The sequence below is a fragment of the Streptomyces sp. NPDC020489 genome (assembly GCF_044386545.1).
In the GTDB taxonomy this organism is placed as follows: domain Bacteria; phylum Actinomycetota; class Actinomycetes; order Streptomycetales; family Streptomycetaceae; genus Streptomyces.
The window spans coordinates 110,629-221,485 of the sequence record NZ_JBIRUZ010000007.1; the positions used below are offsets into that span (position 1 = coordinate 110,629).

105 protein-coding genes, 1 tRNA gene and 5 pseudogenes (2 of these 111 running past the window's edge) are annotated in these 110,857 nt (G+C 71.2%); 51 read left to right on the forward strand and 60 right to left on the reverse strand.

Annotation, left to right across the window (positions count from 1 at the left end):
- The 3 genes in view from ACH41F_RS20175 to ACH41F_RS20185 are tightly spaced (at most 10 nt apart) and all read right to left on the reverse strand, a layout consistent with a single transcriptional unit that may run on beyond the window.
- A protein-coding gene (locus tag ACH41F_RS20175; protein ID WP_398836815.1) for a hypothetical protein crosses the window boundary here: on the reverse strand, positions 1-20 show its 5' portion. Its footprint begins 784 nt before the window's first position; 20 of the gene's 804 nt are visible here — the first part of the coding sequence; the start codon lies at positions 18-20; its stop codon lies beyond the left edge, outside the window.
- A 1-nt stretch (position 21) separates the two neighbouring features.
- Positions 22-453, reverse strand: a complete 432-nt coding sequence (locus ACH41F_RS20180; protein WP_391233174.1) for a TIR domain-containing protein — start codon at positions 451-453, stop codon at positions 22-24.
- Positions 454-463: 10 nt separating this feature from the next.
- Positions 464-1,327, reverse strand: a complete 864-nt coding sequence (locus ACH41F_RS20185; protein ID WP_391233176.1) for a hypothetical protein — start codon at positions 1,325-1,327, stop codon at positions 464-466.
- 457 nt (positions 1,328-1,784) lie between these two features.
- Between ACH41F_RS20185 and ACH41F_RS20190 the strand changes: the two genes are divergently transcribed.
- Positions 1,785-2,120 (forward strand): hypothetical protein, encoded by a 336-nt coding sequence (locus ACH41F_RS20190; protein WP_398836818.1) that lies wholly within the window; start codon positions 1,785-1,787, stop codon positions 2,118-2,120.
- A 119-nt stretch (positions 2,121-2,239) separates the two neighbouring features.
- Here ACH41F_RS20190 and ACH41F_RS20195 read toward each other — a convergent pair whose 3' ends face one another.
- Positions 2,240-2,755: a phosphoribosyltransferase family protein gene (locus ACH41F_RS20195; protein ID WP_391233180.1), complete on the reverse strand. Its 516-nt coding sequence runs from the start codon at positions 2,753-2,755 to the stop codon at positions 2,240-2,242.
- Positions 2,752-3,327 (reverse strand): dCTP deaminase, encoded by a 576-nt coding sequence (gene dcd / locus ACH41F_RS20200; protein ID WP_037735257.1) that lies wholly within the window; start codon positions 3,325-3,327, stop codon positions 2,752-2,754. The genes ACH41F_RS20195 and dcd overlap by 4 nt, the downstream gene beginning before the upstream one ends.
- A 499-nt stretch (positions 3,328-3,826) precedes the next feature.
- On the opposite strand from dcd, the gene ACH41F_RS20205 reads away from it, so the two are divergent.
- A tRNA-Gly gene (locus ACH41F_RS20205) sits at positions 3,827-3,900 on the forward strand.
- A gap of 134 nt (positions 3,901-4,034) precedes the next feature.
- On the opposite strand, the gene ACH41F_RS20210 is transcribed toward ACH41F_RS20205, so the two are convergent.
- Complete coding sequence (locus tag ACH41F_RS20210) at positions 4,035-4,964, reverse strand: transposase family protein (RefSeq protein WP_391233184.1); 930 nt, start codon at positions 4,962-4,964, stop codon at positions 4,035-4,037.
- Positions 4,965-5,107: 143 nt separating this feature from the next.
- Between ACH41F_RS20210 and ACH41F_RS20215 the strand changes: the two are divergent.
- Both ACH41F_RS20215 and ACH41F_RS20220 read left to right on the forward strand, forming a co-directional pair.
- Positions 5,108-6,337, forward strand: a pseudogene (locus tag ACH41F_RS20215) (mobilization protein); the annotation flags it as partial.
- A gap of 86 nt (positions 6,338-6,423) precedes the next feature.
- Complete coding sequence (locus ACH41F_RS20220; protein ID WP_398836820.1) at positions 6,424-6,726, forward strand: hypothetical protein; 303 nt, start codon at positions 6,424-6,426, stop codon at positions 6,724-6,726.
- Positions 6,727-7,279: 553 nt separating this feature from the next.
- Here the strand turns inward: ACH41F_RS20220 and ACH41F_RS20225 are convergent.
- The 3 genes and pseudogenes from ACH41F_RS20225 to ACH41F_RS20235 all read right to left on the reverse strand — a co-directional run bounded on the left by ACH41F_RS20225 (position 7,280) and on the right by ACH41F_RS20235 (position 8,399).
- Positions 7,280-7,635, reverse strand: a pseudogene (locus tag ACH41F_RS20225) (PRC-barrel domain-containing protein).
- A 22-nt stretch (positions 7,636-7,657) separates the two neighbouring features.
- A complete protein-coding gene (locus tag ACH41F_RS20230; protein ID WP_391233188.1) occupies positions 7,658-8,038 on the reverse strand; it encodes an ANTAR domain-containing protein in 381 nt (126 codons plus the stop codon).
- A gap of 82 nt (positions 8,039-8,120) precedes the next feature.
- A complete protein-coding gene (locus ACH41F_RS20235) occupies positions 8,121-8,399 on the reverse strand; it encodes a hypothetical protein (protein ID WP_391233190.1) in 279 nt (92 codons plus the stop codon).
- A gap of 381 nt (positions 8,400-8,780) precedes the next feature.
- Between ACH41F_RS20235 and ACH41F_RS20240 the strand changes: the two genes are divergently transcribed.
- The 4 genes from ACH41F_RS20240 (at position 8,781) to ACH41F_RS20255 (ending at position 10,313) form a co-directional block, all read left to right on the forward strand.
- The gene (locus ACH41F_RS20240; protein ID WP_391233192.1) at positions 8,781-8,969 is read left to right on the forward strand and encodes a hypothetical protein; all 189 of its coding nucleotides are present in this window, start codon (positions 8,781-8,783) and stop codon (positions 8,967-8,969) included.
- Between the two features lie 141 nt (positions 8,970-9,110).
- Positions 9,111-9,260, forward strand: coding sequence for a hydrophobic protein (locus ACH41F_RS20245; RefSeq protein WP_385254857.1), 150 nt, complete (start codon positions 9,111-9,113; stop codon positions 9,258-9,260).
- A 91-nt stretch (positions 9,261-9,351) separates the two neighbouring features.
- A complete protein-coding gene (locus tag ACH41F_RS20250; RefSeq protein WP_391233194.1) occupies positions 9,352-9,483 on the forward strand; it encodes a hypothetical protein in 132 nt (43 codons plus the stop codon).
- Positions 9,480-10,313 carry a DUF1206 domain-containing protein gene (locus tag ACH41F_RS20255; RefSeq protein ID WP_391233196.1) on the forward strand — a complete coding sequence of 278 codons (834 nt, stop codon included), beginning with the start codon at positions 9,480-9,482 and terminating at the stop codon, positions 10,311-10,313. The genes ACH41F_RS20250 and ACH41F_RS20255 overlap by 4 nt, the downstream gene beginning before the upstream one ends.
- Positions 10,314-10,391: 78 nt before the next feature.
- Here the strand turns inward: ACH41F_RS20255 and ACH41F_RS20260 are convergent, their stop codons facing one another.
- From ACH41F_RS20260 to ACH41F_RS20275, 4 genes are all read right to left on the reverse strand, one after another.
- Complete coding sequence (locus ACH41F_RS20260) at positions 10,392-11,108, reverse strand: ANTAR domain-containing protein (protein ID WP_391233197.1); 717 nt, start codon at positions 11,106-11,108, stop codon at positions 10,392-10,394.
- A 79-nt stretch (positions 11,109-11,187) separates the two neighbouring features.
- On the reverse strand, positions 11,188-11,949 hold the full coding sequence (locus ACH41F_RS20265; RefSeq protein WP_391233199.1) for an ANTAR domain-containing protein: 762 nt from the start codon (positions 11,947-11,949) through the stop codon (positions 11,188-11,190).
- Entirely contained in the window at positions 11,946-12,608 is a 663-nt protein-coding gene (locus ACH41F_RS20270) for a hypothetical protein (RefSeq protein WP_355781523.1), read from the reverse strand. The genes ACH41F_RS20265 and ACH41F_RS20270 overlap by 4 nt, the downstream gene beginning before the upstream one ends.
- Positions 12,608-13,033, reverse strand: coding sequence for an STAS domain-containing protein (locus tag ACH41F_RS20275; protein WP_391233200.1), 426 nt, complete (start codon positions 13,031-13,033; stop codon positions 12,608-12,610). The genes ACH41F_RS20270 and ACH41F_RS20275 overlap by 1 nt, the downstream gene beginning before the upstream one ends.
- Positions 13,034-13,940: 907 nt before the next feature.
- On the opposite strand from ACH41F_RS20275, the gene ACH41F_RS20280 reads away from it, so the two are divergent.
- Complete coding sequence (locus ACH41F_RS20280) at positions 13,941-14,387, forward strand: hypothetical protein (protein ID WP_398836824.1); 447 nt, start codon at positions 13,941-13,943, stop codon at positions 14,385-14,387.
- 60 nt (positions 14,388-14,447) lie between these two features.
- Here the strand turns inward: ACH41F_RS20280 and ACH41F_RS20285 are convergent.
- The 9 genes and pseudogenes from ACH41F_RS20285 to ACH41F_RS20325 all read right to left on the reverse strand — a co-directional run.
- Positions 14,448-14,753: pseudogene (locus tag ACH41F_RS20285) on the reverse strand (IS110 family transposase); the annotation flags it as partial.
- 240 nt (positions 14,754-14,993) lie between these two features.
- Complete coding sequence (locus ACH41F_RS20290) at positions 14,994-15,710, reverse strand: ANTAR domain-containing protein (RefSeq protein WP_391233202.1); 717 nt, start codon at positions 15,708-15,710, stop codon at positions 14,994-14,996.
- A gap of 95 nt (positions 15,711-15,805) precedes the next feature.
- Positions 15,806-16,567: an ANTAR domain-containing protein gene (locus ACH41F_RS20295; RefSeq protein WP_391233204.1), complete on the reverse strand. Its 762-nt coding sequence runs from the start codon at positions 16,565-16,567 to the stop codon at positions 15,806-15,808.
- Between the two features lie 319 nt (positions 16,568-16,886).
- Positions 16,887-17,309 (reverse strand): anti-sigma factor antagonist, encoded by a 423-nt coding sequence (locus ACH41F_RS20300; protein WP_391233206.1) that lies wholly within the window; start codon positions 17,307-17,309, stop codon positions 16,887-16,889.
- A gap of 380 nt (positions 17,310-17,689) precedes the next feature.
- Entirely contained in the window at positions 17,690-18,283 is a 594-nt protein-coding gene (amaP, locus tag ACH41F_RS20305) for an alkaline shock response membrane anchor protein AmaP (RefSeq protein ID WP_391233208.1), read from the reverse strand.
- A 10-nt stretch (positions 18,284-18,293) separates the two neighbouring features.
- Complete coding sequence (locus tag ACH41F_RS20310) at positions 18,294-18,962, reverse strand: DUF6286 domain-containing protein (RefSeq protein ID WP_391233210.1); 669 nt, start codon at positions 18,960-18,962, stop codon at positions 18,294-18,296.
- Complete coding sequence (locus tag ACH41F_RS20315; protein ID WP_391233212.1) at positions 18,959-19,450, reverse strand: Asp23/Gls24 family envelope stress response protein; 492 nt, start codon at positions 19,448-19,450, stop codon at positions 18,959-18,961. The genes ACH41F_RS20310 and ACH41F_RS20315 overlap by 4 nt, the downstream gene beginning before the upstream one ends.
- Positions 19,447-19,674: a hypothetical protein gene (locus tag ACH41F_RS20320; RefSeq protein ID WP_391233214.1), complete on the reverse strand. Its 228-nt coding sequence runs from the start codon at positions 19,672-19,674 to the stop codon at positions 19,447-19,449. Before ACH41F_RS20320 ends, ACH41F_RS20315 begins: the two co-directional genes overlap by 4 nt.
- 40 nt (positions 19,675-19,714) lie before the next feature.
- The gene (locus tag ACH41F_RS20325) at positions 19,715-20,149 is read right to left on the reverse strand and encodes an Asp23/Gls24 family envelope stress response protein (protein WP_398836828.1); all 435 of its coding nucleotides are present in this window, start codon (positions 20,147-20,149) and stop codon (positions 19,715-19,717) included.
- Positions 20,150-20,372: 223 nt separating this feature from the next.
- Between ACH41F_RS20325 and ACH41F_RS20330 the strand changes: the two genes are divergently transcribed.
- Both ACH41F_RS20330 and ACH41F_RS20335 read left to right on the forward strand, forming a co-directional pair.
- The gene (locus tag ACH41F_RS20330; protein WP_391233218.1) at positions 20,373-21,164 is read left to right on the forward strand and encodes a hypothetical protein; all 792 of its coding nucleotides are present in this window, start codon (positions 20,373-20,375) and stop codon (positions 21,162-21,164) included.
- A 249-nt stretch (positions 21,165-21,413) separates the two neighbouring features.
- Positions 21,414-22,457 carry a fatty acid desaturase family protein gene (locus tag ACH41F_RS20335; RefSeq protein WP_398836829.1) on the forward strand — a complete coding sequence of 348 codons (1,044 nt, stop codon included), beginning with the start codon at positions 21,414-21,416 and terminating at the stop codon, positions 22,455-22,457.
- Between the two features lie 56 nt (positions 22,458-22,513).
- Here ACH41F_RS20335 and ACH41F_RS20340 read toward each other — a convergent pair whose 3' ends face one another.
- A complete protein-coding gene (locus tag ACH41F_RS20340; RefSeq protein WP_398836831.1) occupies positions 22,514-22,768 on the reverse strand; it encodes a hypothetical protein in 255 nt (84 codons plus the stop codon).
- A 350-nt stretch (positions 22,769-23,118) separates the two neighbouring features.
- Here ACH41F_RS20340 and ACH41F_RS20345 point away from each other — a divergent pair, with 350 nt between their 5' ends.
- The 6 genes from ACH41F_RS20345 (at position 23,119) to ACH41F_RS20370 (ending at position 28,155) form a co-directional block, all read left to right on the forward strand.
- A complete protein-coding gene (locus tag ACH41F_RS20345; RefSeq protein ID WP_383781634.1) occupies positions 23,119-23,322 on the forward strand; it encodes a cold-shock protein in 204 nt (67 codons plus the stop codon).
- A 249-nt stretch (positions 23,323-23,571) separates the two neighbouring features.
- On the forward strand, positions 23,572-23,886 hold the full coding sequence (locus ACH41F_RS20350; RefSeq protein WP_391233226.1) for an SCO5918 family protein: 315 nt from the start codon (positions 23,572-23,574) through the stop codon (positions 23,884-23,886).
- A gap of 566 nt (positions 23,887-24,452) precedes the next feature.
- Positions 24,453-24,806: a MerR family transcriptional regulator gene (locus tag ACH41F_RS20355; protein WP_391233228.1), complete on the forward strand. Its 354-nt coding sequence runs from the start codon at positions 24,453-24,455 to the stop codon at positions 24,804-24,806.
- Between the two features lie 77 nt (positions 24,807-24,883).
- Positions 24,884-26,380 carry an RNA polymerase subunit sigma-70 gene (locus tag ACH41F_RS20360; protein ID WP_398836833.1) on the forward strand — a complete coding sequence of 499 codons (1,497 nt, stop codon included), beginning with the start codon at positions 24,884-24,886 and terminating at the stop codon, positions 26,378-26,380.
- A gap of 94 nt (positions 26,381-26,474) precedes the next feature.
- Positions 26,475-27,242, forward strand: a complete 768-nt coding sequence (locus tag ACH41F_RS20365; protein ID WP_398836834.1) for an SDR family NAD(P)-dependent oxidoreductase — start codon at positions 26,475-26,477, stop codon at positions 27,240-27,242.
- Positions 27,243-27,381: 139 nt separating this feature from the next.
- Positions 27,382-28,155 (forward strand): polysaccharide deacetylase family protein, encoded by a 774-nt coding sequence (locus tag ACH41F_RS20370; RefSeq protein WP_398837043.1) that lies wholly within the window; start codon positions 27,382-27,384, stop codon positions 28,153-28,155.
- 34 nt (positions 28,156-28,189) lie between these two features.
- Here the strand turns inward: ACH41F_RS20370 and ACH41F_RS20375 are convergent, their stop codons facing one another.
- Positions 28,190-29,503, reverse strand: a complete 1,314-nt coding sequence (locus ACH41F_RS20375; protein ID WP_398837044.1) for a phosphatase PAP2 family protein — start codon at positions 29,501-29,503, stop codon at positions 28,190-28,192.
- A 268-nt stretch (positions 29,504-29,771) separates the two neighbouring features.
- Positions 29,772-29,975 carry a cold shock domain-containing protein gene (locus ACH41F_RS20380; protein ID WP_391233232.1) on the reverse strand — a complete coding sequence of 68 codons (204 nt, stop codon included), beginning with the start codon at positions 29,973-29,975 and terminating at the stop codon, positions 29,772-29,774.
- Between the two features lie 281 nt (positions 29,976-30,256).
- On the opposite strand from ACH41F_RS20380, the gene ACH41F_RS20385 reads away from it, so the two are divergent.
- Complete coding sequence (locus ACH41F_RS20385; protein ID WP_398836836.1) at positions 30,257-31,219, forward strand: amidohydrolase family protein; 963 nt, start codon at positions 30,257-30,259, stop codon at positions 31,217-31,219.
- Here ACH41F_RS20385 and ACH41F_RS20390 read toward each other — a convergent pair.
- Together ACH41F_RS20390 and ACH41F_RS20395 are read right to left on the reverse strand one after the other, a co-directional pair.
- Entirely contained in the window at positions 31,182-31,805 is a 624-nt protein-coding gene (locus tag ACH41F_RS20390) for a phosphoribosylanthranilate isomerase (protein WP_391233236.1), read from the reverse strand. The genes ACH41F_RS20385 and ACH41F_RS20390 overlap by 38 nt on opposite strands.
- A gap of 72 nt (positions 31,806-31,877) precedes the next feature.
- Entirely contained in the window at positions 31,878-33,464 is a 1,587-nt protein-coding gene (locus ACH41F_RS20395; protein WP_398836838.1) for a carbohydrate-binding protein, read from the reverse strand.
- A 286-nt stretch (positions 33,465-33,750) separates the two neighbouring features.
- On the opposite strand from ACH41F_RS20395, the gene ACH41F_RS20400 reads away from it, so the two are divergent.
- From ACH41F_RS20400 to fxsT, 7 genes and pseudogenes are all read left to right on the forward strand, one after another.
- Positions 33,751-35,355, forward strand: a complete 1,605-nt coding sequence (locus ACH41F_RS20400; RefSeq protein ID WP_398836839.1) for an alpha/beta hydrolase — start codon at positions 33,751-33,753, stop codon at positions 35,353-35,355.
- A gap of 257 nt (positions 35,356-35,612) precedes the next feature.
- Positions 35,613-35,915: a DUF6355 family natural product biosynthesis protein gene (locus ACH41F_RS20405; protein ID WP_391233242.1), complete on the forward strand. Its 303-nt coding sequence runs from the start codon at positions 35,613-35,615 to the stop codon at positions 35,913-35,915.
- A gap of 21 nt (positions 35,916-35,936) precedes the next feature.
- Positions 35,937-36,281, forward strand: a complete 345-nt coding sequence (locus ACH41F_RS20410; protein WP_398836841.1) for an antibiotic biosynthesis monooxygenase family protein — start codon at positions 35,937-35,939, stop codon at positions 36,279-36,281.
- A gap of 99 nt (positions 36,282-36,380) precedes the next feature.
- Positions 36,381-37,025, forward strand: a pseudogene (locus ACH41F_RS20415) (DUF5753 domain-containing protein); the annotation flags it as partial.
- On the forward strand, positions 37,022-37,258 hold the full coding sequence (locus ACH41F_RS20420; RefSeq protein ID WP_398836843.1) for a DUF397 domain-containing protein: 237 nt from the start codon (positions 37,022-37,024) through the stop codon (positions 37,256-37,258). The pseudogene ACH41F_RS20415 and the gene ACH41F_RS20420, both read left to right, overlap by 4 nt.
- Positions 37,259-37,261: 3 nt before the next feature.
- A complete protein-coding gene (locus ACH41F_RS20425; RefSeq protein ID WP_391233250.1) occupies positions 37,262-37,846 on the forward strand; it encodes a TIR domain-containing protein in 585 nt (194 codons plus the stop codon).
- Positions 37,846-41,505 (forward strand): FxSxx-COOH system tetratricopeptide repeat protein, encoded by a 3,660-nt coding sequence (gene fxsT / locus ACH41F_RS20430; protein ID WP_398836845.1) that lies wholly within the window; start codon positions 37,846-37,848, stop codon positions 41,503-41,505. Before ACH41F_RS20425 ends, fxsT begins: the two co-directional genes overlap by 1 nt.
- 6 nt (positions 41,506-41,511) lie before the next feature.
- Here the strand turns inward: fxsT and ACH41F_RS20435 are convergent, their stop codons facing one another.
- Together ACH41F_RS20435 and ACH41F_RS20440 are read right to left on the reverse strand one after the other, a co-directional pair.
- Positions 41,512-42,648, reverse strand: coding sequence for a substrate-binding domain-containing protein (locus tag ACH41F_RS20435; RefSeq protein ID WP_391233254.1), 1,137 nt, complete (start codon positions 42,646-42,648; stop codon positions 41,512-41,514).
- A 209-nt stretch (positions 42,649-42,857) separates the two neighbouring features.
- Positions 42,858-44,549, reverse strand: coding sequence for a lysyl oxidase family protein (locus ACH41F_RS20440; RefSeq protein ID WP_391233256.1), 1,692 nt, complete (start codon positions 44,547-44,549; stop codon positions 42,858-42,860).
- A gap of 267 nt (positions 44,550-44,816) precedes the next feature.
- Here ACH41F_RS20440 and ACH41F_RS20445 point away from each other — a divergent pair, with 267 nt between their 5' ends.
- Positions 44,817-45,197: a luciferase family protein gene (locus tag ACH41F_RS20445; RefSeq protein ID WP_391233258.1), complete on the forward strand. Its 381-nt coding sequence runs from the start codon at positions 44,817-44,819 to the stop codon at positions 45,195-45,197.
- Positions 45,198-45,225: 28 nt separating this feature from the next.
- Here ACH41F_RS20445 and ACH41F_RS20450 read toward each other — a convergent pair whose 3' ends face one another.
- Positions 45,226-46,278, reverse strand: coding sequence for an NAD-dependent epimerase/dehydratase family protein (locus ACH41F_RS20450; protein ID WP_391233260.1), 1,053 nt, complete (start codon positions 46,276-46,278; stop codon positions 45,226-45,228).
- Positions 46,279-46,637: 359 nt separating this feature from the next.
- Between ACH41F_RS20450 and ACH41F_RS20455 the strand changes: the two genes are divergently transcribed.
- Positions 46,638-47,003 carry a DUF6479 family protein gene (locus ACH41F_RS20455; protein WP_391233262.1) on the forward strand — a complete coding sequence of 122 codons (366 nt, stop codon included), beginning with the start codon at positions 46,638-46,640 and terminating at the stop codon, positions 47,001-47,003.
- Between the two features lie 260 nt (positions 47,004-47,263).
- On the opposite strand, the gene ACH41F_RS20460 is transcribed toward ACH41F_RS20455, so the two are convergent.
- The gene (locus ACH41F_RS20460) at positions 47,264-47,749 is read right to left on the reverse strand and encodes a hypothetical protein (RefSeq protein WP_391233264.1); all 486 of its coding nucleotides are present in this window, start codon (positions 47,747-47,749) and stop codon (positions 47,264-47,266) included.
- Between the two features lie 151 nt (positions 47,750-47,900).
- On the opposite strand from ACH41F_RS20460, the gene ACH41F_RS20465 reads away from it, so the two are divergent.
- Both ACH41F_RS20465 and ACH41F_RS20470 read left to right on the forward strand, forming a co-directional pair.
- Positions 47,901-48,344: a hypothetical protein gene (locus tag ACH41F_RS20465; protein ID WP_391233266.1), complete on the forward strand. Its 444-nt coding sequence runs from the start codon at positions 47,901-47,903 to the stop codon at positions 48,342-48,344.
- Positions 48,345-48,745: 401 nt separating this feature from the next.
- Positions 48,746-52,147, forward strand: coding sequence for an AAA family ATPase (locus ACH41F_RS20470; protein ID WP_391233268.1), 3,402 nt, complete (start codon positions 48,746-48,748; stop codon positions 52,145-52,147).
- Between the two features lie 184 nt (positions 52,148-52,331).
- Here ACH41F_RS20470 and ACH41F_RS20475 read toward each other — a convergent pair whose 3' ends face one another.
- A complete protein-coding gene (locus ACH41F_RS20475) occupies positions 52,332-53,102 on the reverse strand; it encodes a carboxypeptidase regulatory-like domain-containing protein (RefSeq protein ID WP_391233270.1) in 771 nt (256 codons plus the stop codon).
- A gap of 240 nt (positions 53,103-53,342) precedes the next feature.
- On the opposite strand from ACH41F_RS20475, the gene ACH41F_RS20480 reads away from it, so the two are divergent.
- Complete coding sequence (locus ACH41F_RS20480) at positions 53,343-54,056, forward strand: DUF4142 domain-containing protein (RefSeq protein WP_391233660.1); 714 nt, start codon at positions 53,343-53,345, stop codon at positions 54,054-54,056.
- Here the strand turns inward: ACH41F_RS20480 and ACH41F_RS20485 are convergent, their stop codons facing one another.
- Positions 54,057-55,706: an alpha-amylase family glycosyl hydrolase gene (locus tag ACH41F_RS20485; protein ID WP_391233272.1), complete on the reverse strand. Its 1,650-nt coding sequence runs from the start codon at positions 55,704-55,706 to the stop codon at positions 54,057-54,059.
- A gap of 264 nt (positions 55,707-55,970) precedes the next feature.
- Between ACH41F_RS20485 and ACH41F_RS20490 the strand changes: the two genes are divergently transcribed.
- On the forward strand, positions 55,971-56,900 hold the full coding sequence (locus ACH41F_RS20490; RefSeq protein ID WP_391233274.1) for an LAETG motif-containing sortase-dependent surface protein: 930 nt from the start codon (positions 55,971-55,973) through the stop codon (positions 56,898-56,900).
- An 83-nt stretch (positions 56,901-56,983) separates the two neighbouring features.
- On the opposite strand, the gene ACH41F_RS20495 is transcribed toward ACH41F_RS20490, so the two are convergent.
- Complete coding sequence (locus ACH41F_RS20495) at positions 56,984-57,946, reverse strand: nucleoside hydrolase (protein ID WP_391233276.1); 963 nt, start codon at positions 57,944-57,946, stop codon at positions 56,984-56,986.
- 46 nt (positions 57,947-57,992) lie between these two features.
- Positions 57,993-59,213, reverse strand: a complete 1,221-nt coding sequence (gene thrS / locus ACH41F_RS20500; RefSeq protein ID WP_391233278.1) for a threonine--tRNA ligase — start codon at positions 59,211-59,213, stop codon at positions 57,993-57,995.
- 301 nt (positions 59,214-59,514) lie between these two features.
- Between thrS and ACH41F_RS20505 the strand changes: the two genes are divergently transcribed.
- Positions 59,515-60,291, forward strand: a complete 777-nt coding sequence (locus ACH41F_RS20505) for a hypothetical protein (protein ID WP_391233279.1) — start codon at positions 59,515-59,517, stop codon at positions 60,289-60,291.
- Between the two features lie 124 nt (positions 60,292-60,415).
- Here ACH41F_RS20505 and ACH41F_RS20510 read toward each other — a convergent pair whose 3' ends face one another.
- The 7 genes from ACH41F_RS20510 to ACH41F_RS20540 form a co-directional block, all read right to left on the reverse strand.
- Positions 60,416-61,234: an ANTAR domain-containing protein gene (locus ACH41F_RS20510; protein WP_391233281.1), complete on the reverse strand. Its 819-nt coding sequence runs from the start codon at positions 61,232-61,234 to the stop codon at positions 60,416-60,418.
- A 155-nt stretch (positions 61,235-61,389) separates the two neighbouring features.
- Entirely contained in the window at positions 61,390-62,109 is a 720-nt protein-coding gene (locus ACH41F_RS20515) for a TIGR03943 family putative permease subunit (protein ID WP_391233283.1), read from the reverse strand.
- Positions 62,106-63,110, reverse strand: coding sequence for a permease (locus ACH41F_RS20520; RefSeq protein ID WP_391233285.1), 1,005 nt, complete (start codon positions 63,108-63,110; stop codon positions 62,106-62,108). Before ACH41F_RS20520 ends, ACH41F_RS20515 begins: the two co-directional genes overlap by 4 nt.
- Positions 63,111-63,227: 117 nt before the next feature.
- Positions 63,228-63,791, reverse strand: coding sequence for a tellurite resistance TerB family protein (locus ACH41F_RS20525; RefSeq protein ID WP_398836849.1), 564 nt, complete (start codon positions 63,789-63,791; stop codon positions 63,228-63,230).
- A 250-nt stretch (positions 63,792-64,041) separates the two neighbouring features.
- Positions 64,042-65,412: an extracellular solute-binding protein gene (locus ACH41F_RS20530; protein ID WP_398836851.1), complete on the reverse strand. Its 1,371-nt coding sequence runs from the start codon at positions 65,410-65,412 to the stop codon at positions 64,042-64,044.
- Positions 65,412-67,979 (reverse strand): caspase family protein, encoded by a 2,568-nt coding sequence (locus ACH41F_RS20535; protein ID WP_391233291.1) that lies wholly within the window; start codon positions 67,977-67,979, stop codon positions 65,412-65,414. Before ACH41F_RS20535 ends, ACH41F_RS20530 begins: the two co-directional genes overlap by 1 nt.
- 4 nt (positions 67,980-67,983) lie before the next feature.
- Positions 67,984-68,349, reverse strand: coding sequence for a hypothetical protein (locus ACH41F_RS20540; RefSeq protein WP_391233293.1), 366 nt, complete (start codon positions 68,347-68,349; stop codon positions 67,984-67,986).
- Between the two features lie 189 nt (positions 68,350-68,538).
- On the opposite strand from ACH41F_RS20540, the gene ACH41F_RS20545 reads away from it, so the two are divergent.
- Complete coding sequence (locus ACH41F_RS20545; protein ID WP_391233295.1) at positions 68,539-70,497, forward strand: Ig-like domain repeat protein; 1,959 nt, start codon at positions 68,539-68,541, stop codon at positions 70,495-70,497.
- A gap of 34 nt (positions 70,498-70,531) precedes the next feature.
- Here ACH41F_RS20545 and ACH41F_RS20550 read toward each other — a convergent pair whose 3' ends face one another.
- Together ACH41F_RS20550 and ACH41F_RS20555 are read right to left on the reverse strand one after the other, a co-directional pair.
- Positions 70,532-71,584, reverse strand: coding sequence for a hypothetical protein (locus tag ACH41F_RS20550; protein ID WP_391233297.1), 1,053 nt, complete (start codon positions 71,582-71,584; stop codon positions 70,532-70,534).
- A gap of 69 nt (positions 71,585-71,653) precedes the next feature.
- Positions 71,654-72,877, reverse strand: coding sequence for a SpoIIE family protein phosphatase (locus tag ACH41F_RS20555; RefSeq protein WP_391233299.1), 1,224 nt, complete (start codon positions 72,875-72,877; stop codon positions 71,654-71,656).
- Between the two features lie 118 nt (positions 72,878-72,995).
- Here ACH41F_RS20555 and ACH41F_RS20560 point away from each other — a divergent pair, with 118 nt between their 5' ends.
- Positions 72,996-73,433, forward strand: a complete 438-nt coding sequence (locus tag ACH41F_RS20560) for a hypothetical protein (RefSeq protein WP_391233301.1) — start codon at positions 72,996-72,998, stop codon at positions 73,431-73,433.
- A gap of 53 nt (positions 73,434-73,486) precedes the next feature.
- On the opposite strand, the gene ACH41F_RS20565 is transcribed toward ACH41F_RS20560, so the two are convergent.
- Complete coding sequence (locus ACH41F_RS20565; RefSeq protein ID WP_391233303.1) at positions 73,487-74,032, reverse strand: SH3 domain-containing protein; 546 nt, start codon at positions 74,030-74,032, stop codon at positions 73,487-73,489.
- A 131-nt stretch (positions 74,033-74,163) separates the two neighbouring features.
- Here ACH41F_RS20565 and ACH41F_RS20570 point away from each other — a divergent pair, with 131 nt between their 5' ends.
- On the forward strand, positions 74,164-74,691 hold the full coding sequence (locus ACH41F_RS20570; RefSeq protein ID WP_391233305.1) for a hypothetical protein: 528 nt from the start codon (positions 74,164-74,166) through the stop codon (positions 74,689-74,691).
- A 218-nt stretch (positions 74,692-74,909) separates the two neighbouring features.
- Here ACH41F_RS20570 and snpA read toward each other — a convergent pair whose 3' ends face one another.
- Positions 74,910-75,542: a snapalysin gene (gene snpA / locus ACH41F_RS20575; RefSeq protein ID WP_391233306.1), complete on the reverse strand. Its 633-nt coding sequence runs from the start codon at positions 75,540-75,542 to the stop codon at positions 74,910-74,912.
- Between the two features lie 168 nt (positions 75,543-75,710).
- On the opposite strand from snpA, the gene ACH41F_RS20580 reads away from it, so the two are divergent.
- Complete coding sequence (locus ACH41F_RS20580) at positions 75,711-76,637, forward strand: LysR substrate-binding domain-containing protein (protein ID WP_391233308.1); 927 nt, start codon at positions 75,711-75,713, stop codon at positions 76,635-76,637.
- A 7-nt stretch (positions 76,638-76,644) separates the two neighbouring features.
- Here ACH41F_RS20580 and ACH41F_RS20585 read toward each other — a convergent pair whose 3' ends face one another.
- On the reverse strand, positions 76,645-78,708 hold the full coding sequence (locus tag ACH41F_RS20585; protein ID WP_391233311.1) for an alkaline phosphatase PhoX: 2,064 nt from the start codon (positions 78,706-78,708) through the stop codon (positions 76,645-76,647).
- Positions 78,709-79,001: 293 nt separating this feature from the next.
- Between ACH41F_RS20585 and ACH41F_RS20590 the strand changes: the two genes are divergently transcribed.
- A complete protein-coding gene (locus ACH41F_RS20590) occupies positions 79,002-80,534 on the forward strand; it encodes a VWA domain-containing protein (protein ID WP_398836853.1) in 1,533 nt (510 codons plus the stop codon).
- Between the two features lie 144 nt (positions 80,535-80,678).
- Complete coding sequence (gene metG, locus ACH41F_RS20595) at positions 80,679-82,406, forward strand: methionine--tRNA ligase (RefSeq protein WP_391233315.1); 1,728 nt, start codon at positions 80,679-80,681, stop codon at positions 82,404-82,406.
- A 66-nt stretch (positions 82,407-82,472) separates the two neighbouring features.
- Here the strand turns inward: metG and ACH41F_RS20600 are convergent, their stop codons facing one another.
- Positions 82,473-83,825, reverse strand: coding sequence for a polysaccharide lyase family 1 protein (locus tag ACH41F_RS20600; RefSeq protein ID WP_391233317.1), 1,353 nt, complete (start codon positions 83,823-83,825; stop codon positions 82,473-82,475).
- A gap of 146 nt (positions 83,826-83,971) precedes the next feature.
- Between ACH41F_RS20600 and ACH41F_RS20605 the strand changes: the two genes are divergently transcribed.
- Positions 83,972-84,436, forward strand: a complete 465-nt coding sequence (locus tag ACH41F_RS20605) for a hypothetical protein (RefSeq protein WP_391233318.1) — start codon at positions 83,972-83,974, stop codon at positions 84,434-84,436.
- Positions 84,437-84,521: 85 nt separating this feature from the next.
- Positions 84,522-84,887, forward strand: a complete 366-nt coding sequence (locus ACH41F_RS20610; RefSeq protein ID WP_391233320.1) for a PH domain-containing protein — start codon at positions 84,522-84,524, stop codon at positions 84,885-84,887.
- A 213-nt stretch (positions 84,888-85,100) separates the two neighbouring features.
- Here ACH41F_RS20610 and aspS read toward each other — a convergent pair whose 3' ends face one another.
- The gene (gene aspS, locus ACH41F_RS20615; protein WP_391233322.1) at positions 85,101-86,864 is read right to left on the reverse strand and encodes an aspartate--tRNA ligase; all 1,764 of its coding nucleotides are present in this window, start codon (positions 86,862-86,864) and stop codon (positions 85,101-85,103) included.
- 184 nt (positions 86,865-87,048) lie between these two features.
- On the opposite strand from aspS, the gene ACH41F_RS20620 reads away from it, so the two are divergent.
- On the forward strand, positions 87,049-89,199 hold the full coding sequence (locus ACH41F_RS20620; RefSeq protein ID WP_398836854.1) for a SpoIIE family protein phosphatase: 2,151 nt from the start codon (positions 87,049-87,051) through the stop codon (positions 89,197-89,199).
- Between the two features lie 135 nt (positions 89,200-89,334).
- Here ACH41F_RS20620 and ACH41F_RS20625 read toward each other — a convergent pair whose 3' ends face one another.
- Complete coding sequence (locus ACH41F_RS20625; RefSeq protein ID WP_391233327.1) at positions 89,335-90,306, reverse strand: pirin family protein; 972 nt, start codon at positions 90,304-90,306, stop codon at positions 89,335-89,337.
- Positions 90,307-90,446: 140 nt separating this feature from the next.
- The gene (locus ACH41F_RS20630) at positions 90,447-90,911 is read right to left on the reverse strand and encodes an SseB family protein (protein WP_391233329.1); all 465 of its coding nucleotides are present in this window, start codon (positions 90,909-90,911) and stop codon (positions 90,447-90,449) included.
- A 233-nt stretch (positions 90,912-91,144) separates the two neighbouring features.
- Between ACH41F_RS20630 and ACH41F_RS20635 the strand changes: the two genes are divergently transcribed.
- The 4 genes from ACH41F_RS20635 to ACH41F_RS20650 all read left to right on the forward strand — a co-directional run bounded on the left by ACH41F_RS20635 (position 91,145) and on the right by ACH41F_RS20650 (position 95,403).
- Positions 91,145-92,971: an acyl-CoA dehydrogenase gene (locus ACH41F_RS20635; protein ID WP_398836857.1), complete on the forward strand. Its 1,827-nt coding sequence runs from the start codon at positions 91,145-91,147 to the stop codon at positions 92,969-92,971.
- A 135-nt stretch (positions 92,972-93,106) separates the two neighbouring features.
- The gene (locus tag ACH41F_RS20640) at positions 93,107-94,402 is read left to right on the forward strand and encodes a M18 family aminopeptidase (RefSeq protein WP_391233332.1); all 1,296 of its coding nucleotides are present in this window, start codon (positions 93,107-93,109) and stop codon (positions 94,400-94,402) included.
- Positions 94,403-94,469: 67 nt separating this feature from the next.
- Positions 94,470-94,718, forward strand: a complete 249-nt coding sequence (locus ACH41F_RS20645) for a DUF6458 family protein (protein ID WP_391233335.1) — start codon at positions 94,470-94,472, stop codon at positions 94,716-94,718.
- Positions 94,719-94,905: 187 nt separating this feature from the next.
- On the forward strand, positions 94,906-95,403 hold the full coding sequence (locus ACH41F_RS20650; protein ID WP_391233337.1) for an LURP-one-related family protein: 498 nt from the start codon (positions 94,906-94,908) through the stop codon (positions 95,401-95,403).
- A gap of 27 nt (positions 95,404-95,430) precedes the next feature.
- On the opposite strand, the gene ACH41F_RS20655 is transcribed toward ACH41F_RS20650, so the two are convergent.
- Positions 95,431-96,225, reverse strand: coding sequence for a nitrilase-related carbon-nitrogen hydrolase (locus ACH41F_RS20655; RefSeq protein WP_391233339.1), 795 nt, complete (start codon positions 96,223-96,225; stop codon positions 95,431-95,433).
- 219 nt (positions 96,226-96,444) lie between these two features.
- Here ACH41F_RS20655 and ACH41F_RS20660 point away from each other — a divergent pair, with 219 nt between their 5' ends.
- Positions 96,445-97,269, forward strand: a complete 825-nt coding sequence (locus tag ACH41F_RS20660; protein WP_391233340.1) for a maleylpyruvate isomerase family mycothiol-dependent enzyme — start codon at positions 96,445-96,447, stop codon at positions 97,267-97,269.
- A 96-nt stretch (positions 97,270-97,365) separates the two neighbouring features.
- Here ACH41F_RS20660 and ACH41F_RS20665 read toward each other — a convergent pair.
- The 3 genes and pseudogenes from ACH41F_RS20665 to ACH41F_RS20675 all read right to left on the reverse strand — a co-directional run bounded on the left by ACH41F_RS20665 (position 97,366) and on the right by ACH41F_RS20675 (position 100,053).
- Positions 97,366-97,938: pseudogene (locus tag ACH41F_RS20665) on the reverse strand (Bro-N domain-containing protein).
- A 175-nt stretch (positions 97,939-98,113) separates the two neighbouring features.
- A complete protein-coding gene (locus ACH41F_RS20670) occupies positions 98,114-99,406 on the reverse strand; it encodes an MFS transporter (RefSeq protein WP_391233342.1) in 1,293 nt (430 codons plus the stop codon).
- Positions 99,403-100,053, reverse strand: a complete 651-nt coding sequence (locus tag ACH41F_RS20675) for an FCD domain-containing protein (RefSeq protein WP_391233344.1) — start codon at positions 100,051-100,053, stop codon at positions 99,403-99,405. The genes ACH41F_RS20670 and ACH41F_RS20675 overlap by 4 nt, the downstream gene beginning before the upstream one ends.
- A 208-nt stretch (positions 100,054-100,261) precedes the next feature.
- Between ACH41F_RS20675 and ACH41F_RS20680 the strand changes: the two genes are divergently transcribed.
- Complete coding sequence (locus tag ACH41F_RS20680; protein ID WP_391233346.1) at positions 100,262-101,167, forward strand: serine hydrolase; 906 nt, start codon at positions 100,262-100,264, stop codon at positions 101,165-101,167.
- A gap of 65 nt (positions 101,168-101,232) precedes the next feature.
- On the opposite strand, the gene ACH41F_RS20685 is transcribed toward ACH41F_RS20680, so the two are convergent.
- Both ACH41F_RS20685 and ACH41F_RS20690 read right to left on the reverse strand, forming a co-directional pair.
- Positions 101,233-101,652, reverse strand: a complete 420-nt coding sequence (locus ACH41F_RS20685; protein WP_391233348.1) for a hypothetical protein — start codon at positions 101,650-101,652, stop codon at positions 101,233-101,235.
- A 111-nt stretch (positions 101,653-101,763) separates the two neighbouring features.
- Positions 101,764-103,371, reverse strand: coding sequence for a protein kinase (locus ACH41F_RS20690; protein WP_391233350.1), 1,608 nt, complete (start codon positions 103,369-103,371; stop codon positions 101,764-101,766).
- Positions 103,372-103,707: 336 nt separating this feature from the next.
- Between ACH41F_RS20690 and ACH41F_RS20695 the strand changes: the two genes are divergently transcribed.
- On the forward strand, positions 103,708-105,279 hold the full coding sequence (locus ACH41F_RS20695) for a protein kinase (protein ID WP_391233352.1): 1,572 nt from the start codon (positions 103,708-103,710) through the stop codon (positions 105,277-105,279).
- Positions 105,280-105,384: 105 nt separating this feature from the next.
- Here ACH41F_RS20695 and ACH41F_RS20700 read toward each other — a convergent pair whose 3' ends face one another.
- From ACH41F_RS20700 to ACH41F_RS20710, 3 genes are all read right to left on the reverse strand, one after another.
- Positions 105,385-106,383: a phosphotransferase gene (locus ACH41F_RS20700; RefSeq protein ID WP_398836861.1), complete on the reverse strand. Its 999-nt coding sequence runs from the start codon at positions 106,381-106,383 to the stop codon at positions 105,385-105,387.
- A gap of 110 nt (positions 106,384-106,493) precedes the next feature.
- Positions 106,494-106,916 carry a pyridoxamine 5'-phosphate oxidase family protein gene (locus ACH41F_RS20705; protein WP_391233356.1) on the reverse strand — a complete coding sequence of 141 codons (423 nt, stop codon included), beginning with the start codon at positions 106,914-106,916 and terminating at the stop codon, positions 106,494-106,496.
- 89 nt (positions 106,917-107,005) lie between these two features.
- Positions 107,006-107,671, reverse strand: coding sequence for a response regulator (locus tag ACH41F_RS20710; RefSeq protein WP_391233358.1), 666 nt, complete (start codon positions 107,669-107,671; stop codon positions 107,006-107,008).
- Between the two features lie 356 nt (positions 107,672-108,027).
- On the opposite strand from ACH41F_RS20710, the gene pdhA reads away from it, so the two are divergent.
- The 3 genes in view from pdhA to ACH41F_RS20725 are tightly spaced (at most 10 nt apart) and all read left to right on the forward strand, a layout consistent with a single transcriptional unit that may run on beyond the window.
- Complete coding sequence (gene pdhA / locus ACH41F_RS20715; protein WP_391233359.1) at positions 108,028-109,206, forward strand: pyruvate dehydrogenase (acetyl-transferring) E1 component subunit alpha; 1,179 nt, start codon at positions 108,028-108,030, stop codon at positions 109,204-109,206.
- Positions 109,207-109,208: 2 nt separating this feature from the next.
- Positions 109,209-110,189, forward strand: coding sequence for a transketolase C-terminal domain-containing protein (locus ACH41F_RS20720; protein ID WP_391233361.1), 981 nt, complete (start codon positions 109,209-109,211; stop codon positions 110,187-110,189).
- Between the two features lie 10 nt (positions 110,190-110,199).
- A protein-coding gene (locus tag ACH41F_RS20725; protein ID WP_391233363.1) for a 2-oxo acid dehydrogenase subunit E2 crosses the window boundary here: on the forward strand, positions 110,200-110,857 show its beginning. 752 nt of this gene lie beyond the right edge of the window; only the first 658 of its 1,410 coding nucleotides appear in the window; the start codon lies at positions 110,200-110,202; its stop codon lies beyond the right edge, outside the window.

The window sequence follows — 110,857 nt, forward strand, 5'->3', positions numbered from 1 at the left end:
ACTGACTCTAGATAGTTCACGTCAAACCCACGCTGAAATTAGGGACGACAGGCGCACGAAGTCCCATCGCATGACGTTTCGCCGCGACAAATTTTCGGGGATTCTATAAATTTCACCGTCTCGCACTTGAATTCCAATCAGCTCGTGCCCATGGAGCAGCGTCTGCCGAATCTCCCACTGCACAGGGGCTGAAGCGAACGTGGTGGCTCCTACCAGCACGACCGTCCCATGCGTGTCGGCAATCCGAGGACGACATGCATCCTTCCAATTGGCATCAAGCGGATACCGAATGGAATGATCAACTATTTCGAGCCCCCCAGGGATTCCACGCACACCCTCCAAAAGAACTTCGCGTGCCCATGCATCTCTCATCTGAAAACTGATAAATACTTTCGGTCGAGACAACTGTCCACACCATGCCCATTTTGGTATCAGAGCGCTGGATTCTAGCATCTTTCGAAGATCAGACAGGCCTCAACGTCGCGACGTTTTCCCGCTCTTCGCCGTTGACGTCAGTCCACTTGACTGAACAATTGAACTGCCTAGGGCTACCCATCGTCAAAACGAGGCGATATCGAGTTTCCGATTCAGGGGCCATCACTGCGATGACGTCATCCTCCCCGACAAGAACCATTCCGTCATCCGGTTCCAACTTGAAAGCTACGTTCTTGGCCGGCGTATTCCCCTTATTCGTAAGCACAATGTAGTGTGACCGTCGCGTTCGCACCCTCCCCTTGGAATCCGTCTCGACTCGCTCGGTAAAGTCCACGCTAGGCCACACTCCGATGTCGTCCAGAGAGTTTCGACTATCAGAGATCTTCTCGATAAACTTTTCCGCCTGCCTGCTCAAGACATTGTCAACACGGCTGATGAGGTCGGCCTCGGTGACATAATCCATGACGAGCGCATTGGGCTTGATCCGCTTGAGGTATTCACGTAGAGCGATCTGCTGTTCAAGATCAGCATCATTTGTAGGCCTGCGACAATGCAACACAGTCACAGTCTTTCCAGCCTGCGCCATGCGTTCCATTTCCTCGGCGGTTCCAGAGGCGGCTCTGTCGGACTCTGTCCCCAAACGCGTCCAGAAAATTGCCAGCGCAAGGTCAGCATCGTCAACCAGCTCTCGATTGATGATGTCTTGAGGGTGCTCACCGAACCCCCCGGACGCGTGCTCCCCCCATCGGATAGGCAGAACTGTCACCTGAAAATGACGTCCATAATTAAAATTCCAGCGATTTACCGCTCGATGAATCACCTCCTGGTCCTCCCTAGTGACATCGCCCGGACACGAAATGAGCATATGCAGGGTTGTCGTGCTGTAGGCCATTCCGACTCCAATCGATTGATTCAAGAGCAGATTGCCACATTTGCTGCTGCTTTGGGGGAGTATCCACAAAAGATCAAGGGTGGCAGAAGCCTGCCTGGTGGTCGGCGCAATCACACGAGAGCTTGCGGTCGGCGCAGGACGACTCGCACGAGCCAGGCTGGCAACGGCCTCGGCAGGCCCAGCTTGATCCACCTGGGCCTCAACTATGGGCCCAAGTGTGGTCCGGAGCTGGCCAGTTGACACTTGATCGCTCAGAACTTCCGTGCATCCGAGAGGGAAGCCGCAGCACTCCTGAGGTCGCCAGCGGCCTTGTGCGGACTGGCTGCAGCTCTGCCACGCGTATCAAAGCCCGAGCGGTTGAAAGCTTCTGACTTTCAATGCGTGGTGTCGTGAGGGCTGACAGCCCGGTGCCGTTCGTCCCAGCCGTGTCGTCAGACGCTGATGAGATCGTGCGCTCATGGACACCCTCTTCGCTCTCCCCGAACCGGAGAGCACTGAACAAGCCGTGATCGCCCACTACAGATTGAGTGACGACGAGTACGGCTCTCGCGCCGAGCGCGAAGCGGTCTTCGATGCCGAGCGCGCCATGGCCGCCGCAGTCGAGGAGGCGGGAGTCGGTGAGGTTGACGGGAATGAGTTCGGTGGGGGCGAAGCCGTGCTGTACGCCTATGGGCCGGACGCCGAAGCGCTCTTCAAGGTCATGGAACCCATCCTTCGGCGACTGTCACTCAGGCCGGCGCACGTACTGCTGCGGCAGGGGAGCCGCGCAACGGAGTCCCGAGTGGAGCTGTGACAGCCGGACAGGGCAGCCACTCCAGCCACCGGCAGTGCCGGCCTCCAGCCGTCGACGGAACACAAAAGCCCCCCGCCGATCTGGCGAGGGGCTCTCACTGACCATTAGAAATCCGCAGGTCAGAGCGCTTCCCTGTTCTCCTTCGGTGCCTCGCCGGACTTCCCTACCGGAGGCAACACACTCCACGGGAAGTTGATCCACTCGTCGGTTCGCTTCCAGACGTACTCGCATTTCACCAGCGACTGCGTCTTCTCGTAGATGACGGCGCTGCGGACCTCGGCGACGGTGTCGAGGCAGAAGTCCCGGACCAGTTTGAGCGTCTTGCCGGTGTCGGCGACGTCGTCGGTGATCAGGACCTTCTTGGAGGAGAAGTCGATGGCGTTGGGGACGGGGGCGAGCATGACGGGCATGTCGAGGGTGGTGCCGACGCCGGTGTAGAACTCCACGTTCACCAGGTGGATGTTCTTGCAGTCCAGGGCGTAGGCGAGGCCGCCGGCCACGAAGACCCCGCCGCGCGCGATGGAGAGCACGATGTCGGGTTCGTAACCGTCGTCGGCGATGGTCTGCGCGAGTTCGCGGACGGCGGTGCCGAAGGCTTCGTAGGTGAGGTTCTCCCGCACGTCTGCCCCGCTCATACCTGGGTCCGGTGGAAGTTGAGGAAGGAACGGGAGGCGGTCGGACCGCGCTGTCCCTGGTAGCGGGAGCCGTAGCGCTCGCTGCCGTAGGGGAACTCGGCCGGCGAGCTGAGCCGGAACATGCACAGCTGGCCGATCTTCATGCCGGGCCAGAGCTTGATGGGGAGCGTGGCGAGGTTCGACAGCTCCAGGGTCACGTGCCCGCTGAACCCGGGGTCGATGAACCCGGCGGTGGAGTGCGTGACGAGCCCGAGCCGGCCGAGGGAGGACTTGCCCTCCAGGCGGGAGGCCAGGTCGTCGGGGAGCGTGATGACCTCGTACGTGGAGGCGAGGACGAACTCGCCGGGGTGCAGGATGAACGGCTCGTCCCCCTCGGGCTCGACGAGCCGGGTGAGGTCCGCCTGCTCCACGGAGGGGTCGATGTGGGGGTACCGGTGGTTCTCGAACACCCGGAAGAAGCGGTCGAGCCGCACGTCGACGCTGGACGGCTGCACCATGGATTCGTCGTAGGGATCGATCCGGACCCGCCCGGCGTCGATCTCGGCCCGGATGTCCTTGTCTGAGAGAAGCACGCCCCGAGGATACGCAAGGAGCGCGGACCAACCGTCATCGGTCGGCCCGCGCGCCTCGGTACTGCTCCCTTACCGCTTCTCCAAGGTCACCGGAACGACGCTGCGAAGCCGGGCACACCGTGGACACCGGACGAGCCGTCCGGGACCGAGCCGCTCGGCCTGCTGCATCGGGAACGAAGCGGTGCTGAACACGTGCCCATCGGCACAACGGACGACAGTGCGCTCCATCAAGTTCTGGAGTCCCTTCCCCAAGAGGCGCGTCCGGCTGCTGCTCGCCGGACGACAAATGCCACATTACGGGATGGAAGGAACGACTCTCCAGGCGGCACTCCGGCCCCTCCCGGACCCTCTCCCACGTCTCCACCGTACGCCCCAACTCCGGGCCCCCGCAGCCCCGTCACGCCCCTGAAACGCACTCAGACCCCGCGGCTTCAGCGCCGGGGGTCCGGGATGAGGTAGAGTGACCAGGCGTTCGGACACCGGTCAAACGGCGTCTTTCGCGGGTGTAGTTTAATGGTAGAACATCAGCTTCCCAAGCTGAGAGCGCGAGTTCGATTCTCGTCACCCGCTCCATTGAAGCCCCAGGTCAGCGGCCTGGGGTTTGTTTGTTGTCTAGTCCAATTTGGGGGTTGCGTGCCCTCCGCGTGCCCTAACGAGCTCGTGCACGGTAGGCGGTGAGACGTCGCGAACTTCGGTGCGACCCAGCTTCACATCTGCCATGTCGGGTTCAGGTCCGCGGTCTGCTGGTGGGACAGCAGGCCGGCGATGGCTTGGACGGTGTCGCTCATGTGCTCGCGGCGGCCGAGGTGGCGGGCCAGGGCCCGCCAGTTCTTCAGATGGGCGATGCCGTGCTCGACACGGATACGTCGTGATGAGTGCGCCTTGCGCTGGCGCTCGTGCATCTCCTCGTACCAGTCCGGGGCGTTCTTCTTGAACTTGCGGTGCGGTGGTGTCACCACCCGGCCACCGGTCTGGGCGCCCAGTCCCTGGTAGCCGGCATCAGCCAGGATCTCGACTGCAGGCCCGTCGGCCAAGAGGTTGACCAGCCCTAACTGGCGGGCATGGGTGATGTCCGCACAGCTTGCGGGACGGGCCGGGCTGCACCACAGCACGCGGCCTTCGCCGTCCGTGACCACCATGGACTTGACGGCGTTCTGCTTGTTCTTGCCGGAGATGAACTTGTCGCGGTCCTTGCGTCCGGCAGCGGGCCGACGGACCCGGATCTCGGTACCGTCGACGATGCCGGTCGCCCCGCTCGCGCCGAGATGGTCGACAACCTCAGCGAGAGACCGCAGCCGCACGTCGGGGCTGACGGTGCAGCCCCGCTCGGCGAGCAGGGGCCGCACCTCACCGATGGCCCGGGTGACGGTGGAACGGTCCGCTCCGAACCAGCAGGCCACATCATGGGTGACCCCGTGACGAAGATGGACCAGCGTGGCCAGCAGCCGGTCGACGAACACCAGCCGGTACTTCGCGCCTGCACCCACAGCCCTCTGCCGCGGGCGAGCGGCAAGCCTCGCCTGATGACGCTCATGCCACAACGGTCCGATCTCCTCGACGAGTTCAGCAATCACTCCGGCAGTCAGCCCCGTGATCCGCCGATTGCCGATGATCACCGCGCGCGTCGAGTTCCCCACCACCCGACCATGATCAACCATCCAGGCTCGACGTCTCACCGCCTACCGTGCACGAGCTCGTAAGCCGCGCCGATGTGCCATCGAAAGGGACATCGAAGGGCCGTCTCTGATGACATATCAGCTGATTTTCTCGAATGGCGAGACGCCGAGTGGTGGCGGCCACCGGCATCGCGCCGGACGGTGACCCAGACGGCTGCCGGTGGGTCGCCGTCCGCCACGCCCCCGACCACATCCACATCGCCGCCATCGAGAAGCAATACGGCCTCTTTCGAGTCGTACGCGGTGACCGCACCGCCGCCAAGCGGCCCACTCGCGCCGAGCAGGAGAAGGCCCGCCGCTCCGGCCACGAGAAGCCCGCCCGTGAACGCCTGCGCACCACCGTGCGCACCGCCGTGGCCGCTGCTTCCAGCGTGGAGGAGTTCGTCCACCTGCTGAGCCACATCGACGGCGTGCTCGTCGAGGTCGTGTATCCAAAAGCGCCTGGAAAACATCGACCCGCAGCCCGCTGGGCAGCCGGGCCGGCGCAGGCCCAACCCCTGGCACCAGGCCACCGCCGCCACCGAACGCATCCCCCACCACCTCGACCAGACCGACGACGAAGCCTCCCAGGCCCACCTCGCCGCCTTCGGTGAAGCCCTCGACGCCCTCCCGCTCCTCGCTCCACAGGCCCTGCGGCCCCAACTGCGTGAGGTGGCGACCGCGTTCGAGCGCGCCACTCGCTCCCGCATCCGCGCCGAACACCACCACGCTCGTGCTCTGCGCGGCGCCGTACGGGCGATGGTCCGCGAGCCCGCCCCCAAGGACGGCGCCATCCTGGCGATGTTCCTCGACGCGGCGATCCTCGTGGTCATCGCCGCCCGCCCCGCTGGCACCAGCTCCGCCACCACGACCAGCAGGTCGCCGCCGCCCAGCAGACACTGCTTCACCTCCAGGCCGCCTACGACCAAGCAGCCGCCGCACCCCTGGCCGCCCTCGCGCAGCACCAGCCACCCCAGCAGGCCGTGGAGCGGCAGATCCGCCACCTACGCCAAGTCGTGCCCGCGCACGCGGAGCAGATCATCGAAGACCCCGCTTTCGCAGCTCTCACCGTCGCCCTGGCCCAGGCGGAAGCAGCCGGACACGACCCGGAACGGCTCCTCCAGCAGATCGCCGACCAGCGCGCCCTGGACGACGCCCGCCGCCCCGCACGAGTACTGACCTGGCGCATCCAACGCCTCAGCGCAAGGCCGGCACCCAGCGCACGAGCCCGCGACGCAGCACAGGCCCGCAGCACAACACGAGTCGGCATCGCAACAACACAGCGACCCGACGCTCCAGAACACACGGAAGCAGCCACCCCGGCCCCGCAGCCGTCACAGGCACGAAGGCGCTGATCACGACCGCACGGACAGCCTGGGCAGCTCCAGAGCCCCGTGTGCAGCAGCGGCTCGAAAGGGGCCGACTCAGCCGCGAGGAGGCGGTGCCGTCGATCGAGACTGACGAGGGCGTGGCGCGGCGAGCCCGCGAGGCCCTTTCCAGATCCGGCTGCACCCCCCACCTGGTGGTGGCGGACGGCCGCGCCGGCCACCTCGACGAGGCCCCGTACGACCGGCTCATCGCCACGTGCGGCTTCCGGAACATCCCTCTCGCCTGGCTGGATCAGGTGCTGCCAGGCGGCGTCATCCTCACCACCCTGCGCGGCTGGATGCGTTCCCTCGGCCTGGTCAAGCTCTCAGCAGGAGGCCGGGGCGCGATGCCGCCATCGTTCAGTTGCGCGAGCTGAGGCGGCTGATGACCAGCGTTCACTGGACCCCCCGCGGTGCATCCGCCCGTCATCCCGGACGCTCCCCGACTGAGCCTGACCTGGACGCTCGCCGAAGCCCGAACGTTCCATCCACAGGGCGTGGAGCGGCTGGCCCGCGCGGAGAGGGCTGAGGCCAAGCAACGGACGGAACATGACCGCCTGCCTGGCCGCCGAGACAGCGCGACTGCGAGAGATCCGCCGCCAGTTGACGGACGAGGCCGAACACTGGTGGCAAGCCCTGCATCGCCAATGCGCGGCTGGTCGAGATCCGCGACAAGCTGCACGCGCGCGTCGCAGAGGCCGAACGCGAGCGCCGGCTCGGTGAAGTCGAGGGTCCGCACGTCGGCCTCGCCAGGGCGCGGGACCAGTTCGCGCGGCCCGACGCAGAGCAGACACGCACCCGCCGGGCCCTCGACCTGGGCATGCCCACCCGCCGTCACGTCATCACCGGCCGCGAGGGCCCCTCGCCAAGGAGCCCCCGCCGGCGACCGTCTGCCGCGGCGAACACGGCAGTCGTCGCGTCCGTAGGTGGTCAGCGGCGCGCCAGTTGCCGTTCGCCGGCCGCACCGGCCTGGTAGGGCAGTCCGTAGTGCTTGAAGATCGCTTCCTCCTGCTCGGCGGGCAGCACGTCGTCGGTGCCGATCGACGGGGCCTGCTTCACCAGTGCCCTGTCGTAGCCGACCTTGAGATAGTCGGGCCCGGCGATCGCGTCCTGAAGGGGGACGAAAACCAGGCGGTGCCGGGTGGGCAGTCCGGTCCGACCGTGGCCATGGCCGGTTCGTCGGTGGTGGTGTCCACGTAGACCGCCTCCAGGACACCGATCTTGTGCGACTCGTTGTCGACGACGTCGCGGTTGCGCCATTCCCGGACGTCGGCTGCGTGGATCATGGCCTCTCCCTACCTGGACCGCTCATCGGCCGGGGGGACGAGTCGCACCGTCGGCTTCCGCGTAAAGCCGCCGCAGTGCACGCCGCAGCGCCCGCTGCATCCGCTCCGGAAGCGGCTTGCCCTCCCAGGCGGCGACCATGGCCGCGGCCACCTCCGCAAGTTTGGTGTGGCACTGCCGTGAGATGTCGACCAGGAGGTCCCTGGCCGTCCCGCGGGTGCAAGGGGTCAGGACCATCATCATGCCGCGGGCCTGGTCGATGACGGCACGGCCGGCCAGCGCCCGCCGCAGCTGATCGTTCTCGTCGCGCAGTGCGACGAGATCGTCTCCAGCGGCTGCGTTCCCCCACGTGGCCTCGGCCCGCAGCTTCCAGTAGTCCTCATGTAACAGGGTCGTGCGATGCATGACATGCACCTCTCAATGAGTTCGACGTGCCCGGCCCGGCTGAAGCCGTCCGGCACACATGACTGCCAGGTCCCTCCACGAGTCACCTGTGGTGGTCGTGGTCCCGACGGTCCTCGCGCTGCCAGCGCGCCCGGTTCTGGCGGCTGTAGCGGCGGTCCCAGCGGTCCTGACGGTCCCGGCGCTCCTCGTAGTCGCGGTAGTCCCCGAGATCGGAACCGCCGCCGCGGCCCCGGCCTCCGCCACGATCGCGGGCGTGCCGGGTCGCACCGTAGACCAGCACCGCTGCGGCCACCCACCAGATCGGGTGAAGGAAGCCGAGGCCGAACAGGGCGGCGATGAGGATGAGGAGCAGGACGAACACGGTGGGCCTCCCCGGGAGTTGGACACTGCGTCGAAACCGGGGACTGGGGCCTCACACCAGAGCGTAGTCCTGCCCGACGGTCCTGGATACCGTGCGAGGTCAGCGCATCCGCCAGGCGTGGATGGCTGCTTGACACCTGTCGGAAACCCGCCGCGAGGGCTAGCGCGCTCCATGCCGCCCCTGCCCCCGGCAGCGTCGATCACCTCTCGCGCTCCTTCCCGGGGCGCACCCTGCACATCGGTGCCGGGACTCGCCGCGTCCCGAGCGAGGCCGTTCCCGCACACGCTCGGAATCACGTGGTCCCGGCGCGCCCGATGTGCCTCAAGCGAGCAACGAGCTGCTGCCCGCCGCGTCGCACGCATCCCGAACCAGGCGGCACGCATGTACGCGCTGATCGTTCCGGCTTCAACTCCCTTTGTCCTGCTCGCCGTCGTGATGGCCCTGTCCTGGTGGGAGGACCACATCCTGCCGACGTCGCCGACCGAGCCGGCCGAACCACCCGCCGCGGCTCCGTTCACCCGGCGGCCCCTGCTCAGCTCCCCCAACTCCTCAGTGTCGACACCGCGTTGACAAGGGAGGATGCCGGGCGTTGACTGGCAGCACGGTGTAGGGCCATGCCACTTCCGGATCATTCGGGCGCGGCATTCCACCTTCCCGCTTCGCCCGGACCCCGCGGACATCAGGAAATCCCCGCGATCTGGAGGCCCGGCAATGATCTGGATTCTTCTCTTTCTGCTGATCCTGGTGGTCTTCGGGTTCGGCTTCACCCTGCAGATCCTGTGGTGGGTCGCCGCCGTCCTCCTGGTCCTCTGGATCGTCGGCTTCGCGATGCGCGGGCGCGGTCGTAGCCGCCGCAGGTAGTCCGTTCGGGAGGCTCGATCCTGCCCGCGGGATCAACGGCCTGTACGGCGATCACGCGGGCGCCCACTCACCAAACCGGCAGGAGGCTGCCATGAGCGTCGGACGGGCCATCAGGCACAAGGCACAGGCGTTGCGGGGCCGGGTCACCGAACGCGTCGGCTGGGCCAACCGCGACCGGCTACGGCGCGTATCGCGCGTCCACACCATGGGGAGGACTTCGTGACGTCGTCCACCGCACAAGGGCGTGGCCGGGGCGCGAAGTCCGCGGCCCGTTCCACGGAGCGCGAGACGCTGACCGCCGCAGGGCGGGCGGGCTTTGTCGCGCGCGGCATCGTGTACGTACTGATCGGGCTGCTGTCCATCCGGATCGCCGTCGGGAGCGGCGGCGGCCAGGCGGACCGGCAGGGCGCGCTGCACGAGATCGCAACGCAGCCCTTCGGGAAAGGGATGCTCTGGGCGCTGGTGATCGGTTTCGCGGCCATGGCGCTCTGGCGGGGAGCCCGCGCCGTGCTCACAAGGGGGCCCCGGCGGAAGGTGGGTTCGCGCGCGCTGGACGGCGGGCGGGCGGTCTTCTACGCCCTCGTCTGCTGGACCACGGCGGTGTACGCCGCCGGGGGCGGGCAGGGCTCCAGCGGCAACGCGCAGTCCCAGGACTGGACGGCATCGGCGCTCAAACTGTCGTACGGGCAGGTGCTGGTGGGGGCCGCAGGCTGCCTCCTGATCGGCATCGGCGCGGTACTCGCCGTCCGGGCGGCCATGCGGAGCTTCCTGAAGCAGTTGGACACCGGCGGCATGAGCCGGCGTACGAAGCAGGTCGTCACCGCTCTGGGCGTGGGGGGAGGCGTGGCGCGTGGCGTGGTGTTCGCCGCGGCCGGGGTCTTCGTCCTGATGGCAGCCGTCCGCTTCGATCCGGACGAGGCCAAGGGCATGGACGCGACGCTCCGTAGCTTCGCACAGACATCGGTAGGACCGTGGCTCCTGGTCGCCGTCGCGATCGGGCTGATCCTCTTCGGTGCCTTCTCCTTCGCCTCGGCTCGCTGGCGCCGGCTGTGAACGCCGCCCCGAGCCACTGCCAGAGCCGCTGCCGGAGCCTCTTCGGCAGCGTCCGCGGAGGCGACAGCGCCAGGGTGGTCAGGTCACCAGCCCGGGGAGGGGTTCGGAGTCGTCGATGAAGGCGCGGGCCACATCGGACAGTCGCCGGTTGTGGGCGCGGGCGTACCCGCGCAGGGCGGTGAAGGCCCGTTCCATGTCGATGCTCTGGCGTTCGGCGAGTTTGCCCTTGGCCTGTTCGATCAGTACGCGGCTGTTCAGCGCGGTCTGCAGCTGTTCGTTGAGCGCGGTGCTGCGGTGGGCGGACCGTTGCTGCAGGAGGCTGATGGTGGCTACGTCGGCCAGGGCTTGGGCGATGAGTGTGTCGGGCGCGTCGAAGGGGCCGGGCGCGGCGCGGAAGAGGTTCAGGGCGCCCACGGTCTCCGCACGCAAGCGCATCGGCAGGGCCTGGACGGCGCCGAACCCGCTGCGGTGGGCCGCCGTGACGAAGCGCGGCCAGCGGTCGGCCTCCCGCGTCAGGTCGGGGACGATCACCGGTGCGCCGGTACTGAAGCACTCCAGGCAGGGGCCCTCGTCGTTCTGGAGCTGGAAGAGTTCCAGCAGGCGCACCTCTTCGTCGGAGGCGGCCATCACGCGCAGTTTGCCGTCCCCGTCGGCGAGCAACAGCCCGGCGGCGCTCGCGTCGAGCATGCTCACGCAGCGGTCGGTCAGCAGGCGCAGGAAATCGATGAGGTCGAAGTCGGCGACCAGGTTGTCCGCCAGTTCGACGAAGGTCTTGGCCAAAAGCTGCTGATTCATCGTGACACCCTCGATTGAGACTAGTCCCGCCGGGAGGCCGGAGGGAAGCGCAGCACGTTCGTCGGCCTGAGCCGATGGGTCAGTTGCCGTTGTCGGTCCGTTTCGGTTCGCTGTCCGGGAGGAAGCGGAGTCGGTGGGCCACCACGTCGGCGGCCACGTCGGCGAGCCGGCGCCCTTGCGTATAGGCGTAGGCGCGGAGCCGGACGAAGGCTTCGTCGATGCCGACGCCGAGCTGGACGGTGAGGATGCCGGTGGCCTGGTCGATCTCCGCCCGGTATCCGCCCAGGTCCTCCAAGCCGTGGTCCCGGGACGGTGCGCCGGCCTGCGCGCCCGTCCCGTCGATCCGCGCGTCGAGCAGGAGCAGCGTCGCGAGATCGGCGAACGCCAGCGCGTCGGCCAGCTGCTCCGCGTCCAGCACGGTCGGCACGTCGGCATACAGGTCGAGGACTCCCGGGCTGATCGCCCCTATCTGCAGGGGGAGTGCGAAGACGGCGCGTGCCCCGGCTTCCAGGGCCGCGTCGGCGAACACGGGCCAGCGGTCCTGCAGCCCGCCGGTCAGCAGATCGGGGGACAGGACGGCCGCGCCGTGGGTGAAGGCGTCCACGCAGGGGCCCTCGCCCAGAGTGAGCTGGAGCTCCTTCAACTGCTCGCTGATGTCGTCGGTGCTGCACAGCGGATGGCTTGCTGCGGTCCGGGACATCGCCGACACCCCGGCTCCGCCGACCGGCAAGGCGGCCACGGCCGCGGTGCACACGTCCACCACACCGACCGGGGCGCCGCGGCGGGCGGCCTGCTCGGCGACCAGCACCTGGATGCGGGCCGACCGGCTGTCGGCCCTCATCCGGGCCACCGCGTCCAGGCATCGTGGGCCAGGCCCTCCAGCCGCGCCGTCGTGCGTTCCCCAAGGGGGAGTACCAGCGCACGGAACATGGTCGGGTCCGCCGGCCGCCGCACCTCTCCCAGGTCCAGCCATCCCCAGGAGCGGAGCGACGCGAGGGTCGGGTGATCTCCCGGATCCACCAAGGTGGCGCCGAGGGATGCCTGGTGGCCGCTCAGCAGCCGCTCCTGCAGACGGCGGGCCACGTCCTGGTCCTGTGGGTGTGGCCGGACCAGGATGCCGGTGATCGCGAAGACGCCGCCGGACGCGGTGAGCTGCTCGATGCTCTGCGGCAGTGCTCCGTCGAACCCGAGCCACCAGATGCCGTCACTGCCCACCGGGAACCCGAAGGCGCATCCCACCAGGTGGTCCGTCTCCGCGATCACCATGGCGAACCCCGACCGCCGGATGTCGCCGGTGAGACGGTTCAGGAAGTCTTGGCGGCTGCGGCTGCGGTACGCCTCAGCGGCGGACGTCTCTCGGGAGTCGACGTACAGATCCCCCAACTCCTCGCCCAGGTCCTGCGCCAGCCAGCGGTTAACGCGGCGCAACCGCGCCGCGTCCATGGTGGACGACTCGCCCGCATGCCGCTCGTGCGGCTGCCCCTGTCCGGGCTGGGCCATCACCGCACATCGCCCGTGAGGACGGTCACCAGCGGAACACTCCGGTCCGGCAGGGCCGGAGCGACCGGGTCGGGGACGTCCCCGAGAGACGGTGGAAGATGCCCGAGCGGAAGGCCGAGAAGCAGGAACCCGCAACCGGTGAGGTCGAGGATGTGCGCCAGTGACGGCGGCGGATTGTGCAGTCGTAGGACCCCGCCGGCCTCCCTGGTGCGTTGCTCGGCGTGGAGGAAGGCGTTGAGGCCGCTGCAGTCGCAGAAGGTCACAGGGGTGAGGTCGACATCGAGGACGCGGATGCCGTCGCTCAGGCATCGCGCCAGCGCCGCGCACACCAGCGGTGCCGTATCCAGGTCGATCTCACCAGCCAGGGTGATCAGTGCCCGTTTCCGTCGGTCATGACGATAGATGGCGAGCTGTGGGAGGGGCATGACGCCTCGGTTCAGAAGACCATCAGGCAGCGAGATGGGGACGCCGGGAGCCTCGGCTCCTCCTGACGCGCCGCCGACAGGGACGTACGTGCGGCGGAGGCGGAACAACGGCCGGTCCGAGAGCCTGCGCAACAGGACATGGGGTCCGCCCGGTTCTCTCCAGGGATGCGTCGGATGACGGACGAGAGGTCCGCTCCGCGCAGCCATCTGTGTCGCTCAACGACAAGCCGCCGGGGTCTGGGACGCTTGTACAGCATGGTAGTCCTGCCCCAGTGGGAAAGACGGCCCGAAGCCGCCCCATCTCAGGATGTGGACAGTCGAGGGCGATTGATGTCACTGCGCAGGGGGCTGATCACTGACTCCGACAGTCCCTCGTGGGTGCAGGCTGAGTAGGACGGCGCTCGTGCCTCCGTCCTGGCCGAGGTGAGTTTCTGGCTGCAGCGGGCCTCCGGGCCACAGGGCGAGACGATCTCTGTGCCCGGCCACGGGACACAGGCGGTCTCCAGGTCCGGCCTACCGTTACTGCAGTGCGTGGACCGCTGTCCACTGCCTGGCCACCGGACGCCCTGACACGTACGAGCACGCCTGGGCCCGACTGACCCGCCGCCACCGGCTGTTGACCAGGAGAGCAACATCAAGCTCCGCCAGGTCGCCTGCCTCGTCTGTGAACAGGGCAGCCTGTACTGACCTCCACCCGGCGGCTCCCCCGGTTCCGTTCTGAACCGCGGGAGCCTGGGCCGTGCCAGCCCTCAAGACATCTCAGGGGATTAACAGTCAAGCCGTCTGCCTGGTCGGGGTGACGGCAAGCCGAGGCGTGCTTCAACGATCGGCATACGTCACCATGGTCTGCCGGGCGGACAGCATGTGGTCGCCCGGTAGGAGCGGTCTGTCGGTGAGGGTGGGGGCCGTGGATCAGAGCGAAGACCAGATCTTGGCTGAGGAGCTTGCTGCTCTCGGCGCGGTGGGTGGGGGTAGTGGTCGCTTGGTCCGGGTGGTGGCCAAGCTGATGAGGAAGAACGTCCATGAGGTCGATCTGCTTGTTCCCTTGCCTTTCGACGAAGCGGTGAAGCGCGTCTCCGGTGTGCTCGGGAGGGCGGGCCACGTCATTGAGACCGTGCCAGTTCGCCTTGGTGAGGACGAAACTGTCCGCATCGTTGCCAGCGGCGGTGCCGGCGGTCTGAATCCCGTAGTGGTGACCGCGCGGGTGCTGAAGGCCGATGGGGACAGCTCGGAGGTCTGGCTTCGTGCAGCTGCCAAAGAGGGTCTGATAAGGCAGCGAGCCGGGGAGAAGACCGCCGTCCGTCTCGCCGCCCAGTTGAGCAGGGCAACCGGAGCGGACAGGGCAGGCGGGTGACCGGCAAGCCGACAGCGGCCCTGACCATGTCTGAGCGCTCGACGCTTCCGGAATCAGAGCCATCGGCGCGAAGGCCCGTTGTTCGTCGAAGAACTGCCGGGTCTTGAGGCAGTGATGGAGCTGACCGAGGAAGCGGTTCAGCAAGAGCCGTGGTGCGGCGGCATGCCAGTCTCCGTGCTCGCGTCGACGTCAGTAGTGAGCCGTCGCTCCCGGTGAGGCGGCGAGGGCGGCGCAGGCCCAGAGGAAACCGGCGTTGACGAGGCGGTTGTTCTTTACGAACCGGCGGCCGACGAACCGCTTCTTGCCGGAGGCCCGGGTGATGGGCGCGGATCCGGCGTACGACTTCAGGGCCCGGGCGGGCGCCACACCAGAGCGCATATGACCAGGTCAGAAGCCATCCGGTCCGCCAAGCGCCGTCGCTTCCCAAGCTGAGAGCGCGAGTTCGATTCTCGTCACCCGCTCTTCTGAAGCCTCAGGTCAATGGCCTGGGGCTTACTCGTGCGTGCGCCGCTTCGGGCTCTCCGGGCTGCTTGCACGGCCGGGGCGAACTCGGCGTTCGTCTTCCGCGCCAAGTCCCCTTCCGCTGCCGTGCCACTGCCGGGGCGGTCAGGTCGCCAGGCCGGGGAGGGGTTCGGTGTCGTCGATGAAGGCGCGGGCCACGTCGGACAGGCGTCGGTTGTGGGCGCGGGCGTAGGCGCGCAGGGTGGTGAAGGCCTGTTCCATGTCGACGTTGTGGCGTTCGGCGAGTTTGCCCTTGGCCTGTTCGATGAGGACGCGGCTGTTCAGTGCGGTCTGGAGCTGTTCGTTGAGGACGGTGCTGCGGTGGGTGGAGCGTTGCTGGAGGAGGCTGATGGTGGCGACGTCGGCCAGGGCCTGGGCGACCAGTGTGTCGGAGGAGTCGAAGGGGCCGGGGGCGGCGCGGAAGAGGTTCAGGGCGCCGACGGTCTCGTTGCGCAGGCGCATGGGCAGAGCCTGGACGGCGCCGAAGCCGCTGCGGTGGGCCGCCGTGACGAAGCGCGGCCAGCGGTCGGCCTCCTGGGTGAGGTCGGGGACGATCACCTGGGTGCCGGTGCTGAAGCACTGCAGGCAGGGGCCCTCGTCGTTCTGGAGCTGGAAGAGTTCCAGCAGGCGCACCTCTTCGTCGGAGGCGGCCATCACGCGCAGTTTGCCGTCGCGGTCGGCGAGCAGTACCCCGGCGGCGCTCGCGTCGAGCATGCTCACGCAGCGGTCGGTCAGCAGGCGCAGGAAATCGATGAGGTCGAAGTCGGCGACCAGGTTGTCGGCCAGTTCGACGAAGGTCTTGGCCAGGAGCTGCTGATTCATCGTGTGTCACCCTCGATCGAGACTGGACCCGCCGGGAGAGGGCGGGAAGCGCAGCACGGGGAAGCGCGGCACGTTCATCGGCCGGAACCGATGGATCAGTCGCCGTCGTCGGTCCGTTCCGGTTCGCCGTCCGGGCCGAAGCGCAGCCGGTGGGCGACCACGTCGGCGGCCACGTCGGCGAGCCGGCGTCCCCGCATGTAGGCGTAGGCGCGCAGCCGGACGAACGCTTCGTCGATGCCGACGCCGAGCTGGACCGTGAGGATGCCGGTGGCCTGGTCGATCTCCGCCCGGTATCCGCCGAGGTCCTCGCAGCCGTGGTCCGGTTTCGGTGCGCCGGACTGTGCGCCCGTCTCGTCGATCCGCGCGTCGAGCAGGATCAGCGTCGCGAGGTCGGCGAACGCCAGCGCGTCGGCCAGCTGCTCCGCGTCCAGCTCGGTCGGCGCGTCGGCGTACAGGTCGAGGACCCCCGGGCTGATCGCCCCGATCTGCAGGGGGAGCGCGAAGACCGCCCGTGCCCCGGCCTCCAGGGCCGTGTCGGCGAACACGGGCCAGCGCTCCTGCGCGGCGGCGGACAGCAGATCGGGGGACAGGACGGCCGAGCCCTGGGTGAAGGCGTCCACGCAGGGGCCCTCGCCGAGGGTGAGCTGGAGTTCCTCCAGCTGCTCGCTGATGTCGTCGGTGCTGCACAGCGGATGGCTCGCGATGGTCTTGAACATCGCCGACACCCCGGCTCCGTCGACCGGCAGTGCGGCCACGGCGGCGGTGCACACGTCCGTCACACCGACCGGGGCGTCGCGTCGGGCCGCCTGCTGGGCGACCAGCCCCTGGATGCGGGACGACCGGCTGCCGGCGCTCATCCGGACCACCTCGTCCAGGCGTCGGGGATCAGTCCTTCCGGTCGAGACGTGGTGCGTTCCCCGAGGGGGAGCAAGCGGAGCGAGGTCTGCAACCGGCGGGCGACACCCCGGTCCCGGTCCTGGTCCCGGTCCTGATCCTGCGGGTGCGGGAGCGGGTGCACCAAGACACCCGTCATCGCGAAGACGCCGCCGTACGACGTGAGTTGCGCGGGCCAGCGGTGCCCGCGGCGCAACCGCACCGCCTCCACGCTGTAGGACTCACCTGCATACGGCTCATACGGCTCATACGGCGGCGGCTTCCCCTGCCCGGCCCGGCACTTCACCGCACATCGCCCGAGAGGACGGCCACCGGCGGGACATTCCGGTCCGGCAGGGGTGCGGCCGGGTCGGGGGCGTCCGCGGGTGACGGTGGCGGCTGCCCGAGCGGACGGCCGGGAACCAGGAACCCGCAGCCGGTTAGGTCGAGGACCCGCTCCACCGGCGGTTGCGGATTGTGCAGTCGTAGGACCCCGCCGGCCTCCCTGGTGCGTTGCTCGGCGTGGAGGAAGGCGTTGAGGCCGCTGCAGTCGCAGAAGGTCACAGGGGTGAGGTCGACATCGACGACGCGGATGCCGTCGCTCAGGCATCGCGCCAGCGCCGCGCGCACCAGCGGTGCCGATTCCAGGTCGATCTCACCGGCCAGGGTGATCAGTGCCCGTTTCCGTCGGTCATGGCGGTAGACGGTGAGCTGTGGGAAGGACATGACGCCTCGGTTCGGAAACCCGTCCGGCAGCGGGACGGGGACGCCGGGGGGCCCGGTTCCTCCTGGTGCGCTGCCGACAGGGACGTACGTACGGCGGAGACGGAACGACGGCCGGTCCGAGGGCCTGCGCAACAGGACATGGGGGTCCGCCCGGTTCTCTCCAGGGATGCGTCGGGTGACGGACGGGAGGTCCGCTCCTCGCAGCCAACCGTGTCGCGAAACGACAGCCGCCGGGGTCTGGGACGCCTGCATCACACGATAGTCCTGCCCCCGTGCGACAGAAGGCCCGGAACGGCCCCATCTCAGGATGTGGACAATGGGCGAAGGGTGGCGGCGCGCTCATCCCCCGTACCCCGTACGGCACTTGGGCCCAGGGGGGCCTAAGCGGTGCGTTCCGCGCGGTGGCGGGCCTCCCGGAGGCGCACTTCCGCGGGAAGCTGGTCCAGGCCGGCCGAGTCTCGTGCGTGGGCGAGTGTTTCGCGGCTCAGCCGCCCGAGCGTCCGCACGGGATCGGCGTGCGGCTCCAGCAGCAGCCGTACGCGGGCGGTCGGAGCGGTACGCCGGCCCCTCAGCCGGACACGAGCCCGCGAGACCCCGTCCAGGGCTCGGGCCTCTGCCTCGACGGCCCTCTCCAGCGCGCGGCCGTCGAGTCGGGCCGGCGCACCGTCTCCGCTGTCGACGAGAACACGGTCCAGGCGGTGTCTGCGTTGCGCGAGGAGCCACCACAGCAGCAGGGCCAGGAGCAGGACGAGCACCGCGATCACGGTCGGCCACCACCAGCCCTCTTCCCGCCACCGGGTGCGCCCCCAGGCACCCAGCACCACGTCGTCCGGCCCGCGGAAGGGCCACCAGCCCGGCAGCTCGAAGTCCCCATGGCGCGGCAGGTCCAGTGCGCCCAGCAGCACGCCGCCGCCCAGGGCGAACAGTCCGAGGCCGAGGAGCCCGAGCAGCATCCGGTTCACCGCCTTGAGCATCAGGACCACCTCAGCCCTTCTTGGGGCGCCGGACGCGCACGGCCAGTGCGGGTGGCCGGGCCAGGCCCAAGGTCGTCACGGCCTCGCCCAGCTCGGCGTCCAGGTCCGAGCGGACCTCCTCCAGGTCGCGGAAATGGGCCTGCGCCCCGGCCTTGACCTTCCGACGGCCGACAGTGACCTGTGCCGACTGGACCCCGGGCACTCGCATGGCCCGGTCGCGCAGTACGAGTGCGGCCGCGCGGCGGTCGAGGCCGGCTCGGACGTCCTGTGTCCCGGGGCTGTCGGTGGGCCGCCGCATGGGCAGCAGCCTGCGCAGTCCCGGCGTCACCGCGAGGAGGAACAGCCACAGGCCGAGGACCATCGCCACCACGGCCCCGACGATCATCCATACGTCGTCCAGGGGCCGGGTGGCCAGTTCCTCGGCGAGCCGCCGCCGCCAGCGCATCGCGTCCCGGCCCGCCCGCACCGCGATCACGTCATAGAGGAGCAGTCCGACGGCCGCGGCGGACAGCAGGGCCACCAGGGCCGCGGGAATCCGCCGCGACGACCAGAAACGGCGTGCCGACCTGTCTGATCCGTCAGTCACCTTCGGAGTGTCCTCGGCGGACGGGAGCCTCTGTCCCGGGCCGGAGGCGAGGTCGCTGTCACCGGTCTGCTGCCGCGACGTGTTCGCGCTCATCTCACCCGCTCCCGGTCCGTGTGCCGCGTGTGCGCCGAGTGCAGTTGCCCGACCGATACCGCGAGGTCGGACACCTCCATACCGGCCAGAGTCCTGATCCGCTCGGTGACCTCCCGGCGCACCGCGGCGCACTGCGCCCCGATGTCGGAGGGATAGCCGAGGTCGACGGTGATGTGCAGCCGCGCCTCGCCGAGTACCGTCTGCCGCCGCGACTCGGAGTGCCCGGTCCGGCCCTCGCCAGTCCGGCCCTCGCCAGTCCGCCCCTCGCCGGTCCCTCCCCCGCTGGTCCGTTCCGGCGCCCGCCGTACGGATGTGCTCACGTGGGGGGTTCGGCGGTCGGGTGGTACGTGGCCGGTCGACTCGGTGAACCGGCTCAGCGCCTCGCGCGCCACCCGGGCAGCGATCTTCGCGACGACCCGGTCGGTGACGGTGGTCGCCCCGCGCTCCCCACGGGGGACGCCAGGGCGCTCGTCGGCTTCCCCGCTCACCGCCGCCAGTCCCCCCGAGCCTGTCGCGGGTCATCCGAGATCCGGTCCTGCCGGTCCCGGCGACGGACGAAGTCACCCGGTTCGAGATCGCCTTCCGAGAACCGCCCGATCACGAGACCGACGAGGCCCAGCACCAGAACCAGCAGGAAAGCCCAGAAGTCACCGAAGTACCCGGCGAAACCCAGCGCCATCCCGGCCATCAAGCCCACCACGGCCCTGCTCATGTCGCACTCCCTCACTCACTTGGGTGCAGTTCCGCCCCGGCTACTGGATCCGCTGCCGCTCCTCCCCTTCGTCCTCCCCGTCGTCCGGCAGCTTCACATCACTGACCGTGATGTTGACCTCCACGACTTCGCGGCCCGCCATCCGCTCCACCGCGGAGATGACGTTCTCCCGCACCGCGGCGGCCACGTCCGTGATCGGTACGCCGTACTCGACGACGAGCTCCAGATCGACGGCCGCCTGCAGCTCGCCGACCTCGACACTGACCCCGCGCGTGACGGACCTGCCGCTGCCGGCGCCGGGCATCCGCTCCCGCACGGATCCCATCGAACGGGCGAATCCGCTGCCGAGGGCATGGACCCCGCGAACGTCCCGTGCCGCCATTCCGGCGATCTTCTCCACCACCACATCGGCGATGGTCGTCCGGCCGCGAGAACCGGGCGCGGCGTCGGGCCTGACACCGGTGTTCTCAGTCATCGGGATATTCCTCCCTCGCGAGGCCACAGAGCATCAATCACTGGAATTATAGTCTTTTAAGTACCTTTTGCCCGAGTTCAGGGCGTTCGAACGGGGTAACCCGAGGAGCGGCTTGAGACCCCTTGAGGTCCCGAGTTCTCGCGGACTCCGGGCCGCGCCGTGCCGCGCCGCGCCGCGCCGCTGGAAAGAGAACCGCAGCCGTGGAGAGGAAAGTGAGAGGCCCGTGACCGAGGAAGCGTGGACGCAGGCAGTACGGAGCCGGCTCGCCCTGGGTCGGCTGCTCCCGCTCGGCGGGCCCCCCGACGGGACGTGGATCACCGAGCAAGCGGCCGTCCAGGCCCTCCGGCGCACCGCCGCCGAGGTCCCCGGTGTCCGGCTGGGGTCCCTGCGCATCGGGTCGGCGCCGCTCCAACCCGTGTCCGAGCCGGCCGTCCGGCCACCGGCCAGCGCGCTACCTCCCGGCCCCCTCACCATCGAGGCCGCCTTCACCGCATCCCCTGCGCGGCCGCTGCCGGAGACCGCCGACGACCTGCGGAACGCGCTGCTGGGCGCGGCCACCGAACGGCTCGGGCTGGCCACGGTGACGGCTGATCTCCGCGTGACGGATCTCCGTGACATCCCGGAAGCAGAAATGCCCTCCCGGACCGAAGCAGCGACGACCATCAGGCCCGAGCCGGAAGCTACGGCCACGCAGAACGCGGAGGCTACGGCCGCACGGCACGCACCCCCGGTGACCGGAACAGGGTCGCGGGGGCTCGTCGGGGAGGTGACGGACGTCGCAGCAGGGGTGCCGGGCGTCGCCCGCCTCACCGCCGTGCTGGGCAGCCGCCCGGTCAAGGTGACGGACCATGACGATCCACCCGGCCGGCACATCGAGGTTCACCTCGCGGCAGGACCGGGGCACCATCCCCTGCACGTCGCCCGCGCCGTCCGGGAGGCGGTGGCCGAGGCAGCCGCCACGGCCACCTCTGGCCCGGTCACCGTCGCCGTCCTCATCACGGAGACGGCGGGCTAGCGCCCCTCGGTGAGCGGACCCCGCCACCAGCCCTGGACGGTCCTGCGGTGTGACACCTGCCTGGCAGGGAACCCGCAAGGAGACAGAGGGCTCGCGCCACGCCCACGGACGAGACACACGTCGTCCTTGCACCGCGTCGCGCGATCCGCGTCCGCATCGGACGGACGCGCACCCCTTGCCATGGCCCGGTCTCAGCTACTCCCGAGGCAGCGCCTGACCATCCGCTTCCTTCGGAAAGAGTTCAGCGACATGACCACAGACGCCACGGTCCGCCCCCCGCCCTCGGGAACGACCGGCAGTGACTTCGCCCGGCTGTCGAGAAAGATCGCCGACGCCGGCCTGTTGGGGCGCCGCCCCGGCTACTACACGGTGCGGATCACGGTCGTGGCCGTGCTCTACGTCGGCGGGTGGGCCGCCGTCGCTCTCCTCGGTGACACCTGGTGGACGCTGGCCGTCGCCGGTTTCCTGGCCCTCGTCTTCGGCCAGGTCGCCCTGCTCGCCCATGACGCGGCCCACCGCCAGGTGTTCCGCCGCCGCCGGGGCAGCGAGGCATCCGGCCGGATCGCCTGCGCCGGCGTCGGGATGAGCTACGGATGGTGGCAGGACAAGCACACCCGCCACCACGCCAACCCCAACCACGAGGAACTCGACCCCGACCTCGAGCCCGACCTGCTGGTCTGGTCCCAGGACCAGGCCCGCGCCGCCAAGGGGCTCCCCCGCCTCATCGGCCGCTGGCAGGCGTTCCTCTTCTTCCCGCTGCTCACCCTGGAGGGCTTCAACCTGCACGTGTCGAGCGCGAGGGCACTGGCCAACCGCTCGCTCAAGCACCGACGGCTCGACGGCGCCCTGCTGCTCACGAGCGTCGCGCTCTACCTGGCCGTCCTGTTCTGGTTGCTGCCCCCCGGCATGGCGATCGCCTTCCTCGTCGTCCACCAGTGCCTGTTCGGCGTCTATCTCGGCTCGCTCTTCGCGCCCAACCACAAGGGCATGCCGATCCTGACGGGCGAGGACCGCCCGGACTTCCTCCGCCGCCAGGTGCTCACCTCACGCAACGTGCGCGGCGGCTGGTTCACGGACATCGCGCTGGGCGGGCTGAACCACCAGATCGAGCACCACCTGTTCCCCAGCATGCCCAGCCCCAACCTGCGCAAGGCCCGGACCATCGTCCGCCGCTACTGCGAGGACCTGGGCGTGGAGTACGTCGAGACCGGGCTCATCGCCTCCTACCGCCTGGCCCTCACCAGCCTCCACCGGGCCGGAGCCCCCATCAGGCACCCCAGCCTCCCCGCATAGAGGGACGCGGCGCGGCAGGACCGTATCAGCGGGTGTGAGGGAGCCGATCGGGCTTCTCACTTCTTCGGCTTCTGATCCTCGCGTGGTTCTTCGGACACCACCAAAGAGCCGTCCGCCTCGAACCGCAGCATCCGGGGGCGGGGTGCTTCCTGGGGTGCCTTCGGCTCGGGATGAAGCTGTCTGTAGCGCTCATGGTAGAAATCGACCGCTTCACGGAGCGAGCATCCGCGTGCTTCACGGATCGTCTTTATGGCGAGGATCGCGCGTCCCTCGAGAATGTCGCGGTCGACACGTGCCGGTAGTTCCGCCACAGGTCCTCCCCCGTTCGGCTCGCGAAGAGCGTAGCCGTGGTCCTTCGGTCGGTCGCCGCCTGAGCGATCGGTCCCGGCGGGCTCCGCCCCGGTCGGCCGCGGTTGCGGTAGGGCGTCACGGGACAATATCTGTGCTCGCGGAATTAGAAATTTCCACGGGCCGTGATCACTATTTCTTGGCCGTCGGGAGAGGCGGAATTAGGGGCTCAGCGGAGGCCGTCGCGGCGTGCTACTGTCGATCTCAGTTGCAGGTGTTGTTGCCATACGGTTTTTCCGACGGGTTCATCAGCACGGCGACACGGAATTCACAGAACGTGGGTTCTTGAAAACGCCTCCGAAGGAGAAATGACATGGCGAACGGCACCGTGAAGTGGTTCAACGCGGAAAAGGGCTTCGGCTTCATCGAGCAGGACGGCGGCGGCCCCGACGTCTTCGCCCACTACTCGAACATCGCCGCCCAGGGCTTCCGCGAGCTGCTTGAGGGTCAGAAGGTGTCCTTCGACATCGCGCAGGGCCAGAAGGGCCCGACGGCCGAGAACATCGTCCCCGCCTGACAACAGCGGCGCTGACGTACTGACTTCGCAGCTGGGGCCCGCACCTTGGGGTGCGGGCCCCAGCTCGCTGCGTTTCCCGGCGGATCACCCGCCACCCGCACCACCCGGCACCACCCCCACCTGCGCGACACGCTGTGCAACACGCCATGCGCCGCACACCTGCCGCGGGACGCGCTCACGCCCGCCCCGCTGATCCGGCAACACCTCGCCAGGTCCGGCCGTTTTCCCCCTTTTCCCTGTGAGGCATCCATGCGCTGTGTCATCGCCCGGTACCCGTTCGACCTGACCAAGGACGGGGTGCTGGCCTCGATGAAGGGCATCAGGCCCCAGCTCGTCACAGGTGAGTCCGTGACCGTCGGCCGTCGCCGCTACCCGGTCAAGCAGGTGGGGCAGGTCATCACCCGACAGGACCCCCGCGACTTCACGTCCGGCGAGGTCGTCCGCGCCCTGACGCGCCTCGGGTTCACCTGCCACGAGACCCCCCAGGCCGCACCCGAGGACCCCTACGCCGAGCTGCGGAGCGCGGCGGCGATGCTCGGCGGTGCCGCCCCCGCGGAGGCATAAGGGTCCGCGGACCACAGCAATCCAGAGCCCGGCGAGGGCCCTGCCGACGCGCGTCGGCAGGGCCCTCGCCGTTTTGTCACCGCGGCCGGCCCCGCGCGGTCGGCGTGTCGATCGGTTGACCGGCGGCCCGGCCCCGCCTTGCCCTGTCCCGCCCTGCCCGTGTCCCGGGTCACAGGATGCCTGCACCCTCCGCCCACCAAAACCTACTCTTGCCACAGTAGACATTGGTCCACAGTGCGGTTAGCATTTTTCTCGTAGAGACGGTCAGACGACACCCGGCAGACACGAACTGGCGGGTAGCAGTACGTGAAGTTCGCAGGTGACACCCAGCAGTACCAGGATCGCCCGGCCCGACGAACACTCGGTCCGGGTACCGCAAGACCCCGGATTGGATGGTGGTCCCCGGTCACGCAGCCGCGATCCCCGCACTCCTGCCCCCGTCGGGCCGGGTAGCGGAAACAGAAGGTCGGCACAGCATGAGGGCCGACGGATGGTGTTGAATTCCCTTTGGGGCCCTGGTGCCGTACGGCATCGGGGCCCCTCGACGCGTTGCACAACGAGGTGACATGGAAGCAGATAACCCGCTCAGTGATCGTCTGGACGACGACGACTACCCCGCGTACACCATGGGCCGGGCCGCCGAGATGCTCGGCACCACCCCTGCCTTCCTGCGCGCCATCGGTGAGGCCCGGCTGATCACTCCGCTGCGTTCGGAAGGCGGCCACCGCCGCTACTCCCGCTACCAGCTGCGGATCGCCGCTCGGGCCCGTGAGCTCGTCGACCGGGGAACCCCGATCGAGGCCGCCTGCCGCATCGTCATCCTCGAGGACCAGCTCGAGGAAGCGCAGCGCATCAACGCGGAGTACCGCCGTGCCGCGAGCACGCCGGCCTCCGACAACGCCGGCTCCAGCTCGCACTGAGCGGTACGCGCCGAGTGTCGTCGCCTCGAACGTGATCCCCTTCCGCGGAATGATCCAGCGGCTCTAGCGTGGGCGGCATGAGGACGTGCCAGGGGTGTGGGGGGCCGGTCGACGGCCGGGACGGGCCGGGGCGGGCCGCGTCGTACTGTTCGCAGGCCTGCCGGCAGCGGGCCTATCGCGAGCGGCGCGGGGCGGGAGGCGTCCCGGTCAGGGACCTGGTGACCGATCTCGGGGAGCGGCTGCGGCGGCTGCGGCTGGAGCCCGGGATCGCGTTCCACGCCGATGTCGAGGCACTCTCGGGACGGTTCGCGCAGTTACGGCGACTCGCCCGGCAGGCCAGACAGGACAACCAGGACAGCCAGGGCGGACAGGACACCGAGCGGGCGGTGCCGTCCGACCCGGGCGGCGCGGAAATCGTCACGCCGAGGCGTGTGACGAAATCCGACGCGTCCTCCCGTGCCACGCACGACGACGCCGATCCCAGCGCCGACGCCGACGCCGACGCCACACACGACACGCCCGAGCCATCGGACACGCAAGTCACTCCCGACCCCCACCACGACGCGCGCGACCACCCCGACCACCACGCCCACCCCGACCCCGACGACTTCGGCGCCCTCGTCGAGAGCCACCAGCGCGAGCTGCGCGTGCACTGCTACCGCATGCTCGGCTCGTACGACGAGGCCGAGGACCTGACCCAGGAGGCGTTCCTGCGGGCCTGGCGGGCCCGGGAGACGCTGGACGGGGTCGGCAACGTACGGGCCTGGCTGTACCGCATCGCCACCAACCTCTGTCTGGACTTCCTGCGCAAGCACAACCGGCGCCCGGCCCCTTACGAACCGGTGCCGGGCATGGACTCCGGGGGCGGGACGCCACCGCCGCGGCTGCCCTGGCTCCAGCCCTTCCCCGACGACCAGCTGCCCGAGACCCCCGCGCCCCGGCAGGAGCCGGACGCGCAGGCCGTGGCCGGTGAGACGCTGGAGCTGGTCTTCCTGACCGCCATCCAGAAGCTCCCGCCCCGGCAGCGGGCGGCGGTGATCCTGCGTGACGTGGCGGGGTGGTCGGCCGAGGAGACCGCCGACCTGCTGGGCGCCAGCCCGGCCTCGGCGAACAGTGCCGTGCAGCGCGGCCGGGCCGCCCTGCGGGAGGCCTTGCCGGGACGGCGCGAGGAGTGGTCGGCCGGGCCGCCCAGCGCCGCGGACCAGGCGCTGCTGCGGCGGTACATGGACGCCGCCGCGCGGGCCGACATCGACGCGATGATCGAGCTCGTGCGGGAGGACGCGGTGCTGACCATGCCGCCGAACCCGTTCTGGTTCACCACGCGGGAGGCTCTCTTCGCGTTCGTACGGCCGAACCTCGATCCGGCGTCGCCGATGTTCGCCGGGCACTGGCGGCATCTGCCGGTGCGCGCCAACGGGCAGTTGGCGGTCGCCGGTTATCTGCGGCGGCCGGGAACCAGCGTGTTCCGGGCCCAACTCATCGACGTACTACGGGTGAAGGAGGGGCGGATCGCCGAGATCACGACCTTCGAACCGCATCTGTTCGCCGCGTTCGGGCTGCCGATGACGCTCTGAGGAAAAGTTCGGCCGGCAGCGATGAGTTCGCGCGGCCGGCGCGTCATAGGGGTGTCGGGCGCACACGGCGCCCCCCACCCAAGGAGCAGTCACCATGCTGGAGAACAAGGTCGCGGTCGTCTACGGCGGTGCGGGTTCCCTCGGCGCGGGCGTCGCGCAGGCGTACGCAGAGGCGGGGGCGCGGGTGTTCCTCGTCGGGCGTACGCGGGAGACGCTGCGGAAGGTCGCCGACGTCACGGGTGCCGAGTACGACGTGCTCGACGCCGGTGACGAGGAGGCCGTGGAGGCGCACGCGGCGTCGGTCGTCGAGCGGGCGGGCGGGATCGACGTCTCCGTCAACCTCGTGCCGCGCGGGGACTTCCAGGGCGTACCGCTGACCGAGATGTCGGTGGAGGACTACACGCGGCCGGTGGTGCGGGGCATCGCCTGCCAGTTCATCACCGCCCGGGCCGCCGCGCGCCGGATGACCGCCCGGGGTTCGGGTGTGATCCTCGCCCTCAACAGCGGCTCCGCCAACGGCAGTCCGATGATGGGCGGCACCGCGGCGGCCGACGGCGCGATCGACGCGCTGGTCAGGCAGCTGGCCCAGGAGGCCGGTCCGGCCGGGGTGCGGGTCTGCGGGATCTGGACCGCCGGGGTCACCGACAGCCTCACCCCCGAGAAGCTGGCCGCCGCCGGTGCCCCGGGCATGGACGAGGCCGCCGTGCAGGGTGTCCGGGCGCACCTGGACAGCCTGCGGATGACGAGGCGTTCACCGCGGATCGCGGACATCGCCGCCCTGGCGACCTTCCTCGCCTCGGACGCCGGCGCGAGCATCACGGGCACCTGGGTCAACGCGACCGCCGGGATGTTTCCCAGCTGATCCACCGCTGTGGTGGCCGGGTTGTCCGCGAACGCCCCTGGGATTGTCCGTGATCGGTAACGGAGGGAGCCCCAGAGCGCCGTTCGTCGTCCTGACAGGTGCCGGGATCGGCGAGGAACTGCGGGAGAGCGGGGCGGACATGGCGCGGCACGGGGGCGGACGGGGCTGGTACGGCAAGGTGATCGGGGCGGCGCTCGGGGTGACGGTGCTCGCCACCGGTGCCTCGATGTGGACCGCGCAGGCCGGGGCCGCGGGCGGCTCGACGCCGAAGGCGGCCGCCTCTGCCGCCCCGGGCGGTGCCGTGAAGCCGGTGGCGAAGACCATCGTGCACGCCTCGGAGGCGGGGGCGCGCGGCGTCAACATCACCATCGACGACGGCCCGGACCCCGTCTGGACGCCTCAAGTGCTGGACGTGCTGCGGGAGTTCGGCGTGAAGGCCACCTTCTGCATGGTGGGCACCCAGGCCGAGGCCCACCCGGATCTGGTGAAGCAGGTCGTCGCTGCGGGGCACCGGCTGTGCGACCACTCGGTGTCGCACGACACGACGATGGACCAGCAGTCCCAGGCCTACCAGTCGCAGCAGATCCTCGACGCCGAACGCATGATCACCAAGGCGTCGGGGGGTGTCCGGCCGATGTACTACCGCGCTCCCGGCGGCGCCTTCACCCCCTACAGCCGTCAGCTCGCCGCCTCCCGCGGTATGCGCCCGCTGGGCTGGAACGTGGACACCAAGGACTTCGAACTGCCGGGCGCGGACGCCATCGTCGCCACCGTCCAGCGTGAACTCCCCAACGGCCCGACCCTTCTCTTCCATGACGCCGGAGGCGACCGGGCGCAGACCGTCGAGGCCCTGCGCCGGGTCCTGCCCTGGCTGAAGGACCAGGGCTATTCCTTCGGCTTCCCGGTCCGCTGACCTCGCCGGCCCGCGACACCGCGCCCCGCGTGCCTCACACGGGCTCGGGCTGCCGTGCGACCGGTCCGGTCGGCACGGCGGCCCCGTCCCACTGCCGGGTGGTGCGCACATAGCCGTAGATCACCGAGGCCATCGCCAGCAGGAGCAGCGGGCCGGACAGCCACGGCCAGGTCGCCATCTCCACCGGCAGCCAGCGGTAGGCCACCAGGAGGGCGGCGAAGACCACGCAGCCGTAGCCGACCAGCCGGAGCCCGGAGCGGTCCCAGCCGCGGTCGTAGGTGCGCAGGGCCGCCTCGATGGTGAGGACGAAGACGACACCGGCGACGAGGTCGACGCCGTAGTGGTAGCCGAACCCGAGGGTCGCGGTGAGGGTGGCGATCAGCCAGAACGTGCCCGCCCAGCGCAGGGCGCGCGGTCCCTTGCGGGAGTGGATGAAGATCGCGACCGCCCACGCGGTGTGCAGGCTGGGCATGCAGTTGCGGGGGGTGATCTCGTCGAACGGCATGCTGTGCGGGGTGGTGATCGACGGCAGGGTCCGCGGCCACAGGTCGGCCACCGCCCACTGGGTCGTGGAGTGCGCCTCGGACCACAGGCTGATCGAGGCCCAGTGCTCGGTGCCGTCGCCGTAGGCGAAGATCGGCCCGACCACCGGGTAGATCATGTAGACGCCGGGTCCGAGCAGGCCTATCAGCAGGAACGTGCGGACCAGGTGGTGGCCGGGGAAGGCGCGCTCGGCGGCCACGTTGCGCAGCTGGTAGAGCGCGACGGCGACGGCCATCAGGGCGAGCTGGCCGTAGACGAAGTCGAGGAAGTTGAAGCCGATCGCGCCGGTGGCGGTGACGAGCCGGCCCATCAGCCAGGAGGGGTTGCCGAGCGCGTGGTCGGCGGTGGCCACGTACTGGTCGAGCACCTGGTGGCGGGACGCGGAGGTCAGCAGCAGCCAGGTGTCCCCGGCCTTGCGGCCGGCCACCAGGAGCAGCGCGAGTCCGACGCCCTTGAGCAGCAGGACGCGGTCCTGGCCGGTGCGGCGGGTGACCGCGAGGACCCCGCAGCCGAGGACCACCCACAGCGCGCCGTTGCCGTAGTGGTTGCCGGCGGGCAGTTCGAGGTCGAGGATCCAGCGGGTGAGGGCGATGGCGAGGTCGATGCCGATCGCGGTGCCGAGCGCGACGAATCGTTGCCGTCGGGGCAGTACGACCAGCATCAGCGCCATCGCGGCGTACAGCAGGCCGCCCGACTTGGGCGGGAGGACCACCTCACGCAGCTGGACGGTGATCGGGCCCGGCAGGCCGTAGTGGCGTGCGGCGATCTCCAGCATGACGAAGAGCCCGAGGGCGCCGACGCCCATCGCGACCCACAGCGGCTTTATTCGCGAAAACACCCGCAACGATACGTTTATCAACTGTTTGACCGATTTTTATGCATGGGGTGGAATTTTCTGCCTATCGCGCCGGATGACGGTGTTCGTCGCGAGCCCGAACATGCTAGCGGAGGCGTACAGGTTTCACCCATAGGGATGCAGGGGTACGGCGCTGCGTTGCCCCGGGAGGGCCGCCGACACGCGAAACAGGGCCCGCACCGAGGTGCGAGCCCTGTTCGACGAGTGTCCCTGCGGATCAGGCGGGGACGATGTTCTCCGCCTGCGGGCCCTTCTGGCCCTGCGTGACATCGAAGTTCACCTTCTGGCCCTCGTGGAGCTCACGGAACCCCTGGGCGGCGATGTTCGAGTAGTGGGCGAAGACGTCCGGGCCGCCACCCTCCTGCTCGATGAAGCCGAAGCCCTTTTCCGCGTTGAACCACTTCACAGTGCCGGTGGCCATGTGTTTCTCCTGTAAGCAAGTGCTGGAACCCGCACCTCGCGAGCCCCTCATCGCCGCGATGATCACCTGCCCCGGAAACCCGGTTTGAATGGCAAGAATGGCAACCACAACTGCAACGGATATCGAGCCTAGCACGGGTCAAATCGAAGCCGGGGGAAATCTGTTAAGGCTTTTGCGTGTCCGGAAACAATTCTCCTGCGACGCCGTGAGATTTCTTCCCCCGGACGTCCCCGACCCCGGGGGCTGGACGGGCCGCACCGGCGGAGGCGATCGTGGGCGGCATGAGTGATCGGGTGGTGGGAGAGGACGGGCCCTCGGGCGGGGAGGCCGACGAGGTGCGCCGTTTCTGGGGGCGGCTGGGCCTGCCCGGGCTGGTCGACGTGCACACGCACTTCATGCCCGAGCGGGTCCTGCGCAAGGTCTGGGAGTACTTCGACGGGCTCGGCCCGCTGACCGGCGGCCTGGAGTGGCCGATCACCTACCGCCAGGAGGAGGCGGCCCGGGCCGCGCTGCTGCGGGAGTTCGGGGTGCGCGCCTTCACCTCGATGCTCTACCCGCACAAGCCCGGCATGGCCCGCTGGCTGAACGACTGGGCCGTCGACTTCGCCCGCCGCACCCCCGACTGCCTGCACACCGCCACCCTGTTCCCCGAGCCGGACGTCGAGGCCTACGTCGGTGAGGCCGTCGCGGCGGGGGCGCGGGTCTTCAAGGCGCATGTGCAGGTGGGGGCGTACGACCCGGCCGACGAGCTGCTGGACCCGGCCTGGGGGCTGCTCGCCGAGGCCGGGGTCCCGGTGGTGATCCACTGCGGCTCCGGGCCCGCGCCGGGCAAGCACACCGGCCCCGAGCCGATCGAGCGGGTGCTGAAGCGCCATCCCCGGCTGCGGCTGATCGTCGCGCACCTGGGGATGCCCGAGTACGGGGAGTTCCTGGCCCTCGCGCGGCGCTACCGGGAGGTGCGGCTGGACACCACGATGGCGTTCACCGACTTCACCGAGGACTTCCGCCCCTTCCCCCGCGCGCTGCTGCCCGCGCTGAGCGAGCTCGGCGACCGGATCCTGCTCGGCACCGACTTCCCCAACATCCCCTATCCGTATCTGCACCAGCTGCACGCGCTGGAGCGGCTGGACCTCGGCGAGGAGTGGTTGCGCGGGGTGTGCCACGACAACGCGGCGGCGCTGTTCCGGCTGGGCGCCGCGCCGGCCGTCAGTCCTGGGGGCGGGCCGCCTTCACGAACGAGGTGATCAGGGCCGGGTCCTTGACGCCGCGGGTGTGCTCCACGCCGCTGGAGACGTCGACGCCCCAGGGGCTGGTGGCCCCCACGGCCTCGCGCACGTTGTCGGGGGTGAGGCCCCCGGCCAGGAGCCACTTCTCGCCGGGGGCGGCGAGGGGTTTGCTGGACCAGTCCCAGGCGAGGCCGGAGCCGGGGATGGGCGCGTCGAGCAGCAGCATGTCCTCGCCGTACTCGCCGACCCGGGGCACGGTCTCGCCGAAGGCGGCGGCGCGGATCAGGGTCCAGTCGCCGGTGGCCAGGTCCGCGTAGTAGGCGCGGTCCTCGGGGCCGTGCAGCTGGACGGCGCGGATGCCGGAGGCGGTGGCGGTGGCGGTGACGAAGTCCAGGGGCTCGTTGCGGAAGACGCCGACCGTCAGGACGTGCTCGGGCACGCGGCGGCTCAGCCGGAGGGCGGTGTCGGGGTCGATCCGACGCGGGCTCTCCGAGAAGACGAAGCCGATGGCGTCGGCGCCGGCCTCGACGGCCGTGTCGACGTCCCGCTCGGTCTTCAGACCGCAGATCTTGATGAACAGAGGTTCGCTGGAGTTGTTGCTCACGTGTCCCAGACTGCCGTATCGCGCGCCGGGGGCCCGGGTCGGGGACCCGGGCCCTCGGGCCGATGCCGGGTGCTACAAGGTGACCCTGGTGCCGCCGATCGTCACGACCAGCGTGCCGTCCGAGGCGAAGGACCAGGCCAGGGCGCCCGTGTAGGAGGAGCAGCGGGAGCCGTTGGTGCCGGACCAGAACTGGTTGGAGCTGTCGGTGTTGCCGACGATCCGGTCGTTGGTGCCGCTGGAGCTGCGGCAGGAGGTGTTGTTGCGGAACACCGAGGTGCCGGCGTCGAAGTTGAAGTTGCGCTCGGCGTTGTCGATGCTCAGGTTGTTGGAGATCGTCATCGAGCCCGGGTTGCTGTTGTACGTGAACCCGTGCTTGCCGTTGTCGAAGGCGATGCTGCGCCGGACGACGTGGTTGACGGGCACGTCCTCGCCGCCGAGCTTGTAGCCGTTGCGGTCGCCGTTTCCGGCCTGTGAGCCGTCGCTGAGGGTGCCGTTGTCGTAGGAGAGGGAGTCCTCGATGGTCACCGCGCCGATGGGGTCGTAGTCGGAGTAGGTGTAGAGGTCCCAGCCGTCGTCGATGTTGTTGTGCGCGACGGCGTGGCGGAAGACATTCCCGCTGCCCACGGTCAGCTTCGCGGCGAAGCCGTCGGCGTCCTCGCCGTCGGAGTCGGCGTTGTCGTGCGACTCGGCGCTGACGATCAGGTTGTTGGCCGGCCACTGGCTGGTCGGGGTGGTGGAGGCGATCCGGCCGAGCTGGAGGCCGGTGTCCCGGTTGTAGCGCGTCACCGTGCGCTCCAGGACGTTGTTGCTGCCGCCGACGAAGATGCCGTTGTCACCGGCGCGTTCGACGGTGAGGCCGGTGACGTGCCAGTAGTTGCCCATCAGCTGGAGTCCGCGGTTTGACGAACTCTCCGTCTGGGCGGAGAAGTTGAGCACCGGCTTCTCGCCCGGGTAGGCGGACAGCCTGGTGCGGGCGCTCGCGGTGCCGTTGTTGCCGACCGGGACGGTGATCGTCGAGGACTGGTTGTACGTGCCTCCGCGCAGGTAGATCGTGCCGCCCGCGGAGACCTTGCCGATCGCGGAGGCCAGGGTGGTGGGGGCGTCGATCGTGCCGGCCGCGCCGGCGGTGCCGGTGGGCGAGACGTACAGGGCGCCGCCGGTGGGGGGTGTGGTGCCGCCGTCCGGGGTGGTGGCCTCGAGGTAGTCGACGTTGGGCAGGCCGGCCGAGGTCGTCGGGTTGAGCCGGACGGTGTTGCTGCCCGCGTCGACCGGCACGGTCAGGGTCTTGGTGGTCCAGCCCGTCCAGGTGCCGGTGCTCTCGAAGGTGGCGGTGCTCACCGTGGTGCCGTTCACGATGATGTTCGCCGTTCGGGATGTTGTCGTGCCGTTGGCGAAGCGGACGGCCAGGGTGGCGGTGCCCGCCGCGGGCGCGGTCAGCGTGAACTGGGCATGGGCGCCGGTGGCGTTGGTGGGGTTGCAGAAGCCGCTGCCCGAGTAGCCGGCCCAGTTGCTCTCGATGGCGCCGGTGCAGACGGCGGGGGCGGTCTCGGCCTCGTGGCGGGTGGTCGCGGCCTGCGCATTGGTGCCGGTCAGGGCGACGAGGGTGCCCCCGAGGAGGGCGGCGCAGGCGACGGCGGGTCGCAGGTGTCTCAGGTGCATCGTGGATCTCCATCTCCAGGACGGTGCGGGTCGTGCCAGAGGGGTGGAGCGGGATGTACGAGGTGCCGGTGACGCGTGACGGGTGACGCGTGTGGGGGGTGGGATGAACAGGGAAAGCGCTTTCTCCACCGGAAGTTAGGGGCGTGGACCTGAACGCGTCAATAGTTCGTCACCTGATTTCGGTTCACATAGAAGAACTCAAAAAAAACTTTCGGCTGTCATGCAACCTCCAACACTGCTTTCCGAGTGAGTTGTTGATGTCACAACAGCCACAGGGGGACACCCAGTGATCAGACCTTCCTTGAGAGCCGTCGCGGCGGCGGCCCTCGCCTTCGTCATAGCCGGCACCGGGGCCGGGGCCGTCCAGGCCGCGCCCGCCCCGGCCGCACCGCCGGTACCGACTCTCGACTGGGCCGACTGCCAGGGCGGCTTCGAGTGCGCCAACGCGGCCGTGCCGCTCGACTACCGCCAGCCGGACGGCGCCACCCTCACCCTCGCCGTCATCCGCAAGAAGGCCACCGACCAGGCCGCGCGCAAGGGCACCCTGTTCCTCCAGCCCGGCGGCCCCGGCAACTCCGGCGTGGACTTCGTCCGCAACAACTACGCCGACCTGCCCGCCGCGATGCGCGACTCCTTCGACGTCTTCGGTTACGACGTCCGGGGCGTCGGCCGCAGCCGGCAGGTCCAGTGCTTCGACGACCCCACCTACACGGCCGCCGTCACCGCCGCCAAGGGCGCGCCCGGACCGGGCGCCTACGACGCCGCCGTACGCCAGGCCGCCCAGTTCGACCAGGCCTGCGTGGACAACTCCGGCGACCTGCTGCCGTACGTGGGCACGGAGTACGTCGCCCGGGACATCGACCTGCTGCGGCAGGCCCTGGGCGAGGAGCAACTGACCTACTACGGCCGCTCGTTCGGCTCCTACATCGGCACGGTCTACGCGTCCCTGTTCCCGGACCGGGTGCGGGCCCTCGCCCTCGACGGGGCGTACGACCCCGAGCGCTACGCGAACAAGCCGTACGCCTACGACCGGACCCAGTACCTCGCGCTGGACGGCGCGATGGGCCGCTTCCTCGACTGGTGCGCCGCCGACCAGGCCACCTGCGGATTCGGCGACGGCGACCCGCGCGCGGCCTTCGAGAAGCTCAAGGCCGACCTCGACGCCAACCCGGTGGTGACGGCGAGCGGCGGCAAGGCCAACGGCTACACCCTGGTCTACCGGCTGATGTTCAACATCAACGAGGGCAAGGTCATCTGGCCCGCCTTCGGCGAGGCCCTGCGCAAGGCCCAGCAGCGTGACAACACCTCCTTCCTGCTGCGGCCGCCGTCCCCGGCGAGCTTCGACTTCCTCGGCCCCAACGTGGTCGTCGAGTGCGTCGACAAGGCCTACCCGAGCAGCCTGGACCGGCTGAAGCGCGAGGTCACCACCAACGCGCGGATCGCCCCGCTGCTCGGCCCCGCGATGGCCTACGGCCCGCCGACCTACGACCACCAGCACGCCACCGCCTGCGTCCAGTGGCCGGGCGAGCAGGTGAGCCGCTACGGCGGCCCGTTCCACGCGGACGACTCCGCCCCGATCCTCGTCCTCGGCACCACCGGTGACCCGGACACCCCCTACCGGGACGCGGTGGCGCTGTCGCGGGAGCTGGACAACGGCCGGCTGCTCACGTTCGAGGCCGAGGGCCACACCGCCTTCGGGCGCAGCGCGTGCGCGACGGACGCGGTGACGTCGTACCTCGTCGACCTGAAGGTCCCCAAGCGCGGCACGACCTGCGCGGACGAGACCCAGCCGCCGTCCTCCACCCCCAAGGTGGCGCCGCCCGGGACGACCCTGAGCGAGCTGCGCAACGGTGTGAACGAGCGCGTGGAACGGATCGGTTCCGTCGCGTGACCTTCCCGAGGCGCCGGTCCGTCCCCCGGGCCGGCGCCTCGGCCGTCCCGCTCCGGGTGCGCCCCGTACACCGCGTCGGCGCCCCTGCGGCACGTATGACCTGCGATTCCTTCATGATCACTCGACCTGATGGACTCGGTCGACCAGTCGAGTGAGCGCACGTGACCCCCCGGGATCGGGGACGCGAGGCTTCTCGTGCGCACCGCGCGGTCCTCATGCCGGTGCGCGGTCCCTCTCGCTCACGAAGGAGTCGTCCCATGCGCATGCGCCGTTCCCTGCCCGCCCTGGTCGGAGCCATGACCCTCGCCGTCACGGCGTCCCTGGCGGCCACCGCCTCCGCCGCCCCCGCCCCCGAGGCCCCGCTGCTCAGGGAGCCCTGCGGTTTCTACGAGACCTCCAGCAACGCCTACTACAACCACTGCACGAGCGACGGCTCGCGCATCCAGGTCGAGATCGACGACTGGGGCCCCAACACGATCCGCTGTCTGGGCCCCGGCGTCACCTGGATCGGGACGGCCTCGGACATCAGCGGCGCCTGGTACACCGGACGTACCTGCTGACCGTCCTGAACAATGGGCCGCATGAGCATCGTGAAGATCAACGTACTCACCGTCCCCGAGGAACAGCGCGAGGTCCTGGAGCAGCGGTTCGCCTCCCGGGCCGGTGCGGTGGAGAACTCGGACGGGTTCGAGTGGTTCGAGCTGCTGCGACCCGTGGAGGGCACCGACACCTACCTCGTCTACACCCGCTGGAGGTCCGAGGCGGACTTCGAGAAGTGGCGGGCCGACATGGGGGCCTCGCACGGCACCGGCGGCCAGGGCGGCAGCGGCGGCCAGGGCGGTGGGGAGCAGGCCAGGCCCGCCGCCACGGGGGCGACGCTGTGGTCCTTCGAGGTGGTGCAGTCCGCGGGGCCCAAGGACAACTGACGGGCGACATCGGGTCGTTCACCTGACAGCCGTCACGCTCCGTGCCCATCATGGAACCCTGCGCGCACCCGTACTCCTTCTTTGTACGGGTGCGCGAGGGCCCGCGAGTTCGACGAACTCCTCGACACCTAGGGGGCGTTGGGCGAGGCGGTCCGGCACATGCCGGAGGTGGACCTGGTGCCGCTGTGGGCGGAGGAGTTCCTGGAGCGGGAGCGCGAGGCGATCGCGATCTCGTCGTATCAGAACCAGGTGCTCCCAGGCCTGCTCCAGACGGACGCGTACGCGGAGGCGGTGTTCCGCAGCCGGGTTCCGGTGTACGACGAGGACGAGATCGCGCGTCTGGTGGCGGGCCGGGTCGAGCGCCAGTCGATCCTGCACGGCAGGGGAGCGCCGATCACCAGCTTCGTGGTCTGGGAGCCGGTGGTGCACGCTCCGCTGGGAGGGCGGTCGGTGAGGGCGGGGCAGTTGCGGCATCTGCGCGCGTGCTCGGAACTCCCGGGCCTCATGCTCCAGATCCTGCCGCTGGACCGCACCGCTCACGCGGGACTGGACGGGCCGTTCGTCCTCCTGGAGACCCCCGAACACCAGCGCCTCGTCTACGCGGAGAACCAGCGCGGGAGTCAACTCATCGCGGATCAGGGCGAGGTGGCGATCCTGAACCAGAAATATGCCATGCTGCGGTCACAGGCCCTCACCCCGGAGGACACGAGGGATCTGCTGGACCGTCTGCTAGGAGAGCAATGAGCGGCACCGCGCTTCAGTGGTTCAAGTCGAGCTACAGCGGCAGTGAAGGCGGTAACTGCCTCGAAGTCGCCTACGACTGGCGCAAGTCGAGCCACAGCGGCGATGAGGGCGGCGACTGCGTCGAGGTCGCGACGGAGAGTGTCGCCGTCCATGTGCGGGACTCCAAGAACCCCTCCGGTCCCCGGCTCACCGTTGCTCCGAGCGCTTGGGCTGCCTTCGTCGCGCAGAGGTAGCGGGTGGACTACGAGTGGGACGTGTTCATCAGTTACAGCCACAAGGGACACGTGAAGGACTGGGTGCGCAACCACTTCCAGCGTGAACTCACCCTGTCGCTGGAGGACGTGCTGCCCGACGACCCCCGGGTCTTCGTCGACTACGACATACCCGTGGGCACACCGTGGCCCGAGCGCCTGGAGGACGCGCTCCTGAAGGCCCGTTGCCTGGTGGCGATCTGGTCACCGCCGTACTTCCGCTCGGAGTGGTGCATGGCGGAGTGGGTGAGCATGCGCAAACGCCAGGCGGCCCTGGCGGCGACGAACGGCCGGGCGCCGACCCTCATCTACCCGATCCGGTTCGCGGACGGCGACCACTTCCACCCGGACGCCAAGAACACCCAGCAGTGCCGGGACCTGAGCAAGTACGCCCATGACCGCGAGCAGTTCCGGGACACCCCCCTCTACATGGATTTCCAGAAAGAAATGCGCACGGTCGCGGAGGAGATCGCCGCCATCCTCGACCGCGCACCGGAATGGCAGGCCGGCTGGCCCGTCGACCGTCCTCCCGCCCTGGAACGCCCCCAGAGCCGTCTGCCGAGGCTGTGATGGACAAACCCGAGGGCAGGATCGCGACGTTCTACTCCTACAAGGGCGGAGTCGGACGCAGCTTCCTGCTCTCCAACACCGCCACGCTGCTGGCCCAGTGGGGGTACAAGGTCCTGTGCGTCGACTGGGACCTGGAGGCCCCCGGCCTGCACTACTACTTCCGTCCGCACCTGCGCAGCCCCGAGACCGGCCTGGTGGAGATGGTGCTCGGCGTCCGCGACGAGCGGCGCGTCGATCCCCTCGGGCACATCACGCCGGTCGTCTTCCCGGACGGCTCCGGGCTCGACCTCATCGCCGCGGGCGGGGTCGGCTGCGACTACATCCCGAACGTGCAGGGCATCGACTGGGACGCGCTGTACTCGGAGCGGTCCTTCGGCGACGTGCTGGAGGAGTGGCGACAGCGCTGGATCGAGTCGTACGACGTCGTCCTCGTCGACAGCAGGACCGGCATCTCGGACTCGGGCGGCATCTGCACGGCCCAGCTGCCGCACATCCTGGCGTACGCGTTCACCGCGAACCAGCAGAACGTCGACGGCGTGCTGGACGTGGTGACACGGGCCGCCGAGGCGCGCAACGGTCTGCCGTACGACCGGTCGCGGCTGGTGTCGTTGCCGCTGCTGTGCCGGTTCGACATGACCGAGGAGTACGAGCGGGCCTCGGAGTGGCGGGAGAAGCTACGGGCCGAACTCAAGCCGAGCTACGACTCCTGGGTGCCGGAGGGCGCCGCGTTCGAGCGGGTGCTGGACCACTGCACGGTCCCCTACTCGGCGTACTGGTCCTTCGGCGAGGAACTCCCGGTCCTGACCGAGGACTTCAGGAACCCCCAGCTGGTCAGCTACAGCATCGCGTCGATCGCCGCGTTGATCGCGCGGAATCTGGGGGATGTGCGGCTGTTCACGGAGAGTCGGGACGCGTATGTGGACGCGGCCGTCCGAACGGGGCTGCGGGGTGGGCACTACCGGTTCGACGTGTTCCTCTGCGGCGCGCCGAACACCGCCGAGGACGTGGCGCTGCTGAGCAGGCTGCTGGAGGACGAGGGAATCACCAGCTACTCCTCGCTCTCGCCGGACGAGGACCCGCACACCGCCGTCGACACGTGCCGGCACTTCATCCTGGTCACCCGGGACACCGTCGGTTCCCACCAGCGGACCGAGCTGAACTACTTCCTGCGGCAGAGCCTCGAGGAGCAGACGGACCGCGCCCTGTTTCCCGTGATCACACCCAGGGACGTCCTGCGCGACCTGCCCCCCATCGTCAAGTCGATCCAGCCGTACATCCTTTCCGAGGCCACCCTGTCGGTCGTCGCGAGAGCGATCAAGGAGCGGATCCGGGACGACGGCGCGCTGAGCACGGTGCCGTCCCCGGACGAGGTCCTGTGCCTCTCCTACGCGAGTGCGGACCGGGCGTGGGCGGAGTGGGTGGCCTGGCAGTTGCGGGACGTCGGGCACACGGTCAGGTCCGACGTCGTGCGCGAGGAGACGGAGGACGAGTTCTTCGCGCGCCTGGAGCGGCCGTTGGGGCAGATCCGGGACGTGGTCCTGTTCTCCCAGGCGTACTTCACGCGCCGCGGTCTCACCCCGGCGAGGGCGGACGTGATGCTGGGCGCGCGGGAGAGGCTCGTCCCGCTGCGCATCGACGGCAGCGCCGCGCCGGCCCCGCTGCGCAGGCTGCCGGAGACCGACCTGTCCGGGCTGGACGGCGACACGGCACGGGCAGAGTTGCTGCGGGCCGTGGGCGGCCCGGTCGGGGTGGCGAGCGACGCGCGGGCGGCCACGGTCAGGAGGGCTCCCCGGCTGCCGGGGAGCCGTCCGCCGGTGTGGAACGTTCCCCCGCGCCCCGCCCACTTCGTCGGACGGGACGACCTGCTGGCCGAGATCCGTACCCGGCTGACCGCCGAGGGGCGGCCGGAGCCGGTGCTGGCGCTCACCGGACGGGTCGGGGTGGGCAAGACCCAGCTGGCCGTCGAGTACGCGTACCGGTTCAGTGGTGCCTACGCGTGGGTGTGGTGGGTGGACGCCACCCGGCCCGTTCCCGCCCAGCTGGCGGCGCTCGCCGTGGCCGCTGGCTGGGCCGACTCCGGCGCGACCGAGGAAGCGGCCCTGCGGACTCTGCACGAGGGTGTGCGCACCCGGCCGGGCTGGCTGCTCGTCTTCGACGGCGCCGATGATCCGGCCGAACTGGCTCGGCGTCTGCCGCCCGGTGAGGGGCACGTACTGATCACCTCCCGCGACCCGCTCTGGCACCAGATCGCCTCGCCGGTCGACGTCGACGTCCTGGACCGCACGGCGTCGACGGCTCTGCTGCGCTCCCGCAACCGGGCTCTGGACGAGGGGGACGCGGATCGGCTGGCCTCGGCCTTGGACGATCTGCCGCTGGCGCTGGCACAGGGGGCCGAGGCCCTGCATCTGTTCACTCCGGAGCAGTATCTCCAGCAGTTGGAGGACCACGCCGACGCGGCGGTCAGCGACGGCACCCCCTTCGACTACGACGGCCCGCTGTCCGCACAACTGGTGTACACCCTGAGCCTGCTGGAACGGCAGGACCTCCAAGCGGCCCAACTGGTGCTGGCCTGCGCCCTGCTGGCGCCAGAGCCCTTTCCTCTGTACGCCTGCGCCACCGGCGGCGTCGACGCGGGAGAGACCGGTGACGCCGTACAGCTGGTACGGCGTCTCTCCGACCCACGCGTCTTCCGGCGGATCCTCACAGCGGTCGAACGGTCCGGGCTCGCCCGAGTCGCCGGCGGGAGCATCCAGGTGCACCGCCTGACCCAAGCCGTCCTGCGCGATCAGCTCACCGCCGAGGAACGCGCTGAGGCCATCGAGCTGGTCGGCGCGCTGCTGGCCGCGGCCTACCCCGGAGAGGCGGCCGATCCGCGCACCTGGCCGCGCTGGACCGAACTGCTGCCCCACCTCCTGGCCCTGGACCCCGCGGACCTCGCCACGCAGCGCGCCCGGTACGCGGCGTGTGAGGCCTGCTGGTACTTGTTGGACCGCGATGACACCGGCACGGCCCTGCCCCGGCTGGAGGATCTGCACCGGACGTGGACGCGGCAGTTCGGTGCCGACGCCGAGGACACCCTGTTCGCGGCCGCCTACCTCGCCCGCGCCCACGCGGCCACCGGCGATTACGCCGAGGCCGTCCGACTGGAAGAGGACCTTCTGGCTCGGCGGCGGGAGCGGCTGGGCGAGAACGACCCCCTCACCCTGCGCGTCGCCGGGAACCTCGCCACCCGCCTGTCCCAGCAGGGGCTGACGGAAGAGGCCCGCGAGCTGGCCGAGCGCACCCTCGAGGCGCAACGCCGGGTCCTGGGCGAGGACCACCCCGACACGCTGCACTCCGCCGGCAACCTCGCCATCTACCTGGCCGAGCAGGGGCTGACGGAGGAAGCCCACGAACTGGCCGAGCGCACCTTCGAGGCACAGCGCCGGGTCCTGGGCGAGGACCACCCCGACACGCTGCTGACCGCCAGTAACCTCGCCATCTACCTGGACGATCGGGGAGAGACGGAATCGGCTCGCGCCCTTGCCGAGGACACCCTCGCCCGGCAACGCCGCGTGCTCGGTGAGGACCACATCGACACCCGGCACACGGCCGAGGTCCTCAACGACGCGTCCGACACCGACCAGGACCCACCGCCGTCCGGCACGCCCCCGGCCTGACCCGCTCTATTTCAACCCCGCCGCCGCGCAGTCCGCCGCGTAGGCGGTCGTGCAGATGTCGTTGACCGTGTAGACCCCCTCCCGGATCACCGTGTCCTCGATGTTGTCCTTGGTGAGGGCGACCACGGGGACCAGCATGGAGGGGATGTCCTTCTGGGTGGGGCTGTCGACCGCGTCGGGGGTGAGGGCGTCGAACTCGATGGAGCGGTCCTGGACCTTGGCCACCGCCATCTCGGCGGCGTTGTTCGCCTCTTCCAGGAAGGACTTGTAGACGGTCATGTACTGCTCGCCGGCGAGGACCCGCTGGACCGCGGCGAGGTCCGCGTCCTGGCCGGTGACCGGGGGGATGGTCTTCGCGCCGGCCTTCTTGAGGGCGTCGATGACGGCGCCGGCCATGCCGTCGTTGGCCGAGTAGACCGCCGCGATGTCATTCAGGCCGATCGCCTGGATCGCCTTGGCCATGTTCGCCTCCGCGATCTCCGGCTTCCACTCCTCGGTGTCGTAGGACTTGGCGATCACTACGTGGTGCTGGAGCACACCGAGCGCGCCGGCCTTGAAGCGGGCGGTGTTGGGGTCCTCGGGCGAGCCGTTCATCATGACGATCTTGTCGGTCTCGGCCCGGCCGCCGAGCGCCTCCAGGAGGGAGCGGCCCTGCACCTCGCCGACGAGTTCGTTGTCGTGGGATATGTACGCGTCGATCGGGCCCTGGGCGAGCCGGTCGTAGGCGATGACGGGGATGCCCGCGTCCTTGGCCTGCCGCACCTGCGGGGCGATGGCCTTGGCGTCCACGGCGTCCACCAGGACGACGTCCACCTTGGCCTCGATCATCTGCTCGAACTGTCGGCTCTGCCGTGCGGCGCTCGCCAGGGCGTTGGCGTAGCGGACCGTGCCCTTGCCGTGGGTGAGGTCGGCGACCCGCGCCTCGATGAGGGGGTGGTCGAACTTCTCGAAGCGCCGGGTGTCCTTGTCCGGCAGGAGCAGGCCCACCGTGATGTCGTCGCCCTTCCTCGGACTCGCGGAGCTGTCACTGCCGCTGACGGCGTCGACGACACCGCAGGAGGTGAGCAGCAGGGCCGAGGAGGCGGCGGTGAGGGCGAGGCCGGTGCGGCGTGCGGGGGCTCTGCGAGGGGTACGAACGTTCACTTACGTGCCTTCCGAACAGTGGAGCGGCGGAGCGTTCCGAGCGTCTCGCGGGAACACCGCGCACAGGAGCCCGGTACGGAATCTCCCCGAGGCACCTCGCCTTGTTTCACATTTGCCGGTTCGACGCCTACGGCGCCGGGCACGCGCACCGGGGCCTCCCCCTCCGCTGCCCCTCGCGGCCGGCGGAGGGAGAGGTGACCGGCTTTCGGTTACGGCGTGTTGATCAGGTCGTGTGCGGGGACCTTGACCGTGCGCTTGCCGGGTTCGCCGCCGAGGATGACCTTGCGGAGGGCGACGTTGTTGTTGAGGTTGGTCTCCTGGAGGCGCTTCTCCGGGTTGGCGATGACCTGGATGTAGTAGGTGCCGTTGGGCAGGTCGGTGATGTCGAAGGACTGGCCGGGGCGGTACTGGGTGTAGGTGTCGCCGGAGCCGACGTCCAGGACCTCACGGACGGAGATGGAGTTCTGCTGACCGCAGGCGGTCGACAGGTCGGTGTTGTACGGGTGGAAGTTCGCGTTCTTCACCGTGTAGTCGATCGCGTCGGTGTTGGCGAGGCAGAACGCCTCCTTGCCGCTCTTGACGATCTCGTGCTGGTCCGCGGCGAGCAGCCGGTAGCTCGCGAAGTCCGTGAAGTGCCAGTGCTCGTGGCCGATCCGCGGGTCCCACTCCATGGTGCCGGTCGGCGCGTAGCCGACCTGCTTGCCCTTGGCGTCGTAGAAGTACTGGTACGCGTCCATCAGGTCCGCGCCCGGCTTGCGGAAGCCGTCGACGACGAGCGGCGCCGGTCCCGCGTTCCAGACGTTGGCGCTGAAGGCGAGGTACTCCTTGCCGGCCACGTCGCCGTCCTCGCCGTCGGTGATGGCGATGTCCCAGGCGGGCAGCGAGCGCAGGTCGGGCTTGGGCACGCCCGCCGGGGCACCGGCCCGGCCGGTGGGCCGCTTGCTCGCCGGCTTCAGCGCGGGCGCGATCCGGGAGCCGTCGGTGTGGCCGCGGCCGTCGCCCAGGTGGTGGGCCAGGCCGCGGTCCTCCAGGGCGTGCGACAGCATGCCGGGCGTGGGCTCGTCGGCGCCGCGCGGGCCGTAGTGGTGGGACGCGCCGTGGGCGGCGTGCGCGCCGTGCGCGTCGTGTCCGCCGTGGCTCATGCCACGGGTCATGCCCACGCCGCCGCCACCGCCGCCGCCGTCGGTGATCTCGCGGACGGTCACCTTGATCGTCCGCTGCTCGTTCGGCATGCCGAGGAGCTCCCGGTACTTCTTCGCCACCGTCACCTTGGCCGTGTACTCACCGGCCGGCAGGTCGACGGGCTTGTCGTAGTCGACGGTGCTGGAGTTGGACGCCCAGCCCTTCTCCACGCCCCACACCGAGCCGAGCGTGAAGGGGTTGGTGGGGCAGCTCTCCGGATAGTGCGAGGTCGCCGGGGCGTCCGGGCGCAGGCGTCCGGAGGCGTTGTTCGGGCAGAAGGTGCCCTTGGTCTTCGACACCTCCTGGCCCGCCGCGTTCTTGACGGACACCTCAAGGAAGCCGGGCAGGCCCGTGAAGTCCTTCACCAGCCCGGCGGGCAGGGTCTTGGTGGTGGTGTGGGTCCCGTCGCGCAGGATCTGCTTGGCGACCACGGGGTCCTTGTACGACTTGCGCGTCACCTTGAACTCCAGCGGCGCGTTGTCGACGGTCACGTACGTCCCGAGGTCGAAGTAGACCCCGGGCTCCCCCTGGTACCGGTCGAGCGTCACGTGGTTCGACGCGGCGATCAGCTTGAGCTTGGGCTTGCCGGGCGTGGCCGCGGGTGCCGCCCCGGCGCCGGGAGCCGCTCCGGCCGCGGTGGCGACGACGGTGAGCGCGGCGCCCGCGGCGAGCGCGGAGTTCCTCAACCGGGTACGGCTGCGGTGTTTCTGACTGGTCATCGGTTCCTCGTCTGCGAGTGCCCTGGTCAGGGGCATCGGACTGGACAACCCCCGGGCCGGCCGACGGTGTGGACGCACCCCCACCGCGCCCCACGTGTCCCCTCGACGGGCCTGTGAGCACCCTGTGAGAGTGGTAAAGGCAGTGTCCGGGTTGCCTGTTGGGGAGGAAAACAACCGAACGGCCGACGCCCATGCGCGCACCTCACGCCCCGGTTACTTTTCGCTCAACCTCTGGTTGCGGCGGGGTGAGCAGGCGACGATGGACACATGACTCTCGCCGAGCGCGCCTTCGAGCGCCTCCACGTCTGGCCCGATCTCCGTACCGGACACCCCAGTTGCGGCACCGGGCGGGCGCTGCGCACCGTCCACGGCGAGATCGCGCACTTCCACTCCGACCGGGACGTGGACCTCCACCTGACCGGCAGCGCCATCGAGCGGTTCGCGGGCGACCTGCGGGGGTCCACCGCGATACGTCTCGTGCCCGGCTCCCGCTGGGTCACCGTCCACCTGGACTGCGACACGGACGTCGATCTGCTGCTGAGCCTGACGAGCATGGCCCTCAAGGCCCATCAGGGGCAGCGCGGCGTACCGGCGGCCGGGTGCAACTTCCGCCGGGTGACCGTCGTGCCCCGGGACGTCCCGGCGTAGCCGCCCCCCGTCGCCGGGCCGGGCGGGGTCAGCGCGCCGCTGCCCGCCATGCCCGGTAGTGGTCCAGGAGGGTCTCCTCGACCGGGCGGTAGGTGAGGCCGAGTTCGCGGACGCTGCGGCTGTTGTCGACCTCGAAGCGGATGCCGAGGTGGTTGCGGATGTAGTCCTGGGTGAGCCCGAAGGCGGGGCCGAGGACCCGGACCGGCCAGTGCGGCAGCCGGGTGCGGGGCAGCCGCAGGTCGCGGGGGTGGTGGGCGCGCAGGATGCGGGACATCTCGTGGAAGGACGTCATGGTGGGCGCCGCGAGGATGTAACGGCCGTGCGCGTGCGGGTTCTCCGCCGCCGCGATGTGCGCCTCGGCGACGTCCCGGACGTCGACGGTGGTGAAGCTGAAGTCCGGGGCGCCGTAGCAGAAGTAGCCCTTGAACAGCTCCTCCAGCAGGAAGAGGCTGCCGGAGTCGGAGGCCGGGGTGAGGGACGGGCCGAGGATCAGCCCGGGGTTGAGCGCGACCATGCTCCAGCGGTCCTGCGCCCTCGCCGCCTCCCAGGCGGCCTGCTCGGCGACCGTCTTGGCGTAGTGGTACGGGTTGTTCTCCACCGTGCTGGTGGTGTTGACGTACTCCTCGGAGAGGATGCCGTCCTTCATCTCCCGTACGTCGGCGTAGTCGCCGAAGATCGCGCCGACGGTGGAGGTGAGGACGAGGCGGCGGACGGCCGGGGTGCGCTCGATGGCGCCGAGGACGTTGCGGGTGCCGTGCAGGGCGGGTTCGACGACGTCCCGCCGGCCGTCCTTGATCTTCTCCGGTACGAGGAACGGGGAGGCGACGTGGAAGACGGTGCCGCAGTCCCGCGCGGCCTCGTCGAAGGAGCCCTCGACGAGCAGGTCCGCCTCGAACAGGTCGAGCCTGCCGGGGAATCGCTCCCGCATCGCCGACAGGGGCCGGGTCTTCGCCGTGTTCGCCGTGGAGCGGACCGTGGTGCGGACCTGGTAGCCGCGTTCCAGCAGCCGCTTCACCAGATGGCTGCCCACGAAGCCGCTGCCGCCGGTCACCAGGACCGGCGCCTTCTCCGCCTCGCCCACCCGTGCTCCTCTTCGCAGAACAGGTCAGAGTCCGTAGCGGCTCTTCGGACGGCGCCGAAAGTCACGCAGCATCCATGTGTCGAACTCCGTGATCCGGGCCGCCGATCCGGCCTCCATGAGGAAACAGCACCGGCCGGTCGGCGTCCAGTCGTGGGACTTCACCTCTGTGTCGGCGCCGGCCGGGAGCGGGTTGCCGCAGGGTTGTTCACACCCTGCGGATGCTCCCCGTGGTGGATGTGACCCCTCGCGGCCCCCTGACCGTCACCCCGCGTGGCTGTCACCCCGTGGGGCGGTCACCTCGCGCGACCGCCCTTCCGTCCGAGACTGACTTTTCCGGGCAATTCGGCGATAATCGCACTATGAATACGGCAGCGTTCGCAGTGGCGGCCGCGGGGAGCGACGTGCTCAACGTGGTCGTCGCGTTCATCGGTGGCGCGGTCATCTCCGGTGCGCTGATCTGGGCCGTGCAGTTCGGCATGCGGGTGCGGGACCGGGAACTGCCCCGGCCCCGCCCCGACGAGCAGCCCAGCCTCCCCAGCACCGGCGCGATCCGCGAGATCAGGGAGATGCGGGAGCCGGACGAGATCCCGCTCGCGGGGCGGGAACGGCTCATGCCGTACCAGCTCCGCCATGCGAACACCAGACGCGGCGAGGACCAGCGCCCCCGGCGGTGGCATCCCGGGTCCAGCGGATCCTTCGGCAGCGGCGGGCTGGGACACACGTGACGGCGTGGGCGCGAGCCTGACGGCGGGCAGAGCCTGACGGCGCGGGCAGTGGGCCGAGCCTGACGGCGCGGGCGCGAGCCTGGCGGTGGGCTGAGCCTGACGGCGCGGGCAGTGGGCCGAGCCTGGCGGCGGGCCGAGCCTGACGGCGCGGGCGCGACCCGTCCCGCCGACCGGTGCCGGACGGGCACGCCGCGAGGCCGGGGCCTGACGGGCACGCCGCGAGGCCGGCCGCGGTGTCGCGGCCGGCCTCGGGTGCCTGGTCAGGCGGTGCCGCGGCGGGCGGGGGTGGGCGCGGTCGCCAGGGCCCAGATCACGAAGAAGTCGACGGCGACCATGATCATGGACCAGACCGGCGCGTAGGGCAGGAACAGGAAGTGCAGCACCATGCTCGCCGAGGCGAGGAAGATGCCGGTCATCCGGGCCCACCAGGCGCCCTTGAGGACGCCGTAGCCGACGGCCAGGAGGACCACGCCGAGGACCAGCATGGTCCAGCCCCAGCCGGTCAGGTTCATCTCGTAGACGTAGTTGGTGACGCGCTCGTAGACGTCGTCCTTGGCGAGCGCGGAGATGCCCTGGAGGACCGCGAGGACTCCGTTGACCAGCATCAGGACACCGGCGAAGACGAGCCCGCCGGTCGCGAACCCGCTGCCGGCCGGCATGTCGGCCGGCGTGGGGGGCGTGGTCTGCCCGTGGTCCTTGTCCTTGTCCCACACAGGGGGCGTGGCGTGCGGCTGCTGCTGCGTCATGGTCGTACCCCGTTTCTCGGGTCGGTGATGCTTCGACCATGGGCGGGGGCGCCGACGGTCACCACGGGGGCTGAGCCGAACGGGTGACGGCCCGGGTGCGGTCGCGGGCCCGGGGATCTTCACTGGGAGGACCCGCACCCCTGGAGGCGACATGACGGGCTACCGCGCGACCCTGGCGGCGGTGGTCACGGCCGCCGCGCTCACCGCGCTCACCGGCTGCTCCGGCGACGACAGCCCCGGTTCGGTGGTGAGCAAGGCCGCGTCGGCGGCCCAGGAGGCGACCGCCGAGGTGGGCAGGAGGTTCGAGGACGTCAAGGGCGGCATCGACGCGAAGGGCGACGTGAGCGTGGGCGCGCCCGCCGCTGGTGCCGGCGGACGGGCCGAGGTGGCGGTGACCGTGCGCAACACCGACGACGCGCGGAAGTCGTTCCTCGTCCAGGTCGACTTCACCGACGAGGGCGGCACCCTGCGCGACACGGTCGCCGTGACCGTCTCCGACGTGGCCGCGGGCGGCACGAAGAAGGCGACCGCCCGCAGCAACCGGGACCTCGCGGGCACCCTGAAGGCGAAGGTGGCCCGCGCCGTGCGCTACTGAACCCCGCGCGGCCTCGCCCCACCCCGCGCCGCCTCGCCCCCCACCCCGCGCGGCCTTCCCCTCGAGCGCGTCCGGTCGGCGGCGCACGGAATCCGGGGAGTCGCGGACCGGAATGTCCGCATTCCGAACCGGGAACCTCAGTAATTTGCCAGTAACGCCCGCTGCCTAAGGTCGCTCCATCGGCCCTGTTCCGACACATTGGCCACGAGCAGGGCCGTGTAAACCCCTCGGGACGGGAGCCGCCGTATCCCTCCTGTGGGGGGTAGGGATACACGCCGGGAGCCCCGTGAGGCTGATGAGGTCGATGAGGTCGATTCGACAGGGGAGCACCGCGGGGCCTCCGGTGATTTGTCCAGTCATATTCCGGTCGAAACGGTGGTCCGGGCTAGAGTGCGGCCCTGATGAGCAGCGGAAACGCAGGACCCGCCCACGGTGCCGCGCGCCTGTCGGCGCCGCCCGTCCTGCGGCTGTACCTGCTCGGCGGCTTCCGCGCGGAACGTGACGGTGGACCCTCCGTGGCCGACCGCTGGCCGCGCCCCAGCTCCCGCCGCCTCGTCGAACTGCTCGCCGTCTCCCCCGGCCGGGTCCGCCACCGCGAGGAGATCATCGAGATGTGCTGGCCGGACACGGCCGGCACCCCCGCCGCCCTCGGCAGTCTCCGGGTCGCTCTGCACGCCGCCCGCCGCGCCCTGGAACCGGAGCTGGCCCCCCGCACCCCGTCCTCGTACCTCGTCGGCGAGGGCGCGCTGCTCCGGCTGGCGCCCGACACGGTGTGGATCGACGCCGACGAGGCCGAAGCCCTCGCCGAACGGGCCCTGCGTACCCGGGCCACCGGGGAACTGGCCGCCGCGCTGGAGACGTTCACCGGTGAACTGCTCCCCGAGCACCGCTACACCCCGTGGGTGGAGGCCCGGCGCGAGCGGCTCGACGCGCTGCGCGACTCCGTACGGCTCACCCTCGCCGAGTCCTACCTGAGCGACGGCGAGCCGGAACGGGCCGCCGCCACCGCCCGCCGGATCCTCGCCGACAGCGCCGCCGAGGAACGCGCCCACCGGGTCCTCATCGACGCCTACCTCCGCCAGGGCATGCGGCGCCGCGCGCTCGCCCAGTACCACCAGTGCCGACGCGCGCTGGACGCCGAGTGGGGCGTGCGGCCCGGCCCCGAGACCGAGGCGCTGCACCGCGCCGCCCTGGGCACGGCCCCGACGGTCCCGCGCCGCCCCGCGCCGGCCGGACCGACACCGCCGCCGGTCGTGGTCGACACCCTCGCGGCCGCGCCCTTCGTGGGCCGGCAGGCCGAACTGGAACGCCTCCTCGCCCCCGACCGGCCCGCGCTCGCCCTGATCGGCGGCGAGGCGGGCATCGGCAAGACCCGGCTGGCCGCCGAGGCGGCACGGCGGGCGGCGGCGGACGGGGCGGCCGTGCTGTGGGGCGCCGGGCACGACACGGCCGGGCAGGCACCGTACGGACTGTTCGTGGAGGCCCTGGAGGGCTGGCTGGCCGGACGCCCCGCGGCCGAGCGGGCCCGGGCGGGCGCGGAGTACCCCGAGCTGGCGGCGCTGCTGCCGTCACTGGGCCAGATCGGTCCGGTGCCGGGGCGCCACGGCGGTCCCGGCCACGAGCGGGAGCGGATCTTCGCGGCCGTGCGCGCCCTGCTGACCGGGGCGGCGGCGTCCGGCGGGGCGCTGGTCGTCCTGGACGACGTCCACACCGCCGACACCGCCTCGCTGCACCTGCTGAGCCGGCTGGCCCGCCGCGCCCCGGGGGCGTCCGGGGTGCGCTTCCTGGCGACCTACCGCCCCGAGGACCTCCCCGAGCCCGACCCGCGCCGCGCCCTCCTCGACACCCTCGTCCGCCAGGGCGCGGCCCACCGGCTGCGCCTGTCCCGGCTGGAGCGCGCCGACTGCCTGACGCTGGCGGCGAACGCGGCGGCCGGCATCGACGGTCCGGCCGCCCCGGCCCTGGAACGCGTCTGGGAACTCTCCCTCGGCCACCCCCTGTTCGCCGTGGAACTGGCCAAGGCGAGCTCCGGGACGGCCGCCTGTGAGGACCTCGCACCGCCCGAGGGCGTCCGCCTCCTGGTCGCCGACCGGCTGTCCCGGCTGAGCCCGGCCGCGCGCCGGGTCGTCGAGGTGGTGGCGGTGGCGTGCGGCGGGGTCGCGACACCGGACGAGGTGCGGGAGGTCGCGGGAGCCACCGCGGACACGCGGGACCCCCTGTCCCCGCGGGCCGTCGTCGACGGCATCGACGCCGCGCTCGCCGCCGCCGTGCTGGAGGAGCGGGCGGTGCCGGCGGACGGGCGGACCGTGACCGGGCTGGGCTTCCGGCATCCGCTGATCCAACTGGTGTGCCGGGAACGGCTGTCGGCCGCCCGCCGCCGCCATCTGCACGCCGCGTACGCCGAGTTGCTGCTGCGCAGACGGCCCGGCGCGGTGGACGCCGTGGCCGCGCACCTCACCGGCGCCGACGACCCGCGCGCCGCGGACCACCTGCACCGGGCGGCACGCCGGGCCGCGGCGGTGGGCGCCGACGACAGCGCCGACCACTACTACGGCCAACTCACCGCCCGCCTCGACGCGGTGGCCGTCCAAGCCGCCCGGGTCCGCCTCGACCACGCCGCCGTGCTGCGCCGCATGGCCCGCCACGAGGACGCGGTACGGGTCCTGCGCGACGCCCTCGCCGACCTGCGCCGCCACGGCGACCGGCACGAACAGGTCGGGGCCGCGGCCCAGTTGGCGGAGGCGCTGGCGAGGACCGGCGCCGCACCGGAGGGCCTGGCCCTGCTGCGCGCCCACCGCCCGGACCCCGCCACCCCCGGGCGGACGAGCGCCGCCCATCACCTGGCCCGGGGCGTCCTGTGCTTCGTGACGGGCGACTACGAGCGGTGCCTGGCGGCGGCCCGGGAGGCGGAGCGTGCCCTGGGCGCCGCGCCGGTGGACCCGGCCGACGCCGGGCTGCTCGCCCGCGCCCTCGCCCAGCGGTCCACCACCCTCGCGCTCACCGGCCGCCTCCCCGAGGCCCGGGCGGCGGCCGACGCCGCGCTCCCGCACGCCGAGGCCCACGGCGACCCCCGCCTACTGGCCGGGGTCCTGTCCGTCCTGCGCGAGCACGCCCGCCGCTCCGGCCGCCTGCACGAGGCCGTGGCCACCGGCCGCCGCGCCCTGGACCTCGCCGACCGCAGCGGCGACCTGGAGGCGACGGCGTTCGAGAAGGCCAACCTGGCCGAGGTGCACCTGCTCCTCGGTGAGGTCGAGGAGGCCGCCGCCCTCGCCGCCGACGCCGTCACCGAGGCGGAGGCCCGCCCGGGGCCCACCCTGCCGTACGCCCTCGCCGCCCTCGCCCGCGTCCAGCTGCGCGGCGGACCCCGCTCCGTCCTGCCCGGCCCGCAGGAGCTGCTGTCCCGCGCGACCGACTGCCTGGCCCGCCGCCCCGACCACCAGGCCGAGTACGAAGTGCGCACCGCACAGGCCGAGTTGGCGCTGCGCGAGGTCCGGCCCGACCGGGCGCTCGCGCTGCTGACCGGTGTCTCGGGCACCGGTGTCCCCGTCATCGCCGCCTGGGCCCATCTGACGGCCGGTGACCCGGCCCGCGCCGCCGGGCTCGCCGCGCAGGAGGCCGTACGGGCCGCCGGCGCCGGTGAGGCGGTGACCGAGTGCGAGGCCCGCACCGCGCAGGCGACGGCACTGGCGGTCCTCGGCCGCACCGAGGAGGCCGGCCGGTGCGCGGCCCGGGCCCGTGAACTCGCCACGACTTTGCCCTACCCGACGGTGCTGCGCCGGGTCGCCCACGCCCACCCGGCGTGACCGATCAGCGTCCGGCAGCCCCCACCGCGACGAACCTCTGCTCACTCACCGCGCTCACCCCGTTGAGGGAGGCCGTCGCCTGAAGGCGCCCCGGGCCGCCGGGCAGCGCGAACGCGGGCAGACACGACCAGGCGCCGTCGGCACGGGCGGTCGCGGCGCACACCTCGACGCCCGGCGTGACCGATCAGCGTCCGGCAGCCCCCACCGCGACGAACCTCTGCTCACTCACCGCGCTCACCCCGTTGAGGGAAGCCGTCGCCTGAAGGCGCCCCGGGCCCCCGGGCAGCGCGAGCGCAGGCTGACAGGACCAGGCGCCGTCGGCACGGGCGGTCGCAGCGCACACCTCGGCACCCGGCTCCGGGCCCTGTCCGGTCACCCCGCCGTCCCCGACGTGCGCGTGCCGCACGGTCACCTGCGCGCCCGGGTACGCGGTCCCGGCGATCTCCGGCCGCGCGGCCGGCGGTAGGCGCGGCTCGGGCCGGGTCAGCGTCGGTTCGGGCAGGCCCACGGTGACCGTGCAGGTGCCGTGGGCCGCGCGGGTGCCGCGCGCGTCCGTGAGCCGTGCCGTGCAGCCGGTCAGCCGGGTGCCGGGCACCGCGTCGGGCGCGACGTCCAGGACGAACGGGAAGGTCCCCTCCCGCCAGGTCTCCCCGTCGGCGGGGCCCGTGTTGGTGTAGGTGGCGCTGTCGCCGTCGGCGTCGACCGTGCCGCGGTGTCCGGGGGCGTCGAGGGGGGCCTCGGTGATCCTGGCGCCCCGGGGTGCGGTGAGGGTCAGCCGTGAACCCTCGCCCAGGGCGGGGCCGGTGTATCCGGTGACCTCGACGAGGCCCTGCCGGGCGGGGGCGATGGTCGCGGCGGCCCAGAGCTCGGCGGCGTCGGCCGCCGCGGCGGGCGTCCCGGCCGACGCCAGCAGGCCGAGTACGGCGACACCCAGGGCGACTGTCTTCCGGATCATGCCCCGATTCTGACGGGGCGTCGGAACGGGGGCCCGCGCTGTGCCGCCGTACGGGTCGCGTGGCGCCCCGCGCGGTGACGTGGGGCCCGGTGACCTGGACGTGACCCACGCATCATGAACAACCGCGGCTCGCCGTCCGTACTACAGGTCCGGAACGACCCCGACCGGACAGGAGCCACGGTGCGCTTTTCGCGGAACGCCACGGGAACGCTCTTCGTGGGCGGTGCGCTCAGCCTGACCATGGTCGCGCTCGCCTACCCAGCGATGCTCGGCCTCGACAAGGTGTCCAGCGCGCAGGACCGCGTGATCGCCCAGACCCAGTGGGGCCCGCTCACCGAGCAGGACCGGGACTTCGTGGTCAAGGTGAGAGCGGCCGGGCTGTGGGAGTACCCCCTGGGCAAGATCGCGTTGCAGAAGGGCACGACCCCCGAGGTCAAGGAGGCCGGCCGGCACCTCATCGACGGCCACGCGGCCCTCGACGCCGCCTGCCGCAAGGTCGCCCCGATGCTCAACATCACGCTGCCGAACGTGGCGAGCCCGCAGCAGGTCGCCTTCGTGAACCAGATCGACTCCAGCCCCGGCAGGCAGTTCGACGCGACCTTCGCCAACATCCTGCGCACGACCCACGGGTCGATCTTCAACACGATCGCCAAGATCCGCTCCACCACCAAGAACTCGCTGGTGCGCTCGCTGGCGGACATGGCCAACAACACGGTCCTGGACCACATCACGGTCATGGAGAAGACCGGCTACGTCAACTTCGACCAGGCCCTCTTCCAGCAGACCACCCCGCCGAAGCTGCCCAACTCCGACCTGACCCCGCCGGTCCCCCAGCCCGGCGAGCCCATGGTCGTCCTCTCCCCGCCGGCGAACCCGACGTCCACGCCGATCGCGATCCCCGGCGAGGCACAGACCCCCGCGGCGGGCGCGAGCCCCAGCCCGGCGGTCGGCTAGTCAGGCCAGCCAGACGGTCGTGTCCGCTCCCAGCAGCCCGCCCTCCAGCGGTCCGCTGGCGATCAGCACCTCGCCCTCGGGGAGCGGAACCGGCGTGTCCGTGAGGTTGGTGACGCACCGCCAGCCGTCGTGCCGGGTGAAGTCCAGCACCCCGGCCGGGCCGCCGTCCGCCCAGGTCAGCTCCTCGCCCGCGAGCAGCTTGCGGCGCAGCTTCAGGGCCGCCCGGTACAGCTCCAGGGTCGAGCCCTCCTGACCGTCCTGGGCCTCGACGGCGTACCGCGCGAAGCTCTCCGGCTGCGGCAGCCAGGAACCGCCCGCGCCGAAGCCGTACGACGGTCCGGTGCGGGTCCACGGCAGCGGCACCCGGCAGCCGTCGCGGCCCTTGCGGACGCGTCCCGTCTGCTCCCAGATCGGGTCCTGGAGCACCTCGACGGGCAGGTCGGCGACCTCGGGCAGCCCGAGTTCCTCGCCCTGGTAGAGGTACGAGGACCCGGGCAGCGCCAGCATGAGCAGGGTCGCGGCCCGCGCGCGCCGCAGCCCCGCCGCGGTGTCGACGGCCGGTGCGTGGCCGCCGGACAGCAGCCAGGCGTTCTCGTCGGTGCCCGGCGGCAGCATGAGGCGGGAGGTGTGGCGTACGACGTCGTGGTTGGAGAGCACCCAGGTGGCGGAGGCGCCGGCCGCGTGGGCGCCGGCGAGGGAGTCGGTGATGACCTCACGGAGTTCCTCGGCGTGCCAGCCGGCCAGCAGATAGGCGAAGTTGAAGGCCTGTCCGAGCTCCTCGGGGCGGGCGTAGCGGGCGCGCCGGTCGGCGCCGGGCACCCAGGCCTCGGCGACCGCCATGCGGGGCGGGCGGTAGGAGTCGAAGACCTTCCGCCAGTCGCGGTAGATCTCGTGCACCTCGTCGCGGTCGAAGAAGGGGTGGGTGCCGGGCGGGAGCCGGGTCAGGCCCTCCTCGCCGCTGAGCTCGGGGGCGCCGAGGTCGCGCAGCGGCTCGTCGAGGTCCTTGGCGAGCGCGTGGGCGACGTCGACGCGGAAGCCGTCCACGCCCCGGTCGGACCAGAAGCGCAGGGTGGTGCGGAAGTCGGCGCGGACCTCCTCGTGGCGCCAGTCGAAGTCGGGCTGCTGGGGGGTGAACAGGTGCAGGTACCACTGGCCGTCGGCCACCCGCGTCCAGGCGCTGCCGCCGAACACGGACTGCCAGTCGGTGGGCGGGAGTTCGCCGTGCGCGCCGCGTCCGTCGCGGAAGACGTACCGGGCGCGGGCGGCGGAGCCGGGTCCGGCGGCGAGCGCCTCCTGGAACCAGGCGTGCCGGTGCGAGCTGTGGTTGGGCACCAGGTCGACGATGACCTTCAGGCCCAGCCGGTGGGCCTCGGCGACCAGCGCGTCGAAGTCGCCGAGGGTGCCCAGACGCGGGTCGACGTCGCGGTAGTCGGCGACGTCGTAGCCGCCGTCGGCCAGTTCGGAGGGGTAGAAGGGGCTCAGCCACAGGGCGTCGACGCCGAGGCCGGCGAGGTGGGTGAGGCGTTCGGTGACGCCGCGCAGGTCCCCCAGTCCGTCACCGTCGGCGTCGGCGAAGCTGCGGGGATAGACCTGGTAGATGACGGCCTGTCGCCACCAGTTCGGGTCCTTGGACGAGAGGTCGGGGGTCACACGGTCTCCAGAGTGCTGTGTGCGTGCCGCAAAGACGAACAAAGAGGAATCTGTCCACACCTGGGGGCGGACGAACCCCCACACTTTGCGGAGCAGGCCGTTCCTCGTGTGGCGGAATTGTGATGGCGCCAGAACAGACCTTGCATTCCCGCAGGTTGACACTGTTCGGCAGCGAGATCCACGATGTCCGCACGCTGTGGCGCATATGACCAATGGGCCCAGTGTTTCTCGTGTTCTTCAGATCACCACCCTGATGGGATTCGCATGTCCATAGCGAGACGTGTCACCGTGCGCCGCCTGCTGGGGACGGGCGCCGCGACGCTCGCCCTCTGCGCCTCGGGGGCATCCGCCGCCTGGGCCACCGGGCCCGGCGGTGACGGCTGGAACCACGGCGGTACCTACAAGCCCGGTACGGGCGCGGGTACGGAGACCGGGACCGACCGCTGCCAGTTCTCCCTGGACGGGGCGAACTTCTTCGACTCCGTCAAGGTCGACGACCAGAACCTGAAGCCGACCGAGGACGGCAAGGTCCACATCAAGGTCCGCGCGGCCCAGGACGCCGCCACCTGCACGGCCTCGCTGGCGTCCTACATCGCCCACGGCCCGACCTTCGCGACCTCCGGCGAGCAGATCTTCGTCGACTTCGACACGGTGACCGTCAAGCCGGGGCAGACCGACTCCCTGGACATCGCGGTGCCGGACGCCGGCTGCTTCGCGCAGATCGACCTCTACCGCGGTGCCACCAAGTTCGACGGCGACCTCGACGCCAAGGACGGCCTCACCCACGGCGAGCTGCCCAAGGGTCCGGACCGCCCGGTCATCAAGGACAAGCTGATCGCGGCCTGGAACGGCGGCACGAAGGACTGCTCGACGACGCAGACCACGCCGCCGGCGACCCCGCCCGCCGAGTCGACCCCGCCGGCGTCGGAGTCCACCCCGCCCGCCTCCGAGTCGACGCCCCCGGCCTCCGAGAGCACGCCTCCGGCCTCCGAGACCCCGTCGACGGACAGCCCGACCCCGTCCGCCTCGGAGTCCACCACCGCACCGGCGGCCACCCCGAACGGCGGCGGCGACCTCGCGGAGACCGGCGGCTCCAGCGCGACCGGTCCGATCGCCATCGGCGCGGCGGTCCTGCTGGCCGGCGGCGCGGGCATCGTCGTGGCGTCCCGCCGCCGCAGGGCGACGCGCGCCTGACGCACACCGGCACCGAAGGGGCCGCCCACCGTGCACGACGGGCGGCCCCTTCGCGTACCCCCTCATCGACGCCGACCGGCCTGCTAGGGGCCCTCCACCGTCGACAGCCACAGCTTCACGTACCGCTCCACGTCCACGCCCAGCGCCACGTCCACCATCCGCAGGTCGCGCTCGCCCTCGTGGATCTCCGCCTCCCCCGGGCGGGGGCGCCGGTCGACGATCGTCTGCCCCCGCGTGGGCCCCGGGGCGAGGGCGACCTCGACGGGGAGGTGGCTGGTGGTGATGCCGCCGGGGTCCACCACCGCGCAGACCGCGCCCGCGTCACCGAGCCCGCCGGTGGGCGTCGGGTCGCCGGAGGTCGCGGGGTCGCGGTGGGCCAGGAGCTCCCCGGCCAGCCGCAGCCGCGGCTCCGCGCTCCCCCGCAGGCGCTGGACGTCCGCCGCCGGGACCAGGACGCGGGTGAAGACGTCCAGGCCGTACATCGTGATCGGCACCCCGGCCGTCAGCAGGATCGCCGCGGCCTCCGGGTCGTGCCAGACGTTGAACTCCGCGACCGGCGTGGCGTTCCCGACCTCCGCCGCGCCGCCCATGAAGACGATCCGCTCGATGTTGCGGGTCACCTCGGGGTGCGTCCGCAGCAGCAGCGCGATGTTGGTCAGGGGCGCGGTCGGGATCAGCGTCACCGGGCGCGGCGACGCCAGGATCTCGCGCCTGAGCAGCGTCACCGCGTCCACGTCCACCGCCCGCCGGGTCGGCGCGGGCAGGCCGAGGTCACCCATGCCGTCCTGGCCGTGCACGTGCCTCGCCGTGCGCACCGGTTCGATCAACGGCCGCTCGGCGCCCCGCGCGACGGGGATGTCACCGGCCCCGGCCTGCTCCAGCACGGTCAGGGTGTTGCGCACGACGCCGTCGACGTCGGTGTTCCCGGCCACGCAGGTGATCGCCCGGACGTCGAGTCCCGGGTGGCGTACGGCGAACAGCAGGGCCAGGGCGTCGTCGACACCGGTGTCGCAGTCGATGATCACGGGGATGGGCTGGGTGGTCACGGTGGACTCCTTCCGTCGGGACCGACCTTAGAGGGGACCCCGGCGCTCAGGCAGCCGCCCACAGCTCGGCGCCACGATCTTCGACGACCGAGCCGATCCGCTCCAGCAGCTCCGCCACCGGCACGGCCCCGGGCCTGCGGCCGTCCCGCAGTCGTACGGCGGCCAGGTCCGCCCCGGCCTCGCGCTCCCCGACCACGGCCACGTACGGCACGAGCCGGGCCTCCCGGACACGGGCCCCGAGGGTGCCGTGCTCGGGGCCGGCGAGTTCGGCGCGCAGTCCGAGCCCGAGGGCGCGGCGCAGGAGCTGGTCCGCCTGTGCGCACTGCTGCTCCGACACGGGGAGGACGACGAGCTGCACCGGCGCCAGCCACGGCGGGAACGCCCCGCCCTGCTCCTCGAGGAGATGCGCCACCGCCCGCTCGACGCTGCCGATGACGCTGCGGTGCACCATCACCGGACGGTGTCGCGCCCCGTCGGCGCCGATGTAGTGCAGGTCGAAGCGTGCGGGCTGGTGGAAGTCGATCTGCACGGTGGACAGGGTGGACTCGCGGCCGGCGCGGTCGGCGATCTGCACGTCGATCTTCGGGCCGTAGAACGCGGCCTCGCCCCGTGCCGCCTCGTAGTCGACCCCGGCCCCCGCCAGCACCCGCTCCAGCAGCGCGGTGGACCGGCGCCACAGCTCCGGGTCGGCCACGTACTTGGTGCCCTCGCCGGGCAGCGACAGGCGGTACCGGGCGGCCCGGATGCCGAGGTCGGCGTAGGCGCGGCGGATCAGGTCGAGGGCGGCGCGGGCCTCGTCGACGGCCTGTTCCAGGGTGCAGAAGACATGCGCGTCGTTGAGCTGGATGGCCCGTACGCGGGTGAGACCGCCGAGCACCCCGGACAGCTCCGAGCGGTACATGCCGCCCACCTCCGCCATGCGGAGCGGGAGTTCGCGGTAGCTGTGGGAGCGGGAGCGGTAGATGAGGGCGTGGTGCGGGCACAGGCTCGGCCGCAGCACGACCTGCTCGCCGCCCAGCTCCATGGGCGGGAACATGTCCTCGCTGTAGTGGTCCCAGTGCCCGGAGATCTCGTACAGCTCCCGTTTGCCGAGCACCGGTGAGTACACGTGCCGGTACCCGGCGGCCCGCTCGGCCTCGCGGACGTACTCCTCCAGGGTGTGCCGCACCACGGCCCCGTCCGGGAGCCAGTACGGCAGGCCCGCGCCCATCAGGGGGTCGGTGTCGAACAGGTCCAGCTCGCGGCCGAGTCTGCGGTGGTCGTGCATGGCGGGGTCCTCTCCACAGGGGTTCCACAGGGGCGGGGAGGGACGAGCGCCGCGCAGCGAGAAGCCCCGGGGCACTCGCCCCGGGGCTTCGCGTCAGTTCATGGGTCAGCGCGCCGGGACGTGGTCCGGCGTCGTCGTGCGGGACAGGCGGGCGCGCTTCATGCGGCGACCGTAACGGCGCGTGCCGAGCGGACGCGACCGGTTTTTCCAGCCCCGGCCCCGTCACCCCCAGGCACCGACCGCGTCCCCCATACGGCCCGCCGCGCTGGTGGCCCCCCACCCGCGATGCTCCCGTGGATCCATGAGCCGCCCTCTCCTCGCCCTCCCGCTGGCCGCCCTGCTGGCCACGACCGCCTGTTCCGCCATCGCCACGGACAAGCCGCTGCCGGCCAGGAAGGCCCCGGCGAGCCCCGCCGCGACCTCCGCCGCCCCCCGCACCCCGCCGCCGTCCCCGACCACGGTCCCCGCCCTCACCCCGGCCCAGGCCCAGGCGGCGCTGGTCACCGACACCGACCTGGGGGAGCCGTGGGCGCCGACCGAGGGCGCCGCGACCTGGCGGGACGGGCTGCTGAAGGCGACCGCGAACGCCCCGGACTGCCAGCGGATGCTCGACAGCCTCTACTCCGAGGAGCTGTTCGGCTCGGACGCCCTCGTGCGGGCGCGGACCGGCCTGGACGACACCTGGAACGACAGCCAGCTGCACCACCAGATCGTCGCCGACCGCCCGGCGGACGTGGACAAGACCCTGGCCTGGCTGCGGACGCTGCCGAAGAAGTGCGGGAAGTTCACGGCCGCCACCGCCACCGGGGCGGTGCAGCAGGCCGAGGTCGGCGAGGCGGAGCTGCCGGAGGTCGGGGACGCCCGCCAGGGGCTGCGGCTGACGCTGAGCGGCGAGAGCCCGGACGGCGAGGAGACCACGCTCACCCTGGACCTCGCCGTCGTGCGGGTCGGCGGCGACGCGATCGTCCTCACCAACGGCGGCCTCGGCGACGTCTACGCCGAGATCACCCAGGCGGTGACGGAACTGTGCGCCCAGCGTCTGACGGACGTCCGCAGACAGGCCCGCGTGGAGGTCTGAGCGGGACCGGGACCGCGGCGAGGCCGGCTCGGTCGTGCGGTCGAGCCTCGTCTGATGGACAGGACGTCCGCAGACAGGCCCGCGTCGAGGTCTGACCGGGCCCGGGACCGCGGCGAGGCCGGGCTCAGTCGGGGTCGAGCCTTGTCCGGTGCGCGAGCACCTCGCGTGCCACCTCCACCGCGGTGCGGTCCCGGGCGAAGGCGTGGCCGCGCAGGCGGGCCGTCGCCTCGTCGGCGTCCACCCCGAGCTGCGCCATGATCATGCCGATGGCCTGGTGCACGTCGTCGTAGTCGGAGCCCAGACCGCTCAGCCAGGGCTCGTCCCCGCCGGGTCCGTCGTCCTCGCCGTGCGGCAGCGCCGTCAGAGCGACCGTCAGCACGTCGGCCACCATCCGCGCGGTGCGCAGGTCGTGGTCGGTGAGCTCACCGGGGGTGTCGCGGTAGAGGTCGAGGGTGCCCACGCACACGGCGTCCTCGCCCAGCGGGATCGAGTACACCGCGCCCACCCCGGCGGCCGCGGCCTCCTGGGCGAACACCGGCCAGCGCAGGGCGTCCCGGCCGGCCGTCAGATCGGCGGCGAGCACGGGGGCACCGAGGCGGGCGGCGTGCAGGCAGGGGCCGTCGCCCAAGGTGGCCTGGATCTCCGCGAGGCGGGCGGCCGGGCCGTCGGTCGAACTCAGCCGGACCGGAATGCCGTTGCTGCGCAACGTCACACTCGCGCCGGTCACCGGCAGCAGCCGGACGGCGACGCCGCACAGCCGGTGCGGCAGCTCCGCGGGGGCCGCGCCGCGCACCTCCTCCGCGAGCGCCCTGGTCGCGTCCGCGAGGTCCCGCGCGGGGTCCCGGCCGGACCGTACGGGATCGCCCACGGGATCGCCCTGCGAGGGTTCCCGTCGGCCGGGCTCGTCGCCAAAGGTGCCGTGACGGTCGTCCTTGGGCCGCACGGCCACCGCCTCCTTCGCACAGCGCGGCCGGTCTCCACCGGGGTCCCGGGGCGGACCCGCCCGGAGCCGAGGCCGTGGCGCGGGACGCGCCCTGGGGGCGCACCCCCGACTACCCGTGGCCCCCGGGCGCGAAACGCCGCCGCCCGCCGCCCCCGTCAGCGCTTCTCGTACGGGTCCGAGGGCTGGGCCACCTGCTCGACCGACGCGGCGTCCAGCACCGGCGGCCACGCCGCGTCCGTGCCGAGCGCGCCCTTCGGGTGCCAGGTGCCGGTGACGGTGACCCAGGTGTCGGCGGGCGGCGCGTCGGCCCCGCGGATCTCGGCCTTGCTCGTGGTGGCGTCGGCGGCGCAGCAGGAGACGAGGAGCCGGGTGACGTACCAGGTGCCGTCGTCGCCATGGGTGACGAACCCGGTCATCCGCAGGGTCCGGCCCTTCAGTGACCGCCCGCTGTCGTAGATCGCCCGCGAGGCGAACTCGCCCACGGCGAGCTCCACCGGGTCCCCGGCGGGCAGCGCCGGGAAGGTCCCGACGCCCTGCGCCGCCCGCTGGGCCGCCTCCCGGTCGGCGCTGTAGGAACCGAGGGCGGGCGGCGGGAAGAGCAGCAGGGCGAGGGCGGGGAGGGTGAGCAGCCAGGCGACGCGGGGGCCATGTCCCTCCCCGTGCTCCTCGTCGCCCTCGTCGCCCTCGTGCTCGGGTGCCGTGCGCCGGACGACGGCCATGGTGACGCCCAGCAGGACCAGCGCCGTGCCCGAGACGATCAGGTAGGGCCGCAGCCCCGACTGCACGTACCGCAGATACAGCTCGCTGAAGGCCGAGATCCGCAGGATCGCGGCCCCGACGAGGACCAGCAGCAGGGCGGGCCCGTGGCGCCTCACAGCAGCCACCACCCCACGAGCACGCTGCCCGTCACGGCGACCACCCAGGTCACGGCGGAGAACCGCACCGCGAAGGCCCGCCCGAAGGTGCCCGCCTGGAGGGCGATCAGCTTCAGGTCGACCATCGGGCCGACCACCATGAACGCCAGCCGGGCCGTGGGGGAGAAGCCGCTGAGCGAGGCGGCGACGAAGGCGTCGGCCTCGCTGCACACGCACAGCACGACGGCGAGGACGGCGAGCAGCAGCACCGACAGCCAGACCGAGCCGGTGAAGACGTCGAGCACGGACCGGGGGACGACGATGTTGAAGGTGGCCGCCGCGGCCGCGCCGAGCACGAGGAAACCGCCCGCGTGCAGGAAGTCGTGCTGGAGCCCGGCGCCGAAGGCACGCAGCCCGGAGCCGTGCTGGTGGGCGGGCCGCTGGGGCAGCCGCAGCCACTCCTCCTTGCCGAACCGCGCCCACAGCCAGCCCATGACCACGGCCGTGGCGAGCGAGGCGACGAGCCGCCCGAGCACCATCTCCGGCTGGGCGGGGAAGGCGATGGAGGTCGCGACGAGGACGACCGGGTTGATCGCGGGCGCGGAGAGCAGGAAGGCGAGCGCGGCGGCCGGGGCCACCCCGCGCCGCATCAGGCTCCCGGCCACCGGCACGGAGGCACACTCGCAGCCGGGCAGCACCACCCCGGCGGCCCCGGCGACCGGTACGGCGAGCGCCTGGTTGCGGGGCAGCAGCCGGGTGAGGACCCGCTGCGGGACCAGCGCGCCGATGGCCGCCGAGACGACCGTCCCGAGCAGCAGGAAGGGCACCGCCTGGACGGTGATCGCCGTGAAGACGGTCCACCAGGCGGCGACGGGCGGGGTGTACAGGTCCAGGGCGAGGGTGGGCCCGAGCACGGAGGCGACGGTCGCGATGGCGAGCAGCGCGGCCCCGCCGACGACGGCGTACACGAGCGCGCGCACCACGAACCGCACCCCGTCGACCACACTCCGCTGGTTCTCCACACCCGCCCTTTCGTCCCCGCGCAGGCTAACCGGTGGGTCCTGTGCGCAGGCTCGGGACGGCCATGGAGGAGGCTGTGCGGGTACGGGCCCGCGGAGGGCGGTGCCGGGCCCGGGCCGTCAGAGCTGGAACTCGGCGGGTGAGACGCCCAGCGCCGCGCAGGCCTCCCTGAGGACGTCCGCCTCGGCCTGGGAGAAGTGGCCGTCGGCACCGGCGATGACGATGCCGGTCTGGATCACCGCGCGCGCCTCCGTCGGCTTCTTGGCGGCCTTGGCGATGTCCTGCATGGCCTCCGCCCTGCCCTGCGGGAAGTTCCGCGTGAGCTGGTCCACGTGCTTGTGGAAGCGCGTGCGCAGCTGCTCCGGCGGGAAGTTCTGGAGCACCTCGTTGCCGAGGATCAGGGACTCCATCTGCTGCATCTCGGACTGGTCCACATGCCCGTCCGCCGCCGCGACGAGCGCGCACATCGCCATGCTCGCGTCCCGGTAGGCACCGCTCTTCAGCTCGGCCTTGAGCGAGCCCAACTGCGACTTCACCAGGCCGACGAGCTGGGTACGCGAACCGCCGCCGCGCGCACCGCCGGGGGAGCCGGGCCGCGCGCCGCCGTGGGAGCCGCCGCGTGCGCCCTGTGCCTGCTGCTGGAGGCTCTTGGCCTGGTCCTTGAGCCGGTCGAACAGTGCCATTGCCGTCACCTCGGTGCTCGTCTGAGTGATCTCACCTGGGCAACGGCCCGCTTCCGGCAAAGGTTCCGGCAGGCCCTAGGGCCTGTTGCGAAAGTGGCCTCTGCCGCGCGACGCCCGGCACGCACTCTCGCCGCACCGCCCGAAAGCCCGAGTACGCCCAGTACGAGGGCTTCCGGGCGGCACGCCGAGAGCACGCACCGAACGCCGCGCGGCCGCCCTCCGGGCGACGAGGCCACTTTCACAACACGCCCTAGTCGGGCAGGGCGTCCCGCAGGGCGGTGTCCAGCGTGGCCGCCAGTTCCGCGTCCCCCGGCGGGTTGTCGCCCAGCAGCGGGCCCAGCTGTGCCGTGAAGGTCTGGGTGAAGGCCCCGTAGAGGGGGGTGCGCGGACGCTGGACCGCCTCCCGCAGGGCGGGGAGCAGGATGCCGCGGGCGTAGCGGGGCCGCCCGGCCTTGTCGCGGGGGATGCGGTCGGCGCGCTCGCCGGTGGGGGAGGCGGACGGCGCACCCGTGGGCGCGAGTCCGCACCGCACTCCGTCGTCGGTGTAGGCGGAGGTACGGGTCGCGGCGAACCCCGCGTCCAGCAGGCAGCGTTCGCTCTCCTTGCCGGTGAGGTACCGGATCAGCTCGATCGCCTTCGTCGTCCGCTGCGAACCCTGGGCCACCGCGAGGTTCTGGCCGCCGAGCACCGCCTTGCCGGGGAGCGGGGCGACGCCCAGCTGCTCCTCGGAGAAGGACTGGTGCAGGGTGCGGTAGGCGTAGGGCCAGTGGCGCAGGAACGCGGTGCGGCCGTCGGCGAAGTCGCTGAGCGTGGCCGCCTCGTCGGAGCGGACGGCGTCCTGGAGGGTGTACGGGGACTCGGTGCGGCGGCGCAGTTCGGCGACGCCCGCCGTCAACTGGTCGAGCTCGGCGTCGTAGTGGCCGTCGGCGTCGGTGAAGTGGAAGTCGTCCGTCGCCGACGCGAACGCCTCGACCGCGTTGACCGTACGGCCCTCGTAGGGGGCGAGCTGGGTGGTCCAGCCCTTCTCGTAGGCGCCCTGGGCCGGGTGCTCGTCGATCTCCTCGATCAGGTCCTCCAACTGCCCCCGGTCGAGCCCGGCGCTCAGGTCGGTCCGCTGGACGCCGGCCGCCTTCAGCAGGTCGCGCCGGTAGTACAGGAGCCCCACGTCGCTGTTGAACGGCACCGAGTACACCTCGCCGTCCCAGCGGGCGGTGCCCGCCACGGAGTCGATGTGGTCCTGGGTGTCGAGCACGTCCCGGGGCAGCGGCCGGATCAGGTCGGCGGCGGCGAACTCCGGCACCCAGGTCACGTCCAGGTTGACGACGTCGTAGACGGCGCTGCCGGACTGCAGGGCGCCGAGCAGCTGGCTGCGCTGTTCGTCGGCGCTGCCGGGGAGTTCGACGAGCCGGGCCCGGTAGCCGGAGTTCTTCTTCTCCTCCCGTTCGTTCCAGGCGTCGATGAGCTGTTGCCGTATCCCGTTCTGCCCGGTGACGTCCCGTCCTCCGGCGACCACGATGTCCCCGGCCACGTCGGGGGAGGGCGCGGCGGGTGTGCCGGAGCCGTCGGTGCAGGCGACGGCCAGCAGGAGCAGGGCGGCGGCGATCAGGGACCGGCTCTTCATCAGTCCTCCCCCGTCCCGGTGCGCGCGACCTCGTCCGTGAGGCCCGTGCCGAGGTCGTCGTCGGCGTCCAGGCAGCGACCGCCGCTCGCGGCGGAGATCCGGGCCGCCGGTGAGCCGCGGTCACAGCCGCCCCCCTTGAGGGAGACGGTGGCGACCGGCACCTTCGCGGACCGGACCCGGGCGAGGACGTCGTCCAGGTTCTGGCCGGTCAGCCGGTCGTCGTCCTCGCCGTCGGTGAGGTGGACGATGAGCTGGGGGCGGTCGTCGGCGGCGCCCTGCCGGGCCATCTCGTCGAGCGCGGCGAGCAGCGCGGCATGCGGGTCGGCCTGGGCGTCGCGGACCCGGGCGCGGGCGTCCACGGCGCGTTCGGCCTCCTTGCGGGTGTGCGGGCCGAGCGGCAGGACCGTCGCGTAGGACCGGTCGCCGAGGCCGCCCGCCACCCCCCACACCCCGTACTCGTCCTGACCGCCGAGCCCGCCCAGCGACTGCTTCAGCAGGCCGGGGCCGCCGCTCGGGCCCTCCCACAGGCCGGCCATCGAGCCGGAGCTGTCGAGGAGGTAGAGGACCCGGCCCGGACCGTGCGCGGCGCGGTAGCGGCTGAGGGCGTCCGTCATCTCGTCGCGGCCCGCCGACTCGTCGAGCGGCTCGGGGTCGTGCAGCACCCCCGGTGCGAGCGGGGAGGGCGGTTCCCCGCTCGGGGAGCGGAAGCCGTCCCCTGCGAACACCGCCCGCCCCTGGTCCCCGGTCAGCCAGGCCCGGAAGTTCTCGGCGGCCCGGTCCCGCGCGGACTCGTCCCGGTCGGCGCCCCGCCAGCGGACCCTAACGAAGGTGGGCTGCACGCCGGGCACGTCGTTCGGGTACTGGGCGGTGCGCGGAATACGGGTCGTGCGGTCGCAGCCGACGCCGCTGCGCAGCAGGAACTCCGGTACGAGGGCGGCCGTGCGGTTGTCCACGCTCTCGTCGTCGGGCAGCGTGCACAGCAGGTCGGCGGCGGTCGGGGCGGGCGGTCCGGGCTGGGCGAGCTCCAGTTCGGCGCGGGCCGGGTCGGTGCTCCCGGTGCCGTACAGGCCGATCGTGGCGAGCAGCGCCCCGTCGGCGAACTCCGGGTCCGGGCGGCGCACCCGCGCGGTCTCGTCGCGCACCCGCAGATGGGTGATCATCCTCGACAGGGGCAGCCCGACCCGGTCGCCGAGGGACTTCGCGGCGATCCGCTGCGGCACCGCGAGCACCACCGGCGAGTACGCGAAGGGCTCCTCGTCCGGCTCCAGCACGGCCACCGCGTCCGTGTCCTGCGCGTCGGCCACCCGGGCGGCGTCGGCGGGGGAGGCCGGGATCCACACGTCCGGCTGCGGGCCGACGTCCCGCTGCGGGTTGGTGTCCTCCACCCGTGGCTCCTGCCAGGCCACCGAGTCCTCGCCGAGCGCCGCGACCGTGTCGGCGGAGCCCGCGCTGTAGACGGTGATCCCGCTGCGCCGGCAGCCGTCGTCGGTGGTGTTGGCCGCCGAGGTCAGATAGGCGTCGGCCGCCGCGGTGACCGTCGGGTCGAGGTCGGGGTCGGTCAGGACCCGCAGTTCCAGCGGGGGCGCGCCGCAGGGCTCGCGCTCGGAGGTGAGGGCGACGATGCCGTAGGTGCCGAGGCCGACGGCGGCGACGGCGAGCAGGGCGGTGAGCCGGGTGGGGCCGACCGCCCGCAGCAGCCCCGGCATCCGGGAGCGGCGCAGCCGGGCGGCGAGGGCGTCGGTCCAGGCGCCCAGGATCGCGAGGAGCGCCGCCAGCGGGTGCGGGGGCGGCGGCGACGGCGGCGGTGGGGGTGGTGGCGGCGGTTTCGCCCCGGGCGCCGACAGCAGGACGTCCTCGTCCGGCTCGGCGCGGCTCTGCGGCTCCCACGGGTCGCCGCGGACCGTCTGGTAGCCGCCCGCGGCCATCCGGGCCCGCAGCGCGTCCGACAGCTCCCGGAAGCCCAGTTCGCCGCCCTCGTCCAGCAGCTGCACCAGCTCGCCGGTGAACGGGGTCGGGGTGCCCGGGTCGCCCGCGTCGACGCGGTGGTTGGCCTGCACGCTCATCAGCAGCAGCACCCGGCGCTTGGCCTCGAAGCGCTCCCACAGCCAGGCCGCGTTGCCCGCGAAGCAGCAGTCCAGGATCACCACGACCCGCTCGGCCGGACTGCCCGCGAGCACCGTCAGGACGGTGGTGAACATCTCCGCGCCCGGGAACACCGCGTGCCGGCCCGGCACCACGCGCGCGTTGTGCATCTGGAGGAACAGTTCGTCGCCCGCGCTCGGGATGGCGCCGTGCCCGGCGAAGTACAGCAGGAGCAGGCCCTCGGCCTCACCGGCGGCGGTGTGCAGGGCCCGGTTGAACTCGTCCTGGGAGGGCGAGCGGGAGACGGTGATGTCGTGCTCGCCGAACACCCGGCCGCGCAGGAGGGCGTCCCGCATCCGGTTGACGTCGTGCTTGACGGCCGGCAGATCGCCGGGCACCCCGTGCGGCGGGTCGGTGAACTCGTACTCCGACACCCCCACCAGCAGCGCCCGGTTCACCCGGCGGCGCGGGTCGAAACGGGTCACGGGCCTACCTGTCGTCGTGGAGGTCCACGATGTCGACGCGGCCCGTGGGCGGATCACCGTTCTCCACGCCCCGGCGGACGTCCCGCCACTCCTCCACGGACCTCCTGACGTACTCCAGCATCTCCTTGGCCAGCGCCGCCCCCGCGCCCCCGGCCATCGCGATCACGATGTCCATGCCGACGCCCATCGGGGCGCCGGACTCGTCGGTCCGCGGCCGTTCCAGGATGTGCAGCTCACCGGCGCGCACCCGTTCGTCGAGCCGCTGCTCCCGCTCCAGCCACTTGCGCAGCGCGTCGATGTCGCCCTCGCCCGCGGTCCCGTCCAGCCGTATCCGTATGCCGTGGTCGGCCACTCCATCCCCCTCAGCCATAACTCACCATCATGGCAGCGCAGTTGTGCGTACGGGAGGGGTTGTGCGGGACCCCTGTGCCGACGTTGTCGGTGCCATGACCTACTCTTCGCTCATTCGCCACACGCGGAGCACAGGCCCCACACGCAGGGGTCGGCCGCCGAGGTGGCTCCATACTCACGTTTTCGTTCCGGGGGGTTCGAGATCAGCGTGCGCAGACGCACCCTTACGACCGCCACCGCACTGGCGGTCCTCCTCAGCTCGGCGGCGCTGGCCGCCGCTCCGGCGTCCGCCGACGCCGTCAGGTCCCTGCCGGTGAAGTCCGCCGGCGACCTCGTGGTGGACGGCGTCCACCAGCGGGTCTACGTCAGTGACCCCGGCAACGGCAAGATCGTCGTGACCGACTACGCCGGGACGGTCGTCAAGCAGCTGACCTCGCTGCCCGGCGTCACCGGACTCGAACTGTCCGCGGACTCCGCCACCTTGTACGCGGCGGTGCGCGGCGGCGACGCGATCGCCGCGATCGACACCGCCACCCAGACCGAGACGGCCCGCTACGCCGTGGCCGACCAGCCGCAGAGCGTCGCCCTGGCCGGCGGCCGGCTGTGGTTCTCCTACGGCTCCAACGGCGACGGCAACCTCGGCTCGGTCGACCTCACGGGCACCGAGCCCGTGGTCACCACCGGTCTCGCCGACTTCTACGAGGCCCCGTTCCTCGACGCGGCCCCGGGCGCCACCACCCTGCTGGCGGGCGAGCCCGGCAGCAGCTCCGCCCTCGTGGCCGCCTACGACGTCTCCACGGGCACCCCGACGCGGACCGCCGCGACCAGCGCCGGCTCGTACCTGAACGACCTCGCGGTCACCCCGGACGGCGAGCACGTCGTCACGGCCAGCGGATCGCCGTACGAGCACCCGGTGTTCAAGACCTCCGACCTGAGCCGGGACGGCGCCTACGCCAGCAACACCTACCCCAACGCCGTGGCCGTCGCCCCGGACGGCTCGGTCGCGGCGGGCGTCGACGGCTGGTACAACCCCGACATCTACGTCTACAAGCCGGGCGCCACCACCTCGGTGCGCGAGTACGACTTCCCGAACACCGGGAACACCAGCGGCGCGGACGAGCTCGCGAACTCCGCCCTGGCCTGGGCGCCGGACGGCTCCCGGCTGTTCGCGGTGACGTACAACAGCGAGGGCGTCTACTCGCTGCGCCGCCTGGACGCCCCCACCAAGGCGGCCACCACCGTCACGGTCACCGCCCCGGCGACCGCGACCCGCGCCAAGCAGCTCACCGTCAAGGGCAAGGTCTCCTCCCGGGTCGCGCCGCCCGCCGGCGCCAAGCTGACGGTGACCCGCACCGACCTGGAGAACACCTCCGGCAAGGCGCTCCCCGCGGTGACGGTCAAGGCCGACGGCACCTACTCCTTCACCGACGTCCCGACGGTCGGCGGCAAGGTCAAGTACACGGTGAAGTACGCGGGCGACGCCGACCACGCGGCCGGCACCGGCTCGGACACCGTCGAGGTCTCCCGCGCCAAGACCACCCTGACGCTGAACAACAACGGCAAGGTCTACGCGTACGGCAAGGACGTCAAGTTCACCGCGCACCTCGGGACGACGTACAAGAACCGCAAGGTGGAGATCTGGGCCGACCCGTTCGGCGGGGACAAGGCCAACAAGCTGGTGAAGTCCGGCACGGTCAACTCCAGCGGCAACCTGTCCGTCACCCTCGACCTGAAGCGGGACACCAAGGTCACGGCGAAGTTCCTGGGCGACGCCCGGTACGCGCCGAAGACGGCGACCAGCACGGTCGGCGCCCGGGTGAAGGTCTCGACGGCCGTCAGCAAGCACTACAAGACGACGTACACGTGGGGCCACACCTACTACTACTTCAAGAAGTCCAAGAACCCGGTGTTCACGACCACGATGACGGCGTACCCGGGCCGCAAGCAGCGGATGGAGTTCGAGGTCTACTACCAGGGCACCTGGTACGACCTCGGCTCGGACTACTTCGGCATGAACTCCTCCGGCGTCTCGGCGGTGGAGCTGACCGGTGAGCACGAGACCGGCTACCGGATGCGTGTACGGTCCTCGTACATCAACTCCTCGTCGGGCGACACCGTGAACTCGACGACGCACGGCGCGTGGAAGTACTTCATCTTCACGAGCTGAGCGCCATGAGCCGCAGCGCCGCGGGCCACGACGGCTAGAGCGTCTGCAACTGGCTCAGGTGCCTGTGCACATGGTCCAGGGCGCCCTCCCGGCGCCCTGGCACCCGGGTGCGCAGATCGGCCAGCGCGGGTCCGAGTTCCCGGGCCCGCGCCGGGTCGTCGATGCGGCCCCACTGGTGGTGCGCCCGGTCCACGGCCGCCTCCACCTCGGCCGTGTCCGGCGCCTGCCCGGCGGCCAGCCGGGTGCGCGCCACCGCCAACCACGCCCGGCAGCTGCGCGCCGGGTCCCCGGCGAACATCGCCAGATCCGCCCGCACCTCGCTCCAGTGCAGCGCCTCCTGCGAGGCCGGACCGTGCGCGCGTACGGCGGTCAGCTCGTGGTGTGCGGCGAGCGCGTCGGCGTCGCCGTGCCGCCGGGCCGCGACCGCCGCCGAGATCAGCGCGTGCGGGTCGCCCGCGGCGGGCTCCCGCGCGGTCAGCACCTGCCCGACGCCCTCCTGCGGAAGCCGGCTCAGCGCCTGCTGGTGCAACTCCTCCAGCGGCGGCCGGTGTCCACTGCGCAGGATCGTCGCCACGGCCTTCATGTAGGCGGGCGTCGCCACCGTGCGCCTGGGCGGCGGCGGTGCGATGCGGCCGTGGACCGCGTTGTCGCGGCCCGTGTCCAGGGGGTGCTCGCGCAGCCACTGCCAGGTCTCGGGGTCGGCGTGCAGGTCGAGCACGAAGTGCGTCGCGCCGGCCGGGCGCAGCCGCAGCTCGTCCCTGAACCAGTGCCAGGGGAAGGCGGTGTAGCGGACCGTCGAGGGCGTGGTGCGGGCCAACGCGAGGTGCGGCAGGCGCTGGCGGCGGTCCAGCTGGAGCTGGCCGGTGACGAAGACGGTGAGCGGGCCGGGGGCGGCCGCGGCGGCGCGCAGCCGCGTCAGCACGGCCTGCGGCTCCAAGGGGTCGGCGAGCTCCACGACGTTGGCCGTGTCCGCGCCGGACAGGACGGCGGGCGGGACGGCGGCGAGGACGGGGAGCACACTGGCCGCGTCGACCAGACACCCCTTGCCCGCGGGCGCGGCGGCGAGCAGCAGCACGGTTCCGGGCATCGGTCCCTCCCCATCCCCCGTCGATCACGTACGGCAGCACCGTAACCGCTGCGGCCGCGAAGGTGGACCTCAGGACGAGGAACGTCCCTTTCCTTCAGGTCCCTCCCGCCCCTCCGGCCTCTCGTACGGTCGTCGTACCGCGAACACCGTGGTGTCGTCGGCCAGTCGGCCCCCGCAGTGCCGCAGCGTGCCGTCGCGGACGACGGCGACCAGGCGGTGCGGCTCGGCATTGCGCGCGTCGGCGGCGACGGCGGCGGCGACCTCGGCGGTGAGCGGATAGAAGCACCCCTCGGCGTCCCGGGCCTCGGTCACCCCGTCCGTGGTCAGCAGCAGGGTCTCGCCGGGGGCCAGCGGCACCCGCAGCGCCCGGGGCGGGCCGTCCCCGGCCAGCTCGCGAAGGCCGAGCGGGAGCGCCTGCCCGAGCGTCTGGCCGAGCGCCTGGCCCGGCGCCTGGCCGGGCGGCAGCGGCCGTACGCCCCCGGGGCCGACCGCCAGCGGCGGCTCGTGGCCGAAGACGATCATGTCCACCGCGCCGGGGTCGTCGTCGGGGAAGCCGAGGAGCACGGCGGTGGCGAACCGCTCCACGTCCCCGCGGCCGAGGGCCTTGATGTGCAGCCGGTGCCGGTTCATCCGGGTCTCCAGCCGGTCGGCGACCGTGGCGAGGACGGGCTCGTGGTACGCCGCCTCACGGAACGTGCCCAGCAGCGCGGCCGCCGCCTCCACCGCGCCGAGCCCCTTGCCCTGGACGTCACCGACCAGGACACGGGTGCCGTGCGGGCTCTGCTGGACGTCGTAGAAGTCCCCGCCGACCCGGGCCTCGACGTCGGAGGCGAGGTAGACCGCCGCGTGCTCCAGGCCGCCCCAGTCCGGCGGCAGCGGGCGCAGCACGGTACGGCGGATGGTGTCGGCGATGTCCCGTATGTGCAGCAGCCGCCGCTCGCCGCGCACCCGGACCGCGCAGGCCAGGACGGCGAGGATCCCGCCGATGCCGACGAGGATGAAGTCCGGCAGACCGCTCTGGTACTGGTCGGGGTAGGAGGTGTCGGCGAGGAGGTAGGTCACCAGCGCCAGCACGGCGAACACCGCCGTGCCCCGCACCCCGCAGATCGCGGCGGCGATGCCCGGCACCAGCACGACCCAGGTGATCATCTGGAACTCGCCGGCCGTGTGGAAGTCCGTCACCGTGATGCCGACGAGCATCAGCAGCGGCGGCAGCCAGGCGACACTGCGGCCGCGGACCCGCAACAGCTGGTGCCGGTGGAGCACCTCCCGGTCGCCGTCCACCCGCCTCATGGGCCCAGCGAAACACGCGCTCCCGGGGGCCGCCATCCGGGCGCCGGGCCGCCGACTTGCCAGGGGCCCCGCGCAGGTGTGCCCTGGAATCCGGGGGCGAGGAGAGAGGAGTGCTCTCATGGCTCATGCGGCACCCAGGCCCGGCGGAATGACCCGCGGCGCACCCGACGTCTTCAGCGGGCGGGTCCACAAGGCGGCGCGGTACGGCATCCCCGTCGCCCTCGGCCTGGTCTACGGCTACTGGGCCGCGGCCAACCGGCGCGGCGGCGGCGAGATCACCGGCTGGAACATCCTGTTCGGCTTCGTCACCGCGCTCGCGTTCATCGTGCTGTGCCTCGCCGTGGCGACGTTCGCGCCGCTGCTCAAGCGGGAACTGCACTCGCTGACGAAGTCCGCGTTCGCGGGCGCCGCGGTCGGCTTCCTGTACAGCCAGAGCGGTCAGAGCGTGCTCCGGTCCACGGCCCTGGCGCTGGCGGTCACCGCGGGCGTCTTCGCGGTGTTCTTCTACCGCTACTACACGCACGAGGACGGCGAGGGAAACCCGCTGCCCAGGTGAGCGCACACGAAGGGGCCCGGCAGTGGCTGCCGGGCCCCTTCGTTCTCCCTGACTCACCCACCGCCCGGGACCCAGTCCCAGGCGTCGTCCGTCGAGGACCCGGTGGCGCTCCAGCTCCATGAGCCGGAGGCGCTCCAGGTACCGGACCCCGACGTGCTCCACGCGGAGTTCTCGTACGGGTCGTCCCAGTTGGTCCAGGAGCCGTCCTTCCACTGCGGGCACGGATCGGCGCAGTGGGGCACCCCGCGCCCGCCGGTGTCGACGAAGGCGGCGCTGACCCAGCCCTGGGCCCCGACGAGCCAGTACCAGTACGGGTCGCCGTTGACCCGCTGCCCGCGGACCGCGCACTCCACGCGGTCCTGGCTCCCGGGTGAGAGCTTGTCGACGGAGGGCGAGTGGACGGTGGGCGCGGCTCTCACGTTGAGGGCGACGCCGGAGACGATGGTGCCCCAGATCGGACCGCCGGATCCGCGGCCGCCATGGCCGTCGGCATAGGTCGGCGGGGCGGCCGCGGCCGGGGTGCCCGCGGTGGCGGCGAACAGCGTGCCGCCGGTGAGCAGGGCCGCGGCCAGGGTCCGCAGGGCCGGAGTGGTGCGCATGGATCGGCCTCCTTCTCCCCAGAACCTCCCCAGAACCAGGAAACACCCGTTCGGGTGAACCCTCCACCGGAGAGCGGAACGACCGGGTCCGCCAGGTCGCGGGCGCCCGCCCCAGGCCCTTGCCTGGAAGTGTGCGCCCACCCCTCCGCAACGCCCTGTCAGCCGTCCTGATCGCCGTGGCCTGTCTGCTCGTGCCGTTCGGGGTGCTGGCGGCCTGGGCGACCTACGGCAGGAACGTGCGGCTGCCCCGGCTCCGGCACCAACTCGCCGACCCCTACCTCCCCTTCGAGGTCGCCGGTTTCTGGCTGCCCGTCACCGCGCTGGTCCTGGCCGCGACCGGCATCGCGGTCGCCGCCTGCCGCCGCCGCGCGGTCACGGCGACCTCCCTGGGCACCGCGCTGGGCGGCGCCTTCCTGGGCCTCGCGGTGGCGCTCGGCCGCCGGCTGACCCTGTCCGACCTGCACGCGGCCCACCGCCCGGCCGCCGGCGCCATCTACGACGCGCTCACCACGACCCTGCGCACGGTCTCCTGGCTCCTCATCGCCCTCGGTCTCGCCGCGGCCGCCACCACCTGGCTCACCGCCCGACGCCGCCCCGCGCCCGCAGTCCCGGACCCCCTCGCGGACCCGGCGGTCCGACCGACCCGGGCCGAGGTCTGACGTCGTAGGGCCGGGGCGAGGGGCAGCCCCTGCGCCAGGAGGTGGCGGCGGCCCGGGCGATCGGCGCGGGGTGCGCACAGAGGTGGGGGGGCCCCGGGGGGGGGGGGGGGCCCCCCCCGCCGGGGGGGGGGGGGGGGGCCGGGGGGGGGGGGGGGGGGGGCCCCCGGGGGGGGCCCCGCGGGGGGGCGGGGGGCCGCCCCCACCGGTGGGGGGTGGGATCAGGCGTGGAGTCGGGCCTTGCGCATCGCGGCGGCCAGGCCGTTGGCCCAGAGCTGGTTCACCCGGGCGCGTTCCGTGGCGTTCGGCCGGGCGTTGGTGCAGGAGGTGCCGGGGCCGCCGCCGGACATCAGCTCGCTGCACGGGCCGGAGTAGTGGTCCGGCAGGCCGAGGACGTGACCGGTCTCGTGGGCGGTGACGCGGGTGGAGTTGTACTGCTGGTTCTGGCGGTAGTCCAGGAAGATGTAGCCGCTGCCGTGGCCGTCCGTGGCGGCGAAGGAGCCTCTGGGGTCGTTGCCCTCGCGGTAGGAGAAGTCGGCGAAGGACGCGGAGCCGGACTGGAGTTTGACGTTCGAGACCGCGCTGTTCCATATCTGGGTGCTGGCGGCTATCTGCGAGGCGAAGGTCGGCGCCCGGGAGGCGTCGTAGACGACCGTCACGGCCGCCGTGCTGCCCGGGTTCGCGGCGCGCTTCTCGGCCACGGACTGAAGCACCGCCCGGAAGAACGCCTCGTCGGCGTCCGTCACCCGGGTCGAGGTGTATCCGACGGTGGCCGCCGACGCGGGAACCGCCGGTACCAGAGAGAGCGTTGCGAGAGTGAGGCCCAGGGCCGCGGAGAGGAGGGGCTTGCGCATCGATGACTCCTTGGTGGGGGTGAGTCGTCGATGTGAGTGTGGGTGGCGGTGCGGCCGCTGTGATGATGGCAATCGGGGATAGGGCCGGGCTATCACGTCCGATTCGTTGCTTCAGCGGTGAATCATGCGTCTGGTGCAAGCTGTGGGCCCGCTTTAGTCTCCCAGGGCATGGAGCTCGAGGTGAGGCACCTTCGCGCGCTGTGCGCCATAGCCGACACCGGCAGCCTGCATCAGGCGGCACGGCAACTGGGCGTTGCCCAGCCCTCGTTGAGCACCCAGCTCCGGCGTATCGAACAGGAGCTGGGCGGGGCGCTGTTCCGGCGCGAGCGGACCGGGTGCCGGCCGACGCCGCTCGGGCGGCTGGTGCTGAGCCGGGCCCGGCCGCTGGTGGCCGAGATGCGCACCCTGGTCGCGGAGGCGCGGGCCACCGCCGCGGGCGGGCCGCAACTGCGCGTCGGGTCCACCGCGAGCCGGGCACTGGCGGGCTGGCTGCGCAGGCTCCGGGCGCGCGGCCAGGAGCCCACCCTGCACATGGACGTCTCCCCCAACGCCCTGCTGCGCATGGTCGCCGACGGGCAGCTCGACGTGGCCTTCGTGCACGAGGTGGAGGGCACCCGGCTGCGCATCCCGGAGGGGCTGCGACTGCGCGTACTCGTCGAGCGCGAACCGCAGTTCGTGTCCCTGGCCGCCGACCACCCGGCCACCGCGAAACCCGTCGTGGACCTCGCCGACCTGGCCGGGGACCGGTGGATGATCGACCCCACCGTGGACGGCGAATGGGACGCCGTGCAGCGGATGTTCCGCGCCGCCGGGGTCAACCCCCGGGTCCTGCACGGCGATTACCACACCGCCGCCGCCCTCGTCGCCACCGGCGAGGTCGTCACCGTCTGCCAGCCGTCGTCCCCGCCCCGCCCCGAGATGGCCGTACGCCGGCTGCGGGGCGACCCGCTCGGCGTACGGCTGCTGCTCGCGGCCCGCACGGAGACGGACCTGGACGGGGTCCGCCCCGCGCTGGAGGAGGCGTACTGGGAGGCGGCGCGCCAGGCCCCGGCGTACCGGGAGTGGCTGGAACACGCCGTCCCGGCCGCCACCTAGCCAGGGCTCAGACGCCGATGTCCGCGCCGTCCTTGCGCCACACGGCGACCACGGCCGGACGGACGATCCTGCCCGGACCGTCGGGCCACACACTCGCGGGCTTCTCGACCGTGGCGCCGCTGATCTCGCCCGGGTGCTGCACCGAGACCAGGACCCGGCGGTCCTGGACGATCGGGCCGCAGGTCTCGGCGCCGACCGGCATGGTGAGGAACTGCTTCAGCTCACCGCGCCGCTCGCCCTTGGTGGCCACCCCGAACAGGCCGTCGTGATAACCGAGCTGGGCGCCGTCGGTGGAGATCCACAGGTTGCCGTGGGGGTCGAAGGCCACGTTGTCCGGGCAGGAGATCGGGCTGACCCGGTCCTTGGGGAACCCGGCGAAGTAGGTGGCCGGGTCGTCCGGGTCACCGGCGACGAGGAACAGGGTCCAGGCGAAGCGGGTGCTGTCGGCGCGGTTCCAGCGCTCGGTCAGCTCCAGGATCTGGCCGTGCTTGTTGGCGTTGCGCGGGTTGGCCTCGTCGGCCGGGGCGTTCGACCCCACACCGCGGTTGGTGTTGTTGGTGAGGGCGACGTAGACCTTGCCGGTGTGCGGGTTGGGCTCGATGTCCTCGGGCCGGTCCATCTTGGTCGCGCCGACCTTGTCACCGGCGAGCCGGGTGAAGACGAAGACCTCGTCGGCGGTCATCCCGTCGACGTGCGACACGGCCCCCTTCGCGGTGGCGGTGGCGAGCGGTATCCATTCCCCACTGCCGTCGAACTCGCCGTCGGCGGGCAGCTTGCCGGTGCCGTCGATCTCGATGGCGGGGGAGTCGCCGGTGAGCTTGGCGACGTACAGCGTGCCCTCGTCGAGGAGCGAGAGATTGTGCTCACGGACGGCCCGGCTGGTCCCCCTCCGCATCCGCTTGCTGCTGACGAACTTGTAGAAGTAGTCGAAGCGCTCGTCGTCACCGGAGTACACCACCGGCCGGCCGTCGTCGGTGAGCCGGATGGTGGCGCCCTCGTGCTTGAAGCGGCCGATCGCGGTGTGCTTGCGGGGCGTGGAGGTCGGGTCGTACGGGTCGAACTCGACGACGTACCCGAAGCGGTGCACCTCGTTGGGCTCCTGGGCGACGTCGAACCGCTTGTCGAAACGCTCCCACTTGCGCTCGCTCGCGCCCGTCCCGATGCCGTACCGCTTGTCCGTGGCGCGGCCGGCGTTGGCGAAGTACTGGTTGAAGTTCTCCTCGCCGTGCAGGCTCGTGCCCCACGGGGTCGTACCGCCGGAGCAGTTGTTGAGCGTGCCGAGGACCTTGGTGCCGGTCGGGTCGGCGGAGGTCTTCAGCAGGTCCGAGCCGGCCGCGGGGCCGGTCAGCCGGAACTCGGTGGTGGCGGTGATGCGGCGGTTGAGGGGGTGGCGCGGTACGGCGGTGAGCTTGCCGCTCCTGCGGTCCTCCGCCACGACGACGGCGGACAGGCCGTGCGCGGCCCAGGCGATCTCGACCTGCTCACGGGTCGGGTTGGCGGCGTCGTAGCCGCGGAACATCAGCACCTCGTCGGTGTACTCGTGGTTCGCCACGAGGAGCTGCTTGCCGGGGCCGAGCGGGAGCAGGGTCAGGAAGTCGTTGTTGTACCCGAACTGTCCGGCCTGTGCGGCGGCCGTCTGGTTCTCCGGATCGAAGGCGGGCGCGCCGCGCAGGATGGGCTCGCCCCAGCGGACGACCACGTTCTGCGCGTAGCCGTCCGGCACGGTGACCTGGTCGGCGGTGTTGGGGGCGACGGGAGTGAAGCGCAGACCGCGGGCGGCCCTGCCGCCGGGCTTCCGGTACGGGGCGGCGGTGGCGGCCTGCGCCTCGGGGGCGCCGGCGACGACGCCCGTACCGGCGGCGGCGACCACGGTCACCGCGGCGGCGGCCCGCATCACGGAGCGGCGGCTGACCGCACCGGCGATCACGTCACCCACGTACGCGTTGGCGCTGGTGTTGGGCGCCTCGTGGAAGCAGGCGTTGCCGCAGCGGTACAGACAGGTCAGGGCGGAGCGGCCGCCCGGGTGGGAGCCGGACGACGGCGTGCCGATCAGCGGCAGCGGTGTGCGCATTTTGTGTTCCCCTTGCTTCCCCATGGAATCCCCTTGAACCCCCGCCACGGACGGTAGGAGCACGTCGGTGCGGGAGCGGGGACTCTCGGTGAACCGCGAGTGAATCCGAGGTAGCGGTACGGGAGTTGCGGGGCGGAAGGGGCGCGGTGACCGGTCGATGGCTGGTTGGCGTACTTGACGGAGACAGGGTCCTGTGTCCGCCCCTGCCAAGATCACCCGCCGGGGCCGCTAACCTTACGTGTCCGTCCTGGCCAGGGATTGACGGGCATCAACTCATGCGAAGGGTTGCGCACATGGGCATTCTCACTCTCCTGCGGAACGCGTTCGGCCGCTCACGCAAGGGGCGTACCGCCGAGGCAGAGGGTGCGGAGGAGACGCAGCCGACGGTGCCCTCCCCGTCCTCCGAGCCGGAGCCCGCGACACCGTCCCCGGCATCCGCCCAGGTCCCGGAACCGCGCCCGTCGACCAAGGACGAGGAGGACCTGCACGACCTGGTCGCCGCGGCCTTCGACAACGTCACGGTCCCGAAGCCGACCACGTCGACGGAAAACCAACCGAACACACCAGAACCGGCCGATCCGGCGGACACGGAGAAGCGGGCCGCGGCAGAGGAGACGGCTGCACCGGAGCCGGCGGTGGAGGAGCCCGAGGCCCCTACGCCGGTGGCCCAGGCCCCCGCCGAGGAGCCCACGCCGGTGGCCCAGGCCCCCGCCGAGGAGCCCACGCCGGTGGCCGCGGAGGACCCGGAGCCCGGTGAGGCCCCGGAGCCCGCGAAGGACCCGGAGCCCGCCAAGGCCGAGGAGTCCACGCCGGCGGAGGAAACGGCGGAGGCCGCCGCTGAGGAGCCGGGCACCGAGGCCGCCGCCGAGGAGGCCACGCCGGAGGAGGCCACGCCGGAGGAGGCCGTCGCCGCTGCGGAGCCGGAGCGGGAGCCGGTCGCGGAGACCGAGGCCGACGCGACACCGGCCGAGAAGGCAGAGCCGGAGCCGGTCTCTGCCGAGCCCGAGGCCGCCGAGCCCGCCGCCGAGACGACCCCCGAGCCCACCCCCGAACGGGTCGCCGCGGCCGCCGACGGCGAGGACGCCCCACAGGGGCCACCCGCAGCCGACGACGAGACCCGCACGGGCGGTGCGGGTGGGAACACCCCCGAGGCCGACGGCGAAGCCGAGGCCGAGCCGGCACCCGCCCCGCTCCCGCAGGGCCTCCGTACCGCGTACGACGCCGCCGCCACCACCCTCCGCGCCAGGGACCTCCAGGGCACCCGCGCCAAGGTCTACCTCGTCCTCGACCGCTCCGCGAGCATGCGCCCGTACTACAAGGACGGCTCCGCCCAGGCCCTCGCCGAGCAGACCCTCGCCCTCGCCGCCCACCTGGACCCGGAGGACCCGAAGGTCCACGTCACCTTCTTCTCCACGGAGGTGGACGGCACCGGCGAGCTCACCCTCACCGACCACGAGAACAAGATCGACGAGCTGCACGCCGGCCTCGGCCGGATGGGCCGTACCAGCTACCACGTGGCCGTCGAGGAGGTCCTCGCCCACCACGGCAAGGCGGCGGCGCCCGGCACCCCCGCCCTGGTCGTCTTCCAGACCGACGGCGCCCCGGACACCAAGACCCCGGCGAACCAGGCCCTCGCGGACGCCGCGGAGAACCACCCCTCGGTGTTCTTCTCCTTCGTGGCCTTCGGCGACCCGGAGAACAAGGCCTTCGACTACCTCCGCAAGCTCAAGCAGGCCAACACCTCCCACTTCCTGGCAGGCGAGACCCCCCGCGAGCTGACGGACGCCGAGGTCTACGAGGGCATCCTGGCCACCTGGCGTCCGTAACCCCCGAAGAACGCCACCCCCTCAGAAGACGACCCGGCCGCCCGCTTTCCACCCCTCAAAACGGAAAGCGGGCGGCCCACCCGTGTCGGCTACGATTTCTTGGTTCGTAAAGCATCACGAAATCCGACCTGGGAGCAGCCCCCGATGGCTCGACACCTCATCACCAGCGCCCTTCCCTACATCAACGGGATCAAGCACCTGGGCAACATGGTGGGGTCCATGCTCCCGGCGGACGTGTACTCCCGGTACCTCCGCCAGCGCGGCCACGACGTCCTGTACATCTGCGCGACCGACGAGCACGGCACCCCCGCCGAGCTGGCCGCGAAGGAGGCGGGTCTGTCCGTCGCCGAGTTCTGCGCGCAGGCGCACGACGCGCAGAAGGCGGTCTACGACGGCTTCGCGCTGGCCTTCGACTACTTCGGCCGCAGCTCCTCCGAGCAGAACGTCGAGATCACCCAGCACTTCGCCCGGAAGCTGAACGAGAACGGCTTCATCGAGGAGCGGGCGATCCGCCAGGTGTACTCCCCCACCGACGGCCGCTTCCTCCCGGACCGCTATGTCGAGGGCACCTGCCCGCACTGCGGCTACGACAAGGCCCGTGGCGACCAGTGCGAGAACTGCACCCGGGTGCTCGACCCCACCGACCTGATCGACCCGCGCTCGGCGATCTCGGGCAGCACGGACCTGGAGGTGCGGGAGACCAAGCACCTCTTCCTCCTCCAGTCCAAGCTCCAGCACGAGGTCGAGGCGTGGGTGGCGGCCCATGAGGCGGAGTGGCCGCAGCTCGCCTCCTCCATCGCCCGCAAGTGGCTGACCGAGGGCCTGCACGACCGCGCGATCACCCGCGACCTGGACTGGGGCGTGCCGGTGCCCGCGGACACCTGGCCGGAGCTGGCCGCCGAGGGCAAGGTGTTCTACGTCTGGTTCGACGCCCCGATCGAGTACATCGGCGCGACGAAGGAGTGGTCGGACCTCGACCCGTCGACGCGCGACTGGAAGTCGTGGTGGTACGAGGCCGACTCCGGTGAGAACCCGGTCCGCTACACCGAGTTCATGGCGAAGGACAACGTCCCCTTCCACACGGTGATGTTCCCGGCCACCGAGCTGGGCGTGCGGGAGCCGTGGAAGAAGGTCGACTACGTCAAGGCCTTCAACTGGCTGACGTACTACGGCGGGAAGTTCTCCACCTCGCAGAAGCGGGGCGTCTTCACGGATCAGGCCCTGGACATCCTCCCGGCCGACTACTGGCGCTACTTCCTGATCGCCAACGCGCCCGAGTCCGACGACTCCTCCTTCACCTGGGAGCACTTCACCGCCACGGTGAACAAGGACCTGGCCGACACCCTCGGCAACTTCGTCAACCGCGTCCTGTCCTTCTCCAGGAAGCGCTTCGGTGAGGAGGTCCCGGCGGGCGGCGAGCCGGGCGAGGCGGAGGCGAGGCTGGGCGGGCAGATCGCCGAGCTGCTGGCGGAGTACGAGGCGCAGATGGAGGCCCTGCAGTTCCGCAAGGCCGCGGCGGCGCTGCGCGCCCTGTGGTCGGCCGGCAACTCCTACCTGGAGGAGAAGGCCCCCTGGCTGGAGATCAAGACCAACCAGGAGGGCGCCGCGCTCACGCTGCGCACGGCGATGAACCTGATCCACCTGTACTCGGTGGTGTCCGAGCCGTTCATCCCGGCGACCTCGGCGGCCATGCGCCAGGCCTTCGCCCTGGCCGACGACACGGCGACCTGGGTGAGCGCGGACGAGGCGAGGTCCCTCAACGCGGTCCCGGCCGGCACCCCCTTCACCGTCCCCCCGGTCCTCTTCGCCAAGCTCACGGACGAGGACCTGGAGACGTACAAGGAGCGCTTCGGCGGCGAGCCGGCCGCGTAAAGGCATCCGCGAACGGCACGAGGGGCCCGGGACACCACGTCCCGGGCCCCTCGCCGCGTACGGCCCCTACTTCAGGACGCCCGCCCCCGTCGTCGTCCCCAGGGACGTCGGCAGGTTCTTCACCGCCGAGGCCGAGGTCTCCAGGCCCGTCGTCAGGGTGGGGGTCCAGTTGACCGTGGTCTTCAGGTCCTTGGAGGAGGCGGCGTTGTAGGCGGCGACCAGGTCGGTGACCGTGCCGTTCACCTGGTTGCCGCTGCCCTTGACCGAGCCCGTGCCGTCGCCGCTGAGGAGCTTGGCGACCTTCACGCTCGACGGGACCTTCCAGTAGTTGTTCTCCGCCACGACCTGGGCCTTGGCGCGGGAGTTGATGCTGTACTGCACGGCGTAGCCGTTGAGCGGGCTCACGTCGTAGAAGTTGTTGTAGATGTGGATCTGGCCGACGCGGGAGAGCGGGGCGCGCTGGATGATGCCCTGGTAGACGTTGTGGTGGATCGAGACGCGCAGCTTGCCGGCCGGCTCGCTGTCACTGCTGCCGATCAGGGTCGTCTTGTCGTGGTTGGTGAACTGGTTGCGGGAGATCGTCACCAGGTCCGAGCTCTTCGTCACGTCCAGGGCGCCGTCGTGGATCTGGTACTCGCGGCCGAAGTACTTCGGGTTCGCCGCGTCGAAGTGCGGCGCGTCGGTGAAGGTGTTGTGGTCCGCCCAGACGTGGGTGGCGCCGCGCAGGGTCACCGAGTCGTAGTTGGAGTTCCAGTTGCCGTCGTCGCCGTCGGTCGGGTCCCACTGCGGGAAGCAGTCCTCGGTGGCGGCGAAGGTGAGGTTGCGGACGATGACGTTGTCCACGTTCTGGATCTGGAGCATGCCGCCGTTGATGCCGGCCTTCGTGCCCGGGACGCCGACGATCGTCGTGTTCGCGGGGACCTTGAAGACGATGGTCTTCGCCTGCTTGGTCTGGGCGGCGGCGCGGGCGGTCTCCTGGGTGCCGGAGGGGAGCTTGGAGCGGCCGTAGGTGGCGGGGTCGTAGGCCTTCAGGTACGAGGCGAGCGAGTAGCCCGTGCCCGACGCGTAGTCCGCGCAGGTCAGCTTCTTGCCCGCGTCGTCGGTGTTGGCGTCGATCGTGCCCTTGACCTTGATGATCCGCGGGGTTGTGTCGGACGCCGAGCCCAGCGCCTTCACCAGCTGGGCGCGGGTGGTGACCGTGAAGGTGTGCCCGGCGTCGGCCTTCGTACCGCCGGTCGTGCCCGTGCCCGAGGAGGCCCAGCCGTCCTTCGCGGCGAGGGTCTCGTGGTACAGGTCGACGGTCCCGGCGTTGGCGTTCAGCACGAGCACGCCCGCGCCGGCCCCGGCCGCGACCACGGCGGCGGAGACGACGAGGGCACGGCGCTTGCGGAGGGACCGGCGGTGAGCGGGAGCAGCCACGGGGTGTCCTTACGTACGTGGGGGTGGTTCCACCTCGTAGGTGGCCGTGGAGATCCAAAAGGTTGCCGTAAAAATTTCGACCGATCGGTGATCAACCCGTGGACGGGGGACGGAACTTGCCAGAGAACGTACGTATGGTTTGCGCCATGGCAGTACCTGGGATCATCCCGATCGCCTACGAGCCGCACGGCCGTACCGAAGCCATCGGGCAGTACGCGGACGGGCAGTTCCTGGGGTCGGTCACCTACGCCTTCCCCAAGGGGTTCCAGCTGGACAGCGGTTGGGAGGAGCACAAGCGGCTCTACGCGGTGCTGCACACCTTCGGCCCGGAGGGCACTTACCGCGACTCCGACATCTGGTGCGCCGGCACCTGGGCCGAACAGCAGCGGGACGGTTCGGTGCTGGGGCGGGCGCGGGCGCGTCTCGCCACGCTGCTGCGCAGTCTGCCGCGCCGCACCTACACCGACATCGCCGTACGGCCCTTCCAACTGACCGTCGACGGAGTCCTGTTCGGGTTGGTGACCGGAGAGGACGGAGGCGAGCCCTGGGCCGAGCTGTACCCGGACAACCTGGGCTTCGGGCCGCCCTGGGACGGCAGTTACGACATCTGATCCGTACCGGTTGCGCGACTGATCTAGGCACACGCCCCCACCAGACGCTATACATGCCGAAGATCACTAGTGGGGGGTTTCATCCATGGCACTTTTCGGCAACGCGCACACCATCGATCCGGCCCAGGCCGCCTCGGACTTCTCCAGGCTGCTGGGCGCCGGTGAGGGTGTGCAGGCCGCGTACCAGCTGGTGCGCGACGTCATCATGTTCACCGACCGTCGGCTGATCCTGATCGACAAGCAGGGTCTGACCGGCAAGAAGGTCGAGTACCACTCCGTCCCGTACCGCAGCATCACGCACTTCGCGGTGGAGACCGCCGGCACCTTCGACCTCGACGCCGAGCTGAAGATCTGGGTCTCGGGCAACTCCGTCCCGATCCAGAAGACCTTCACCAAGGGCGTCGACATCTACGAGGTCCAGGCGATCCTCACCCAGTACGTGGCCCGATAGCACCACGACGTCTGCCCGCCACGGCCGGTACGACGGCGGGGCGCCCGGCACCCGACCGGCCCCGGACGCCCCGCACCTGACCCCGCTACAGCGAGGTGCCCTCGTTCGTCGCGTCGGGGTCGGGCGGCGGCCGGGACCGCACAAGCGGAAGGGCTCGGGACCGACGCCGGTCCCGAGCCCTTCTTGCACGCCCGTGGCGTACCTGCCTGACGCCTACTTCGGCTGCGGCTTGCGCACCGACAGGTGCAGCTCCCTCAGCCGGGCCTCCTCCAGCTCCGTCGGCGCGCCCATCATCAGGTCCTGGGCGTTGCCGTTGAGCGGGAAGGCGATGGTCTCGCGGATGTTGGGCTCGTCGGCCAGCAGCATGACGATGCGGTCGACGCCGGGGGCGATGCCACCGTGCGGCGGGGCGCCGAAGCGGAAGGCGCGCAGCATGCCCGCGAACTTCTCCTCGACGGTCTCCCGGTCGTAGCCCGCGATCTCGAAGGCCTTCAGCATGATCTCCGGCTCGTGGTTCCGGATCGCGCCGGAGGACAGCTCGACGCCGTTGCAGACGATGTCGTACTGCCAGCCCAGGATGTCCAGCGGGTCCTGGGTCTCCAGCGCCTCCAGACCGCCCTGCGGCATGGAGAACGGGTTGTGCGAGAAGTCGATCGCGCCGGTCTCCTCGTCCTTCTCGTACATCGGGAAGTCGACGATCCAGCAGAACCGGAAGACGTTCTCCTCGAAGTGCCCGGCACGCTTGGCGGCCTCGACCCGCACCGCGCCCATGATCTTCGAGACCTCGTCGAACTCACCCGCGCCGAAGAACACCGCGTGCCCGGCGGCCAGCGACAGCCGCTTGGTCAGCTCGGCGACGTTCTCCTCGGTGAGGAACTTCGCGATCGGGCCGCTGAGCGAACCGTCCTCGGCGACCCGCACCCAGGCCAGGCCCTTCGCGCCCTGCGAGACCGCGAAGTCCCCGAGCTGGTCGAAGAACTTCCGCGGCTGCGCCGACACGTCCGGCACCGCAAGGGCCCGCACGTGCTTGCCGGCGAACGCCTTGAACTCCGAGCCCTCGAAGACGTCGGTGATGTCGACGAGCTCCAGCTGGGCGCGCAGGTCCGGCTTGTCGGAGCCGTACTTCAGCATCGCCTCGCGGAACGGGATCCGCGGGAACGGAGACGTCACCGGACGGCCGCCCCCGAACTCCTCGAACAGCTCGGTCATGAGCTTCTCGATCGGCTGGAAGACGTCCTCCTGCTCGACGAAGCTCATCTCGACGTCGAGCTGGTAGAACTCGCCCGGCGAACGGTCCGCGCGCGCGTCCTCGTCACGGAAGCAGGGCGCGATCTGGAAGTAGCGGTCGAAGCCCGAGATCATCAGCAGCTGCTTGAACTGCTGCGGCGCCTGGGGGAGGGCGTAGAACTTGCCCGGGTTCAGACGCGAAGGCACCACGAAGTCACGCGCGCCCTCGGGGGAGGTCGCCGACAGGATCGGGGTGGCCATCTCGTTGAAGCCGAGGGCGACCATCTTCGAGCGGATCGAGGCGATCACCGACGACCGCAGCATGATGTTCTTGTGCATGCGCTCGCGGCGCAGGTCCAGGAAGCGGTACTCCAGGCGCCGCTCCTCGTTGACCCCGTCCTCCGCGTTGATCGTGAAGGGGAGCGGGGCGGCGGCACCGAGCAGCTCGACCTCGGAGACCTCGACCTCGACCTCACCGGTGGGCAGGTCCGGGTTCACGTTCTCGGTTCCACGTGAAACAACGCGGCCGTCGATCCGGACGGTCGACTCCTTGGAGACCTTGTCCAGAGCCTCGTACGCGGGCGTGCCCGGCCGGGCGACGAGCTGCGTGATGCCGTAGTGATCGCGCAGATCGATGAAGAGGATGCCGCCCAGGTCGCGCCGATTGTGCAGCCAGCCACTCAGCCGGACGTCGGCACCGACGTCAGAGGAGCGGAGCTCGCCGCAGGTGTGGGACCTGTACCGATGCATCGTCGTTCATCGTCCTTACATCTTGGGCTGTGCCGAGGGTCACTCCCCGGCCAGGAACGGGCCATGGTGCCCGGACCTCCCAAGGGTACCGGCCGCCCCAAGATCGGCTCCCCACCATTTATCCCCCGTCCCCGGGCCCGGCCATCGGTGGCAGCCCCCGATCACCTCTCCCTACAGTGGGGCAATGCGCACTGGTGAGCCCCTGCCCGCCGTGGGGGACGTCCTCGCCGCCCTCGCGACCGGCCTGTGGCACTGGGACACCGCCACCGGCCTGGTCACCGTGGACGCCGAGGCGGCGCGCCTGCTCGGACTGCCCGCCGAGGCGACCACCCTCACCGAGGCCCAGGCACGCGCGCGCATGCACGCCGTCGACTGGAACGAGATCACCGGCGTCATCCAGCTCGCCGTCGCCGAGGGCACCCTCGCCGAGGTCCGCATCCGGATCATGGACGAGCACAACCAGGTGATCCGCGTCGTCCGCAGCCGCTCCCACCCCACCTACGACACCGAGCGCCGCGCCTTCGTCCTGATCGGCACCCTTCAGGAGGTCACCGAGCCGTCCCCCGGCACCCCGGCCGCCCGCAGCGCGATCACCGGCGACTGGCGGCGCTCCCGGGAGGCGTTCCTGCTGGACGCGGGGCGCGCCCTGGCCGAGGCCCGCTCCACCGAGGAGGTGCTGCGGGTCGCGGCCGGCCTGTCGATGCCCGGTTTCTCACCGGACGGTCTCGCGGTCTTCGGCGTGGAGGGCGACCGGCTGAAGATCATCGGACACCACGGCCAGCAGCCCGGCGACGAGAGCCCCTTCTCGCACATGGCCCTGGACACCGACTACCCGGCCGCCGAGGTGGTCCGCACCGGCCGCGCGGTCTACCTCTCCACCCCCGAGCACTACCGCGAGCGCTACCCGGTCACCTGGCCCCTCGCCGCCCACTTCGGCCGCCACTCCTGGGCGTTCCTGCCGCTCACGGTGGCGGGCCGCACGATGGGCGCCTGGATGGCGGCCTTCGCCTACCCGGTCGCCTTCACCCCGGACGAACGCTCCGTCCTGACGACCGTGGCCCGCATGCTCGCCCAGGCCCTGTCCCGCGCCGAGGCCGCCGAGTCGGCCCGCGAGCTGACCGACGGCCTCCAGCGCTCCATGCTCCCCAAGCTCGGCCCCGAGATCCCGGGCATGAGCGTCGCCGCCCGCTATGTCCCCACCGGCGGCGGCCTCCAGGTCGGCGGCGACTGGTACGACATGATCCCGCTGCCCGGGGGCACCTCCCGGACGAAGTCCGGGGCGGGCAGGTTCGCGCTGGTCATAGGCGACGTCCAGGGCCATGACGTGCGGGCGGCGGGACTGATGGGCCAGCTGCGGATAGCCCTGCGGGCCTACGCCTCCGAGGGCCACCGCCCCGACGCGGTACTCTCCCGCGCCTCCCGCTTCCTGCACGGCATGAGCGACGAGGGAGACCCCTCCGACCTGCGCTTCGCGACCTGCCTCTACGTCGAGGTCGACCCCGCCACCGGCTGCCTGGACATCGCCCGCGCCGGCCACCCCGACCCGGCGATCCGCATGGCGGACGGCACGGTCATGGTCCGCCGCACGGACGGCGGCCTCCCCCTCGGCATCGACCCCGACGCCGACTACCCCACGACCCGCCTCACCCTCGAACCCGGCGAGACGATGATGGTCTGCACCGACGGCCTGATCGAGACCGGCGGCCACGACCTGGAGACGGGCTGGCAGCGGGTCCGCACGATCCTGGAGGAGCACGACGGCGACCTCGAGGAACTCGCCGACGCCCTGGTCCAGGCCGTCCACGGCCCCTCCTCCCACCACACCACGGGCCCTCTGGCGGACCGCCGAGAGGACGACATAGCCGTCCTGCTGCTGTGCCGCGAGGGCGAGGGCTGCGGCTGCGGCGACACCGTCGCGGTCCAGCCGCAGGTCCGCCGCACGATGCTGTCGGTCGCCCAGGCACAGTCGGAACGGGTCGCCGTGGCCCGCCAGCAGCTGCGGGAGCTGCTGCACGACTGGACCTCCGAGGACCAGGTCGACTCGGCGGTCCTGCTCCTGTCCGAGATGCTGACGAACGTCCTGGTCCACACGGACGCGGACGCGCTGCTCCTCGCCGAGGTCCGCGGCGAACCGGGCGAACGCCGCCTGCACGTCGAGGTCACCGACACCAGCGACGACCTCCCCCACGTACGCCGCCCCGGCGAACTGGCCTCCTCAGGCCGCGGCCTGGTCCTCATCGAACTACTCGCCGACACCTGGGGCGTCGACCCCCGAGGCGAGGGCAAAAGCATCTGGTTCGAACTCTACGAGCCCCCGAGACCGGCGGCGGAGTAACAGCGGCGAGACGGATCCGCTCTGCGGGATGTCGCCGACACAGTCGATCTCGCCAGGGCCGAGAGTGTGCTTCAGCAGCACACTCCCGGCATTCCCGCAGGTCGAAACTGCGGAACGAACGACCGCCCGGACGACCTACAGGCCGCCCTCCGTCATCCCGTGCACCGCTGGGACCGTGCCCAGTCGGCCCTTCTGGAAGTCGTCGAAGGCCTGCTGGAGTTCCTCGCGGGTGTTCATGACGAACGGGCCGTAGTGCGCCATCGGCTCGCGGATCGGGCGGCCTCCGAGGAGCACGACCTCCAGGTCCGGAGTGTGCGCGTCCTGCTTCTCGTCCGCGCGGACGGTCAGCGAGCCACCGGCACCGAAGACCGCGGTCTGACCGAGGTGGATCGGCCGGCGCTCGGCACCGACGCTGCCACGCCCCGCCAGCACGTACGCCAGCCCGTTGAAGTCCTCGCGCCACGGCAGCGTGATCTCCGCACCTGGCGCCAGCGTCGCGTGGATCATCGTGATCGGGGTGTGGGTGATGCCGGGGCCCTGGTGGCCGTCCAGCTCGCCCGCGATCACCCGCAGCAGGGCACCACCGTCGGGCGTGCTCAGCAGCTGGACGTTGCCGCCACGGATGTCCTGGTAGCGCGGCGCCATCATCTTGTCCTTGGCGGGGAGGTTCACCCACAGCTGGAGGCCGTGGAAGAGACCGCCGGACATGACGAGGGACTCCGGCGGCGCCTCGATGTGGAGCAGGCCGGAGCCGGCCGTCATCCACTGGGTGTCGCCGTTGGTGATCGTGCCGCCGCCGCCCTGGCTGTCCTGGTGGTCGAAGACGCCGTCGATGATGTAGGTGACGGTCTCGAAGCCCCGGTGCGGGTGCCACGGGGTGCCCTTCGGCTCTCCGGGCGCATACTCCACCTCACCCATCTGGTCCATCATGATGAACGGATCCAGATGCCGGTAATGGATCCCGGCGAACGCCCGGCGCACCGGGAAGCCCTCGCCCTCGAAGCCGCTCGGCGCGGTCGTGACACCGAGCACGGGACGGGCCACGGCGTCGGCCGGGGCGGCCACGCGCGGGAGCGTCAGCGGGTTCTCTACGGTCACTGCGGGCATGTCGGTACCTCCTTGTGCGTCCAGTTTAGTTGAGCGTTGAACTTTCTGCTACCCGGAACAGAGAAAACCCGGAGGGCATTCCCTCCGGGTTCTCGGAAACGGGTTCTCGGCGACGGGCGTCAGGCGTACGCCCCGCGCACTCAGCCGTACATCCGGCGCATCGCGAACTCGACCATCTGCTCGACGGCCTTCGCGTCGAAGACCATGCGGTGCTCGCCCTCCATGTCGAGGACGAAGCCGTAGCCGGTCGGCAGGAGGTCGATGACCTCCGCTCCCGTGATGACGAAGTACTTGGACTCCTTGCCCGCGTACCGGCGCAGTTCCTTGAGCGAGGTGAACATCGGGATCACCGGCTGCTGGGTGTTGTGCAGGGCGAGGAACCCGGGGTTGTCGCCCCGCGGGCAGTAGACCTTGGACGTGGCGAAGACCTGCTGGAAGTCCTCCGCGGACATCTGGCCCGTGGTGAAGGCGCGCACCGCGTCCGCGAGGGACGGCGGGGACGGCTCGGGGTACAGCGGCGGCTGCTGGCCGTACCCGCCCGGCATCTGCTGCTGGGGCGTGGCGTACTGCGCCCCCGTACCCGCGCTCTGGTCGTAGCCGTACATGGGCGCAAGCGTACCCAGCACGGCGGGGCGGCGGACGGCTATGGGCCGGTCGGGAGACAGGGGTTCGCCGCCACTCTCCCCGTTCCGGTGTGAACCGTCACAGATGGCCGGATCAGGGTTGCGATTTATTACTGGCGGGTAGCATCATCGTGTCGAAGCTACTTGTTAGTACGTGAACTAGCGCGAGGATGCACCACCGGTGCCTCGCCGATATCTCTTACGGAGCCGTCGCCATGGGGCACTACAAGTCGAATCTTCGCGACATCGAGTTCAACCTCTTCGAAGTACTCGGACGCGACAAGCTGTACGGCACGGGTCCGTTCGAGGAGATGGACGTCGAGACCGCGAAGAGCATCCTCGACGAGATGACGCGTCTCGCGGAGAACGACCTGGCGGAGTCCTTCGCCGACGCCGACCGCAACCCGCCGGTCTTCGACCCGGAGACCAACACCGCGCCGGTCCCGGCGTCCTTCAAGAAGAGCTACAAGGCCTTCATGGACTCCGAGTACTGGCGCCTCGGCCTGCCCGAGGCGATCGGCGGCACCACCTCGCCCCGCTCCTTGATCTGGGCCTTCGCCGAGTTGATCCTGGGCGCCAACCCGGCCGTCTGGATGTACTCCTCGGGCCCCGCGTTCGCCGGCATCCTCTTCGAGGAGGGCAACGAGGTCCAGAAGCACATCGCCAAGGTCGCCGTGGAGAAGCGGTGGGGCTCCACGATGGTCCTCACCGAGCCCGACGCGGGCTCCGACGTCGGCGCCGGCCGTACCAAGGCGGTCCAGCAGGAGGACGGCTCCTGGCACATCGAGGGCGTCAAGCGCTTCATCACCTCCGGTGAGCACGACATGGAGGAGAACATCCTCCACTACGTGCTGGCCCGTCCCGAGGGCGCCGGTCCGGGCACCAAGGGGCTGTCCCTCTTCCTCGTCCCGAAGTACCTCTTCGACTTCGAGACCGGCGAGCTGGGCGAGCGCAACGGCGTCTACGCCACCAACGTCGAGCACAAGATGGGCCTGAAGGCCTCCAACACCTGCGAGATGACCTTCGGCGACCAGCACCCCGCCAAGGGCTGGCTGATCGGCGACAAGCACGACGGCATCCGCCAGATGTTCCGCATCATCGAGTTCGCCCGCATGATGGTCGGCACGAAGGCGATCTCCACGCTGTCGACGGGCTACCTGAACGCGCTGGAGTACGCCAAGGAGCGCGTCCAGGGCCCGGACCTCGCGAACTTCATGGACAAGACCGCGCCCAAGGTCACCATCACGCACCACCCGGACGTGCGCCGTTCGCTGATCACGCAGAAGGCGTACGCGGAGGGCATGCGCGCCCTGGTGCTGTACACGGCCTCCATCCAGGACGAGATCCAGGTCAAGGAGGCGGCGGGCGAGGACTTCTCCGCCCTGGGGGCCCTGAACGACCTGCTCCTGCCCATCGTCAAGGGTTACGGCTCCGAGAAGGGCTACGAGCTGCTCGCCCAGTCGCTCCAGACCTTCGGCGGCTCCGGGTTCCTCCAGGAGTACCCGATCGAGCAGTACATCCGGGACGCCAAGATCGACACCCTGTACGAGGGCACCACCGCGATCCAGGGCCAGGACTTCTTCTTCCGGAAGATCGTCCGCAACCAGGGTGCCGCCCTGAACGGCCTGGCCGAGGACATCAAGAAGTTCCTGGCGCTCGGCACGGGCGGCGAGGAGCTGGCGGGTGCCCGCGAGCACCTCGCGAAGGCGGCCGTGGAGCTGGAGGCCATCGTCGGCCTGATGCTGACCGACCTCGCGGCCACCGAGCAGGACGTCAAGAACATCTACAAGGTGGGTCTGAACACGACCCGCCTGTTGATGGCCTCCGGTGACGTCGTCGTCGGCTACCTGCTCCTGAAGGGTGCCGCGATCGCCGCCGAGAAGCTGGAGACGGCCTCCGCCAAGGACAAGGCGTTCTACACCGGCAAGATCGCGGCGGCGAAGTTCTTCGCGGCCAACGTCCTGCCCGGTGTCACCGGCGCCCGCAAGCTCGCCCAGGGCGTCGAGCTGGACCTGATGGAGCTGGACGAGGCCGCTTTCTAGCCACGCCCCGCACCACAGAGCGAACAGCTGTACGGCTCGTTCCCGGACACACCCGTACAGCTGCCCCTCAGCCTTCACAAGGGCCCCTTCCCGCCGCCGGGAAGGGGCCCTTGTGACGTCGTTAAGGTGAACCCCATGAGCGAACCCTCCCGCTTCGACCGCGGTCACACCGATGACCTGATGTCCTTCCTGGCCGCCGGCCCCTCGCCGTACCACGCGGTGGCGAACGCCGCCGAGCGGCTGGAGAAGGCCGGCTTCCGGCAGGTCGTGGAGACGGACGCCTGGGACGGGACGAGCGGCGGCAAGTTCGTGCTGCGCGGCGGCGCGATCATGGCCTGGTACGTCCCCGAGGGGGCCGAGCCGCACACGCCGTTCAGGATCGTCGGCGCGCACACCGACTCGCCGAACCTGCGCGTCAAGCCGCTGCCGGACGCCGGCGCGCACGGCTGGCGCCAGGTCGCCGTGGAGATCTACGGCGGACCGCTGCTGAACTCCTGGCTCGACCGCGACCTGGGGCTCGCGGGCCGGCTGACCCTGCGGGACGGGTCCACGCGGCTGGTGAACATCGGCCGGCCGCTGCTGCGGGTGCCGCAGCTCGCCATCCACCTGGACCGCTCGGTCTCGTCCGAGGGCCTCAAGCTCGACAAGCAGCGCCACCTCCAGCCCGTGTGGGGCCTCGGCTCCGACGTCCGCGAGGGCGACCTGATCGCCTTCCTGGAGGAGGAGAGCGGGCTCACCGCGGGCGAGGTCACCGGCTGGGACCTGATGGTGCACTCCGTGGAGCCCCCGGCCTACCTGGGCCGCGACCAGGACCTGGTGGCCGGGCCGCGCATGGACAACCTGATCTCCGTGCACGCCGGGGTCGCCGCGCTGACCGCCGCCGCCACCGCGCCGGCGCTGCCCTGCATCCCCGTGCTCGCCGCCTTCGACCACGAGGAGAACGGCTCCCAGTCGGACACCGGCGCGGACGGGCCGCTGTTGGGCAGCGTCCTTGAGCGCTCGGTGTTCGCGCGGGGCGGGTCGTTCGAGGACCGGGCGCGGGCCTTCGCGGGCACGGTCTGTCTGTCCTCGGACACCGGCCACGCCGTCCACCCCAACTACGCGGAGCGCCACGACCCCACGCACCACCCGCGGGTCAACGGCGGCCCGATCCTGAAGGTGAACGTCAACAACCGCTACGCGACGGACGGTTCGGGCCGCGCGGTGTTCGCCGCCGCCTGCGAGAAGGCGGGTGTGCCGTTCCAGTCCTTCGTCTCCAACAACTCCATGCCGTGCGGGACGACGATCGGCCCGATCACCGCGGCCCGGCACGGCATCAGGACCGTGGACATCGGGGTCGCGATCCTTTCCATGCACAGCGCGCGGGAGTTGTGCGGAGCGGACGACCCCTATCTGCTCGCGAACGCGCTGGCCGCGTTCCTGGAGGGATAGCCGCCGCCGGGCCGGGTACACGCGAGTTCGGACCGGAACGACCGGACCGGACAGGGAGGCGACACTCATGGGCCTCGGCGGATGCATCATCCTCATCGCCACGGGAGCCATACTCACGTTCGCGACCGACTGGGAGATGCAGGGGGTCAACCTCGACCTGGTCGGAGTCATCCTCATGATCGTCGGCTTGATCGGTGTCGCGACGTTCAGCAGCATCGCCAGGCGCCGGCGCGTGGTGGTGCCGCCCACCACACCGGTCATCGACGAGCGGCACCCCGGACGCCGGGACGGCTACAGCGACGGCTACGGCGCCTGATCGACGGCTGCGGGGTGCGGGAGAGTTCGGCGCCCGCCCCTGGCCATCGCCCTCGCTGTCGCGGGGCAATCGGGTGGGGACGCGGACACCGGCCGTCGGGTCGGCAGCCGGTGCGGCGCGCACCCGGGGGTCAGTCCGTCGGCCTAGTGTCGGCGTCCCGTCGCGCCCGGCGGGGAAGCGGTAGGGCATGAGATTCCTCGTACGCGACCGGCTCCTCGGCTTCGGTGACGACTACTGGATCGAGGACGACCAGGGCACCAAGGCGTTCCTCGTCGACGGCAAGGCCATGCGGCTGCGCGACACCTTCGAGCTGAAGGACACCCGGGGCCGTGTCCTGATCGACATCCGGCAGAAGATGCTCGCCCTGCGGGACACCATGCTGATCGAGCGGGACGGCGAGCCCCTGGCCACCGTCAAGCGCAAACGCCTGTCCCTGCTGCGCAACCACTACCGGGTGGCCCTGGCGGACGGCCGTACCGAACTCGACGTCAGCGGCAAGGTCCTGGACCGGGAGTTCGCCATCGAGTACGACGGCGAGCTGCTCGCCGTGGTCTCCCGCCGGTGGCTGCACGTGCGGGAGACCTACGGCGTGGACGTCGTACGGGAGGACGCGGACCCGGCGCTGCTGATCGCCGTGACGGTGTGCGTGATCCACCTCGCCGAGAAGGAGCGGGAGTCCGACTGAGGCGCCCGGTTTCCAGCGGCCCGGTCTCTAGCGCCGGGGCGGGTCGAGGCCGAGCATCCGGTCCTTCAGGGCCGGGAACTGATCGCGGGTCAGGGCCACCTTGCCGGGGTCGAGCCGGACGGTGAGGACCTCCTCCCCGGCGCCCGCCTCGGCCAGCACCTCGCCCCAGGGATCGACCACGATCGAGTGACCGGCCTGCGGAACTCCCGCGTGGGTCCCGGCCGTTCCACAGGCGAGCACGTACGCCTGGTTCTCGACCGCCCGCGCCTGGGCCAGCAGCGTCCAGTGCGCCCGGCGGCGCTCCGGCCAGCCCGCCGGAATCACCAGGGTCTCGGCGCCGGCGTCGACGAGGCCGCGGAAGAGTTCGGGGAAGCGCAGGTCGTAGCAGGTGGCGAGGCCCAGGGTGGTCTCGGGCAGCCGGACCGTCACCAGGTCCCGGCCCGCGCCCATCAGCACGGCCTCGCCCTTGTCGAAGCCGAAGCGGTGGATCTTGCGGTAGGCGGCGATCAGGTCGCCGGAGGGGGAGAAGACGAGCGAGGTGTTGTAGAGCGCCCCGTCGTCGGCCCGCTCGGGGATCGAGCCCGCGTGCAGCCAGACGCCCGCGTCGCTCGCGGCCTTCGCCATGGCCTCGTACGTCGGCCCGTCGACGGGCTCGGACTCGGCGCCGAACCCCTCGTAGGCGAAGGCGCCGGTGGTCCACAGCTCCGGCAGCACGACCAGATCGGCACCGGCCTGTTCCCGTACCAGAGAGGCGACCCGCCGCCGGCGCGATTCGACTGATTCGCCCTCACTTACGGCGATCTGAAGCAACGAGGCGCGCACACTACCACCGTCCTGGCATTCGAGCCGTCCACACGGGCCTACGATCGTCACACGAAAGCACTGCCGGGGTGTCTCGCAGCAGCGTAACTTTGGGGGGTCCCCCCCGGTTCGAGCGTAGTCGAGAAGTGGGGGAGTTCCGAGACGCCACCGACAGCCGCACCTCCTACTGGCAACGCCGCCACCACCAGCCCGTGCTCCGACCGCGAGGGGTCTTGTTCCGTGAGTCTGCATCCCACCCTCCAGCCCTACGCCGACGCCTGGACCCACTCCATCGAAGCGATATCCGAGCTGGTGGGCCCGCTGGTGGAGGGAGAGTGGAACGGGCGCACCCCGTGCCCGGGGTGGTCGGTGCGGGACGTGGTCTCCCATGTCATCGGCCTGGACTGCGAGATGCTCGGCGACCCGCGGCCCATCCACAGCCTGCCGCGTGACCTCTTCCACGTCACCAACGAGCACCAGCGCTACATGGAGATGCAGGTCGACGTCCGCCGTCACCACACCGCGCCGGAGATGACCTCCGAGCTGGAGTACGTGATCATCCGCCGCAACCGCCAGCTGCGCAACGAGTCGCGGGACCCGGGCACCAAGGTCCGCGGCCCCCTCGGCACCGAACTCACTCTCGAAGAGTCCATGCGCAAGCACGCCTTCGACGTCTGGGTGCACGAACAGGACCTGCGCACCGCCCTCGGCCGCCCCGGCAACCTCGACTCCCCCGGCGCGCACATCGCCCGTGACGTCCTGCTCGCCGAACTGCCCGCCGTGGTCGCCGAGAAGGCCGACGCCCCGCGCAGCTCGGCGATCGTCCTCGACGTGCACGGCCCCGTGGAGTTCCTGCGCACGATCCGCGTCGACATCCACGGCCGCGGCACCCTGGAGACGGTCCCCGCCCTCGGCCCGGCCGCCACCCTCAGCCTCGACTGGGAGACCTACGTCCGCCTCGCCTGCGGCCGCGTGAGCGCGGAGGCGGTGTCGGACCGACTGAAGACGGAGGGCGACCCGGCCCTGACGGCGGCGATCCTGCGGAACTTCACGGTCACGCAGTAGCCCCACCGGGGCGCTCGGCGGCGGTAGGTTGCAACCTGAAGGGACGGCCGCAACTTCGGATTGCGGCCGCCCCTTCACCTGTGCGCGCGGACTCGATCAGGAGCGCTTGAGCACGTAGATCGGCGTCCCGTCCTCGTCACCGCCGCGCGGGTGGATGCAGGCGTGCTTGCGCAGCAGGCGCAGGCATTCGTTGACGCGGTGGACCGACAGACCGGTGCGAGCGGCGAGCGAGTCGAGCGGCTGCCGCAGTTCACCCTCCTCGACCAGCACGGGAGCGATCACCACCGCCACCGATGACCTCCGTGGCCCACTCCTTGAAGGGGACACAGGCAGGCTTGGTGCAGGCGTTGACGAGTCGGATGAGACCTTGGAGTGAGATGACATTCAGGTCTCGACGCCACTCTCCACCTGCGGGAATGCTGAGACCGTAAGCTCCAGTTACGGTCTCGAGTGTCTCTCGATGGTCTGCCGGAACATGGTCGGCGAGAGCCTGTCGAGAGTTGCTGTGCCCCAGTTGCTTGCAGACGTCCACCGCCGGGAACCAGTGCGTCCCGTCCGGCATCGTCAGCCTGCGGACACGCGAACCGGTGGCCGCGTACACGAAGTCGCTGACGTCGATCGCGTCGCGTTGCGTCCGGGGTCGGGCTGATGCTTGCTGGGTTCGATCATATGAACCACCTCCGCTGCGGAACGTAGGGCGGAGCACATCGAACTCTCCAACTCACGCAGGTATGTTCGCGATTGCGAGCGAAAGATCAGGGATTTCGCCGCGGTGGGCGGCCCGGTGGTGTACGACGGAGGGCCCGGGTGACCCGGCGGAAGGGGCCGGGCGGCCGCCCCTTCGCTACGCCGGGACGTGCACCGTCTCGACCCGGCTCGCCACCAGCCGTTCCCGTTCCCGGCGGATCGCCCGCCCGCGCAGGCGCAGGATCTGGCTGATCCCCAGCGCCTGGAGGACGAACACCGCGGAGAAGGCGACCCGGTAGTCGTCCCCGGTCGCGTCCAGCAGTACCCCGACGGCGAACAGGGTCGTCATCGACGCGACGAACCCGCCCATGTTGGTGATGCCGGACGCGGTCCCCTGCCGTTGCGGCGGGTTCGCCGGCCGTGCGAAGTCGAAGCCGATCATCGAGGCCGGCCCGCACGCGCCCAGCACCGTGCAGAGCACCACGAGCAGCCACATCGGCGCGTGCTCGCCCGGGTAGGCCAGCGTCGCCGCCCAGACCAGCGCCGTCGCCCCCACGGTCCCCAGGGCCAGCGGCAGCCGCGCCTCGTGGTGCCGGGCGACGACCTGGCCGTAGACCAGTCCGATCACCATGTTCGACAGCACGACGAGGGTGAGCAGTTCGCCGGCGGTCGCCCGGGACAGGCCCTGGGCCTGGACCAGGAACGGCAGTCCCCACAGCAGCAGGAAGACCATCGCGGGGAACTGGGTGGTGAAGTGCACCCACAGTCCCAGCCGGGTGCCCGGCTCCCGCCAGGACGCGACGATCTGGCGGCGGACGTAGGCCGCGCCCTGGTGCGAGAGGGGTTCCGGCTCGTGTCCCTCGGGGTGGTCCTTGAGGAAGAGCAGCAGCAGGACCAGGACGACCACACCGGCGAGCGCGCTGCCCGCGAAGGCGGCCGTCCAGCCGATGCCGTGCAGCAGCCGGGCCAGGACCAGGGTCGACACCAGGTTGCCCGCCATGCCGACCAGCCCCGCGAACTGCGCGACCATCGGTCCGCGCCGGGCCGGGAACCAGCGGCTGCCCAACCGCAGCACGCTGATGAACGTCATCGCGTCACCGCAGCCCAGCAGCGCGCGCGAGGCGAGGGCCGTGCCGTACGAGGGGGAGAAGGCGAAGCCGAGCTGTCCGGCCGTGAACAGCACCACCCCGAGGGTCAGCACCTTCTTGGTGCCGAGCCGGTCCACGAGCAGGCCCACGGGTATCTGCATGCCCGCGTACACGAGGAGTTGGAGGATCGAGAAGGTGGACAGCGCGGAGGCGTTCACATGGAAGCGGTCGGCGGCGTCGAGGCCGGCCACCCCCAGCGACGTACGGAAGATGACGGCGACGAAGTAGACGGAGACGCCGATGCCCCAGACGGCGATCGCGCGGCGGCCGCCCGGAGGGTCGCCCGGAAGGCCGGTGTTCATCGGACCTCCCCCCGGGCCAGATGGGAGAACCACTCGACGTGCCCGTGGATCAGACCGACGACCGCCTCCGCGTCACCGGAGCGCAGGGCGTCGAGGATCTGCTCATGCTCGACGAGGGTCTTGGTGATGCGGTCGGGGTGGGCGTGCATCACGGCGACGCCCATCCGCAGCTGCCGGTCGCGCAGTTGGTCGTAGAGGCGGGAGAGGATCTCGTTGCCGCCGCTGCGGACGATCTCGGCGTGGAAGCAGCGGTCGGTGACGGCGGCGCCCGCAAGGTCCCCGGCGGCGGCCTGCTCCTTCTGCCGGGCGAGGAGTTCCTCGAGCCGGGCGATGAGCAGCGGCGAGGCGGGGACGGCCTTGCGGGCGGCGTGCTCCTCGACGAGCTGCCGGGTCTCGACCACGTCCGCGATCTCCTGCGCGGAGACGGGCAGGACCAGCGCGCCCTTCTTCGGGTAGAGCTTGATCAACCCCTCGACCTGGAGCCGCAGCAGCGCCTCGCGCACCGGCGTCCGCGAGACCCCGACGGCCTCGGCGAGCTCGCCCTCGGTGAGCAGGGTCCCGCCCTCGTAGCGGCGCTCCAGGACGCCCTGCTTGACGTGGTCGTAGACGCGGTCGGCGGAGGACACGGCGAGAGGCGCTGAAGGCATGCGCACATCATAGATACATCACGTACGCATCAAGGGGAGCCGTCCATCATGCGGACCCCCGGGCCCTTCCCGGCAGAGAAAGCCCCTCCCGCCCCAATGGCGGCACAACCTTCTGTGCTACTTAGACGTCAGACACATGCGGCCCCACTGCTTTCGCGCTCAACTCGGCCGCACACCAGGGGCATTCAACGTATTCGGGGTACCTCACTTGATTACCGGCATTCAGGGCATCCGTATCCGCAGAGCCGTCGCCGTGGCCGTGACCACCGGCGCGGTGTTCACCACCGGAGCTCTCACCGCGGCACCGGCGCAGGCGGCAGTCGCCGTGCCGACCATCAACGCCAAGGGCGGGTTCCTGATGAACAGCGCCACCGGCGCGACGCTCTTCTCCAAGTCACCCGACACCAAGCGGCTCACCGCGTCCACCACGAAGGTCATGACCGCGAAGGTCGTCCTCTCGCAGTCGAACCTGAACCTGGACTCCAAGGTCACGATCAAGAAGGCGGTCAGCGACTACATGGTCCGCGAGGGCTACCCCTCGACGGCCAATCTGATCGTCGGCGACAAGGTCACCGTCCGGCAGCTGCTGTACGGGATGATGCTGCCGTCCGGCTGCGACGCGGCGATGGCGCTCGCCGACAAGTTCGGTACGGGCACGACGGTCGCGGCCCGCACCAAGAACTTCATCGCCAAGATGAACACCATGGCCAAGAACCTGGGCATGAAGAACACGCACTTCGACTCGTTCGACGGCCTCAGCAACGGCTCCAACGCCTCGACGCCGCGCGACCTGACGAAGCTCGCCCGCAGCGTGATGAAGAGCTCCACCTTCAGGACCGTCGTGAAGACGAAGAAGTACACGGCGAAGACGATCACGAAGACCGGCTCCACCCGCACGATGGGCACGTGGGAGAACACCAACGCGCTGCTCGGCTGGAACGGCACGCTCGGCATCAAGACCGGCTCGGGCACCCAGGCCAAGTACTGCCTCATCTTCGCCGCCACGCTCAACGGCGAGTCGGTGGTCGGCACGGTCCTCACCGCGCCCGATGCGGTCAAGCGCACGTCGGACGTGAAGAAGCTCATCACCTACGGCTACGCGAAGATCAACTGACGCACGGACGTGAACACGAGGAAGGGGCCTGCACACCGCAGGCCCCTTCCTCATGCAACGCAGGCCTAGTAGTAGGTGTTGCCGTCCCACTCCGACTCGTTGCAGCCCAGCTGGTCGTCCTTCTCGTAGACGCAGACCTGGATGCGCAGCGCCCAGATGCCGCGGGCGTCCGTCAGGGAGGTCACCCAGGTGTCGGAGTGCTCGTAGCCGGCGGTGACCGAGCGCCAGGCGTAGCTCGTCACCACGCGCTCCGGGGTGAGGGACTGGACCCGGATACGGACGTGGTGGCCGTCGGGGGCGGTGTCGACGAGCGTCAGGTAGATCTTGTTGGCGACGGTCTTGCTCGCGTAGTAGAAGTCCCCGGTGCCCTTGGCCCCGGAGATCGACTCACCGACACCGCCGGCGGCCGCCGGGCTCACGGAGAAGGCGAAGGCGCCGAGGACGGCGGCGCCCACGGCGAGGACACGGCTGAGCTGCTTCTTCAAGGGTTCCCCCGGTGTTTCAAGATCGAATTCCTTGCTGACGGGAATCCTACGAGGGGCGTGCCAATGCCATGTTCACGATCATGCCCCGTGTGACGGGGGTAACAGGCCAGGCTAGCTGGGGTCGCCCGTCGAGACGTCGAACTGGATATCCACATTGTTCGGGTCGACGTCGGTGCCCGCCTTGGGGGACTGGCGCATCACGGTGCCCTCGCCGTAGGTGTTCTCGTCCACCTCCGTCGTGTCGTAATGCCAGCCCGCGGCCTGGAGGCACGCGAGGACCGAGTCCCAGTTCTTGTAGGTGAAGTCCGGCACCTGCACCATGTCGGGGTCGTCGTTGGACTCCCGCGGCTCGGTGCACTCCGTCTTCTCGATCGTCCGCGACGTGTCCGGGCCCCGGTGGCCCTCCACCACCGTCGGGCTCGCGCTGGTGTCGCCGCCCGCGTCGTCGCCCGTGCCGCCCCCGCCCAGCGTCAGCGCCGCGATCAGGCCGCCGACCGCCACGAGGGAGACGACGATCGAGCCGATGACGACCGGCTTGTTGCTCTTGCGGCCGCCGCCCGCGGGCGGTGTCTGCTGCGGGGCGATGGTGTACGGCGGCGGGGTCGAGGCGTACGCGTTCGGCGCCGGGGTCTGGTACCCGCCCTGCTGGGGATAGCCGTAGGCCGGGGAATGGGTCGAGGGCGGCGGGGTGCCGTACGGGTTCGGTGTCGGCTGGTACGGCGTCTGGACGGGACCCGTGGGCGCCGGGGTGGCCTGGTCCACCGGCGGGAACACCGCCGAGCCCACGCCCGCCCCGCTCGCCGTCTGCGCGCCGGGGACGATGCTCGGCGCGGCCGCCTGGAAGGACGCCGCCACCCGCAGGCACTCGGTGCGCATGGCCTCGGCGCTCGGGAAGCGCTCGTTCGGGTTCTTCTTCAGGGCGCGGGCGATCAGGGCGTCCACGGCCGGGGGCAGCGCCCGGTTGATCGAGGAGGCCGCGACCGGCTCCTCCTGCACATGCGCGTACGCGATCGCCAGCGGGGAGTCCGCGTCGAACGGCAGCCGCCCGGTGACCAGTTGGAACAGCATGATGCCGACGGAGTACAGGTCGGAGCGGGCGTCCACGCCGCGGCCCAGCGCCTGTTCCGGCGACAGGTACTGCGGGGTGCCGACCACCATGCCGGTCTGGGTCATCGAGGTGACGCCCGACTGCATGGCGCGCGCGATGCCAAAGTCCATGACCTTGACCACGCCGCGCTTGGTCATCATCACGTTGCCGGGCTTGATGTCGCGGTGGACCAGACCCATCTCGTGGCTGATCTCCAGCGCCGCCAGCACGTCCGCGGTGATCTTCAGCGCCTTGTCGGCGGGCATCGCGCCGTGCTGCCGGATGTCCTCGTCGAGCACCGAGCCCAGCGGCCGGCCCTCGACGTACTCCATGACGATGTACGGCATCGTCGTGCCGGCGAGGTCGTCCTCGCCGGTGTCGAAGACCGAGACGATGTTGGTGTGGGTGAGCTTGGCCACGGCCTGCGCCTCGCGGCGGAAGCGCTCACGGAAGGCCTGCTCGCGGCCCAGCTCGGTGTGGAGCGTCTTGATCGCGACGGGACGGTCGAGCACGGTGTCGTGCGCGAGGTGCACCGAGGCCATACCGCCCTCGCCGAGCAAGTCGCGCAGCTGATAGCGGTTGTTGGCGATCGTCCGCCCCGCGTACCGGCCGTGTGCGCCGTCCTGGCTCATGTTCCGTGTCCCCCATCGGCCATCAGGCGCCGGCCCGACTGTCATTGATCGAATGGCTCATTCCCGGCCAAGTCTGCCCCACGGCACTGACAGGTCAAGCCGGGTGCCCGTTCCGTGACCGTACGCGAAAGAAGCGTCGCGGAAGCGTTACAGGGGGCGTACGCCCGGTACACAGGATTTGCACGACAGCGCGTGCTATCGCTTTGATGACCGGTCCGTCTCGGACCGGCCCCCGGGCCCGTCCCGGACCGGAGGCTTGCGCGGAGGCTGTAGCGTGGCCGACGGAGACCGTAACAACACCGCGCGCACCGCGGGCAGAAACGACGGCGAGGACTGATGGCACAGCAGCAGCGCGCTCAGGGCCCGTCCGACCCCGAGGCGGCTGGCGGCGGGATGTCGGATGCGCCGGAGCTGTGGGGTAACGGCGGGCTGGTCGGCGACGGCCGATACCGGCTGACCCGCAGGCTCGGCCGCGGCGGCATGGCCGAGGTCTTCGCCGCCGAGGACGTACGCCTGGGCCGTACCGTGGCGGTCAAGCTGCTGCGCGCCGACCTCGCCGAGGACCCGGTCTCCAAGGCCCGCTTCACGCGCGAGGCCCAGTCGGTGGCCGGCCTCAACCACCACGCGATCGTCGCCGTGTACGACTCCGGCGAGGACTTCGTGGGCGGCCAGAGCGTCCCGTACATCGTCATGGAGATCGTCGAGGGCCGCACGATCCGGGACCTGCTGATCAACGCCGAGGCGCCCGGGCCCGAGCAGGCCCTGATCATCGTCTCCGGGGTGCTGGAGGCGCTCGCCTACTCGCACCAGCACGGCATCGTGCACCGCGACATCAAGCCCGCCAACGTCATCATCACCGACAACGGCGCGGTGAAGGTGATGGACTTCGGCATCGCCCGCGCCCTGCACGGCGCGTCCACGACGATGACGCAGACCGGCATGGTCATGGGCACCCCGCAGTACCTCTCGCCCGAACAGGCGCTCGGCAAGGCGGTGGACCACCGCTCCGACCTGTACGCGACGGGCTGTCTGCTGTACGAACTCCTCGCGCTGCGGCCCCCGTTCACCGGTGAGACCCCGCTGTCCGTCGTCTACCAGCACGTCCAGGACATCCCGACGCCGCCGTCGGAGGTCTCCGACGCCTCGCCGCCGGAGCTCGACGGCCTGGTGATGCGCTCGCTCGCCAAGGAGCCGGACGACCGGTTCCAGACGGCCGAGGAGATGCGCGGGCTCGTCCAGTACGGGCTCCAGATGCTGTACGAGCAGGGCAGCCACACCGGCACCTGGAACACCGGGCCGGTCGCGCTGCACGAGGGCCGGCAGACCCCGGCGGGCGGCTTCGCCCAGACCTCCGTGATGCAGCACCCCGGGGCCGCCGGGACCGCCCAGATCCCGCAGCAGGTCCTGCCCACCGGCTACGGCGGCGGGGACGACGGCGGCTTCGAGGGCCACGGCAACCGGGGCAGCGGCCGCGGCAAGCTGTGGATCCTCGCCGTCCTCGCGGTGATCGCCATCGCGGCGGGCGTCGCGCTGGCGCTGAACCACGGCGGGAACGGGGGCGCGGGTGACAGCACCACCCAGTCCCCGACCACCTCGACCAAGCCCTCGGAGACCACCAGCGAGTCGCCGAGCGACGATCCGACGGACGAGGCGACCGAGGAGCAGACCGACGAGGGCACCTCCAGCGGTGGTTCGTCGTGGAACTCGACGCCCACACCGTCGTACACGCCGTCCGCGACCCCCTCGGCGACGGCGACCGAGCCGAGCGGCGAGCCGACGACCACGGAACCGACCGACGAGCCGACGGACACCGCAGAGCCGACCGACACCGCCGAGCCGACCGACACCAGCGGCGGCGGCGGCGAGGCCGACGCCGGCGCGGACAACGGCGGCGTCGGGGATCAGTGACCGGTTCCCCCTGACGCGCGCGTGCGTCCCGGAAACGGGCGGCACGCGCGCGTGGCGTTTCCTCAGGCGACGGCCCGGCACACGCGCGTGCCGTTCCGGCCGCGGCTAGTCCGCGAACGCCGCGCACACCGCCTCGTACTCCCGCGTCCACCACACCACCAGCGCCGAGGCCGCCGGGAACTGGGGGTCCGCGCGGGTGTCGCCGCGCTCGTAGTGCCAGCGCAGCATCCAGAAGTCGTTGAGCCGCTCCCACCACACCCGGTGCACGGCTGCGGCCAGCTCCGAGGGCGTGACCCCCGCCGTACGCCGGTACGCGCGCGCGTACGCCCGCACCTTCGGCAGGTCCAGCGTCCCCGCGGGCCGTACGAAGAAGATCGCGGCGGCACGTACGGCCTCCTCCGCGCGCGGCTGCACCCCGAGCCGGTCCCAGTCGACGATCGCGGCGGGCGCGTCCCCCCGGTAGAGCAGGTTGAACGGGTGGAAGTCGCCGTGCACCCAGCCCACGCACCCGCCCCGCGGCGGCCGCCAGTCCGCGTACCGCTCCAGCAGGGCCCGCCGCTCCAGCAGCCGGTGGCGGGCGAGCTCGTCGAAGGGGTCGGCGGGGCGGTGCCGGCGCACGCGGCCGAGCAGGTCGTCGATGAGGGCGAAGGTGTCGGCGGGGTCGGCGCTGTGCACCGGGTGGGGGCCCTCGGCGGGGCGGGTACGCCCTGTCGGCGGCATCACGCGCTCCAGGGCGGCGTGCACGGCCCCGAGCAGCGCCCCCAGGCGCCCGCACTGGTCCAGGGTGAGCTGGCCCCCGTCGCGGTGGCGGCCCTCGATCCAGGGGTGCAGGGCGTAGGCGTGGCCGCGGACGACGGCGACCGTCCGGCCGTCGTGGGCGGGCAGGGGCGGGGCCACGGGGACGCCGAGGTCGGCCAGGCGCTGGGTGGCGCGGTGCCGGCGTTCGATGCCGACCGGGTCGGCGGTGTCGGGGTCGAAGTGGTGCTTGAGGAAGTAGCGGCCGCGGGTCGTGCGGAGGCGGTAGCCGCGGTTCAGCAGCCCCTGCTCGACGGGGTCGCAGGTGACCGCGGAACCGGCGGCGTAGCGGGTGAGGAGGGCGCGCAACGGGGGCGCGTGAGACGTGGGGGGTGGTACACAAGAGCGCGGCACGCGCCAGATGCTAGGGCACCGAGGGGGCCCGTGAACTGGGAATTGTCACAGACAGTCGCACTCGGTCACGGTGTGTGCGGGAAGTGGCTTTCGAGGGCGCCGTCGGTCGAGTGGACCGTGCCGAACTGCGGCTCGACGCGCAGATAGACGGGTTCGTACGGCTCACCGTCCACGACTTCGGGCGTCGGCCCGAACCGCCGCAGTTCGCCGGCGGTCGGCTCGTACGCCGCGCACGCGCCCACGACCTGCACCGACCACAGCCCCTCGCCCGGCCGCGCCGAGCTCAGGTTGTCCGCGCCGTACGCGACGACACTGCCGGCGCAGGCCTGGTGGTAGCCGCAGCTCCTGGGCAGCCTGAGCAGCACGCGCCCGCCGTCGACGAGGTGCCGCGCGAAGGCGAGGAAGGGCAGCGCGCGCATGCTGGTGGCGACCCTGCCGTAGTCGGTGCGGGCGAGCAGATCGAGGGCGAGCTGATCGTCGGAGGCCATGACACCACTGTCGGCCGCGCCCGCCCCGCGCGGGAGAGGCTTTGGTCCCGGCCTCTCCCGCGCGGGGCGCCCGATGCCGCGCGCCGGTCTCAGTGCCGCTGCTGCTCGACCTGCATCCGGGCCACGTACGCCGCCGCCTGCGAGCGCCGCTCCATGCCGAGCTTGGACAGCAGGGTCGACACGTAGTTCTTGATGGTCTTCTCGGCGAGGTGGAGCCGCTCGCCGATGGCGCGGTTGGTGAGACCCTCGCCGATCAGGTCGAGGATCCTGCGCTCCTGCTCGGTGAGGTGGGCGAGCCGGTCGTCGCTCTTGGCGCCGCCGCCGTCCCGCAGCCGTTCCAGCACGCGCGCGGTGGCCACCGGGTCGAGCAGGGACCTGCCGGCCGCGACGTCGCGCACGGCCGTCAGGAGCTCGTTGCCGCGGATGGCCTTCAGGACGTATCCCGCGGCGCCGGCCATGATCGCGTCGAAGAGGGCCTCGTCGTCGGCGAACGAGGTCAGCATCAGGCACTTGACGTTCTCGTCCCCGGAGCGGATCTCCCGGCAGACCTCCACGCCGCTGCCGTCCGGGAGCCGTACGTCGAGGACCGCCACGTCGGGCCGGGTGGCCGGGATCCGCACCAGCGCGTCGGCCGCCGTACCGGCCTCGCCGACCACCTCGATGTCGGCCTCGACCGAGAGCAGTTCATGGACGCCGCGCCGGACCACCTCATGGTCGTCGAGCAGAAATACCCGGATTTTTCCGTCTTCGCGCACGGGGTCAGTCTCACACAGGCTTTCCGGGCCCGCCGCAGGTGAGCCCACGTGGACTCTTCCCGTGACCTGGGTCACCGGGTTAACGTGCCGTTGTTCCGGCCCCCTGCAAGGCTGTGACCAGCGGCTGTTCCCGATTTCGCGACTTTACTTGGAAATCCAAGCAAAATCGCAGGTCAGGAGGGGTTTCACAGAAATGTGAAGCACTGGGTAACGTGCCATAGTGCAGGGCGCTCGCCGGGGCACCTGTCACGCCTGTTCCCGAACGAGCCGCACCCACCCCGTGCGTCCGCAGGGCCACAGGTGAGCCGCACTGGCACCCGGCGAACCCGGGATGCCGGACCGACGGAGGAGCACACGTGACCGTGGAGAGCACTGCCGCGCGCACATCGCGACGCAGCGCCAGTACCAAGAGCACGGCCGGCAAGCGCACGACCGCGAGGAAGCAGCCGGGCACCGAGCCCGAGCTCGTGCAGCTGCTGACCCCCGAGGGCAAGCGCGTCAAGGACGCCACGTACGACAAGTACGTCGCCGGCATCACCCCCGATGAGCTGCGCGGTCTGTACCGCGACATGGTGCTCACCCGCCGCTTCGACGCCGAGGCCACCTCCCTGCAGCGCCAGGGCGAGCTGGGCCTGTGGGCCTCGCTGCTCGGCCAGGAGGCCGCCCAGATCGGCTCCGGCCGGGCCACCCGCGAGGACGACTACGTCTTCCCGACCTACCGCGAGCACGGCGTCGCCTGGTGCCGCGGAGTCCCGCCGGAGAACCTGCTGGGCATGTTCCGCGGCGTGAACAACGGCGGCTGGGACCCCAACAGCAACAACTTCCAGCTGTACACGATCGTCATCGGCTCCCAGACGCTGCACGCCACCGGCTACGCGATGGGCATCACCAAGGACGGCGCGGACAGCGCGGTCATCGCCTACTTCGGCGACGGCGCCTCCAGCCAGGGCGACGTCGCCGAGTCGTTCACGTTCTCCGCGGTCTACAACGCCCCCGTGGTGTTCTTCTGCCAGAACAACCAGTGGGCGATCTCCGAGCCCACCGAGAAGCAGACCCGCGTCCCGCTCTACCAGCGCGCCCAGGGCTTCGGCTTCCCGGGCGTGCGCGTGGACGGCAACGACGTGCTGGCCTGTCTCGCGGTCACCAAGTGGGCCCTGGAGCGCGCCCGCGCCGGCGAGGGCCCGACCCTGGTCGAGGCGTACACCTACCGGATGGGCGCCCACACCACCTCCGACGACCCCACCCGCTACCGCGGCGACGAGGAGCGCCAGGCCTGGGAGGCGAAGGACCCGATCCTGCGTCTTCGCCGGCACCTGGAGGCCTCAAACCACGCGGACGAGGGATTCTTCGCGGAACTCGAGGCCGAGAGCGAGGCGTTGGGCAAGCGAGTGCGTGAGGCGGTCCGCGCCATGCCCGACCCGGACCGCTTCGCGATCTTCGAGCACGCCTACGCCGACGGACACGCGCTCGTCGACGAGGAGCGCGCCCAGTTCGCCGCCTACCAGGCGTCGTTCGCAGAGGAAGAGGGGGTCTGACCATGGCGACGGAAAAGCTGGCACTGGCCAAGGCGATCAACGAGTCGCTGCGCCGCGCCCTGGACACCGACCCCAAGGTCCTCGTCATGGGCGAGGACGTCGGCAAGCTCGGCGGCGTCTTCCGCGTCACCGACGGCCTGCAGAAGGACTTCGGCGAGAGCCGCGTCATCGACACCCCGCTCGCCGAGTCCGGCATCGTCGGCACCGCGATCGGCCTGGCCCTGCGCGGCTACCGCCCGGTGGTGGAGATCCAGTTCGACGGCTTCGTCTTCCCGGCCTACGACCAGATCGTCACCCAGCTGGCCAAGATGCACGCCCGCTCCCTGGGCAAGGTCAAGCTCCCGGTCGTCATCCGCATCCCCTACGGCGGCGGCATCGGCGCGGTCGAGCACCACTCCGAGTCCCCCGAGGCGCTCTTCGCGCACGTGGCGGGCTTGAAGATCGTCAGCCCCGGCAACTCCTCCGACGCGTACTGGATGATGCAGCAGGCCATCCAGAGCGACGACCCGGTGATCTTCTTCGAGCCCAAGCGGCGCTACTGGGACAAGGGCGAGGTCAACACCGAGGCCATCCCCGGCCCCCTGCACAAGGCCCAGGTGGTCCGCGAGGGCACCGACCTCACGCTGGTCGCCTACGGCCCGATGGTCAAGACCTGCCTGGAGGTCGCCGCAGCGGCCGCCGAGGAGGGCAGGAACCTCGAGGTCCTGGACCTGCGCTCGGTGTCCCCGCTCGACTTCGACACCATCCAGGCCTCGGTCGAGAAGACCCGCCGGCTGGTCGTCGTCCACGAGGCGCCGGTGTTCTTCGGCTCCGGAGCGGAGATCGCCGCCCGGATCACGGAACGCTGCTTCTACCACCTGGAGGCCCCGGTGCTCCGGGTCGGCGGCTACCACGCCCCGTACCCGCCGGCGCGCCTGGAGGATGAGTACCTGCCGGGCCTTGACCGGGTGCTCGACGCCGTCGACCGTGCCCTGGCGTACTGAGGAGAGGGTCGTGACGACGATGACGGATGCGTCCGTACGCGAGTTCAAGATGCCGGACGTGGGCGAGGGCCTCACCGAGGCCGAGATCCTCAAGTGGTACGTCCAGCCCGGTGACCAGGTCAGCGACGGCCAGGTGGTGTGCGAGGTCGAGACCGCCAAGGCGGCCGTCGAACTGCCCATCCCCTACGACGGGGTGGTGCGCTCCCTGCACTTCCCGGAGGGCACCACGGTCGACGTGGGCACGTCGATCATCGCGGTGGACGTGTCGGGCGGGGCGGCTCCCGCCGAGGCACCGGCGCCCGCCGCCGAACCCGAACCCGAGAAGAAGCCCGAGGGCCGCCAGCCCGTGCTCGTCGGGTACGGCGTCGCCGTCTCCTCCACCAAGCGGCGCCCCCGCAAGGGCCCGCAGATCCCCGTCCAGGAGGCCGCGGCGGCCGTCCAGAGCGAGCTGAACGGACACGGGGGCGCTGCTGCCGCCGTGGCCGCCCCCGCCGTGGCCGCCGCCGTCAGGGAGCGCCCGCTGGCCAAGCCGCCGGTGCGCAAGCTGGCCAAGGACCTCGGCGTCGACCTGACGACGATCGTGCCGTCGGGCCCCGACGGCATCATCACCCGCGAGGACGTCCATGCGGCAGCGGCCCCGGAACCGGCGGTCGTCGAGACGCCGGCGC

Bases quoted from the DNA above. Each gene is read 5' to 3' on its own strand.
- ACH41F_RS20445 (WP_391233258.1), top strand. From the start codon at position 44,817: ATGACTCTCGCCGAGCGCGCCTTCGAGCGCCTCCACGTCTGGCCCGAT.
- ACH41F_RS20310 (WP_391233210.1), bottom strand. From the start codon at position 18,962: ATGAGCGCGAACACGTCGCGGCAGCAGACCGGTGACAGCGACCTCGCC.
- ACH41F_RS20230 (WP_391233188.1), bottom strand. From the start codon at position 8,038: ATGCATCGCACGACCCTGTTACATGAGGACTACTGGAAGCTGCGGGCC.
- ACH41F_RS20670 (WP_391233342.1), bottom strand. From the start codon at position 99,406: ATGAACACCGGCCTTCCGGGCGACCCTCCGGGCGGCCGCCGCGCGATC.
- ACH41F_RS20365 (WP_398836834.1), top strand. From the start codon at position 26,475: ATGCTGGAGAACAAGGTCGCGGTCGTCTACGGCGGTGCGGGTTCCCTC.
- ACH41F_RS20270 (WP_355781523.1), bottom strand. From the start codon at position 12,608: ATGGCCCAGCCCGGACAGGGGCAGCCGCACGAGCGGCATGCGGGCGAG.
- ACH41F_RS20555 (WP_391233299.1), bottom strand. From the start codon at position 72,877: ATGAGGCGGGTGGACGGCGACCGGGAGGTGCTCCACCGGCACCAGCTG.
- ACH41F_RS20260 (WP_391233197.1), bottom strand. From the start codon at position 11,108: ATGAATCAGCAGCTTTTGGCCAAGACCTTCGTCGAACTGGCGGACAAC.
- ACH41F_RS20375 (WP_398837044.1), bottom strand. From the start codon at position 29,503: ATGGGCGTCGGCGCCCTCGGGCTCTTCGTCATGCTGGAGATCGCCGCA.
- ACH41F_RS20505 (WP_391233279.1), top strand. From the start codon at position 59,515: ATGAGCCGCCCTCTCCTCGCCCTCCCGCTGGCCGCCCTGCTGGCCACG.
- ACH41F_RS20695 (WP_391233352.1), top strand. From the start codon at position 103,708: ATGGCACAGCAGCAGCGCGCTCAGGGCCCGTCCGACCCCGAGGCGGCT.
- aspS (WP_391233322.1), bottom strand. From the start codon at position 86,864: ATGCATCGGTACAGGTCCCACACCTGCGGCGAGCTCCGCTCCTCTGAC.
- ACH41F_RS20355 (WP_391233228.1), top strand. From the start codon at position 24,453: ATGGAAGCAGATAACCCGCTCAGTGATCGTCTGGACGACGACGACTAC.
- snpA (WP_391233306.1), bottom strand. From the start codon at position 75,542: ATGCGCAAGCCCCTCCTCTCCGCGGCCCTGGGCCTCACTCTCGCAACG.
- ACH41F_RS20690 (WP_391233350.1), bottom strand. From the start codon at position 103,371: ATGAGCCAGGACGGCGCACACGGCCGGTACGCGGGGCGGACGATCGCC.
- ACH41F_RS20565 (WP_391233303.1), bottom strand. From the start codon at position 74,032: ATGCGCACCACTCCGGCCCTGCGGACCCTGGCCGCGGCCCTGCTCACC.
- ACH41F_RS20370 (WP_398837043.1), top strand. From the start codon at position 27,382: ATGGCGCGGCACGGGGGCGGACGGGGCTGGTACGGCAAGGTGATCGGG.
- ACH41F_RS20610 (WP_391233320.1), top strand. From the start codon at position 84,522: ATGGCACTTTTCGGCAACGCGCACACCATCGATCCGGCCCAGGCCGCC.
- ACH41F_RS20345 (WP_383781634.1), top strand. From the start codon at position 23,119: ATGGCGAACGGCACCGTGAAGTGGTTCAACGCGGAAAAGGGCTTCGGC.
- ACH41F_RS20300 (WP_391233206.1), bottom strand. From the start codon at position 17,309: ATGTCCTTCCCACAGCTCACCGTCTACCGCCATGACCGACGGAAACGG.
- ACH41F_RS20640 (WP_391233332.1), top strand. From the start codon at position 93,107: ATGAGCGAACCCTCCCGCTTCGACCGCGGTCACACCGATGACCTGATG.
- ACH41F_RS20380 (WP_391233232.1), bottom strand. From the start codon at position 29,975: ATGGCCACCGGCACTGTGAAGTGGTTCAACGCGGAAAAGGGCTTCGGC.
- ACH41F_RS20180 (WP_391233174.1), bottom strand. From the start codon at position 453: ATGCTAGAATCCAGCGCTCTGATACCAAAATGGGCATGGTGTGGACAG.
- ACH41F_RS20350 (WP_391233226.1), top strand. From the start codon at position 23,572: ATGCGCTGTGTCATCGCCCGGTACCCGTTCGACCTGACCAAGGACGGG.
- ACH41F_RS20475 (WP_391233270.1), bottom strand. From the start codon at position 53,102: ATGATCCGGAAGACAGTCGCCCTGGGTGTCGCCGTACTCGGCCTGCTG.
- ACH41F_RS20240 (WP_391233192.1), top strand. From the start codon at position 8,781: ATGTACGCGCTGATCGTTCCGGCTTCAACTCCCTTTGTCCTGCTCGCC.
- ACH41F_RS20605 (WP_391233318.1), top strand. From the start codon at position 83,972: ATGGCAGTACCTGGGATCATCCCGATCGCCTACGAGCCGCACGGCCGT.
- ACH41F_RS20275 (WP_391233200.1), bottom strand. From the start codon at position 13,033: ATGCCCCTCCCACAGCTCGCCATCTATCGTCATGACCGACGGAAACGG.
- ACH41F_RS20290 (WP_391233202.1), bottom strand. From the start codon at position 15,710: ATGAATCAGCAGCTCCTGGCCAAGACCTTCGTCGAACTGGCCGACAAC.
- ACH41F_RS20185 (WP_391233176.1), bottom strand. From the start codon at position 1,327: ATGGCCTACAGCACGACAACCCTGCATATGCTCATTTCGTGTCCGGGC.
- ACH41F_RS20335 (WP_398836829.1), top strand. From the start codon at position 21,414: ATGACCACAGACGCCACGGTCCGCCCCCCGCCCTCGGGAACGACCGGC.
- ACH41F_RS20490 (WP_391233274.1), top strand. From the start codon at position 55,971: ATGTCCATAGCGAGACGTGTCACCGTGCGCCGCCTGCTGGGGACGGGC.
- ACH41F_RS20320 (WP_391233214.1), bottom strand. From the start codon at position 19,674: ATGAGCAGGGCCGTGGTGGGCTTGATGGCCGGGATGGCGCTGGGTTTC.
- ACH41F_RS20465 (WP_391233266.1), top strand. From the start codon at position 47,901: ATGACGGGCTACCGCGCGACCCTGGCGGCGGTGGTCACGGCCGCCGCG.
- ACH41F_RS20580 (WP_391233308.1), top strand. From the start codon at position 75,711: ATGGAGCTCGAGGTGAGGCACCTTCGCGCGCTGTGCGCCATAGCCGAC.
- fxsT (WP_398836845.1), top strand. From the start codon at position 37,846: ATGGACAAACCCGAGGGCAGGATCGCGACGTTCTACTCCTACAAGGGC.
- ACH41F_RS20455 (WP_391233262.1), top strand. From the start codon at position 46,638: ATGAATACGGCAGCGTTCGCAGTGGCGGCCGCGGGGAGCGACGTGCTC.
- ACH41F_RS20405 (WP_391233242.1), top strand. From the start codon at position 35,613: ATGCGCATGCGCCGTTCCCTGCCCGCCCTGGTCGGAGCCATGACCCTC.
- ACH41F_RS20245 (WP_385254857.1), top strand. From the start codon at position 9,111: ATGATCTGGATTCTTCTCTTTCTGCTGATCCTGGTGGTCTTCGGGTTC.
- ACH41F_RS20560 (WP_391233301.1), top strand. From the start codon at position 72,996: ATGGCTCATGCGGCACCCAGGCCCGGCGGAATGACCCGCGGCGCACCC.
- ACH41F_RS20630 (WP_391233329.1), bottom strand. From the start codon at position 90,911: ATGTACGGCTACGACCAGAGCGCGGGTACGGGGGCGCAGTACGCCACG.
- ACH41F_RS20470 (WP_391233268.1), top strand. From the start codon at position 48,746: ATGAGCAGCGGAAACGCAGGACCCGCCCACGGTGCCGCGCGCCTGTCG.
- ACH41F_RS20440 (WP_391233256.1), bottom strand. From the start codon at position 44,549: ATGACCAGTCAGAAACACCGCAGCCGTACCCGGTTGAGGAACTCCGCG.
- ACH41F_RS20325 (WP_398836828.1), bottom strand. From the start codon at position 20,149: ATGACTGAGAACACCGGTGTCAGGCCCGACGCCGCGCCCGGTTCTCGC.
- ACH41F_RS20620 (WP_398836854.1), top strand. From the start codon at position 87,049: ATGCGCACTGGTGAGCCCCTGCCCGCCGTGGGGGACGTCCTCGCCGCC.
- ACH41F_RS20395 (WP_398836838.1), bottom strand. From the start codon at position 33,464: ATGCACCTGAGACACCTGCGACCCGCCGTCGCCTGCGCCGCCCTCCTC.
- ACH41F_RS20420 (WP_398836843.1), top strand. From the start codon at position 37,022: ATGAGCGGCACCGCGCTTCAGTGGTTCAAGTCGAGCTACAGCGGCAGT.
- metG (WP_391233315.1), top strand. From the start codon at position 80,679: ATGGCTCGACACCTCATCACCAGCGCCCTTCCCTACATCAACGGGATC.
- amaP (WP_391233208.1), bottom strand. From the start codon at position 18,283: ATGCTCAAGGCGGTGAACCGGATGCTGCTCGGGCTCCTCGGCCTCGGA.
- ACH41F_RS20410 (WP_398836841.1), top strand. From the start codon at position 35,937: ATGAGCATCGTGAAGATCAACGTACTCACCGTCCCCGAGGAACAGCGC.
- ACH41F_RS20250 (WP_391233194.1), top strand. From the start codon at position 9,352: ATGAGCGTCGGACGGGCCATCAGGCACAAGGCACAGGCGTTGCGGGGC.
- ACH41F_RS20675 (WP_391233344.1), bottom strand. From the start codon at position 100,053: ATGCCTTCAGCGCCTCTCGCCGTGTCCTCCGCCGACCGCGTCTACGAC.
- ACH41F_RS20265 (WP_391233199.1), bottom strand. From the start codon at position 11,949: ATGAGGGCCGACAGCCGGTCGGCCCGCATCCAGGTGCTGGTCGCCGAG.
- ACH41F_RS20540 (WP_391233293.1), bottom strand. From the start codon at position 68,349: ATGGCTGAGGGGGATGGAGTGGCCGACCACGGCATACGGATACGGCTG.
- ACH41F_RS20720 (WP_391233361.1), top strand. From the start codon at position 109,209: ATGGCGACGGAAAAGCTGGCACTGGCCAAGGCGATCAACGAGTCGCTG.
- ACH41F_RS20525 (WP_398836849.1), bottom strand. From the start codon at position 63,791: ATGGCACTGTTCGACCGGCTCAAGGACCAGGCCAAGAGCCTCCAGCAG.
- ACH41F_RS20360 (WP_398836833.1), top strand. From the start codon at position 24,884: ATGAGGACGTGCCAGGGGTGTGGGGGGCCGGTCGACGGCCGGGACGGG.
- ACH41F_RS20650 (WP_391233337.1), top strand. From the start codon at position 94,906: ATGAGATTCCTCGTACGCGACCGGCTCCTCGGCTTCGGTGACGACTAC.
- ACH41F_RS20460 (WP_391233264.1), bottom strand. From the start codon at position 47,749: ATGACGCAGCAGCAGCCGCACGCCACGCCCCCTGTGTGGGACAAGGAC.
- ACH41F_RS20480 (WP_391233660.1), top strand. From the start codon at position 53,343: ATGGTCGCGCTCGCCTACCCAGCGATGCTCGGCCTCGACAAGGTGTCC.
- ACH41F_RS20295 (WP_391233204.1), bottom strand. From the start codon at position 16,567: ATGAGCGCCGGCAGCCGGTCGTCCCGCATCCAGGGGCTGGTCGCCCAG.
- ACH41F_RS20385 (WP_398836836.1), top strand. From the start codon at position 30,257: ATGAGTGATCGGGTGGTGGGAGAGGACGGGCCCTCGGGCGGGGAGGCC.
- ACH41F_RS20190 (WP_398836818.1), top strand. From the start codon at position 1,785: ATGGACACCCTCTTCGCTCTCCCCGAACCGGAGAGCACTGAACAAGCC.
- thrS (WP_391233278.1), bottom strand. From the start codon at position 59,213: ATGCACGACCACCGCAGACTCGGCCGCGAGCTGGACCTGTTCGACACC.
- ACH41F_RS20590 (WP_398836853.1), top strand. From the start codon at position 79,002: ATGGGCATTCTCACTCTCCTGCGGAACGCGTTCGGCCGCTCACGCAAG.
- ACH41F_RS20645 (WP_391233335.1), top strand. From the start codon at position 94,470: ATGGGCCTCGGCGGATGCATCATCCTCATCGCCACGGGAGCCATACTC.
- ACH41F_RS20635 (WP_398836857.1), top strand. From the start codon at position 91,145: ATGGGGCACTACAAGTCGAATCTTCGCGACATCGAGTTCAACCTCTTC.
- ACH41F_RS20195 (WP_391233180.1), bottom strand. From the start codon at position 2,755: ATGAGCGGGGCAGACGTGCGGGAGAACCTCACCTACGAAGCCTTCGGC.
- ACH41F_RS20530 (WP_398836851.1), bottom strand. From the start codon at position 65,412: ATGAAGAGCCGGTCCCTGATCGCCGCCGCCCTGCTCCTGCTGGCCGTC.
- ACH41F_RS20585 (WP_391233311.1), bottom strand. From the start codon at position 78,708: ATGCGCACACCGCTGCCGCTGATCGGCACGCCGTCGTCCGGCTCCCAC.
- ACH41F_RS20550 (WP_391233297.1), bottom strand. From the start codon at position 71,584: ATGCCCGGAACCGTGCTGCTGCTCGCCGCCGCGCCCGCGGGCAAGGGG.
- ACH41F_RS20705 (WP_391233356.1), bottom strand. From the start codon at position 106,916: ATGGCCTCCGACGATCAGCTCGCCCTCGATCTGCTCGCCCGCACCGAC.
- ACH41F_RS20625 (WP_391233327.1), bottom strand. From the start codon at position 90,306: ATGCCCGCAGTGACCGTAGAGAACCCGCTGACGCTCCCGCGCGTGGCC.